The organism is Candidatus Kinetoplastibacterium galatii TCC219 (assembly GCF_000340905.1).
GTDB classification, from domain to species: Bacteria; Pseudomonadota; Gammaproteobacteria; order Burkholderiales; family Burkholderiaceae_B; genus Kinetoplastidibacterium; species Kinetoplastidibacterium galati.
This window is the reverse complement of sequence record NC_020284.1, coordinates 115344-230686: the sequence shown is the minus strand read 5'-3', so window position 1 is coordinate 230686 and position 115343 is coordinate 115344. Positions and strand designations below refer to the sequence as shown.

Annotated in this window: 84 protein-coding genes, 14 tRNA genes, 6 rRNA genes, 1 other RNA gene and 1 pseudogene (2 of these 106 cut by a window edge); 42 read left to right on the top strand and 64 right to left on the bottom strand. The window is 33.5% G+C overall.

Features of this window, described 5'->3' with window-relative positions; genetic code table 11:
* The 3 genes in view from nadD to rlmH are tightly spaced (at most 8 nt apart) and all read left to right on the top strand, a layout consistent with a single transcriptional unit that may run on beyond the window.
* Positions 1-84: the 3' portion of a nicotinate (nicotinamide) nucleotide adenylyltransferase gene (gene nadD / locus ST1E_RS01070; RefSeq protein WP_148283597.1), read on the top strand. The gene continues 540 nt to the left of window position 1, outside the view; the window shows 84 of its 624 coding nt (coding positions 541-624); the start codon falls outside the window, past its left edge; it ends in the stop codon at positions 82-84.
* Complete coding sequence (gene rsfS, locus ST1E_RS01065) at positions 71-388, top strand: ribosome silencing factor (RefSeq protein ID WP_015389396.1); 318 nt, start codon at positions 71-73, stop codon at positions 386-388. The genes nadD and rsfS overlap by 14 nt, the downstream gene beginning before the upstream one ends.
* An 8-nt stretch (positions 389-396) precedes the next feature.
* Complete coding sequence (gene rlmH / locus ST1E_RS01060; protein WP_015389395.1) at positions 397-870, top strand: 23S rRNA (pseudouridine(1915)-N(3))-methyltransferase RlmH; 474 nt, start codon at positions 397-399, stop codon at positions 868-870.
* Positions 871-987: 117 nt separating this feature from the next.
* On the opposite strand, the gene rrf (ST1E_RS01055) is transcribed toward rlmH, so the two are convergent.
* From rrf (ST1E_RS01055) to ST1E_RS01035, 5 genes are all read right to left on the bottom strand, one after another.
* A 5S ribosomal RNA gene (gene rrf, locus ST1E_RS01055) occupies positions 988-1101 on the bottom strand.
* Positions 1102-1255: 154 nt separating this feature from the next.
* Positions 1256-4140, bottom strand: a 23S ribosomal RNA gene (locus ST1E_RS01050).
* 221 nt (positions 4141-4361) lie between these two features.
* Positions 4362-4437, bottom strand: a tRNA-Ala gene (locus tag ST1E_RS01045).
* A gap of 31 nt (positions 4438-4468) precedes the next feature.
* Positions 4469-4545 (bottom strand) — tRNA-Ile (locus ST1E_RS01040).
* Between the two features lie 138 nt (positions 4546-4683).
* Positions 4684-6214 (bottom strand): 16S ribosomal RNA (locus ST1E_RS01035).
* Together the 16S, 23S and 5S rRNA genes with 2 tRNA genes alongside form the textbook arrangement of a ribosomal RNA operon.
* A gap of 395 nt (positions 6215-6609) precedes the next feature.
* On the opposite strand from ST1E_RS01035, the gene ST1E_RS01030 reads away from it, so the two are divergent.
* The gene (locus tag ST1E_RS01030; protein WP_015389394.1) at positions 6610-8070 is read left to right on the top strand and encodes an Rne/Rng family ribonuclease; all 1461 of its coding nucleotides are present in this window, start codon (positions 6610-6612) and stop codon (positions 8068-8070) included.
* A gap of 5 nt (positions 8071-8075) precedes the next feature.
* Here ST1E_RS01030 and msbA read toward each other — a convergent pair whose 3' ends face one another.
* Both msbA and dnaE read right to left on the bottom strand, forming a co-directional pair.
* Positions 8076-9818 (bottom strand): lipid A export permease/ATP-binding protein MsbA, encoded by a 1743-nt coding sequence (msbA, locus tag ST1E_RS01025; RefSeq protein WP_015389393.1) that lies wholly within the window; start codon positions 9816-9818, stop codon positions 8076-8078.
* Positions 9819-10207: 389 nt separating this feature from the next.
* Positions 10208-13696 (bottom strand): DNA polymerase III subunit alpha, encoded by a 3489-nt coding sequence (dnaE, locus tag ST1E_RS01020; protein WP_015389392.1) that lies wholly within the window; start codon positions 13694-13696, stop codon positions 10208-10210.
* A gap of 178 nt (positions 13697-13874) precedes the next feature.
* Between dnaE and argA the strand changes: the two genes are divergently transcribed.
* Complete coding sequence (gene argA, locus ST1E_RS01015; protein WP_015389391.1) at positions 13875-15227, top strand: amino-acid N-acetyltransferase; 1353 nt, start codon at positions 13875-13877, stop codon at positions 15225-15227.
* 53 nt (positions 15228-15280) lie between these two features.
* Complete coding sequence (locus ST1E_RS01010) at positions 15281-15556, top strand: oxidative damage protection protein (RefSeq protein ID WP_015389390.1); 276 nt, start codon at positions 15281-15283, stop codon at positions 15554-15556.
* Positions 15557-15570: 14 nt separating this feature from the next.
* Here the strand turns inward: ST1E_RS01010 and rpiA are convergent, their stop codons facing one another.
* Positions 15571-16260, bottom strand: coding sequence for a ribose-5-phosphate isomerase RpiA (gene rpiA / locus ST1E_RS01005; protein ID WP_015389389.1), 690 nt, complete (start codon positions 16258-16260; stop codon positions 15571-15573).
* Positions 16261-16292: 32 nt separating this feature from the next.
* Complete coding sequence (locus ST1E_RS01000; protein ID WP_235043592.1) at positions 16293-17588, bottom strand: DNA recombination protein RmuC; 1296 nt, start codon at positions 17586-17588, stop codon at positions 16293-16295.
* A gap of 689 nt (positions 17589-18277) precedes the next feature.
* On the opposite strand from ST1E_RS01000, the gene dctP reads away from it, so the two are divergent.
* A complete protein-coding gene (dctP, locus tag ST1E_RS00995; RefSeq protein WP_015389387.1) occupies positions 18278-19264 on the top strand; it encodes a TRAP transporter substrate-binding protein DctP in 987 nt (328 codons plus the stop codon).
* Positions 19265-19332: 68 nt separating this feature from the next.
* Here the strand turns inward: dctP and radA are convergent, their stop codons facing one another.
* Entirely contained in the window at positions 19333-20688 is a 1356-nt protein-coding gene (gene radA, locus ST1E_RS00990; RefSeq protein WP_015389386.1) for a DNA repair protein RadA, read from the bottom strand.
* A gap of 156 nt (positions 20689-20844) precedes the next feature.
* Between radA and ST1E_RS00985 the strand changes: the two genes are divergently transcribed.
* The gene (locus ST1E_RS00985) at positions 20845-21717 is read left to right on the top strand and encodes a phytoene/squalene synthase family protein (protein ID WP_015389385.1); all 873 of its coding nucleotides are present in this window, start codon (positions 20845-20847) and stop codon (positions 21715-21717) included.
* A gap of 11 nt (positions 21718-21728) precedes the next feature.
* Here ST1E_RS00985 and clpB read toward each other — a convergent pair whose 3' ends face one another.
* Positions 21729-24314, bottom strand: a complete 2586-nt coding sequence (clpB, locus tag ST1E_RS00980; protein WP_015389384.1) for an ATP-dependent chaperone ClpB — start codon at positions 24312-24314, stop codon at positions 21729-21731.
* Between the two features lie 67 nt (positions 24315-24381).
* Positions 24382-25425 (bottom strand): lytic murein transglycosylase, encoded by a 1044-nt coding sequence (locus ST1E_RS00975; protein ID WP_235043591.1) that lies wholly within the window; start codon positions 25423-25425, stop codon positions 24382-24384.
* A 717-nt stretch (positions 25426-26142) separates the two neighbouring features.
* Here ST1E_RS00975 and queF point away from each other — a divergent pair.
* Complete coding sequence (gene queF, locus ST1E_RS00970) at positions 26143-26958, top strand: NADPH-dependent 7-cyano-7-deazaguanine reductase QueF (protein WP_015389382.1); 816 nt, start codon at positions 26143-26145, stop codon at positions 26956-26958.
* A gap of 14 nt (positions 26959-26972) precedes the next feature.
* Here queF and ST1E_RS00965 read toward each other — a convergent pair whose 3' ends face one another.
* From ST1E_RS00965 to ST1E_RS00945, 5 genes are all read right to left on the bottom strand, one after another.
* Positions 26973-28217, bottom strand: a complete 1245-nt coding sequence (locus tag ST1E_RS00965) for an MFS transporter (protein ID WP_015389381.1) — start codon at positions 28215-28217, stop codon at positions 26973-26975.
* A gap of 85 nt (positions 28218-28302) precedes the next feature.
* Positions 28303-28896 (bottom strand): CDP-diacylglycerol--glycerol-3-phosphate 3-phosphatidyltransferase, encoded by a 594-nt coding sequence (gene pgsA, locus ST1E_RS00960; RefSeq protein ID WP_015389380.1) that lies wholly within the window; start codon positions 28894-28896, stop codon positions 28303-28305.
* A 36-nt stretch (positions 28897-28932) separates the two neighbouring features.
* Entirely contained in the window at positions 28933-30750 is a 1818-nt protein-coding gene (gene uvrC, locus ST1E_RS00955; RefSeq protein ID WP_015389379.1) for an excinuclease ABC subunit UvrC, read from the bottom strand.
* A gap of 3 nt (positions 30751-30753) precedes the next feature.
* Positions 30754-31206: a holo-ACP synthase gene (gene acpS / locus ST1E_RS00950; protein ID WP_015389378.1), complete on the bottom strand. Its 453-nt coding sequence runs from the start codon at positions 31204-31206 to the stop codon at positions 30754-30756.
* 15 nt (positions 31207-31221) lie between these two features.
* The gene (locus ST1E_RS00945; RefSeq protein WP_015389377.1) at positions 31222-31947 is read right to left on the bottom strand and encodes a pyridoxine 5'-phosphate synthase; all 726 of its coding nucleotides are present in this window, start codon (positions 31945-31947) and stop codon (positions 31222-31224) included.
* Between the two features lie 455 nt (positions 31948-32402).
* Here ST1E_RS00945 and rpmB point away from each other — a divergent pair, with 455 nt between their 5' ends.
* The 4 genes from rpmB (at position 32403) to holA (ending at position 36736) form a co-directional block, all read left to right on the top strand.
* Positions 32403-32618: a 50S ribosomal protein L28 gene (rpmB, locus tag ST1E_RS00940; RefSeq protein WP_015389376.1), complete on the top strand. Its 216-nt coding sequence runs from the start codon at positions 32403-32405 to the stop codon at positions 32616-32618.
* A 40-nt stretch (positions 32619-32658) separates the two neighbouring features.
* Positions 32659-32826, top strand: coding sequence for a 50S ribosomal protein L33 (gene rpmG / locus ST1E_RS00935; protein WP_015389375.1), 168 nt, complete (start codon positions 32659-32661; stop codon positions 32824-32826).
* A gap of 232 nt (positions 32827-33058) precedes the next feature.
* The gene (gene leuS / locus ST1E_RS00930; protein ID WP_015389374.1) at positions 33059-35728 is read left to right on the top strand and encodes a leucine--tRNA ligase; all 2670 of its coding nucleotides are present in this window, start codon (positions 33059-33061) and stop codon (positions 35726-35728) included.
* Between the two features lie 93 nt (positions 35729-35821).
* Positions 35822-36736, top strand: a complete 915-nt coding sequence (gene holA, locus ST1E_RS00925; RefSeq protein ID WP_015389373.1) for a DNA polymerase III subunit delta — start codon at positions 35822-35824, stop codon at positions 36734-36736.
* Positions 36737-36929: 193 nt separating this feature from the next.
* On the opposite strand, the gene rrf (ST1E_RS00920) is transcribed toward holA, so the two are convergent.
* The 5 genes from rrf (ST1E_RS00920) to ST1E_RS00900 all read right to left on the bottom strand — a co-directional run bounded on the left by rrf (ST1E_RS00920) (position 36930) and on the right by ST1E_RS00900 (position 42156).
* Positions 36930-37043: ribosomal RNA gene (gene rrf / locus ST1E_RS00920) — 5S ribosomal RNA — on the bottom strand.
* A gap of 154 nt (positions 37044-37197) precedes the next feature.
* Positions 37198-40082: ribosomal RNA gene (locus ST1E_RS00915) — 23S ribosomal RNA — on the bottom strand.
* Between the two features lie 221 nt (positions 40083-40303).
* Positions 40304-40379 (bottom strand) — tRNA-Ala (locus ST1E_RS00910).
* A 31-nt stretch (positions 40380-40410) separates the two neighbouring features.
* Positions 40411-40487, bottom strand: a tRNA-Ile gene (locus tag ST1E_RS00905).
* 138 nt (positions 40488-40625) lie between these two features.
* Positions 40626-42156: ribosomal RNA gene (locus ST1E_RS00900) — 16S ribosomal RNA — on the bottom strand.
* Positions 42157-42527: 371 nt separating this feature from the next.
* Here ST1E_RS00900 and earP point away from each other — a divergent pair.
* From earP to ST1E_RS00885, 3 genes are all read left to right on the top strand, one after another.
* Complete coding sequence (gene earP, locus ST1E_RS00895; RefSeq protein ID WP_015389372.1) at positions 42528-43637, top strand: elongation factor P maturation arginine rhamnosyltransferase EarP; 1110 nt, start codon at positions 42528-42530, stop codon at positions 43635-43637.
* 102 nt (positions 43638-43739) lie between these two features.
* Positions 43740-44297 (top strand): elongation factor P, encoded by a 558-nt coding sequence (efp, locus tag ST1E_RS00890; protein WP_015389371.1) that lies wholly within the window; start codon positions 43740-43742, stop codon positions 44295-44297.
* 20 nt (positions 44298-44317) lie between these two features.
* On the top strand, positions 44318-44776 hold the full coding sequence (locus ST1E_RS00885; RefSeq protein WP_015389370.1) for a DUF1178 family protein: 459 nt from the start codon (positions 44318-44320) through the stop codon (positions 44774-44776).
* A gap of 132 nt (positions 44777-44908) precedes the next feature.
* Here the strand turns inward: ST1E_RS00885 and ST1E_RS00880 are convergent.
* From ST1E_RS00880 to cysS, 7 genes are all read right to left on the bottom strand, one after another.
* Positions 44909-44985, bottom strand: a tRNA-Arg gene (locus ST1E_RS00880).
* Between the two features lie 87 nt (positions 44986-45072).
* Positions 45073-45164: transfer RNA gene (locus tag ST1E_RS00875), tRNA-Ser, on the bottom strand.
* A gap of 15 nt (positions 45165-45179) precedes the next feature.
* A complete protein-coding gene (locus tag ST1E_RS00870; RefSeq protein WP_015389369.1) occupies positions 45180-46427 on the bottom strand; it encodes an aspartate kinase in 1248 nt (415 codons plus the stop codon).
* A gap of 88 nt (positions 46428-46515) precedes the next feature.
* Entirely contained in the window at positions 46516-47532 is a 1017-nt protein-coding gene (gene tilS, locus ST1E_RS00865; protein WP_015389368.1) for a tRNA lysidine(34) synthetase TilS, read from the bottom strand.
* A gap of 18 nt (positions 47533-47550) precedes the next feature.
* On the bottom strand, positions 47551-48510 hold the full coding sequence (locus tag ST1E_RS00860) for an acetyl-CoA carboxylase carboxyltransferase subunit alpha (protein WP_015389367.1): 960 nt from the start codon (positions 48508-48510) through the stop codon (positions 47551-47553).
* Between the two features lie 39 nt (positions 48511-48549).
* Positions 48550-49176 carry a DNA-3-methyladenine glycosylase family protein gene (locus ST1E_RS00855; RefSeq protein WP_015389366.1) on the bottom strand — a complete coding sequence of 209 codons (627 nt, stop codon included), beginning with the start codon at positions 49174-49176 and terminating at the stop codon, positions 48550-48552.
* A gap of 31 nt (positions 49177-49207) precedes the next feature.
* Positions 49208-50659, bottom strand: a complete 1452-nt coding sequence (gene cysS / locus ST1E_RS00850; RefSeq protein ID WP_015389365.1) for a cysteine--tRNA ligase — start codon at positions 50657-50659, stop codon at positions 49208-49210.
* Between the two features lie 246 nt (positions 50660-50905).
* Between cysS and ST1E_RS00845 the strand changes: the two genes are divergently transcribed.
* The 3 genes from ST1E_RS00845 to ST1E_RS00835 all read left to right on the top strand — a co-directional run bounded on the left by ST1E_RS00845 (position 50906) and on the right by ST1E_RS00835 (position 52827).
* Positions 50906-51436 (top strand): tetratricopeptide repeat protein, encoded by a 531-nt coding sequence (locus ST1E_RS00845; RefSeq protein ID WP_015389364.1) that lies wholly within the window; start codon positions 50906-50908, stop codon positions 51434-51436.
* A gap of 124 nt (positions 51437-51560) precedes the next feature.
* Positions 51561-52064: a peptidylprolyl isomerase gene (locus ST1E_RS00840; protein WP_015389363.1), complete on the top strand. Its 504-nt coding sequence runs from the start codon at positions 51561-51563 to the stop codon at positions 52062-52064.
* Positions 52045-52827, top strand: a complete 783-nt coding sequence (locus tag ST1E_RS00835; RefSeq protein ID WP_015389362.1) for a UDP-2,3-diacylglucosamine diphosphatase — start codon at positions 52045-52047, stop codon at positions 52825-52827. Before ST1E_RS00840 ends, ST1E_RS00835 begins: the two co-directional genes overlap by 20 nt.
* A gap of 9 nt (positions 52828-52836) precedes the next feature.
* Here the strand turns inward: ST1E_RS00835 and ST1E_RS00830 are convergent, their stop codons facing one another.
* From ST1E_RS00830 to ST1E_RS00815, 4 genes are all read right to left on the bottom strand, one after another.
* The gene (locus tag ST1E_RS00830) at positions 52837-53655 is read right to left on the bottom strand and encodes an undecaprenyl-diphosphate phosphatase (protein ID WP_015389361.1); all 819 of its coding nucleotides are present in this window, start codon (positions 53653-53655) and stop codon (positions 52837-52839) included.
* 31 nt (positions 53656-53686) lie between these two features.
* Positions 53687-55261: a TerC family protein gene (locus ST1E_RS00825; RefSeq protein ID WP_015389360.1), complete on the bottom strand. Its 1575-nt coding sequence runs from the start codon at positions 55259-55261 to the stop codon at positions 53687-53689.
* A gap of 53 nt (positions 55262-55314) precedes the next feature.
* Positions 55315-56082 carry an inositol monophosphatase family protein gene (locus tag ST1E_RS00820; protein WP_015389359.1) on the bottom strand — a complete coding sequence of 256 codons (768 nt, stop codon included), beginning with the start codon at positions 56080-56082 and terminating at the stop codon, positions 55315-55317.
* A 126-nt stretch (positions 56083-56208) separates the two neighbouring features.
* Complete coding sequence (locus ST1E_RS00815) at positions 56209-56988, bottom strand: mechanosensitive ion channel family protein (protein ID WP_015389358.1); 780 nt, start codon at positions 56986-56988, stop codon at positions 56209-56211.
* Between the two features lie 260 nt (positions 56989-57248).
* On the opposite strand from ST1E_RS00815, the gene mutS reads away from it, so the two are divergent.
* The gene (mutS, locus tag ST1E_RS00810) at positions 57249-59873 is read left to right on the top strand and encodes a DNA mismatch repair protein MutS (protein ID WP_015389357.1); all 2625 of its coding nucleotides are present in this window, start codon (positions 57249-57251) and stop codon (positions 59871-59873) included.
* Between the two features lie 50 nt (positions 59874-59923).
* Here mutS and dapA read toward each other — a convergent pair whose 3' ends face one another.
* The 9 genes from dapA to ST1E_RS00765 form a co-directional block, all read right to left on the bottom strand.
* Positions 59924-60820, bottom strand: a complete 897-nt coding sequence (dapA, locus tag ST1E_RS00805; RefSeq protein WP_015389356.1) for a 4-hydroxy-tetrahydrodipicolinate synthase — start codon at positions 60818-60820, stop codon at positions 59924-59926.
* Between the two features lie 98 nt (positions 60821-60918).
* Positions 60919-60994, bottom strand: a tRNA-His gene (locus ST1E_RS00800).
* Positions 60995-61059: 65 nt separating this feature from the next.
* A tRNA-Arg gene (locus ST1E_RS00795) sits at positions 61060-61136 on the bottom strand.
* A gap of 176 nt (positions 61137-61312) precedes the next feature.
* Positions 61313-61389: transfer RNA gene (locus tag ST1E_RS00790), tRNA-Pro, on the bottom strand.
* 93 nt (positions 61390-61482) lie between these two features.
* Complete coding sequence (gene ppk1, locus ST1E_RS00785) at positions 61483-63540, bottom strand: polyphosphate kinase 1 (RefSeq protein ID WP_015389355.1); 2058 nt, start codon at positions 63538-63540, stop codon at positions 61483-61485.
* A 92-nt stretch (positions 63541-63632) separates the two neighbouring features.
* On the bottom strand, positions 63633-64982 hold the full coding sequence (gene glmM / locus ST1E_RS00780) for a phosphoglucosamine mutase (RefSeq protein ID WP_015389354.1): 1350 nt from the start codon (positions 64980-64982) through the stop codon (positions 63633-63635).
* Positions 64969-65823, bottom strand: a complete 855-nt coding sequence (gene folP, locus ST1E_RS00775) for a dihydropteroate synthase (protein WP_015389353.1) — start codon at positions 65821-65823, stop codon at positions 64969-64971. The genes glmM and folP overlap by 14 nt, the downstream gene beginning before the upstream one ends.
* A 31-nt stretch (positions 65824-65854) precedes the next feature.
* Positions 65855-67660, bottom strand: coding sequence for an ATP-dependent zinc metalloprotease FtsH (gene ftsH, locus ST1E_RS00770; protein WP_148283606.1), 1806 nt, complete (start codon positions 67658-67660; stop codon positions 65855-65857).
* A gap of 188 nt (positions 67661-67848) precedes the next feature.
* Positions 67849-68484, bottom strand: coding sequence for an RlmE family RNA methyltransferase (locus ST1E_RS00765; protein WP_015389351.1), 636 nt, complete (start codon positions 68482-68484; stop codon positions 67849-67851).
* A gap of 20 nt (positions 68485-68504) precedes the next feature.
* Here ST1E_RS00765 and ST1E_RS00760 point away from each other — a divergent pair, with 20 nt between their 5' ends.
* The gene (locus ST1E_RS00760) at positions 68505-68795 is read left to right on the top strand and encodes a YhbY family RNA-binding protein (RefSeq protein WP_015389350.1); all 291 of its coding nucleotides are present in this window, start codon (positions 68505-68507) and stop codon (positions 68793-68795) included.
* A gap of 88 nt (positions 68796-68883) precedes the next feature.
* Here ST1E_RS00760 and greA read toward each other — a convergent pair whose 3' ends face one another.
* The 3 genes from greA to carA all read right to left on the bottom strand — a co-directional run bounded on the left by greA (position 68884) and on the right by carA (position 73964).
* Complete coding sequence (gene greA, locus ST1E_RS00755; RefSeq protein WP_015389349.1) at positions 68884-69360, bottom strand: transcription elongation factor GreA; 477 nt, start codon at positions 69358-69360, stop codon at positions 68884-68886.
* A gap of 202 nt (positions 69361-69562) precedes the next feature.
* Positions 69563-72802 (bottom strand): carbamoyl-phosphate synthase large subunit, encoded by a 3240-nt coding sequence (carB, locus tag ST1E_RS00750; protein ID WP_015389348.1) that lies wholly within the window; start codon positions 72800-72802, stop codon positions 69563-69565.
* A gap of 10 nt (positions 72803-72812) precedes the next feature.
* On the bottom strand, positions 72813-73964 hold the full coding sequence (gene carA / locus ST1E_RS00745) for a glutamine-hydrolyzing carbamoyl-phosphate synthase small subunit (protein ID WP_015389347.1): 1152 nt from the start codon (positions 73962-73964) through the stop codon (positions 72813-72815).
* Between the two features lie 141 nt (positions 73965-74105).
* Here carA and tal point away from each other — a divergent pair, with 141 nt between their 5' ends.
* Positions 74106-75059 carry a transaldolase gene (gene tal, locus ST1E_RS00740; protein WP_015389346.1) on the top strand — a complete coding sequence of 318 codons (954 nt, stop codon included), beginning with the start codon at positions 74106-74108 and terminating at the stop codon, positions 75057-75059.
* 75 nt (positions 75060-75134) lie between these two features.
* Here the strand turns inward: tal and recR are convergent, their stop codons facing one another.
* From recR to ST1E_RS00715, 6 genes are all read right to left on the bottom strand, one after another.
* A complete protein-coding gene (gene recR, locus ST1E_RS00735) occupies positions 75135-75749 on the bottom strand; it encodes a recombination mediator RecR (protein WP_015389345.1) in 615 nt (204 codons plus the stop codon).
* Positions 75750-75760: 11 nt separating this feature from the next.
* Positions 75761-76084 (bottom strand): YbaB/EbfC family nucleoid-associated protein, encoded by a 324-nt coding sequence (locus ST1E_RS00730; RefSeq protein WP_015389344.1) that lies wholly within the window; start codon positions 76082-76084, stop codon positions 75761-75763.
* Between the two features lie 31 nt (positions 76085-76115).
* Positions 76116-77819, bottom strand: a complete 1704-nt coding sequence (dnaX, locus tag ST1E_RS00725) for a DNA polymerase III subunit gamma/tau (protein ID WP_015389343.1) — start codon at positions 77817-77819, stop codon at positions 76116-76118.
* A gap of 74 nt (positions 77820-77893) precedes the next feature.
* Positions 77894-77991, bottom strand: an RNA gene (ffs, locus tag ST1E_RS03890) — signal recognition particle sRNA small type.
* A gap of 68 nt (positions 77992-78059) precedes the next feature.
* A complete protein-coding gene (locus ST1E_RS00720) occupies positions 78060-81398 on the bottom strand; it encodes a UvrD-helicase domain-containing protein (protein ID WP_015389342.1) in 3339 nt (1112 codons plus the stop codon).
* Positions 81399-81412: 14 nt separating this feature from the next.
* On the bottom strand, positions 81413-84046 hold the full coding sequence (locus tag ST1E_RS00715) for a PD-(D/E)XK nuclease family protein (protein WP_015389341.1): 2634 nt from the start codon (positions 84044-84046) through the stop codon (positions 81413-81415).
* 39 nt (positions 84047-84085) lie between these two features.
* On the opposite strand from ST1E_RS00715, the gene ST1E_RS00710 reads away from it, so the two are divergent.
* A tRNA-Arg gene (locus ST1E_RS00710) sits at positions 84086-84160 on the top strand.
* A gap of 24 nt (positions 84161-84184) precedes the next feature.
* On the opposite strand, the gene xerD is transcribed toward ST1E_RS00710, so the two are convergent.
* The 6 genes from xerD to fba are packed head-to-tail and all read right to left on the bottom strand — an operon-like array spanning position 84185 to position 89804.
* On the bottom strand, positions 84185-85084 hold the full coding sequence (gene xerD, locus ST1E_RS00705) for a site-specific tyrosine recombinase XerD (RefSeq protein ID WP_015389340.1): 900 nt from the start codon (positions 85082-85084) through the stop codon (positions 84185-84187).
* 12 nt (positions 85085-85096) lie between these two features.
* Positions 85097-86095, bottom strand: coding sequence for an L-threonylcarbamoyladenylate synthase (locus ST1E_RS00700; protein WP_015389339.1), 999 nt, complete (start codon positions 86093-86095; stop codon positions 85097-85099).
* Positions 86096-86119: 24 nt separating this feature from the next.
* Entirely contained in the window at positions 86120-87307 is a 1188-nt protein-coding gene (locus ST1E_RS00695) for a 5-(carboxyamino)imidazole ribonucleotide synthase (protein ID WP_015389338.1), read from the bottom strand.
* Positions 87308-87324: 17 nt separating this feature from the next.
* Complete coding sequence (gene purE / locus ST1E_RS00690; protein WP_015389337.1) at positions 87325-87816, bottom strand: 5-(carboxyamino)imidazole ribonucleotide mutase; 492 nt, start codon at positions 87814-87816, stop codon at positions 87325-87327.
* A gap of 23 nt (positions 87817-87839) precedes the next feature.
* Positions 87840-88715 (bottom strand): phosphoribosylaminoimidazolesuccinocarboxamide synthase, encoded by an 876-nt coding sequence (locus ST1E_RS00685; RefSeq protein WP_015389336.1) that lies wholly within the window; start codon positions 88713-88715, stop codon positions 87840-87842.
* A gap of 24 nt (positions 88716-88739) precedes the next feature.
* On the bottom strand, positions 88740-89804 hold the full coding sequence (gene fba, locus ST1E_RS00680) for a class II fructose-bisphosphate aldolase (RefSeq protein WP_015389335.1): 1065 nt from the start codon (positions 89802-89804) through the stop codon (positions 88740-88742).
* Positions 89805-90142: 338 nt separating this feature from the next.
* Between fba and ST1E_RS00675 the strand changes: the two genes are divergently transcribed.
* Positions 90143-91618 (top strand): inorganic phosphate transporter, encoded by a 1476-nt coding sequence (locus ST1E_RS00675; protein WP_015389334.1) that lies wholly within the window; start codon positions 90143-90145, stop codon positions 91616-91618.
* Between the two features lies 1 nt (position 91619).
* Here the strand turns inward: ST1E_RS00675 and ST1E_RS00670 are convergent, their stop codons facing one another.
* The 3 genes from ST1E_RS00670 to tkt all read right to left on the bottom strand — a co-directional run bounded on the left by ST1E_RS00670 (position 91620) and on the right by tkt (position 95961).
* Positions 91620-92813, bottom strand: a complete 1194-nt coding sequence (locus ST1E_RS00670) for a phosphoglycerate kinase (protein WP_015389333.1) — start codon at positions 92811-92813, stop codon at positions 91620-91622.
* Between the two features lie 80 nt (positions 92814-92893).
* A complete protein-coding gene (gene gap / locus ST1E_RS00665; RefSeq protein ID WP_015389332.1) occupies positions 92894-93904 on the bottom strand; it encodes a type I glyceraldehyde-3-phosphate dehydrogenase in 1011 nt (336 codons plus the stop codon).
* Between the two features lie 2 nt (positions 93905-93906).
* Positions 93907-95961, bottom strand: coding sequence for a transketolase (gene tkt, locus ST1E_RS00660; RefSeq protein WP_015389331.1), 2055 nt, complete (start codon positions 95959-95961; stop codon positions 93907-93909).
* Between the two features lie 179 nt (positions 95962-96140).
* On the opposite strand from tkt, the gene ST1E_RS00655 reads away from it, so the two are divergent.
* The 15 genes and pseudogenes from ST1E_RS00655 (at position 96141) to ST1E_RS00585 (ending at position 109211) form a co-directional block, all read left to right on the top strand.
* Positions 96141-96878 carry a 16S rRNA (uracil(1498)-N(3))-methyltransferase gene (locus tag ST1E_RS00655; RefSeq protein WP_015389330.1) on the top strand — a complete coding sequence of 246 codons (738 nt, stop codon included), beginning with the start codon at positions 96141-96143 and terminating at the stop codon, positions 96876-96878.
* Positions 96879-96909: 31 nt separating this feature from the next.
* A pseudogene (locus ST1E_RS00650) lies at positions 96910-98399 on the top strand (UbiD family decarboxylase).
* A gap of 95 nt (positions 98400-98494) precedes the next feature.
* Complete coding sequence (gene queA / locus ST1E_RS00645) at positions 98495-99559, top strand: tRNA preQ1(34) S-adenosylmethionine ribosyltransferase-isomerase QueA (protein ID WP_015389328.1); 1065 nt, start codon at positions 98495-98497, stop codon at positions 99557-99559.
* Positions 99549-100688, top strand: a complete 1140-nt coding sequence (gene tgt / locus ST1E_RS00640) for a tRNA guanosine(34) transglycosylase Tgt (protein WP_015389327.1) — start codon at positions 99549-99551, stop codon at positions 100686-100688. Before queA ends, tgt begins: the two co-directional genes overlap by 11 nt.
* 67 nt (positions 100689-100755) lie before the next feature.
* A complete protein-coding gene (gene yajC, locus ST1E_RS00635) occupies positions 100756-101109 on the top strand; it encodes a preprotein translocase subunit YajC (RefSeq protein WP_015389326.1) in 354 nt (117 codons plus the stop codon).
* Between the two features lie 49 nt (positions 101110-101158).
* Positions 101159-103036: a protein translocase subunit SecD gene (gene secD / locus ST1E_RS00630; RefSeq protein ID WP_015389325.1), complete on the top strand. Its 1878-nt coding sequence runs from the start codon at positions 101159-101161 to the stop codon at positions 103034-103036.
* An 8-nt stretch (positions 103037-103044) separates the two neighbouring features.
* Positions 103045-103977, top strand: a complete 933-nt coding sequence (secF, locus tag ST1E_RS00625; RefSeq protein WP_015389324.1) for a protein translocase subunit SecF — start codon at positions 103045-103047, stop codon at positions 103975-103977.
* Between the two features lie 33 nt (positions 103978-104010).
* Positions 104011-105447, top strand: coding sequence for a tRNA (N6-isopentenyl adenosine(37)-C2)-methylthiotransferase MiaB (gene miaB, locus ST1E_RS00620; protein ID WP_015389323.1), 1437 nt, complete (start codon positions 104011-104013; stop codon positions 105445-105447).
* 25 nt (positions 105448-105472) lie between these two features.
* On the top strand, positions 105473-106429 hold the full coding sequence (locus ST1E_RS00615; protein ID WP_015389322.1) for a PhoH family protein: 957 nt from the start codon (positions 105473-105475) through the stop codon (positions 106427-106429).
* Positions 106407-106892, top strand: coding sequence for an rRNA maturation RNase YbeY (ybeY, locus tag ST1E_RS00610; protein ID WP_015389321.1), 486 nt, complete (start codon positions 106407-106409; stop codon positions 106890-106892). Before ST1E_RS00615 ends, ybeY begins: the two co-directional genes overlap by 23 nt.
* Before the next feature lie 91 nt (positions 106893-106983).
* The gene (locus ST1E_RS00605) at positions 106984-107838 is read left to right on the top strand and encodes a CorC family transporter (RefSeq protein ID WP_015389320.1); all 855 of its coding nucleotides are present in this window, start codon (positions 106984-106986) and stop codon (positions 107836-107838) included.
* Positions 107839-108051: 213 nt separating this feature from the next.
* Positions 108052-108127 (top strand) — tRNA-Ala (locus ST1E_RS00600).
* 10 nt (positions 108128-108137) lie between these two features.
* A tRNA-Glu gene (locus ST1E_RS00595) sits at positions 108138-108213 on the top strand.
* 11 nt (positions 108214-108224) lie between these two features.
* Positions 108225-108301: transfer RNA gene (locus ST1E_RS00590), tRNA-Asp, on the top strand.
* Between the two features lie 37 nt (positions 108302-108338).
* Positions 108339-109211, top strand: coding sequence for an EamA family transporter (locus tag ST1E_RS00585; RefSeq protein WP_015389319.1), 873 nt, complete (start codon positions 108339-108341; stop codon positions 109209-109211).
* A 4-nt stretch (positions 109212-109215) separates the two neighbouring features.
* Here the strand turns inward: ST1E_RS00585 and ST1E_RS00580 are convergent.
* Positions 109216-109291: transfer RNA gene (locus ST1E_RS00580), tRNA-Lys, on the bottom strand.
* 190 nt (positions 109292-109481) lie between these two features.
* Here ST1E_RS00580 and ST1E_RS00575 point away from each other — a divergent pair.
* The 3 genes from ST1E_RS00575 to mgtE all read left to right on the top strand — a co-directional run bounded on the left by ST1E_RS00575 (position 109482) and on the right by mgtE (position 112311).
* A complete protein-coding gene (locus ST1E_RS00575) occupies positions 109482-110363 on the top strand; it encodes an inositol monophosphatase family protein (RefSeq protein WP_015389318.1) in 882 nt (293 codons plus the stop codon).
* An 87-nt stretch (positions 110364-110450) separates the two neighbouring features.
* The gene (locus tag ST1E_RS00570; RefSeq protein WP_015389317.1) at positions 110451-110855 is read left to right on the top strand and encodes an acyl-CoA thioesterase; all 405 of its coding nucleotides are present in this window, start codon (positions 110451-110453) and stop codon (positions 110853-110855) included.
* A gap of 7 nt (positions 110856-110862) precedes the next feature.
* Entirely contained in the window at positions 110863-112311 is a 1449-nt protein-coding gene (gene mgtE, locus ST1E_RS00565; RefSeq protein WP_015389316.1) for a magnesium transporter, read from the top strand.
* 3 nt (positions 112312-112314) lie between these two features.
* Here the strand turns inward: mgtE and rsmA are convergent, their stop codons facing one another.
* The 3 genes in view from rsmA to ST1E_RS00550 are tightly spaced (at most 23 nt apart) and all read right to left on the bottom strand, a layout consistent with a single transcriptional unit that may run on beyond the window.
* Positions 112315-113106, bottom strand: a complete 792-nt coding sequence (gene rsmA / locus ST1E_RS00560) for a 16S rRNA (adenine(1518)-N(6)/adenine(1519)-N(6))-dimethyltransferase RsmA (RefSeq protein WP_015389315.1) — start codon at positions 113104-113106, stop codon at positions 112315-112317.
* 13 nt (positions 113107-113119) lie between these two features.
* Positions 113120-114490, bottom strand: a complete 1371-nt coding sequence (locus ST1E_RS00555) for a peptidylprolyl isomerase (protein ID WP_015389314.1) — start codon at positions 114488-114490, stop codon at positions 113120-113122.
* 23 nt (positions 114491-114513) lie between these two features.
* Positions 114514-115343: the 3' portion of an LPS-assembly protein LptD gene (locus tag ST1E_RS00550; protein WP_015389313.1), read on the bottom strand. Its footprint extends 1486 nt past the window's final position; 830 of the gene's 2316 nt are visible here — the last part of the coding sequence; its start codon lies off the right edge, out of view; the stop codon is at positions 114514-114516.

The window sequence follows — 115343 nt, the reverse complement described above, 5'->3', positions numbered from 1 at the left end:
AATATGTTGGATCCATTGGTAAGAGAATATATAAGAATAAATAATTTATACAAAAAAATGAGAAAAATTAATGTGTATCGATAAACTACAGCAAAATATTATTGAAATTCTTGAAGATTTAAAATCACAAGATATAGTTATATTAGATACTAAATCTAATACTATTTTGTTTGATAAGATGATAATAACTACCTCAAGTTCTAATCGTCATGGCAGGGCAATTGCTACTAATCTATATAAAACAAAAAACAAATTAAACAAATCTATAAAAATTGAGGGTGTTGAAAATGGCGATTGGATTATTGTTGATCTGGAAGATATAGTAGTACACATTATGCAAAAAGACTATCGTGATTTATATGATCTAGAATCATTATGGAATAAATAAATTTTATAATGAAAATTATTATTAGTGCTATTGGAACCAACATGCCTAATTGGGTAAAAACAGCATGGCAAGAATATTCTAAAAGAATATCAAATCAATATAAAATAGAACTAAAAGAGATTAAGTCAGAATCAAGAAAAAATGGAAAAAGTAATTCTAAGATAATAGCTATAGAAACGAAAAGACTTATATCATCTATTCCAGAGAATGGATATTTTTCGTTAGTTCTTGATGAAAAAGGTAGGGATATCAATACAAAAGAATTAGCAGATTTCTTTAATAATTGTCATCTATCTGGAAGCAATATAGCATTTATAATAGGCGGTCCTGATGGATTAGATCATTCTATAAGAAAAACATGGGATGATACCATAAAAATATCATCCTTTACTTTACCACACTACATGGTTCGTATTATTCTAATAGAGCAAATATATAGAGCGCTAAGCATTTTGAACAATCATCCTTATCACAGAGAATAGAACTCATGATATTTGGAATGAGATACATAGTCTAGCTATAAGCTTTGCCAGACTATATAATTGATACTGATATTCCTCCACATAAAATATTATGTGAAGGAACTCAATTTTCTAGAAGCCTGACGATAACCTACTTTCGCAGACGAGATGTCTACTATCATCGGCGCAAAGGCATTTAACTGTCCTGTTCGAGATGGGAAGGAGTGGAACCACCTTGCTATGGTCGTCAGGCAAAACCTGAACTTAGTGATTTAATTTCACTACAAATAATCTAAGAAGAAGCATTTTAACAAACAGATGATGATTGTGTATCTTTTGCAAAGCATTATCATAATCATTTTATAAAATAAAATCAATTTCAGCCTATAACAACCTGCAGTGTTATAGGATCAAGCCTCACGGGCAATTAGTATCGGTTAGCTTAATACATTACTGTACTTACACACCCGACCTATCAACGTCCTGGTCTTGAACGACCCTTTAGGGGGATCTAAGTCCCCGGGATACCTAATCTTCAGACGAGTTTCCCGCTTAGATGCTTTCAGCGGTTATCTCTTCCGTACTTAGCTACCCGGCTATGCCATTGGCATGACAACCGGTACACCAGAGGTACGTCCACTCCGGTCCTCTCGTACTAGGAGCAGGCTCTGTCAAGTATCCAACGCCCACGGCAGATAGGGACCAAACTGTCTCACGACGTTTTAAACCCAGCTCACGTACCTCTTTAAATGGCGAACAGCCATACCCTTGGGACCTACTACAGCCCCAGGATGAGATGAGCCGACATCGAGGTGCCAAACACCGCCGTCGATATGAACTCTTGGGCGGTATCAGCCTGTTATCCCCAGAGTACCTTTTATCCGTTGAGCGATGGCCCTTCCATTCAGAACCACCGGATCACTATGTCCTGCTTTCGCATCTGTTCGACGTGTCAGTCTCACAGTTAAGCACGCTTATGCCATTGCACTAACAGCACGATTTCCGACCGTGCCTAGCGTACCTTAGAACTCCTCCGTTACTCTTTAGGAGGAGACCGCCCCAGTCAAACTGCCCACCATGCACTGTTCCAAATCCGGATAACGGATCAAGGTTAGAATCGCAAACAATCCAGGGTGGTATTTCAAGGATGGCTCCACACAACCTAACGGTCATGCTTCAAAGCCTCCCACCTATCCTACACAAGATTATTCACAATTCAATGCAAAGCTACAGTAAAGGTTCATGGGGTCTTTCCGTCTAGCCGCGGGTAGATTGCATCATCACAAACATTTCAACTTCGCTGAGTCTCAGGAGGAGACAGTGTGGCCATCGTTACGCCATTCGTGCAGGTCGGAACTTACCCGACAAGGAATTTCGCTACCTTAGGACCGTTATAGTTACGGCCGCCGTTTACCGGGGCTTCGATCAAGAGCTTGCACCCCATCAATTAACCTTCCGGCACCGGGCAGGCGTCACACCCTATACGTCGACTTTCGTCTTTGCAGAGTGCTATGTTTTTAATAAACAGTCGCAGCCACCGATTATCTGCGACCTCTTCATGCTTTGAACGCAAGTTCATCACAATAATGAGGCATACCTTCTCCCGAAGTTACGGTATTAATTTGCCGAGTTCCTTCTCCTGAGTTCTCTCAAGCGCCTAAGAATATTCATCCCGTCCACCTGTGTCGGTTTGCGGTACGGTCTTGTACAGCTGAAGCTTAGAGGCTTTTCTTGGAACTACTTCCAATCACTTCGCAAAACATGTTTGCTCGTGCCACACCCTTGAATCATGTAACCGGATTTTCCTAATTACCATCTATAATGTAGCAACAGGGATATCCAACACCCTGATGATTTTCTGCAATCCGTCCCCCCATCGCACTGTACAATGGTACTGGAATATTAACCAGTTTCCCATCAGTTACGCATCTCTGCCTCACCTTAGGGGCCGACTCACCCTGCGCCGATGAACGTTGCGCAGGAAACCTTGGACTTACGGCGAGGAGGCTTTTCACCTCCTTTATCGCTACTCATGTCAGCATTCGCACTTCTGATACCTCCAGCATCCTTTACAAGACACCTTCGCAGGCTTACAGAACGCTCTCCTACCGCGTATATTAAAATATACGCCCGCAGCTTCGGTTTATCGCTTAGCCCCGTTACATCTTCCGCGCAGGACGACTCGATCAGTGAGCTATTACGCTTTCTTTAAAGGATGGCTGCTTCTAAGCCAACCTCCTGACTGTCTATGCCTTCCCACTTCGTTTCCCACTTAGCGATAATTCGGGACCTTAGCTGGCGGTCTGGGTTGTTTCCCTTTCGAGTCCGGACGTTAGCACCCGGTGCTCTGTCTCCCACGCTGTACTTGTACGTATTCGGAGTTTGCCATAGTTTGGTAAGTCGCCATGACCCCCTAGCTATAACAGTGCTCTACCCCATACAGTAATACGTGAGGCACTACCTAAATAGTTTTCGGAGAGAACCAGCTATTTCCAGATTTGTTTAGCCTTTCACCCCTATCCACAGCTCATCCCCTAATTTTTCAACATTAGTGGGTTCGGTCCTCCAGCACGTGTTACCGTGCCTTCAACCTGGCCATGGATAGATCATCTGGTTTCGGGTCTACACCCAGCGACTATATCGCCCTATTCGGACTCGCTTTCGCTACGCCTCCCTTATTTAGTTAAGCTTGCCACTGAATGTAAGTCGCTGACCCATTATACAAAAGGTACGCAGTCACGGAACAAGTCCGCTCCTACTGTTTGTATGCATACGGTTTCAGGATCTATTTCACTCCCCTTCCGGGGTTCTTTTCGCCTTTCCCTCACGGTACTGGTTCACTATCGGTCGATCACGAGTATTTAGCCTTGGAGGATGGTCCCCCCATATTCAGACAGGATTTCACGTGTCCCGCCCTACTTTTCTTACGCTTAGTTCCACATCAAAGATTTCGTCTACAGGGCTATCACCTACTATGGCAGAGATTTCCATCTCTTTCGACTATCAATAATGCTAAAACGTAAAGGCTGATCCAATTTCGCTCGCCACTACTTTCGGAATCTCGGTTGATTTCTTTTCCTCGAGTTACTGAGATGTTTCAGTTCACCCGGTTCGCTTCTACTGACCTATGTATTCAGTCAGTGATACTCCTTTAAAGGAGTGGGTTTCCCCATTCGGATATCTGCGGATTACAGCTTGTTTTCCAGCTCCCCGCAGCTTTTCGCAGGATACTACGTCCTTCTTCGCCTGTGATCGCCAAGGCATCCACCATATGCACTTAGTAACTTGATCCTATAACACTAAAGGCTATATAGATAATTGACTTTATTTAAATGTTTATGAATATTCCAATTAAACTTGGAACTTTTTTGCAATCACAACCCTATGTCTATTAATTAAAATAGAACATCTTTCGTTGTGCTTCTTCTAGATTTTTAAAGAACAAATAGCTTATTTAATAAAGCTTAAATCTTATACTTAAATGCCTATGTATAAGATTTAAACTCTGTGTGTGGTGGAGGTGAACGGGATCGAACCGATGACCTCCTGCTTGCAAAGCAGGCGCTCTCCCAACTGAGCTACACCCCCAAAGTATCGAAAGGTTTTGCCCAAACATTTATGGTGGGTCTAGTTGGACTTGAACCAACGACCCCCGCCTTATCAAGACGGTGCTCTAACCAGCTGAGCTACAGACCCATACCTATTACTGATCACACTATATACAATGCAATATAAAATCAATAGATAATCTGTCATAACCAGCGCTTACTAACAATCACAGCTATTTTAACAACCGATAATTGTGGATACTTAATACTTAGTTTTAATGCTCTTAAAGGAGGTGATCCAGCCGCACCTTCCGATACGGCTACCTTGTTACGACTTCACCCCAGTCATGAATCCTACCGTGGTAATCGCCCTCCTTTCGGTTAGGCTAACTACTTCTGGTAAAACCCACTCCCATGGTGTGACGGGCGGTGTGTACAAGACCCGAGAACGTATTCACCGCAGCATGCTGATCCGCGATTACTAGCGATTCCGACTTCACGTAGTCGAGTTGCAGACTACGATCCGGACTACGATCGGGTTTCTGGGATTAGCTCCCCCTCGCGGGTTGGCGACCCTCTGTCCCGACCATTGTATGACGTGTGAAGCCCTACCCATAAGGGCCATGAGGACTTGACATCATCCCCACCTTCCTCCGGTTTGTCACCGGCAGTTTCATTAGAGTGCCCTTTCGTAGCAACTAATGACAAGGGTTGCGCTCGTTGCGGGACTTAACCCAACATCTCACGACACGAGCTGACGACAGCCATGCAGCACCTGTGTTCTAGTTCTTTTTCAAGCACTCCTAAATCTCTTCAGGATTCTAGACATGTCAAGGGTAGGTAAGGTTTTTCGCGTTGCATCGAATTAATCCACATCATCCACCGCTTGTGCGGGTCCCCGTCAATTCCTTTGAGTTTTAATCTTGCGACCGTACTCCCCAGGCGGTCAACTTCACGCGTTAGCTGCGCCACTAAGACCCGAAGGTCCCAACAGCTAGTTGACATCGTTTAGGGCGTGGACTACCAGGGTATCTAATCCTGTTTGCTCCCCACGCTTTCGTGCATGAGCGTCAGTGTTATCCCAGGAGGCTGCCTTCGCCATCGGTGTTCCTCCGCATATCTACGCATTTCACTGCTACATGCGGAATTCCACCTCCCTCTGATACACTCTAGTTCGGTAGTTAAAAATGCAGTTCCAAGGTTAAGCCCTGGGATTTCACATCCTTCTTTCCGAACCGCCTGCGCACTCTTTACGCCCAGTAATTCCGATTAACGCTTGCACCCTACGTATTACCGCGGCTGCTGGCACGTAGTTAGCCGGTGCTTATTCTGCAGGTACCGTCATTCATGTTGGGTATTATCCAACACTGTTTCTTCCCTGCCAAAAGTGCTTTACAACCCTAAGGCCTTCATCGCACACGCGGAATGGCTGGATCAGGGTTTCCCCCATTGTCCAAAATTCCCCACTGCTGCCTCCCGTAGGAGTCTGGGCCGTGTCTCAGTCCCAGTGTGGCTGGTCGTCCTCTCAGACCAGCTACGGATCGTTGCCTTGGTGGGCCATTACCTCACCAACTAGCTAATCCGATATCGGCCGATCCAATAGCGTGAGGTCCGAAGATCCCCCACTTTCCCTCTTAAGGAATATGCGGTATTAGCTACGCTTTCGCGTAGTTATCCCCCACTATTGGGCACGTTCCGATATATTACTCACCCGTCCGCCACTCGCCACCAGACCGAAATCTGTGCTGCCGTTCGACTTGCATGTGTAAAGCATTCCGCTAGCGTTCAATCTGAGCCAGGATCAAACTCTTCAGTTTAATCTCTGTATTTTTTATACGTAATTTAAGTCTGATTTAGACTTAGAATACGTCGCTACCCAAAAAATGAACGGGGTCTTAGAGTATTTCTCTAAAACCATGTACATTATTGAGTACTTTTATCTAATTAGCTAAATGTAAAATCTTACATTCTAAAACTAGCATCAAGTACCCACAATTATCGATTGTTTGTTGTTAAAGAGCATAGTCCTGACAATTAATTACTTATCAGTTGCAGAAAAAGAATTCTCGCTCTTAATAAGAAAAATGTCAATATTTTTTTGTTGTCTAAAATTTTAAAACAACACAAACCTTTAATTAATGATTTGAATATGTCATTTTACAATGATTAGTATACTACCATAATTATTAACAACATAATTACTTTCTTTACCATGAACGATGATATTTTTATTAATGTTACCTCTTTTGAAACCCGCATTGCAATAATAGAAAATGGAGCAATCCAAGAATTACATATAGAACGCAACTCACAAAAAGGAAGAGTTGGCAATATATACATGGGAAAAGTTATCAGAGTATTGCCTGGGTTACAAAGTGCTTTTATAGACATCGGATTAGAGCGATCAGCATTTATACATATAATGGATTTGCAAGAAAACCGTAAAGAACGATTAAATTCTACAAACATAACTCAGATAGAAAAACTAATCTTCCCAGGTCAAACTATAATAACACAAATTATAAAAGATCAGATCGGTTCAAAGGGAGCTCGCCTAACAACACAAATTAGTCTAGCAGGAAGAGTGTTAGTATATTTACCAAATGAGGATCGCTTGGGAGTTTCACAGAAAATAAATTCAGAAGAAGGTAGGACTAATCTAAAAGATCGATTGAAATCGCTCATTGATAAAGAAAATGGAGGATATATAATAAGAACCAATGCAGAAGATGCATCAAATGAAGAAATTAGGTTGGATGTGAAATATTTAAATAAATTATGGAGTGATGTTTTATCACATTCTAAAAACAAATCAGAACCATGCATCTTACATGAGGACTTAGATATATCTCAGAGGGTTATAAGAGATATAGCAACTCCATTAACTAAAACGATACGCGTAGACTCCTTACAATTAACAAATAAGCTACTAGAATGGTCAAAAATATACGCCCCTTTTGTGATAAGCAAAATTCAGTATTATAAAGAAGAACGACCACTATTTGATCTTGCAAACATAGATCAAGAAATAACAAAGGCTTTATCTAGAAAAATAGATCTAAAATCAGGTGGATATATAATAATTGATCAAACAGAGGCAATGACAACTATTGATGTAAATACAGGTAAATTTGTAGGAGGTAAAAATCTTAAAGAAACAATTTTTCGTACTAATCTAGAAGCAGCACAAGCAATATCTCGACAATTACGCTTGCGTAATCTAGGAGGAATAATAATTCTAGATTTTATCGACATGGAAGATGCTAATCACCAAGAAATTGTCTTGCAAGAGATGCAAAAATACTTATCTAAAGATAAAACAAAAACCACCATTAGTGGTTTCACTAAATTAGGTCTTGTAGAAATTACAAGAAAAAGAACTAGAGATTCATTAAGGAACCAATTATGTGAAAATTGCCAAGAGTGCAATTCTCAAGGATATATAAAAACGGCAAAAACTGTATGTTACGAAATATTAAGGGAGATATTACAAGAATCAAGGCAATTTAACCCAAAAGAATTTCGTATTCTGGCATCACAAAAAATAATAGATCTATTTTTAGAAGAAGAGAGCCAGCACCTAACAAAGTTAGGCGATATTATACATAAACCTATATCATTATCAGTTGATAACAGCTATTCACAGGAAGAATATGATATTATATTGCTGTGATGGGTTTATTTGCCGTAAAATTGCATATTGTATAATGACGAATAGAGACCATTACTATTATTTAAAAGCTCTTCATGATTCCCTGATTCTTCAACAATCCCAGAATTTATTATCAAGATACGATCCGCATTACGTATAGTTGACAAACGATGAGCGACTATTAATGTAGTATGCCCCTTATCTAGAAGCTTCTCTATAGAATTCTGAACTTTTCTCTCAGATTCATTATCTAATGAAGAAGTTGCTTCATCTAATATCATAATTTGTGAATTTTTCAAAATAGCTCTTGCTATAGATAACCTCTGGCGCTGACCGCCTGATAACCGAATATCCCCAACCTTAGTATAAATACCATTCGGTAATTTTTTTATAAAATCTAATAAATCAACTGCATCTAATGCGTTATAAATTCGATCAATATTAATTTCAAATGGAGATCCATACCCTATATTTGCAGCAATAGTATCATTAAATAAAAAAACATCTTGAGATACAAAAGAAATATTAGACCTCAAGCTATGTAAATCATAATTATTTACATTAATTCCATTTATTAAAATTTTACCATGACTTGGATAAAGAAAACGTGGTAACATGTTAATCAAGGTAGTTTTACCGCTTCCAGATCTACCTACCAGAGCAATTGTTTTACCAGGATCCAATACAAAAGAAACACCTTTTATAATATAATCACAACTATCACAATATTTGAAAAATACATTATCGAATTCTATTCGACAACCTACCTTACTCTTATTAGATAATAATAATTTGCCATTGTTCATTTCTTCTTCCATGTCTATTAAAGAAAAAACACTTTCTGCAGAAACAATCATTTTAGGTAGTTTGCCAACAACATGCGTCAATCTACGCATTGGATCAGGTATCTGTGCTAGAGCCATTATAAATGAAATAAAACTGCCAGCAGTCATCATATCATTTTGTGCTTGATTTAACGCAATAGCTATTATTATAGACACTGATATCGCAATACACATATGGATTAATGGGCCTAAAGCGGCATCTGCAATTGCAGTTCTTAAAGCAAATTTTCTTAGTTTATCTACTACAATGCTAAATCTACGTCTTTCTTGATCATAACCATCAAATAGCTTAATAATTCGTTGACCATCAATAGAGCTAACAACTAAACTAGTGAAATCTGCATTCATATCTAATGCATTCTTACTTATTACACGTATTTTTTTAGTAAGTATTTTTATTATTAATACTATTATAGGCAACATAAATATGACAATAGTAGTCAAAATCCATGAAATGTATAATAATACTGCTAGAAGAGCAACTATTACTAGTGACTCCCTCACTATGGCAGCAATAACTTTGACAATTATGTTAGTAACACTACTTGCATCTATAGTAAAACGATTTAAAAGTCTGCCTTTATCCAGATGAGAATAATTTATATCCGATAATTCCAGAAGTTTTGAAAACATGTTTATACGCATATCATATAATATTTTGTTTGCTACATATGCCAACAAATAGTCACTAAGAAAATTACACCCCCCTCTTATAGATATAAGAAAAATCAGGATTACTGGGATGTGCAATAGAAAAAATCCTTCAGGAGAGGAAAAACCATCATCCATAAGCGGCTTCATCATAAGAGATAAAAGCGGTTGTGTAACAGCAGAACAAACCATTAAAACAAATGCTGCTAATAAACCAGACCAATGGCTCCGAGCAATCCTACTAAGTCTTCTAATTAAAAAAAAATCAGTCATTATATAGAATGCCAATCAAGTAAAATTTACAATTTAGCTGTGCTAACTGCATGATTAAAAACACATTTAACAAATCCCAGACAACTACATGAATAGCAAATTTTAACAAAGATACAAATTCCATGCACACAATGTATTACATTAAGAAGCTTATTTATTTGCAAATAATAAACATACGGTATTTTATGAGAAATCTAATGCTTATTATGTTAATATAAATACCGATTTATTTTTCGTTAGAAATCTAAAAAATACTCAGATTATAAAAAATGTTTCCTACTTAACGAAGATGCTTTATTTTTAAAAATTGATAAACAGCTCATGATATAGAATGAGTAAGTTGATAACTTAATACATATCATCATTGTATAAAGCTATGCAAATTTATATTAGTAAATAATATCAACAGATCCTTTGCCTTCAATAAAAGAACATAATCTTGATAAAAATTCATTATTCACTGTAACTCTCCATATATCACCTAGTTTTACAGTACATGAGAATTTGCTATCTAAATTTGTATATGCTAAATATATAGGGACAAGGTGTTTTTCTTGTTCTCTTTTAAAACAGAAATTCTCCAATAAGTCACGCAATAACTTTAAATCAATTTCACTATCTGTAGATATTCTTATAGCCCTAGACATATAAGTTCTAATATCATTGATACTATATATTTGTTCTACTATAGCTCGCAAATTATTTGAGTACGCATCATCACTGACAGCTACTTTAGCTGCTATTAAATTATCTTCACGCAAATCATTTTTGTTCTTCTCATAAAAATCTGTATATATTACTATCTCTACTTGAGCGGTCTCATCGTCAATCAAAGCTATAACCATCTTTCCACGACGAGTTGTTATAATTTTTATGGAAATAATTATGCCACATACCCACTGTAATTGTTTGCTTGGCCTTATTTTTGATAAAGTATTAGGAACTATCTGTCTTACTTCGTCACGCCAATATTCAAATAAATGACCACTGAAATGGTACCCCATTGCAGTCTTCTCTTCTGTAAGCTTGGTTAGCAAATCCCATTCTGTTATATTATTTTTTTTCTGTTGCAAACTAGGCATTTCTTTTTCATAATCATCTTCAAATAATGAAGATTGATTAATATTTGTATTCCTATGTTCTGCTATTTCCAATGCCGTATTTAATGAAGCTAAAACTTCAGATCTGTTAGAATTAGTAGAATCAAAAGCTCCTGATTTAATTAATGATTCTATTGCACGACGATTTAAAATCTTAAACATTCTATAGCAGAAATCAAAGATATCACTAAATGGTCCTTTATCTATCCTAGATTTCACAATATCTTCAATAGCAGATTTACCTGTTCCCTTAATTGCTCCCAAGCCATAACGAATAGCGATTTTATTATTTCCGTCAGATGAATCAATGACTGGATTAAATCTAAATTCAGAAAGATTTATGTCTGGCGGAAGAATTTTTATATTATTTTTTTTGGCATCATGAAATATTGATTGTATTTTATCTGTATCATCCATATCAGAAGACATGGTGGCAGCAAAAAATTCTGCTGGATGATGAGTTTTTAACCAAGCAGTTTGATATGCAATTAAGGCATATGCAGCTGAATGAGATTTATTAAAACCATATCCAGCAAATTTCTCCATCAAATCAAATAATTTTATAGCTAGGTCTGAATCATAACCATTACTAATGGCCCCTTTTTCAAAAATAACACGATGCTTAGACATTTCCTCTGGATCTTTTTTACCCATTGCTCTACGCAATAAATCAGCACCTCCAAGAGAATATCCACCTATTATTTGCGAAATAAGCATAACCTGCTCTTGATAAACTATAACTCCATAAGTACTTTTAAGAACACTTTCAAGATCCTCGTGGAAATAGTTTATACTTGACAGGCCATGTTTACGATTCACGAAATCATTTACCATTCCTGATTCTAATGGCCCGGGTCTATATAAAGCAAGAACAGCAATAATATCTTCAAAATTACTAGGTTTTAATCTTTTTAATAACTCTCTCATCCCTTTTGATTCTAGCTGGAAAACAGCCACTGTATTACCTTTAGATAATAGATCATAAGTACCTTTATCATCTAATGGTAATGACATAATAGAGAAATTATCCATTCCTTTATTACATTGCCGAACATATTTGACTGACCAATCAAGAACAGTTAAGTTTCTAAGACCTAAGAAGTCAAATTTAACAAGACCAGAGGACTCAACATCATCTTTATCAAATTGAGAAACAACACTATTTTCTTGACCTGGTTGACAATATAGTGGGCAAAAATCTGTCAGCTTTCCAGGTGCAATTAAAACACCTCCAGCATGCATACCTACATTCCGCGCTAAACCTTCTAATGGTTTGGCAATATCTATCAATGTTCTAACTTCTTCCTCTTTCTCATATCTATCTTTAAATACAGCGTCTGAATCTAAAACTTTAGATAGAGTCCATTGTTCGGATACACTAAAAGGAATTAATTTTGACAAGCCATCACATAATGAGTAAGGCATCCCTAAAACTCTTCCTACATCTCTAATAACAGCTTTGGCTCCAAAAGTTCCAAAAGTCGCTATCTGACTAACAGCATCATAACCATATTTTGATTTCACATAGTCTATAACACGATCACGATTATCTTGACAAAAATCAATATCGAAATCAGGCATCGATACACGCTCAGGGTTCAGAAAGCGCTCAAAAAGCAAATCATAATCCATGGGATTGATATCAGTGATGCCCAAAGCGTATGCAACTAAAGATCCAGCACCAGATCCACGACCTGGACCTACTGGAACTCCATTCTTTTTACCCCAGTTAATGAAATCTTGTACTATTAAGAAATATCCAGCAAACCCCATCTGATTAATGGTTACACACTCCTCACGTAGACGATTGTAATATGCATTTTTACTATCATCATTTATTTTATCAATACCAAGGAAATCAAGTCTTTTCTTTAATCCTGCTTCTGCCATAGAAACTAAGTAATCACTCAGTGAATATCTAGAATCTATCTCAAATTTTGGTAAATTAGGAACTCCCAAACGAAGAGTTAAATTGCAACGTTTAGCTATTTCAATAGTATTGAATATTGCTGAAGGTATATCAGAAAACAGATCAAACATTTTTTTCTGAATTAAAAAATATTGCTCTTTCCTAAATCGACTAATTCTTTTTGAATCTGAAAGATGAGAACCTTCAGCTATACATACTCTAACTTCATGAGATTGGAACTCACTATTTCTTAGAAATTGAATAGGGTGAGTAGCGACCACAGGTAAATTTAATTTTGAAGCTATTTCTAATGCTGCATGATTATAATTGTCCTCCCCAGGAAAACCTACTCTCTGTAATTCTATGTAAAAAGAATCAGGAAACATTAATTTCCACTGATTTGCTAAATCTAATGCCAAAGCATAATTATTTATTTCTAGAGCATATGCAATATCACCTAGAGGACCTCCTGAAAGGACTATTAAGCCATTATTACCAGATAACCACTCCTTACGTAGTTCAGCTCTACCGTTATACTGATTACATAAAAAAGATTTCGTAAGCAAAGAACATAAATTTAGATAGCCTTCCTGATTACAAACAAGCAATAAAATCCGAAAAGGCCTATCTCTATTTTTATCATTAGTTAGCCAAACATCACAACCAATTATAGGTTTTATACCTGAAGCGCGAGCAGTTTTATAAAATTTTATAATGCCGAAAACATTAGATAAATCTGTTAGGGCAACAGCAGGTTGATTAGAATCTTTTACTAAATTAATCAACTCTTCTATTCGAACTATACCATCTACAATAGAGAATTCTGAATGTACACGTAAATGCACAAAAGATTTAAAATCATAAGACATAAAAAATACCAGTTCCTTTACTGATCACTAGCTAACGTATATTTAATAATCTTTAAATCAAAATAACAAATAAGTTTAAAGTTAAAATAAATTGTTTACACAATATAAAAATAACTATTATTATCGTATTTTATATTAATAATTTGTTATTACATTATATTAATTAGGTATTGTATATATGGAAGCAGATAGATATAACACATGTGAGAATCCGCAAACACAATTCGTTAGGTGGTTTAGAGAAGTTGCGCCATATGTGCATGCATTTAGAGGGAAAACCTTTGTTATAGCTTTCGATGGAGATTTGATTCAGTATGGAGCACTTAATACTCTTGTTCAGGATTTGTCTTTATTATCAGCTTTAGGAATTAAACTGGTGCTAGTACATGGATCAAGACCTCAAGTCAACGATCAATTAAAGCTGAAGGGAATATATAAAATATTTGACAGAGGACTAATGGCTCCAACAGATGCAGCAGCTCTAGAATGTGCAAAAGAAGCAGCTGGTGAAATACGGTTAGATATTGAGGCATCTTTTAGTCAAGGATTACCTAATACCCCAATGTCTCATTCAAAAATCAAGGTGATATCAGGAAATTTCGTTACAGCAAGACCTGTTGGAGTACTAGATGGAGTAGATTTTCTACATACTGGAAAAGTAAGAAAGATAGATGTAGAGGCAATAAATTTTGCAATTGAAAAAGTATCTTCTGTTGTTTTATTATCTCCATTAGGGTTTTCACCTACAGGTGATGCGTTTCATTTAGCTCTTGAAGAATTAGCAACAAGCACGGCTGTAGCACTAAGAGCAGAAAAACTTATATTCTTATCAAATTCTAATGGAGTTCCCAATGATGACGGATCTATAGACACAGAATTGGCAAGAGCGGATGCCGATGTACTTATTAAATCTAACAATCTAGATGGAGAAACATGTGAATTTCTAAAATATGCCTCATTAGCTGTAAAAAAAGGAGTAGCAAGAGCTCATATACTTTCCTACTCCTTGGATGGTAGTGTACTATTAGAAATATTTACGCATGATGGCGTAGGAACCATGGTTGTTGAAGATAATCTTGATGACCTAAGGCCTGCTACAATAGATGATGTTGGGGCAATAATTAGTCTGATAGAGCCTCTAGAAACAGATGGTACTTTAGTCCCTAGACCAAAAAGTCTAATAGAACGTGATCTGGAAAAATTTACTGTGCTTGAGCATGATGGTGTAATATATGGCTGTGCTGCATTATATATGTTTCCTAATGAACAAATGGCAGAACTAGCATGTTTAATAGTTCATCCAGAATGGCAAAGTACAGGAGAAGGAGAGCTTCTATTAAGGCATATTGAATCTAGGGCCAAAAGTTTTGGCGCTAGGCGCATATTTGCACTTACTACAAAAACTTCTCATTGGTTTTTAAAAAGAGGATTCGTTCAATGTGGAATACAAGATTTGCCAAAAGAGAAACAAACTAGTTATAACAGATCACGTAATAGTCTGATTTTTATAAAGAATATTAAACATGACTAAACTGCTATAACAAGAAATACATTTTTTTATCAATTTATTTTAGGCTATTATTTATGGGTAGAATTGTTAATTGTATCAAATTAAAAAGAGAGCTAGCAGGTCTAGATAATATTCCTTATCCAGGACTTCTTGGAGAGCGCATATTCAATAATGTATCTAAGGAAGCTTGGCAAGAGTGGATAAATATCCAAACCCGCCTTATAAATGAGAATCGCTTGAACCTAGCTGATCAAAAGTCTAGAGAATTTCTTAAAAACAAAATGGAAACTTTTTTATTCGAAGACCAGAATATTGAAATTGACGGATACACCCCATTGTCTAATGACTAATATCATATGAGGAATCAACTTCTGCGAATTAGTTGTATTCCCATTTCTGTAGCCAAAATCAATACATCTGCCCTATTTATTGCAAATAAACCATTTGTGACAACACCTGGGAAATTATTGATCTCTTTTTCTAAATTTAATTGATTTTGTATACGTAAATTATAAACATCAATTATCGAATTTCCATTGTCAGTTATAAAACCATCTCTAAGTATCGACTTCCCTCCTAATGAAGCTATTCTCCTAGAAACAGAATTGATAGCCATAGGTATAACTTCTATAGGCAAAGGAAAACTACCTAAATGCTCAACTAGTTTACTCTCATCTGCTATACAAATAAATTTATCTGACACAGAAGAAATTATTTTCTCTCTAGTTAGAGCTCCGCCACCACCTTTTATCATGCAAAGAGATCTATCTATCTCATCTGCTCCATCTATATAAAAAGGTAAGCTACTAACATCATTAAGATCCAAGACTCTTATCCCACAAGATAATAATTTAAGTCTAGTCCTCTCAGAACTAGCCACAGCGCCACCAATATTGCTACGAAAGACCGCTAGCTCATCAATGAATAAATCAACTGTAGATCCAGTTCCAATACCAATAAAAAAATTATTATCTAAAATGTAAGGCTTTATAAAATCTATAGCAGCCCTAGACACTTTTTGTTTTAAATCAAGTTGCCTTTTATTAGTATTCATATAAGCATCATCATAAAAAATGTATTTTAAAATTAATCTTTATGTATATCTTCAGATAATTGGACTGCTTCAGTATTATCAGGTAGAATTTCTAAAGACTTCAAGTTGTTAAGCATAGCACGAGATCTTACTTCTGTTTGGCCTAATTTATTACTAGCTGTATCTAAAGTTTTCTTAACGCTAGCCAAAGACTCACCAAATTTACTAAATTCTGTCTTGACTGCCCTTAATATATTCCATACTTCTGATGACCTTTTTTCAATTGCAAGAGTTTTAAAACCTATTTGTAAACTGTTAAGCAAAGCCGCTAAATTACTTGGCCCAACTACATTTATATGAAGATTAAACAATTTATCAAATAGCCCTGGATAGCGTAAAACCTCTGCGTAAAGACCTTCTGTTGGAAGAAACATTATTGCAAATTCTGTTGTATAAGGCGGTTCTATATATTTTGATGAAATATTACGGGCCTGTAATTCTAGTGCTTTTGCTAAAGCGTTAGATGCTGATTTAGAAATTTCCATATTGGCGCTATCATTTGCCTCTATCAATCTTTCATACTCTTCTTTTGGGAACTTGGAATCTATAGGGAGCCATATAGGGGATGATTCTTTGCTGGAACCTGGTAGTTTTATAGCAAACTCAACAAATAAATCCTTATTAGGGATAATCTTAACGTTACGCCCATACTGATCTGGAGTCATAATATCTTCTATTAATCTTGAAAGCTGTATCTCTCCCCATGTGCCACGAGTTTTTACATTATTCAAAACCCTCTTTAAGTCACCAACCCCAACGGCTAAATTTTGCATTTCACCTAATCCTTGATGAACTGCTTCTAATCTCTCAGAAACCTGCTTAAAAGACTCTCCTAACCTCTTCTCCAAAGTTGAGTGAAGTTTTTCATCAACAGTATATCTTATTTCATCAAGTTTTTCTGAGTTGCTGTTTTGTAAGATTTGTAATCTATTTTCTAAGGTATACCTAATTTCTTTAGTACGTCTATCATTAATCTCTATTAATCCCTGCAATTTTTCTGTAAAACTGTCAGAAAATTTCATGAAAGATGAGGTTGTTTCTGAACGATTTGATCTGGCATCACTACTTAAAGTATCTCTCATAGAGTCCTGGAAAGACTTAAAATCGACCTGGAAAATCCTTGCTAGTTCTAATATATCATTACGATATAATCTGTGTGACTCTATTATATCCTCGTGCAAGCGACGTTCGAAACTTGAAAGTTCATTAATAATATTTTCTATGTTCTCAAAGCTGAAATGCTTTAATTTAATCAACGTTTTTATAGCGATAAAGCAGTTAATTAACATAAAAAGATATAGCAAGTATAATGAGATACAATTAATTGTCATTGGTTATCAGCACAAATATTACGAAAAACAACTATATCGCACTATTTTACAATTAAAAAGAAAATTAGAATGATTGCTATTTACTTTGTTATATAAAACCACATAAATATAACGCTGAATATAAAAAATTAAGATCTATTGATATTTTTTATAGACAAAATCTTTGATATATAAAAAATATAGCTCTCTCTAAAGACAAAAACCATATTTCATACTGTTTTAGATATCATTTTACCAGGAATATTTAATTTAAATAAAATGCTTAAGGTTGCACACCAACACAAACTACTGTCAATTATTGTATAATCTTTACAGATGATAAAGTTTTTTATAAATAAAGAAATGATGAATATACCTTATATAACAAATAATTTATAATCAACATTATTTTAATAGCGTATTTTTACATATTAAATGGTATAGTAATTGCTTTTGTTTGAATTGAGAACAATAAAACAATTTAGATAAATATATAATATTCTTTTAAGAATTAGTATGCATGAAGATTTTAAAAAACAAGTGAGATGTGCGTATGTCTTTTATCCATATTTTATAGAGTACTTTGGGACAATATGAAGACATTCATTTTTTAGAATATCTCTGTTTGATTTTTTAAAAACTTCTTTTGATTTTTCAGGAGTAGATGAATGCGAAATGTTTGGCTTAATTGGATTGCATTAGCCGTATTAGCGGTAATAGCTGTTATGCCTGCATCTGCGGCTGAGACTAAGTTAAAACTAGCTCACGCTCTATCTAGCACTTCTCATTATGGGGCGGGGGCTAGTGCTTTTGCTAACTCTCTAGAGACTGTCAGTAAAGGTAAATTTATAGTAGAAAAATTTCCTAATAATAAGCTAGGTTCTGAGCATGAAGTGATAGAGGGATTACAGTCCGGTAAGATTGACTTAGCTGTTATATCAACTAGTGCTGTTATGGATTTGATACCAGAAATAGGCATGTTCGATATACCGTTTCTAATGCATGATCTACAGCATGCCAGGAATGTATTAGATGGACCTATCGGGAAAAATATTCTTTCTAAATTTCCAGAAAAAGGAATTGTTGCTTTGGCATGGGGAGAACAAGGATTCCGTCATCTAACAAACAATGTCAGACCTGTTTTAGTACCAGAGGATGCCAAGGGTTTGAAAATACGCACACCTCAGAATTCTATACATGTAGCTGGATTCGATTATATAGGGATATTACCGGTACCGATGACTCTAACAGATGCTATTAAAGCTCTTAAGGATGGAAGTATTGACGGACAGGAAAATCCACTATCCGTGATAATTGCAACGCAAATGTACAATATGCAAAAATATTTATCTCTCACCGGGCATGTATATGCGCCAGCTTTAATACTAGTATCATCAAAATTATATAAACAACTATCATCTACCGATAAGAAATTTTTTCAGAAATCTGGACGTGCTGCCTGTTTGAAAATGCGTGATTTTGTAGACGATATCGAGAAAAGAAGCCTCGATAGATTGAGGAAGGAAGGAATGCAAGTAACTGAAGTAGAAAGAGCTAGTTTTGCAATGGCGATGGAACCAGTTTATGTTGAATTTTACAAAAAATTTGATAAAAGAATAATAGACGCAATACCATTTCAAAGAAAATTCCAGTAATTGATAATAATTAATTAAAATACTAACACCATAAAAATAAACATTTATTGGTGTTAGTAAATAGATGGTTAATACATTGATTTTATAATCTTGAAAGAATCTTCTAATCTATTAGAGGTTAATATTTCTAAGCCTTCTATTCTTTTTATAGGTTTATTTGATGATGGTATTAAGGCCATATTAAATCCAAGCTTAACAGCCTCCTTTAAACGATCTTGACCTTTTGATGCTGGCCTGATCTCACCTGCTAAACCAACTTCTCCAAATGAAATCATCTTTAAAGGTAATGGTTTGTTAACTAATGATGAATATATAGCTAGCAATACTGGTAAATCAGCAGATGGTTCTATAATTCTTACACCTCCCACAATATTTACAAAAATATCTTTATCACTAGTTGGCAGTTTTGCCTGCCTATTCATAACAGCAAGCAACATTGATAAACGGTTAGAGTCAAAACCAATTGTAAGTAATCTTCTATTAGATGTGCTTGAGGTATTTACTAACGCTTGTATCTCAATTAATAATGGTCTTGATCCTTCTTGAGTTACCATAACGCATGAACCAGAAACTTTATCCCTATGTTTAGACAAGAATAAAGCGGACGGATTTGCAACACCTAACAAACCTTGATCAGTCATCTTAAAAGCACCAATCTCATTAACTGGACCAAATCTATTCTTAAAAGATCTAATAATACGAAAGAATGAATGATTTTCCCCTTCAAAGTATAAAACTGTATCTACTATATGTTCTAATATTCTTGGTCCTGCTAATGATCCATCCTTAGTAACATGACCTATTATTAATACTGTAATGCCAAATTGTTTTGCCATTCTTGTGATTTGTATAGCACAATCCCTAACTTGAGAAACAGATCCCGGTGCAGAACTAGATAAATTGCTAAACATGGTCTGTATTGAATCGATTACAACAATTTGAAATTTTACCTCAACAATAGAAGAAATAATTTTATCAATATTGATTTCAGACAGCACATTTACCTTTTCTGTTAACAAATTTAGTCTAGAAGCACGTAATGCAACTTGTTCAACAGACTCTTCACCGGTAACATACAAAACATTATTGTTTTCTGATAAAAATGCTAGAGACTGTAATATTAAAGTTGACTTTCCTACACCAGGATCTCCTCCTATTAAAACTATAGACCCAGCTACTAGACCTCCACCTAAAACCCTATCAAACTCATTAATTCCCACAGTAATACGATTTGATTTGCTAATTCCTATATCAGAAAGTCTTTTGATTTCATCTATGTTAGTGCTTATTTTTTTATATGCATTAGAAATATCATCGATACATGAAACAGAAAATGAGTTCCACGAACCACAACTTGGGCACTTTCCAAGCCATTTATGAGTAATGTACTCACACTTTGAACATTTATAATTCGATTTTGTCATATGAAGAACATCTTAACTAATAATTTATAATTTAAAACAGGTGAATTTTTTTGATAAATTAATCAATTATTAAGATAAAGATTTGTTAATAAATTGTAATGGATTTAGAATAAAGCTTCATTATCTATATATTTATATAACTGATTAATAATTAAAATGACACCAAATGAATACTGTGAAAAAGAATTTGCTCCTGCTGGATCAAATATGTATTATGCAACTATTTTGTTACCTAGTAATAAAAAAAGAGCTCTAATCTCAATGTACGCTCTACATAAAAAAATAGAAAACATATTGTCAGATTGCCATACGATGACCGTGGCTTACTCAAAAATTGCATGGTGGAAAAATCAAATTTATAGAATGCAAAAAGAAATGTCAGACCATCCAATTACTAAAGAATTATCTTTGCATATAAAAGAATATCCATTCATTTGTGATGAATTAATTTATTTTATAAATAATATAGAAAATATTTTAGAGAAAGATTTTTTTTACAACTTGAAGGATCTATATAACAACTACTGGACCACTAATAGAGTAATATGTGGTCTTTTTAATAAGGTATTCTGTAATGATGATGATAATGCTGCTATTTACAATGAAAAGATCGGAATAGCAATACAGCTTACAAACTCAATACGAAATATATACATAAATGCAAAAAATGGAATTATATTTTTACCAAATGAGGATTTGGATAAATTCAACTTAAAAATAAAAGATATAAGCAATGGTGAAAATTCAGAGAATTTTAAAAAATTTATAAAGTTTCAAGTAAAAAGAGCAAAAGATTTATATAGAGATGCTATAACCGACATTAATTCTTATAATTATAAAAAATACAGAGAAAGTTTTGCTGTCGCTGGTATAAATTATGCAATACTAGAAAAAATAGACTCATTCAACTCAGATTTTTCAAATGAAATGGTATCAATAACGCCCATAAAGAAATTATGGATATCCTGGCGTGCACTTAATAGTAATGGTAAAAGTTTTATAAAAAAACTTTCACCATTACAAATATAAACTCACTTACATTAATTATTAATTTTGAAAGTGAATTCATTATCAGAATAATTTACACTGATCCTGTCATTTTCACCAACCTTACCCTCTAGTATTAATCTAGATAATGGGTTTTCAATGTAATTTTGAATTGTACGTCTAAGAGGTCTAGCTCCAAACACAATATCAAAACCCTTATTTGCTAATGATGAAATAGCATTTTCTGTTAAATCTATGCGCATACTCTTTTGTTTCAAACGATCTTTCAATTGATCTATTTGTATCTTTACTATAGAAGACATTTGCTCTAGCTTTAAGCTATGAAAGAAAACAATCTCATCTATACGATTAAGAAATTCAGGCCTTAAAGTTGCCTTCAATTCCTCCATGACAACTTTGCGTATCTCGTCATAAGTATCATTCATCATACTCTGAATATGGTTGGATCCCAAGTTCGATGTCATTATAATGATTGTATTCCTGAAATCAACAGTTCTGCCATGACTATCAGTCAAACGTCCATCATCTAGGACTTGTAATAAAACATTAAAAACATCAGGATGAGCCTTCTCAACTTCATCTAACAACACAACACTATAAGGCTTTCTTCTAACTGCTTCTGTTAAATAACCTCCTTCTTCATAACCAACATAACCAGGAGGAGCTCCTATTAATCTTGCAACTGAGTGTTTTTCCATAAATTCACTCATGTCTATTCTTATCATGTGATCCCTAGAATCGAACATAAAATCAGCAAGAGCTTTTGCTAACTCAGTTTTACCAACCCCTGTAGGTCCTAGGAAAAGAAAAGAACCAGAAGGTCTTGACTGATCTGATAATCCAGCTCTGGCACGAAGAATAGCATCAGAAACAGCATTAACTGCCTCAGATTGTCCTATAATTTTAGAGTTTAAAAAATCACTCATATGTAGCAATTTCTCTCTCTCTCCCTGCATCATTTTTGACACTGGAATACCAGTAGCTCTAGAAACCACTTCCGCTATTTCCTCAGCTCCTACCTGAGTACGAAGTAATTTAAACTTCTTATCACTAGATTGATTTATAGAATAACTTTCTGCTGATTTTAATTTTTCTTCTAATTCTGGTAATTTTGAATATTGCAACTCTGCTAATCGATCGTATTGTCCATTTCTTTGAAATTCAGCCATTTTTGCTTTTAAGCTATCTATCTCTTCTTTTATGTTTTTGGTTCCTTCAACAACATTTTTCTCTGATTTCCATATTTTTTCATAATCATTGTATTCTTGCTGTATTTTCTTTAATTCATCTTCTATAACACACAATCTTCTCTTAGACACATCGTCAGATTCTTTCTTTACTGCTTCTCGCTCTATCTTTAATTGAATAATTCTACGCTCTAGTTTATCCATGGCTTCCGGCTTAGAATCAATTTCCATCCTAATACGAGCGCCAGCTTCATCTATTAAATCAATAGCTTTATCTGGTAAAAAACGATCAGTAATATAACGATTAGATAATTCTGCTGCTGCAACTATAGCCGGATCGGTAATTTCCACACCATGATGAATCTCATAGCGTTCTTGCAATCCACGAAGAATAGCTATCGTGGATTCAACATTTGGCTCATCTACAATAACTTTCTGAAATCTCCTCTCTAAGGCAGCATCTTTCTCTATATATTTACGATATTCATCCAGAGTAGTAGCACCTATACAATGTAGTTCGCCTCTTGCCAATGCTGGCTTAAGCATATTGCCTGCATCGATAGATCCTTCTGCTTTGCCAGCACCCATTATTGTATGTAGTTCGTCTATAAACAATATGCTGCTACAATCTACTGAAATATCTTTTAATACTGCTTTTAAACGTTCCTCAAACTCACCCCTGAATTTTGCTCCTGCCACTAAAGATGCCAAATCTAAAGATAGTACTCTTTTATCACGCAAATTATCAGGAACCTCGCCATTTATTATCCTCTGTGCTAATCCTTCTACTATAGCTGTTTTACCAACACCTGGCTCACCAATTAATACAGGATTATTTTTTGTTCTACGTTGTAAAATTTGAATAGTGCGTCTTATTTCATCATCACGACCTATGACTGGATCAAGTTTACCTTGGCGGGCCAAAGAAGTAACATCAGTAGTATACTTAGACAATGCATTACGGTTAGATTCATCATTCATATTAGATATTTTATCAGACCCTCGAATATTGTTAATAGACTCTTTTAACAAATTAGTTTTTAGACCAGACTCCTTTAATAAAACAGAAACATCACCTTTATCATCTGATAAAACTATTAATAATATTTCGCTAGAAATATAATCATCTCCTCTTTTACTAGCTTCTTTTTCAGCTCGAATAAATAATCCTTGTAATTCTTTACCTAATTGCACATCATTTATATTATGAACCTTAGGTAGTTTCTTTAATGCAACATCCAAAAGTGTATTTAATTTACTAATAACAACTCCAGAACTAACCAGTATATTAGAAATAAAGGTATCCTCATCATCTATCATAGCTTTTAAAATATGTATAGATGTAATGTATTGATTGTCATTTAATACGGCTAAGCTTTGAGCATCTAATAAATTCTTTTGGAGTTTTACAGTCAGTTTATCGGTTCTCATATCATTCACCAAAAGCGGTAGATAAAAAATTGTTTACAAATAAAACAAGACATACAAAAAATTATCTTTATCGATTAATTATATTATCCAATGGCCAAGAAACATGTAAATAATCATCATTATTTTTAAAATAATTAAATAATAAAGACACTGCTAAAGCATACTTCTTAGACCTATTATAACTTAATATAGATTTAAAATTATCACTTACTAGAAATATAGGGCCTTCAGATCCTGTTGGAGCAAATATCACTGCTTTCACATGTTCTAAATCTTTACAATATATATCATGATTATCTATTATTATTACTCCATATTTAAACCATTCACTTAAAGAATATCTATCATCTCCTAAAAATTCTACCCCAATGGGAATTTTTACTAAAAGATCTCTAGGAAGATATACTTCTACTGCAGCAGGGACATTGTGTATCCAATTAAAATTTCTTTTTTTCAAATGATTGGCTGTAGAAGCTAATGAGTCAACTATAGACCCATATAAATCTATGATACCATCACCATCACCATCTACAGCAAGCTCATAAAAAGATGTTGGAATAAATTGAGTCATACCAAAAGCACCACTCCAAGATCCAATAAACTTTTCCTTTTCTACCAGCCCATCTCGTAACATAGTAATAGCAGCATAAAAATTTTTCTTCCATAATGGATTAGACTCAGTACAAGCCCTAGTAAACCATGCATCTAAAACACTGGTATTACCTAATGTTTTACCATAATTAGTTTCTATACCAAAAATTGCTACTAGTAACTCGTAATCAATATTGTAAATATTAGATAGTTCTTCCAGTTGACTCTTAAACTTATTTATAACTAAAAGTCCTTCTTCTTTTCGTTTTGTATTGATTGCATTAGAGATATACTTACTCCAACTATAAGAAACTTCCGGCTGCGTATCTTTCAATCTTATAGTGTTATGTAATAACTTTACATCTTTAGTAAAAAGATCAAAATCCATATAAGATATATTATTGTCAAGAGCATCTTTTCTCAATTTATCTAAACAATTATCTCTATATTCTAGATCAAATGAGATAGAACATTCATTACCATAAGATGAAAAACCAATAACAATAGAGGAGAAAATCATCAAAAATAAATTGCATAAACATCTGATAATCATGTCATGACACCCAACTATGTGACTAAATAATTATTATAAAACTATTTATATTAATTTATTTTTTGGTTATCTTTAATGCGAACATTATCAAGATAAAACCAATAAGTGATATACATGCTAGTGTTTTTTATGAAAAATCAAACATATAAATGCATATTAGTATACAAATAAATATTATTAGCCTATAAATATAATTAATATATAAAGAATATAAACATATAATGAATGACAGCAACTACTTAATAGCCTCTAAATTAAAATTAAGTAAAGACATAATATACATATAATGTTTTAATAAATAACAACATATAAAAATTAAACAATGTACATTATATTTATATCTTTATCGTAAAATAGTAAATTAATAGTGACTTTCTTGCAATAAACTTAAATACGAAAGATTTATATAGTAGTTTTACATAGATAATAGCAGCTTGAGATACTTATAAAAAATTATTGTAAATGCAAGGTTATCCTCTGGGCAGTTAAGAGGATTTATTATAACAAATAAGAAAAATATATAAAAACAGTAATTTGAATAAAGTTATTAAATTAGCTTAAATTAATTAAATTTCCTTAAAACACCAATAAATGATTTCATAAAAATGAAATTGCAATTTCAACAAGAAATATGTTAACTTAGATAAAATAATAGATTTACTTAATTTAATATTAACGATAAATATGGGCAATATAAATCCTTTAGGGCATGATATAGAATATTCATTCAAGTATGATCCGAACTATTTGTTTGCAATTCCGAGGAAAACTATTTCTAAAATACCAATGTATGGGTTAGATATATGGAATATATATGAACTATCTTGGTTAAATAATAATGGGAAACCAGAGATTGCAATTGCAAAAATTGAAATACCATCAAACAGCCTCAATATAATAGAATCTAAATCATTAAAACTATACTTAAATTCATTCAATAATACTAATTTTGAAAACATTAATGAAGTCAAAGATATTTTAAATAAAGACATATCGAATGCAATACAGTGTCCAGTCTTTATAAAAATGATCACTCCTGAAAACTTCCATATGCTATACATAGAAAAATCTAGTGATGTAGGATTATGTATAGATGATATAGAGGTAAAAATTAATATTTATAAACCATCTCCTGAATTATTAGAACTCTCTAATACTAGCGTAGATGTGGTTTCTGAAACAATTATATCCAGAATGTTTAGATCAAGGTGTCCTGTTACAGGACAACCAGATTGGGCAAGCATTAAAATAAAATATAAAGGAATAAAAATAGATCATTCTTCTATACTAAAATACATAATATCCTACAGAGACCATCTTGGATTTCATGAAAATTGTATAGACAAAATATTTATGGATATATCATATACGTGTCAACCAAACTACTTAAGCGTATACGGTAATTTCACTAGAAGGGGTGGTATAGATATCAATCCATGGAGAACAAGTGACAGAAATGAGCCACCACCACTAGAAAATTGCAGAACAGAAAGACAATGAAAAAATTTACTAAATTATTGCTTTGACCTCTTATCTAACCATTCAGCTATGTATACAGAAACTAGCAACATCAATCCTGCGACCATCCAAGGTAACCTGTAGAATCCAGAATCCATCATGAATCCGAATAGTATTGGTCCGCAAGCAGATCCTATATCCATTCCAGAATAAACGACACCATATACTAAACTAGTAGAATGTTTAGATGCTATTTTTCTCACTAGCATATCTCTAGAAGGGATAGCTATGCCAAAACAAAAACCTGCCACAATAAAAGCCACAGTTATGTAATTTGTTGGGATTAGGCCAATAGATATAGCAAATAGCGTAATACCAGAAACAACGAGCGATATTAAAATATTACCTTCCTTAAATCTCATAGCTGATATTAATAATCCGCCAACAAATATTCCCATAGCGGAAGACACCATATATGTTGATAGCATAGACCCTGCAAACATCTCGCTTAAACCATACAACCTAACTAAAATCGGTATAGTGTACTGTTGTATCGAAGATGTGGCAAACGAAGTAGCTATAAAAAATATAAAAGCACCCCACATCGCAAAGTGGGAAAACATCTTCACTATTGACCCTATATAATCTTTATTTTTTAATTCACTACTCTTATCATCGTTTTTACAAGTTGAAGTATCAATATATAAATAATCCTTAGATCTAATAACAAATAATAAAGACATTAGAAATAGTAAGGCAACGCTGAGTGCAGCCATTCGCCAATTGGTCATGAATATAACAGTTGTAATAAAAATAGGTGCACATGCCCAGCCAATACTTCCTGACAGACCATGTAAACTAAATGCATAACCTAGCCTATTATTACTTACCAGTTTATTAATAATTAAATAACCAGCAGGATGAAATACAGAATTACCAACTCCTCCCAGGATAGCGGAACACAACAATGAGAAATATCCAAAAGAATATGATATTGTTAAGCTAGAAACAAAAAAAGCTACCATCCCAAATAACAAGACTTTAAATGGGCCGTATTTGTCTACAGCTATGCCCGATATAACCTGACCAACACCAGATATTACATAAAAGACTGAAGCTAAAAAACCAAGCTTGGCAAAATCTAAAGAAAACTCTAACCCAAGAGCTATATATAACGATGGCAAAACCAACTGAAAAAAATGAGATAACGCATGTATAAAAGATATTAAAAGAATAATTTTCCAATCACGAGAACGAGTATCTTTGTCATATAAATGGCTATTTTGTGGAGAAGAATTCATATATGAAAACCGAATTAGTAAAAATTATCGCTTGTTTCTTGTATTCTATAACAAAAACACATGTTGTGTTAGAACATTATAAAAATTAATTATCAATGTTCTCATTGGGACAACATTTACTGTTTAGTGATGGCCAAGAGCATTTTATATAAAAAAACATCGATAATAAAGTCAATATGGATGCTAATGAAATTAGTATGGATCCGATCTTGAAAAAATAAACATGGAGAATAGGCTCTCCGTAAAACAAACAAGGTATTGCAATCATTTGAACCAAGGTCTTTAACTTCCCTAGTTTATGGACAGCGATAATGTCCTCAGCATCAATCCTTGCCATCCATTCACGCAAAGCTGATATAAATATTTCTCTGCCTATTATTATTAAAACTACTAGTGCACTAACACGATCGAGCTCCAATAAAACTATTAAAGACGCACATACTATAAGCTTATCGGCAACAGGGTCTAAAAAAGAACCAAATAAAGTGCTCTGATTCAGGCGACGTGCTAACCAACCATCAAGCCAATCTGTAAAAGCAGCCAAAATAAAAAGCATAGATGCAATACCATTACTAAATGCACTGCAAACATATTTATCGGGAATGTAAAATACTAATAAAATCAATGGAATTATTACAATACGAATAAAAGTTAAGATAGTTGGAGTATTTATAGGCATAAAACATAACCATAAGTTAACTTAAAAAATCTAATATTAATGTAAGGATTCATAAATATCATGAGCCAAAGAACTAGAAATGCCATCTATGGAAGAGATTTCCTCTATTGTAGCTGAAGCAATACCAGATAAGCTACCAAAATGTTTTAATAGTGAGGCGCAACGTTTTTTACCAATTCCCTTTATATCCATTACTTTGGAATGAGATCTTGATTTGTTGGCAACATTCCTCATTCCGCTGATAGCAAATCTATGGGCTTCATCTCTTATATGTGCTAATAGCATTAATGCCTCAGATTCAACTCCTAGCACAAGATCATGTCTATCATCTGCAAAGACAAGTGTTTCTAAACCTGTTTTACGATTCTCTCCTTTAGAAATCCCAATTAATAAACTAATATCTAAATTCAAATTCTTAAATACTCTTTTTGACGCCTCTATTTGCCCTCTTCCGCCATCAATCAATACTATGTTAGGTACTTTTATATTTTGTTTTGAAAATCTCTTATATAGGACCTGTTCTATAGCCGCACAATCATCACCAGGTTTTATTTTATCTATAATAAACAGTCGATATAAAGATGGATTCATTCCACAATTCTCAAAAACAACGCAAGATGCTCTAGTAGCCTCACCTTGAAGATGGCTGATGTCAAAACATTCAATTCTAAAAGATGATAAACTATTTGTTTTTATTTTTAGGATATCAACTAGCTTATTTATTTGATTAATATATAAACTAATATTATCAAATTTTTTTTGCAAGGCTAAATTAGCGTTATCAGTAGCTTGTTTTAACCACGAATATCTTATGCCTTTAAGAGGAGGTACGAATATTTTTATTTTTTTTCTTTCTCCACGATATTGTTTAATAATATTGATAGTATTTCTATCTGCAAAGTTATGGGAACACACTAGAACGTCAGGTAATTTATTTTTTAAATAAAATTGCGAAGAAAAAGCATCTAAAACAGCTTCAGGACCAATTAAATATTCATTTTCCGAAAAAGATCTGTCTCCTAAATGTTTTCCGTATCTAACCATAGCAACGTTAACACAATATTTATTTCCCTCAAAAACTATAGATATAATGTCTGTATCTTCATTATCAGAACTCTCCATAGTTTGTTTATTCAATATCTTTGATAAAGCCATTATCTGGTCACGAAATACAGAAGCTTGTTCGTAATTTAGCTCTAATGAAGCCTTATTCATTTTTTCTTTTATTTCTTTTATTAAATAACTAGATTGACCTTTTAGAAACAAGACTGCGCTATCAACATCCTTCAGATAGTTACTTTTGTTTATTAAGCCAACACAAGGAGCAGAACATCTACCAATCTGTCCTAACAAACAAGGTCTTGAACGATTGAGAAACATGGAGTCGTTACAATTTCTTATATGAAAAATCTTTTGCAAGATTCTAATAGTTTCACGTGCAGCCCATGCATCAGGGAAAGGACCGAAATACTGACCATCTATCTTTTCTTTATAAACTCTGCAAAAAACTAACCTAGGCCACTCATGAGACGATATCTTTAGATAGGGATAAGACTTGTCATCACGAAACAGTATATTATACCTAGGATGTATAGATTTTATTAGATTGTTCTCCAAAATCAGAGCATCAACTTCAGAATTTGTGACTGTAAACTCAATGCTAGATATTTTAGAAATCATAACATTAATTCTAGGGCTATTAGATTTCTTTATAAAGTAAGAGGATACTCTTTTCTTCAAATCTTTTGCCTTACCAATGTATATGACATTGTTAGAACTATCTATATACTTGTATATTCCAGGCAAATTAGGAAGATTAGATAGAAAAACTTTTAGATTAAGACTATCTATCATAATTTATAGGACATTTTTGCACTTCCTATCTGTAATAACAATAGCTAGAGCTAGGTTAATATCATCACTAATTGAAACATAGGCATCTTCATAAGTAGACCTGTACCATAAATCAAGATCAGAAGATAAAATAATTTTAGGAGAGCCTTTGCTAGAATTAATAATTTGGACATTTTTCCATGTAACAGGATATCGTATACCTGTATCAACAGCTTTAGAAAAAGCTTCTTTTGATGCTATCCTTGTGGTTAAAAATCTAATACCTCGCTCATAGTTAGAATTCAATCTTTTTTGAAAAACATACAACTCTTCTTCGCCAAGCATTTTCTTCAGAAAATGTTTTTGATATCTTTGATATAATGTTCTTACTCTATCAACAGATAACAAATCTATACCAACCCCTGCTATTCTAGGTATATTATTAATGTATTTATCTATCTTGAAATTATTAAACATTTTTAATAGGATACCTTACTTGGCCTTAGCCTCAAATATAACTTGCTTCATTATAACAACTGCGTTATAGATGCCATCGAATAAAGCTCTACTAATTATAGAATGACCAATGTTTAGTTCTTCTATTCCTTCAATAGTAGCTATACTAGCAACATTGTCGTAACTTAGACCATGACCAGCATTAACTTTTAATCCATATTTCTTTGCAAATTTCACAGCTTCATTAATTCTAAATAGTTCATTATTAATTTCTGTGAATTTGGCGTCAGAATACTTTCCTGTATGTATCTCTATAACACCAACTCCGATTTTTGCTGCAGCTTCTATCTGACCTATATCAGGATCAATAAATATTGATACATTTATCCCATTGCTACTCAACCGATCGGCGACATCTTTAATAGTAGAATTATATTTAATAACATCTAAACCTCCTTCTGTAGTTAACTCAGAACGATTTTCAGGAACAAGGCACACATCATTTGGTTTTACTTGACAAGCTATATCAATAATATTTTTTGATAAGGAACATTCTAGATTCATTCTAGTTCTTATCATTTTGCGCATGGTAAAGACATCACTATCCTGTATATGTCTTCTATCCTCTCTAAGATGCAATGTAATCAAATCTGCACCAGCATCCTCAGCCTTTAATGCGGCTAGTATAGGATCAGGATAATCCGTATATCTTTGTTGTCTTATTGTAGCAACGTGGTCGATATTCACACCTAGTTTAATCATCACCTATCTCCATTAGTAAAACAACTGAATTCCGCGCAAGACTGTATAACAATATAAAATACATTACATGAAATTATAAAATTAGTTAATCAGTATATTATAGCTAATATACTAGTTATTAATGTCTAATAATACAACTAAGATGAGGATGCTGATAATAATCTATAGGTTATAAATTAGTTAATTCTAATGAATTAGAACATTAGTTATCTAACAAAATAAGATTAAACAATCGATAATAAAAACATATGAATATGCTATAATGAGGGCTGTTGGTTTTTATCTTGTTTATGTGCCTGTACAATTTTTATATAAATAAGTATAATAACCAGTTCTAATATTTTTTTGCGCAGTAATAAATCTGCCGTTAAGGAAAAGACTTAATATCTGGAAGACTCATCTTTTGCAGAATTTTATTATATTGTCAAAATTACCTAAAAATAAAGGTGTTTTTTATGGCCCGTGTATGTCAAATAACAGGTAAAGCTCCCATGGTAGGCAATAATGTCTCTCATGCAAACAATAAAACTAAAAGACGTTTTCTACCTAACCTGCAATCAAGAAGGTTTTGGATAGAAGAGGAAAATAAATGGATACGACTCAAGGTATCTACTAAAGCGATTAGAACAATAGACAAAAATGGAATCAAATCAGTCTTAGATAACTCTTAATAATAAGAATTATAAGATTAATTAAAATAGGAAAACAAAAATGGCAAAGGGATCTAGGGAAAAAATTAAATTAGAGTCAACAGCTGGCACTGGTCATTTTTATACAACTACTAAGAATAAGAAAAATAGTCCAGAAAAAATCTCATTAAAAAAATTTGATCCGGTAGTAAGAAAACATGTTGGATATAAAGAAATAAAACTTAAATAATTCTAATTACATAAATTATTACTTCATAGGTATCTCTTAATTTAAACCCTGATCTAGTTTATGTCTTTTAGAACAATCATCACGGTTCTCATTAAAGAGATTTTTATATCTTTTAATGTTTTTAATTAAAAAATAAAATTATTCATATAATCAATATAGTTAATTCTATGATTAATATGACAAAATAGAGCATTATTGCATATTACCCCAATACATTTAAATCTAATTAGCAATGAAAGAATACTACGATCATAACTTAATAGAAAAAACAGCTCAGACATATTGGGAATCTAATAGAATATACAAGGTTGAAGAATATGCAAAAAATGCCGACGGGAACTTAAAACCAAAGTTTTTTGCTTGTTCTATGCTTCCATATCCTAGTGGTAAATTGCATATGGGTCATGTTAGGAACTATACCATTAATGATATGATGACGCGATATATGCGCATGAAAGGTTTTAATGTATTAATGCCGATGGGCTGGGATGCTTTTGGAATGCCAGCTGAAAATGCAGCTATAAAATCTAAAATATCACCCTCTGAATGGACAAGAAATAATATTTCTTACATGAAAAAACAGATGCTAGCAATGGGTCTAGCGATCGATTGGTCTAGAGAAATATGTGCTTGCGATCCAGCATATTACAAGTGGAATCAATGGTTATTTTTAAAAATGCTAGAGCATGGGATCGTGTACCGAGACACCCAAATAGTTAATTGGGATCCAGTAGACAAAACTGTACTAGCAAATGAACAAGTTATTAATGGCTGTGGCTGGAGATCTGGTGCTATAGTAGAGAAAAGAGAAATTCCAGGTTACTATCTACGAATAACTAATTATTCTGAAGAACTGCTGGAAGATCTTAATAGTAAACTCAAGGAATGGCCTGATCAAGTTAGATTGATGCAAGAAAAATGGATTGGTAAATCAGAAGGATTAGATTTTTACTTTGAGCATCAAATATTAGATGCAAATGGAAATCTTTTTCAAAATGGCAAATTACATGTGTTTACAACAAGACCAGATACATTAATGGGCGTAACTTTTTGTGCTATATCTTACGAACACCCATTGGCAAAACTGGTTGCTGAAAATAATACTGAAATAAAAGAATTCTTGGATCATTGTAAAACCGGTGGAACAAAGGAATCAGAATTAGCTACAAAGGAAAGATTAGGTATAGATACCGGATTAGTAGTTACTCACCCGATAACAAAAGAAAATATAACTATTTGGATTTGTAACTATGTATTAATGAATTACGGTAACGGTTCTATAATGGGAGTGCCTGCACATGATGAAAGAGACTTTCATTTTGCAAAGAAATATGGAATTGATATTAAACAAGTAATTGCAAAAAAAGGTAAAATATTCGATAAAACGCAATGGAACGATTGGTATAAAGATACAGATAATGCGTACTTAATTAATTCTGGTAAGTATGATGGTTTAGATTGCGTATCGGCAAAAAATGAAATATTTTCTTACATCTCAGAGAATAAAATCGGCAAAAACAAAACAATGTGGAGATTACGTGATTGGAGCGTATCTCGTCAAAGATATTGGGGAACACCTATACCGATGGTAAACTGCAGCACCTGTGGAGCTGTACCATTACCAGAGGAAAACCTGCCAGTATTATTGCCTGAGAATCTAATTCCTGATGGTAGTGGAAACCCACTAAAAAAAGATGAAGTTTTTATAAAATGTAAATGTCCAAAATGTGGTAATGAAGCTCAACGTGAGACAGACACAATGGATACATTTGTTGATTCTTCTTGGTACTTCATGAGATATACTTCTCCCGATAATAAAAATTCTGTTATAGATAATAGATTTAATTATTGGATGCCGATGGATCAATATATAGGCGGTATAGAGCATGCAGTACTACACCTTCTTTATGCAAGATTCTGGTGTAAGGCAATGCGAGATATGGGGCTTCTACAGCTTGATGAGCCAATAAAAAAATTACTTTGTCAAGGCATGGTTCTTAATCACACTTACTCAAGAAGAAATAATTTAGGAGGCCTAGAATATTTTAACTCCAATGACATAGAAACATATCAAAATGAAAATTCGGATATAAAAGAATATAAATTAATAAAAGATGGCTCTTATGTGGAATATAATGGCATAAGCACCATGTCAAAATCTAAAAATAATGGTGTTGATCCACAAGTTATAATAGATAAATTTGGTGCTGATACAGCACGTTTATTCATAATATTTGCTAGCCCACCAGAACAGACATTAGAGTGGTCAGAATCTGGAATTGAAGGTGCTTATCGTTACCTAAAAAAATTATGGAAAATATGCTATACAAATAGAGATTCATTGTTAAATCAAAATAAAAATAATAAAGAAGATATATTTTGTCAACTAAATGACAATCAAAAGTTTCTAAGATTTAATTTATATTCAAATCTTATAAAAGCTAATTATGACTATAAAAGGGTACAATATAATACAGTAGTCTCAACATCAATGAAAATATTGAATGACATTGAAAGCTTTATATCAAGAGAAAAACTAAATAAAAATGAAAATTACTCTATGGTTTTAAAAGAATCTATAGGAGTACTATTGAGAATACTTTATCCAATTATTCCGCACATAACATGGAATCTATGGAGAGAATTGGGATATAATCTGACAATGGGAGACATAATAGAAGCCGAATGGCCGGAAGTTGACCAAAACGCTGTTTTAAGTGAAAATACTAAAATTATTGTACAGGTTAATGGAAAGTTACGAGGATCGTTTCTTGTTTCTTCTGATGCCAGCGAAGAAGATATAAAAGAAATGGCAATGAAGCACGAAAGTGTATTAAAGTTTAGTGATAATATAAAAAGAATAATTGTAGTTCCAGGAAAATTAGTTAATATAGTGGTGTAAATATAGCTTAATTTTTCTAATTATGCTTACGACTAAGATATAAGGTGAAATTATGTCTTAGTCATAATAATGCGTATGCTTTATTTATAAATAATGATAAGAACTTTAGATTATAAAAATATAAACAATTATATTAAAAATATAAATGGTGACTTTTCACCTGTTTATATACTAACAGGGACAGAGCAATTACTTATAAATGAAACTATAGATAAAATACATTCTCATTTATTCAAATATAATTTTCATAATTATTCTAACCTAGTAATGGATTCAAAAAGTGATTGGTTATCATTACTTAACTCAATATCAACTTTAAATTTATTTGATAAAAACAGAATTTTTAATATAAATATTAGTTATGGAAATATCGGAAAATTGGGATCTGATACTATGACTAAAATATCTCAATATATAAAAAAAATAAAACCTGTGAAAGATGTATTAATTATTCAAATGCAAAAAAATAATAAAATTATTCATAGCAGCTGGATGAAAAATTTAATAAATATAGGTATAACCATAAATATACCCAATATCAGACAAGATAATCTTCCTATCTGGATTAAAAATAGATTACAAGAACAAGGCCAATACACAGATGTAAAAACAATAGAATGGATGGCTAATAATCTAGAAAATAATTTATTGGGGGCATCACAAGAAATAGAAAAACTTAGTTTTTTGTTCTCCAAAGGTAAGATCAGTGACATTGATGTAAAGAGTAGTATTCTAGAGAACCTATCTAACTATAATCTATATGATTTTCGCATATCAATACTGGACGGTAACGTTCCGAGATTAACCAAAATACTGCATTATTTTAAAATAAACGAGCTATTCCCAGTTCCGTTAATTTTATGGGCTATTTATGAGGATATAAAAATAATAGGGAAGTTAATAGAAAATAATCACTCATCACAAATAATAGAAAAATTAAATATTTTTGGAAAGCACAAAGACTCCCTTATGAGATTTAGTATAAAAATAAAAAAACAAAATCACTAGAGAGTATTCTGATACAAGCACATAAAATAGATTTAATTAACAAAAGGAAAGTAGAGCTACCGGAACGAACTCATGGAACTCATGATATTTGGAATGAGATACATAGTCTAGCTATAAGCTTTGCCAGACTATATAATTGATACTGATATTCCTCCACATAAAATATTATGTGAAGGAACTCAATTTTCTAGAAGCCTGACGATAACCTACTTTCGCAGACGAGATGTCTACTATCATCGGCGCAAAGGCATTTAACTGTCCTGTTCGAGATGGGAAGGAGTGGAACCACCTTGCTATGGTCGTCAGGCAAAACCTGAACTTAGTGATTTAATTTCACTACAAATAATCTAAGAAGAAGCATTTTAACAAACAGATGATGATTGTGTATCTTTTGCAAAGCATTATCATAATCATTTTATAAAATAAAATCAATTTCAGCCTATAACAACCTGCAGTGTTATAGGATCAAGCCTCACGGGCAATTAGTATCGGTTAGCTTAATACATTACTGTACTTACACACCCGACCTATCAACGTCCTGGTCTTGAACGACCCTTTAGGGGGATCTAAGTCCCCGGGATACCTAATCTTCAGACGAGTTTCCCGCTTAGATGCTTTCAGCGGTTATCTCTTCCGTACTTAGCTACCCGGCTATGCCATTGGCATGACAACCGGTACACCAGAGGTACGTCCACTCCGGTCCTCTCGTACTAGGAGCAGGCTCTGTCAAGTATCCAACGCCCACGGCAGATAGGGACCAAACTGTCTCACGACGTTTTAAACCCAGCTCACGTACCTCTTTAAATGGCGAACAGCCATACCCTTGGGACCTACTACAGCCCCAGGATGAGATGAGCCGACATCGAGGTGCCAAACACCGCCGTCGATATGAACTCTTGGGCGGTATCAGCCTGTTATCCCCAGAGTACCTTTTATCCGTTGAGCGATGGCCCTTCCATTCAGAACCACCGGATCACTATGTCCTGCTTTCGCATCTGTTCGACGTGTCAGTCTCACAGTTAAGCACGCTTATGCCATTGCACTAACAGCACGATTTCCGACCGTGCCTAGCGTACCTTAGAACTCCTCCGTTACTCTTTAGGAGGAGACCGCCCCAGTCAAACTGCCCACCATGCACTGTTCCAAATCCGGATAACGGATCAAGGTTAGAATCGCAAACAATCCAGGGTGGTATTTCAAGGATGGCTCCACACAACCTAACGGTCATGCTTCAAAGCCTCCCACCTATCCTACACAAGATTATTCACAATTCAATGCAAAGCTACAGTAAAGGTTCATGGGGTCTTTCCGTCTAGCCGCGGGTAGATTGCATCATCACAAACATTTCAACTTCGCTGAGTCTCAGGAGGAGACAGTGTGGCCATCGTTACGCCATTCGTGCAGGTCGGAACTTACCCGACAAGGAATTTCGCTACCTTAGGACCGTTATAGTTACGGCCGCCGTTTACCGGGGCTTCGATCAAGAGCTTGCACCCCATCAATTAACCTTCCGGCACCGGGCAGGCGTCACACCCTATACGTCGACTTTCGTCTTTGCAGAGTGCTATGTTTTTAATAAACAGTCGCAGCCACCGATTATCTGCGACCTCTTCATGCTTTGAACGCAAGTTCATCACAATAATGAGGCATACCTTCTCCCGAAGTTACGGTATTAATTTGCCGAGTTCCTTCTCCTGAGTTCTCTCAAGCGCCTAAGAATATTCATCCCGTCCACCTGTGTCGGTTTGCGGTACGGTCTTGTACAGCTGAAGCTTAGAGGCTTTTCTTGGAACTACTTCCAATCACTTCGCAAAACATGTTTGCTCGTGCCACACCCTTGAATCATGTAACCGGATTTTCCTAATTACCATCTATAATGTAGCAACAGGGATATCCAACACCCTGATGATTTTCTGCAATCCGTCCCCCCATCGCACTGTACAATGGTACTGGAATATTAACCAGTTTCCCATCAGTTACGCATCTCTGCCTCACCTTAGGGGCCGACTCACCCTGCGCCGATGAACGTTGCGCAGGAAACCTTGGACTTACGGCGAGGAGGCTTTTCACCTCCTTTATCGCTACTCATGTCAGCATTCGCACTTCTGATACCTCCAGCATCCTTTACAAGACACCTTCGCAGGCTTACAGAACGCTCTCCTACCGCGTATATTAAAATATACGCCCGCAGCTTCGGTTTATCGCTTAGCCCCGTTACATCTTCCGCGCAGGACGACTCGATCAGTGAGCTATTACGCTTTCTTTAAAGGATGGCTGCTTCTAAGCCAACCTCCTGACTGTCTATGCCTTCCCACTTCGTTTCCCACTTAGCGATAATTCGGGACCTTAGCTGGCGGTCTGGGTTGTTTCCCTTTCGAGTCCGGACGTTAGCACCCGGTGCTCTGTCTCCCACGCTGTACTTGTACGTATTCGGAGTTTGCCATAGTTTGGTAAGTCGCCATGACCCCCTAGCTATAACAGTGCTCTACCCCATACAGTAATACGTGAGGCACTACCTAAATAGTTTTCGGAGAGAACCAGCTATTTCCAGATTTGTTTAGCCTTTCACCCCTATCCACAGCTCATCCCCTAATTTTTCAACATTAGTGGGTTCGGTCCTCCAGCACGTGTTACCGTGCCTTCAACCTGGCCATGGATAGATCATCTGGTTTCGGGTCTACACCCAGCGACTATATCGCCCTATTCGGACTCGCTTTCGCTACGCCTCCCTTATTTAGTTAAGCTTGCCACTGAATGTAAGTCGCTGACCCATTATACAAAAGGTACGCAGTCACGGAACAAGTCCGCTCCTACTGTTTGTATGCATACGGTTTCAGGATCTATTTCACTCCCCTTCCGGGGTTCTTTTCGCCTTTCCCTCACGGTACTGGTTCACTATCGGTCGATCACGAGTATTTAGCCTTGGAGGATGGTCCCCCCATATTCAGACAGGATTTCACGTGTCCCGCCCTACTTTTCTTACGCTTAGTTCCACATCAAAGATTTCGTCTACAGGGCTATCACCTACTATGGCAGAGATTTCCATCTCTTTCGACTATCAATAATGCTAAAACGTAAAGGCTGATCCAATTTCGCTCGCCACTACTTTCGGAATCTCGGTTGATTTCTTTTCCTCGAGTTACTGAGATGTTTCAGTTCACCCGGTTCGCTTCTACTGACCTATGTATTCAGTCAGTGATACTCCTTTAAAGGAGTGGGTTTCCCCATTCGGATATCTGCGGATTACAGCTTGTTTTCCAGCTCCCCGCAGCTTTTCGCAGGATACTACGTCCTTCTTCGCCTGTGATCGCCAAGGCATCCACCATATGCACTTAGTAACTTGATCCTATAACACTAAAGGCTATATAGATAATTGACTTTATTTAAATGTTTATGAATATTCCAATTAAACTTGGAACTTTTTTGCAATCACAACCCTATGTCTATTAATTAAAATAGAACATCTTTCGTTGTGCTTCTTCTAGATTTTTAAAGAACAAATAGCTTATTTAATAAAGCTTAAATCTTATACTTAAATGCCTATGTATAAGATTTAAACTCTGTGTGTGGTGGAGGTGAACGGGATCGAACCGATGACCTCCTGCTTGCAAAGCAGGCGCTCTCCCAACTGAGCTACACCCCCAAAGTATCGAAAGGTTTTGCCCAAACATTTATGGTGGGTCTAGTTGGACTTGAACCAACGACCCCCGCCTTATCAAGACGGTGCTCTAACCAGCTGAGCTACAGACCCATACCTATTACTGATCACACTATATACAATGCAATATAAAATCAATAGATAATCTGTCATAACCAGCGCTTACTAACAATCACAGCTATTTTAACAACCGATAATTGTGGATACTTAATACTTAGTTTTAATGCTCTTAAAGGAGGTGATCCAGCCGCACCTTCCGATACGGCTACCTTGTTACGACTTCACCCCAGTCATGAATCCTACCGTGGTAATCGCCCTCCTTTCGGTTAGGCTAACTACTTCTGGTAAAACCCACTCCCATGGTGTGACGGGCGGTGTGTACAAGACCCGAGAACGTATTCACCGCAGCATGCTGATCCGCGATTACTAGCGATTCCGACTTCACGTAGTCGAGTTGCAGACTACGATCCGGACTACGATCGGGTTTCTGGGATTAGCTCCCCCTCGCGGGTTGGCGACCCTCTGTCCCGACCATTGTATGACGTGTGAAGCCCTACCCATAAGGGCCATGAGGACTTGACATCATCCCCACCTTCCTCCGGTTTGTCACCGGCAGTTTCATTAGAGTGCCCTTTCGTAGCAACTAATGACAAGGGTTGCGCTCGTTGCGGGACTTAACCCAACATCTCACGACACGAGCTGACGACAGCCATGCAGCACCTGTGTTCTAGTTCTTTTTCAAGCACTCCTAAATCTCTTCAGGATTCTAGACATGTCAAGGGTAGGTAAGGTTTTTCGCGTTGCATCGAATTAATCCACATCATCCACCGCTTGTGCGGGTCCCCGTCAATTCCTTTGAGTTTTAATCTTGCGACCGTACTCCCCAGGCGGTCAACTTCACGCGTTAGCTGCGCCACTAAGACCCGAAGGTCCCAACAGCTAGTTGACATCGTTTAGGGCGTGGACTACCAGGGTATCTAATCCTGTTTGCTCCCCACGCTTTCGTGCATGAGCGTCAGTGTTATCCCAGGAGGCTGCCTTCGCCATCGGTGTTCCTCCGCATATCTACGCATTTCACTGCTACATGCGGAATTCCACCTCCCTCTGATACACTCTAGTTCGGTAGTTAAAAATGCAGTTCCAAGGTTAAGCCCTGGGATTTCACATCCTTCTTTCCGAACCGCCTGCGCACTCTTTACGCCCAGTAATTCCGATTAACGCTTGCACCCTACGTATTACCGCGGCTGCTGGCACGTAGTTAGCCGGTGCTTATTCTGCAGGTACCGTCATTCATGTTGGGTATTATCCAACACTGTTTCTTCCCTGCCAAAAGTGCTTTACAACCCTAAGGCCTTCATCGCACACGCGGAATGGCTGGATCAGGGTTTCCCCCATTGTCCAAAATTCCCCACTGCTGCCTCCCGTAGGAGTCTGGGCCGTGTCTCAGTCCCAGTGTGGCTGGTCGTCCTCTCAGACCAGCTACGGATCGTTGCCTTGGTGGGCCATTACCTCACCAACTAGCTAATCCGATATCGGCCGATCCAATAGCGTGAGGTCCGAAGATCCCCCACTTTCCCTCTTAAGGAATATGCGGTATTAGCTACGCTTTCGCGTAGTTATCCCCCACTATTGGGCACGTTCCGATATATTACTCACCCGTCCGCCACTCGCCACCAGACCGAAATCTGTGCTGCCGTTCGACTTGCATGTGTAAAGCATTCCGCTAGCGTTCAATCTGAGCCAGGATCAAACTCTTCAGTTTAATCTCTGTATTTTTTATACGTAATTTAAGTCTGATTTAGACTTAGAATACGTCGCTACCCAAAAAATGAACGGGGTCTTAGAGTATTTCTCTAAAACCATGTACATTATTGAGTACTTTTATCTAATTAGCTAAATGTAAAATCTTACATTCTAAAACTAGCATCAAGTACCCACAATTATCGATTGTTTGTTGTTAAAGAGCATAGTCCTGACAATTAATTACTTATCAGTTGCAGAAAAAGAATTCTCGCTCTTAATAAGAAAAATGTCAATATTTTTTTGTTGTCTAAAATTTTAAAACAACACAAACCTTTAATTAATGATTTGAATATGTCATTTTACAATGATTAGTGTAAGGATTATATTACCATGAAAGCAGATATTTTTTGCAAAATTATAGATAATTATGGCGACATAGGTTTTTGCTGGAGATTAGCAAAAAATTTATCTTGTGATTATAAATGGACTATTAGATTAATAGTGGATGACCTTAAAGTATTTTCTTTTATAAATGAAGAGGTTAATTCGACTATAGATAGCCAAGTACTGATGAATATCAATATAGTTAAATGGGAGGTATTTTTAAAACAAAAACTAAACCCTAGCAAGATCATCATAGAAACATTCTCATGCGATATTCCAGATAGTCTTAAAAAAATTATAGCAAGAAATGTAAATATTTTTACTTGGATAAATATAGATTATCTAAGTGCTGAACAATGGGTAGAAAATTGCCATCTACTTTCATCAAGATTACCTAATGGACTAAAAAAAACTTTCTTTTTCCCTGGTTTTACAAATAAAACAGGCGGATTGATAATAGAGGATAGTTTTTTAAAAACCAAGGAATACCTAAAAAATTCTACTTACAATCAAGAAAATTTCTTAAAAAAAATTGGCATAAACTACAAAAGATCAGAATTTATTTTCTGTTTGTTATTTTGTTATCCTAGCGCTCCCGTTAATAAACTTATAACAAGCATGGAACACCTTAATAAAAAAATAGTATTAATAGTAAATAATGATTCTATTTTTGCTAATAACTACAGTACAGATAACCTTAAGTTAGCTTCAATTCCATTTATAAATCAGGAAAATTTTGATAAACTGATTTGTTGTATGGATATAAATTTTATAAGAGGAGAAGATTCTTTTGTAAGAGCTTTATTATCTGGTAATCCACTGGTTTGGAATATATATGAGCAGGAAAACAATGCTCATATAGACAAACTAAAATCTTGGTTAAATTTGAATAATTTTCCTGATACAATAAAGAGGTTAATGTATTCATGGAATAATTTTGGGGAAGAAACAGTAGGAAATACTATTAAGATTGCAATGTCTGATAAAAATTGGAATTTATGGAAAGATCATTCTAGAATATTAGCTGAAAAACAGATATCGAATAAATCCCTTGGTGAAAACTTGGTGGAATTCTGTATAAGTCAGCAAAGTCATAAGATCACCTCTTCGCTATAAATTATGTATTTGTTACATATGCTATCTTGTATAGTGTATAAGTAAAATACCTAGAAATTATATTAAAAAATATAGAAAATAAAATTTGGAGTTTTAATATAAATGAAAACTGCTCAAGAACTAAGAGTTGGTAATGTTGTAATGGTTTCTGGAGAACCATTAGTTGTACAAAGAACAGAATATAATAAATCAGGTAGAAATTCTGCTGTTGTTAGGATGAAGTTTAAAAACCTACTGATAGGATCAGTGAGTGAATCTGTATATAAAGCTGATGAAAAATTTGACTTAATACAACTAGATCGTAAAGAATGCACTTATTCATATTTTAATGATCCAATGTATGTTTTTATGGATGAAGACTTTAATCAACATGAAATAGAAAAAGAAAGCATGGGTGATTCTCTCAAATACTTGCAAGATGGCATGGAAGCAGAGGTTGTGTTCTATGATGGAAAAGCTATATCAATAGAGTTACCTAACACGATAGTAAGAAAAATAACCTACACTGAGCCAGCCGTTAGAGGGGACACTTCAGGAAAAGTAACAAAACCTGCACAGATAAGCACAGGTCATGAGATCAATGTACCATTGTTTTGCAAAATAGACGACAATATAGAAATTGATACAAGAACTAATGAGTATAAACGTTTAGTGAACTAAATTTATTATCATAAAACAACATGACAGTTAAAGTTTTTGATTTAAAGTGTAACTACGGGCATATTTTTGAGGGATGGTTCTCATCATCTGATGAGTTTAATAATCAACGTTCTAAAAAAATAATAGAATGCCCATTCTGTGCTTCTAGCGAAATTACGAAATTAGTTTCAGCTCCTTATGTTAATACACATTCCGGATCCGATGTAACTAATAAGACAAAAACAGATAGCCTGTCAGATAAAACTAATATCGCAAATACACAAATAAATATAATAAAAGGAATACGCAAAATTCTAAAAGAAGCAGAGGATGTGGGATCTAATTTTGCAGATGTGGCTAGGAAAATTCACGATGGTGATGCAGAAAAAAGATCCATAAAAGGAACGGTTACAAAAGAAGAACATAAATCCTTACAAGAAGAAGGAATAGAAGTCCTAAGCATTCCTGAGTTCCTAGAAGATCCTTCATCAATGCATTAAATAAACTAAAAAACCACCTATTATTAGCTCATGTGATCAGGAAATAATTACAAATAGGTTTATTATAAATATCCTAAACCTCTTCATCACTTATGATCATTAACTGATTCAATATATGTGTTTATAAACCAGTGGTGCGCCCGGCAGGATTTGAACCCACGACCCCTTGGTTCGTAGCCAAGTACTCTATCCAACTGAGCTACGGGCGCAATTAACATCCTAAATTAATACGCACTAATTCTATATTGTTTTTAAAAAATCTGCAACAATACTCTACGTATTAAAATACATAAAAATGGCGGAGGCAGTGAGATTCGAACTCACGGTGCAGTTTTAGCCACACACTCCCTTAGCAGGGGAGCCCCTTCAGCCACTCGGGCATGCCTCCGTTTAAAACTAATCTCTATTTATCAAGATCAAATGCTTTATGTAGTGCTCTTACAGCTAACTCCATATATTTATCATCTATAATGACAGAGGTTTTTATTTCACTAGTACTGATCATCTTAATATTTATACCCTCTTGGGCTAAGGTCTTAAACATTAAACTTGCTATACCAACATGAGAACGCATACCAACACCAACTATAGACACTTTAGCTACCTTTTCATCAACAGCTAAATCTTTTGCTTTAACAGCTGGTATAACTTGATTCCTCAGAACATCAACAGTATGCTTAAAATCATTGCGATTTACAGTAAATGAAAAGTCGGTGGTACCAGAAACAGATTGGTTTTGAAGAATCATATCAACTTCTATATTAGCATCTGCTACAGGACCAAGGATTGAATGAGCAATACCAGGAGTGTCAGGAACAGATAATACGGTAATCTTAGCTTCATCACGACTAAAAGCAATACCAGAAACTACAGCAGATTCCATTTTCCCATCTTCCTCAAAATTAATTAATGTACCTGAACTCATTTCTATTTCAAGAGAAATAAGGGGATCAGTCAATGAAGACAATACCCTAGTAGGAACACTATACTTGCCAGCAAATTCTACAGATCTTATCTGTAATACCTTAGAACCAAGAGATGCCATTTCCAGCATTTCCTCAAAAGAAATCTGAGAAAGTCTACGAGCTTCTGGAACCACTCTAGGATCTGTCGTATAAACACCATCTACATCAGTATATATTAAACACTCTTGTGCCTTCAAAGCAGCAGCTACAGCAACTGCAGAAGTATCAGAACCACCTCTACCCAAGGTTGTTATATTTCCTTCTGGATCGACTCCTTGAAATCCTGTAATAACAACAACCTTGCCTTGGGCTAGATCATCTTGAACTTTAGTCCCTTCTATAGATACGATTCTAGCTTTTGTGTAAGAAGAATCAGTATTTACTGGAACTTGCCATCCAGCATAACTTCTAGCAGAGACTCCTTCCTTTTGTAAAGCTATAGCCAACAAAGCGCTACTAGCCTGCTCCCCTGTAGATGCTAACATATCCATTTCTCTCACATCAGGGAAAGGAGAAATCTCTCTAGCAAGACCGAGCAGGCGATTTGTTTCACCAGACATAGCTGACGGAACAACTACGATCTTGTGACCAGCTGCATGCCACTTTGCTATGCGACGAGCCACATTTTTTATGCGCTCGACAGAACCCATCGATGTTCCACCGTACTTATGAACGAATAAAGCCATATAACACTCTATATGAAAAAATATTATGAACTTGCTTATTGTAAAATAATAAATTGATTTTGTCTCGAAATATTAAAAAATAATATCCTTAATTGTTGAATTTAGAAAATTCTATCCATACTAATCCCTTATGACACAATATAGCATGTTCCCCATATTTAACTTGCATAAATCTATCGTAGCCTAGTGAATGTAAATTAGCAAGTTGCCTGCATAGGTTATTAACAAAAGATTCTGAAGGCATACTTAAATTATTTATTAAAAACCAATATCTTAAAACTTGTATTTTTCTATAAATTGAATCAATAGAACGCCATCTAGAAAGCGAAAAACTGCTATCATTATTAATCTTTAATTTATCAAAATCTAATTTAGCAAAATTCTCTAACATGTCTGAGGCAATAGACATTTGAGATGCATGTCTGTACAGAGAATCCCTCCATTTTGGCCAATATTTATCTAATTGAGGAGCTAAACAATTTCTAACAATAGACCTTGCAGTAGAATTATCTGCGTTAGTTGGATCGTTAACTGGATACCAGGATGTAGAGTTCGAGAATAGATTCATTTCAGAACTAATTATTTCTTTAGGTATATTTAACCAAGGTCTAATATATGATTTACCATTTTTTATTGAAATATTTCTCATGGCACCCATCCCCTTTATACCCGAGCCACGCAATAATCTTAAAATAACGGTTTCAGCCTGATCATCTTTATGATGAGCTAAAAAAAGATGTTCTATTTCATAAAAACCAAGCAAATCATCAAATGCCTTGTATCTAGAATTTCTAGCAGAAGCTTCTAAACCATATTTACTTTTACGATCTACATAAATTTTCTTCTCATGAAAAGGAGTTTTCAATAGATTAGCTAGATCATGAGCTCTTTCAGACCAATAGTTAGAATCATTTTGTAAACAATGGTTAATATGAAATAAAAATAGAGAAATCTTCAAATCACTGGCAACCTTAGATGCAGTTATTGATAACATAGCAGAATCCATGCCCCCGCTAAGGCCCACGGCAATTCTTTTAGGAATAGTATCTAAATTAAGTAAAGAGTATTTTAAGGGATCATAAAGATGTTTAGAAACCACATACATATTTAGTTCCAGTAATTATTAAAGCTTTTGAAATGAACCGAAGGATAATATTTTACTGAGTCTCTGTTTAATAAAATAATCAGGATTTGAGCTATGTAACTGCTTAGTAGCATCTGTTAAAGCATTGTGTAATGATTGATACATAAGCGCATAATTTCTATGAGCCCCACCCATTGGCTCTTTTACTATTATATCTATCAATCCTAAATTTTTTAACCTTTGGGCTATTATAGCTAAAGCATCTGCGGCCTCAGGAGCTTTATCAGAATTTCGCCAAAGTATAGAAGCACAACCCTCAGGAGAAATAACAGAATAGGTGGAATACTGTAGCATTAAAACTATGTTTCCGATAGCAATGGCCAGAGCTCCACCTGATCCACCCTCTCCTATAATGGTGGTGATTATAGGCACTTTTATCTCAGACATTGTGTACAAATTTCTACCAATGGCTTCAGATTGACCTCGTTCTTCTGCTCCTACTCCTGGATAGGCACCAGGGGTATCGATAAAAGTAAAGATAGGAATATTGAATTTCTCTGCAAGTCTCATCAAGCGCAGTGCTTTTCTGTAACCTTCAGGTTTAGGCATTCCAAAATTACGCATTGCTCTCTCTTTTGTACCTCTACCTTTCTGATGGCCAATTATCATACAAGATCTATCGTTAAATCTTGCTAATCCGCCTATTATAGATTGATCATCAGAATACATTCTGTCGCCATGCAACTCATTAAAATCGCTAAATAATCCATTTATATAATCTAATGTATGCGGACGTTGTGGATGTCTTGCAACCATAGATACTTGCCATGGAGTTAGGTTTGCATAAATCTCTTTAGTTAGTTGCTGGCTCTTGTTTTCTAATTTTCTTACTTCATCAGATATATCTGTTGCAGAATCAGTCTGAACATAACGCATCTGCTCTATTTTTTCTTCTAATTCCGCTATGGGTTGCTCAAAATTCAGGAATATATTTCGCATATTAAAATTTCAGGTAATAATTCTATTACATATTATATACTACTGCTGCTCTATGCTACACCATAAATACCAAGAGGCAACGGTACGCCAAGGTCTCCATGCCATTGAAACTTCTCTAGCCTCAAAACGAGATACTGGTTCTCCACTAAAATAGTGGAGGGATATAGCTCTAATTAATCCAGCATCATCTAAAGGCATAACATCAGGTCGACATAAACTAAAAATTAAAAACATCTCTGAAGTCCAACGTCCTATTCCTTTTATAGAAGACAGCTCAGAAATAACTGACTCATCATCCATACTAACCCATTTATCAGGATTAATTTTTTTTTCATAAAAATGAATAGCAAGATCGTTTAGGTATTCTACTTTTCTTCTTGGAAGACCAATGCTATTTAAATTTTCTCGTCTGCAGCATATAATATCTTCAGGAGAAGGAAGCTTGCCAAATATCTTTATAAATTTTCCCCAAATAACACAAGCTGATTTGGTAGATATTTGTTGGTTTACTATAGAGTGAACGAGTGTAATAAAAGGAGACTCGGAAGGCAAAAGCTTTTTTTCTGAATATAATGGGATAATCCTCTTCAAGATCCTATCCTTTTTTTTGAGATCTGAAACTGCTTGTTCCCAATAATCAGGTTGGCTGGAATTTATGTATAGCATTTTTATATAATAATCCTTTACATTAATTACCTTAGGTACGACGCCAATTAGTAGTGCCATCAGATTTGTCTTCTAGCTCAATACCAGAATCATTTAACATTGATCTAATTTTATCAGCTTCTAAATAATCATTATTCTTTTTAAAATTACTCCTTTTATATATTAAATGCTCTATATCTTCTTTTGAGATTATATTTAATGAGTCATTGTTTACAGAAATTCTATATCTTGTTGGTTCTGAGAAATAAACTGTTGGATTTTGAGATAAAATACCTAGCACTCCAGCTAGAGATTTAAGTTGTTTTGCACTACGGACACATTTATTTTTATTTGCTTTTGATGCCAAGTCAAAAAGTATCGCTATAGCACTAGGTGTATTGAAATCATCATTCATGGCCGACTTAAAAGAAATAGCGAACTGGTCGCTCCAATCAATCTCACAATCTCCTTCTACATTAATATTAAAGAGCGTTAGGTATAATTTGTCTAAAGAATTTTGAGCATCTACTAGATTCTCAAATGCATAATTTTGCTTGCTGCGATAATGACTTCTTATTATAAAAAATCTTAACATCTCTGCTTCTCGAGTATTAACTTCATAATAGAACTCATTAGGTGAAATTTTTTTACCAACTGCTTGACGAATAGTGTAGTAGTTGCCCAACGATTTTGACATTTTAGCATCATCAACCATTAAAGATCCGCAGTGCATCCAGAAATTAGCAAGATTTACATCAAAAGCCCCCTCGGTTTGAGCTATCTCATTCTCATGATGTGGGAATATAAGATCTGGTCCACCTCCATGTATATCTATAGGATTTCCTAATATAGATCTACTCATTGCAGAACACTCTATATGCCATCCAGGACGACCTGGTCCATAACAAGACTCCCACTTACTATCATCAGGATCATCTTTTTTAGAAGACTTCCATAAAACAAAATCCAGAGGATCTGCCTTAAAAGAAGATACTGGAACACGATTTCCAGATCTTAATTCGGTTAAATTTATCCCTGATAACTTACCATAATTAGTAAAATTTTTAATTGAAAAATTAACATCACCGTCTAATGACTTATAAGCAAGCCCCTTGTTTTCAAGCAATTTTATAATGCTAACCATTTCATTTACATAATTAGTTGCTCTAGGCTCTTTAAATGGAGTTTCTATACTTAAAGCCTTTTCATCCATATGCATAGCTGACACATAAAAATCAGTAATTTCCCTTATACTTTTGTTTTCACTCAAAGATTTGTTGATAATTTTATCATCTATATCTGTGATGTTTCGGACATATCTTACATTAAATCCGATATGCCTTAACCAACGCTGCACTACATCAAAAACCACCATTATCCTAGCATGTCCTAGATGACAGTAATCGTAAACTGTCATGCCGCAGACATACATATTAACTACATTATCATTAATAGGTTTAAAATCACTTTTAGCTTTGGTTAACGTATTATATATTTGCAACATAGTGGTATATTAAAAATAATCCTAATATTAAAATTAAAAGATCAGTAGCTTACACAATAATTGTATCTTTATAACCTACTTGCTGTGTTATATGTGCTTATGTGGTTAAATCTGCAGGATAGAAGCATTAATGGTAGCAAAATAATACACATAAGGACGAGATCCAAATACAATTCAATACCCATTTAAAGGAATATTATTTTGAAGTGTAAAATAAATAGCATAAACGTATCTATTATAATTCTTATGCTTTATTTAATTGTTTCAACTAAAACCACATTAGCTGGAGAATACTATACAACACAACAAACAACTAAATCAAATATAAATAATAAAACCTGGTTAAATAAATTAATAATTGAGAACAGTTACTTGAGCTCTCATAAAGATCAAGTAAAAACAAATTCTAATTCAGAAAATTATATCAAAAAAACAAAATCCCACATAAAGGAACAGATTGATTCTTTAATAGAAAATGATCAATATGAATATGCACTACAGTTAGTAAAAGAAAATAAAATAAACACAAGTGATAATAGAACAAGTATAGATATACAATTGGCTCTTAGGGAAGCAATTATATTAAATAAACTAGGGTATCAAGATAAAGCTTATGAACTATATAAAGAAATGACAATTTTGTTTCCAGAAATTCCTGAGCTATGGAATAACTTAGCAATTGTCTGTGCTGAAAAAGGACTTGCAGATGAAGCAATTTATAACATAAATATGTCTATAAAATGTTGTCCTATATATGAAACTGCAAAAAAAATATAAATGTAATTAACAAATTAACCAACAAAAGATAACTATTTTAATTAGCTAATCATAATATGATAGAATTATTACTCTACATTTACTGTAGAAAAAATCACAAATAATAACTGATATTTTATAAATCATGTGCAAAGCTAAAATACAAACAAATTATGGCAGTATTATTGTTCTTCTTGATAAAGAAAAATCTCCAAAGACAGTTGAAAACTTCTTAAAATATATAGACAAAAATTTTTATAACGGCACAATATTTCACCGTGTTATAAAAGGATTTATGATACAAGGTGGTGGATTATTACCATGCTTAACTAATAAAGAAAATCTAGAAAATCCCATAGAAAACGAGGCAGATAATGGTTTAAAAAATAATATTTATACTATAGCTATGGCAAGAACAAATAATCCTCATTCTGCCACCTCACAATTTTTCATAAATACTGCTGACAATGGATTTCTTGATCATAAATCACCTACTTCAAATGGTTGGGGATATGCAGTATTCGGCAAAGTAATAGAAGGAACAGAGGTAGTCGATAAAATAAACAATATGAAAACCTCAAGCAAAGGATTCTATAATGATGTTCCGATCGATGATGTTAAGATAGAAAATGTCGAAATCATTGAATAAGATAAATTTTTTTGGGGAAACATGGCTGGCTTCAGATTTCCATCTATCTGAGCATACTCCCAAAACCTCAAAAATATTTATAAAATTCCTAGAAAAAGCATCAGCTAGTTCAAGTAATTTAATATTACTAGGAGACATTTTTGATGCTTGGATAGGAGACGATTTCATAAAAAGTAATGATTCATTATGGCTTTTTACAATAATTAAATCAATAAAAATAGCATCTAAATATATAAGTATTTACATATTACCTGGGAATAGAGATTTCTTGCTAGGTGAAAATTTTTCTAATATTTCTAGTGCATCTTTAATACTTGATTCTCAGATAATTTTAGAAAATAATTATCAGGAAATAATGATTAGTCATGGAGACGAATTATGTACAGATGACATAGAATATCAAAAATTCAGAACAACTGTTCGTAATAAAGATTGGAAAAAAAAATTCTTGCAAAAAAGCTTACCAGAAAGAAATATTATTGCAAAAAACTTACGAGAATACAGTAAATTTTCTAATATCAATAAGTCGAAAGAAGTAATGGATATAAATGAGCTGGAGATAGAAAAAAAATTTAAAGATATTAATGGTCTATCAAAAATGATACATGGCCACACTCATATTAAGAAAAAACATACTTATCACGTGAATAATAAAATTTGTGAAAGATGGGTACTGCCTGATTGGGATTATGATTTTTCTAAAAAAACCAGAGGGGGATGGATTATTGTAAAAAACAATACCATAAATTACTGTGATTTCTAGACACAATTCTTAACATATAAATAAAATCAAAATACCAACCATTATTCTATATAATGCAAAAACAATATAGCTGTTTGTCTCTACAAACCTTACTATGTATTTTACTAAAAAAAAAGCGGAGATAAATGCTGATATGGAACCAATAAAAATGCTTGAGAAATCGATATAAGATAGGTTGTTTATGTTGAACCATAAATCATATAAAGAGGCTCCTAACATAGTAGGTATAGCTATTATAAATGAATATCTTGTGGCAATACTTCTACTAAGTCCTGATAGCATACCACCTATAACTGTAGCTCCAAATCTAGATACACCAGGTATCATGGAAATGCATTGTGCGAAACCTACACATAAAGATTGCTTAATAGAAATATTATACAAATCAGAGTAGCAACATGATTTCTCTTTAGAATTAATATTTCTTCTATTCTCAACTGCGATAATTATCAATCCTCCTATTATAAGAGAAATAGCTATTAAACTAGGACAAAGAAATAATTTCTTTATATATCTTATAAAGATGGCTCCTACAATAATAGATGGCATAACAGAAAATATTACTTTAGCTAAAAATAACAAGTATCTAACATCTAATCTAAGAACCCCTAATAATATATCAAAAATATAATATCTAAATAAGAATATTGCTGAGAATATAGCCCCTACCTGTATAAACACCTCAAAAACCATACCATTGCAAGAATTAAAATTAATTAACTTTCCAATAAAAATTAGGTGTGCTGTACTTGAAACCGGAATAAATTCTGTTAAACCTTCTACTATTCCTAGAAAGCAAGCCTTAATTAAAACCAAAAACTGATCCATATATAAAACTTCAGTAACTATCAATCTATATTTATTCTATGCAAGATAAATTATCGAGAAATAACTTAGTAACTCTAACAAGAGATATTCTCCTATTGTCACACTTTAGAACTTCAAATTTAAATGTGCCATTATATGCAATGTATTCCCAAGTATCACCTATATTTGGCAACGCCCCAAAATTAGCCAATAAATAACCAGCCATTGTCGAATAATCATTTGAGTCATTTATCAACCAATCAATTTCTAGAACTTGCTCCACATGATGTAAATCAGCAGAACCATCTATAATCCATCTATCCGTACCATCTTCAATAATTGTAGGTAATTCATCCTCGTCAGGAAATTCACCAGCTATCGCTTCAAGGACATCTATTGGAGTTACTAACCCCTCTATCTCTCCAAATTCATCAGCAACAAGAGCTATCTGCACTCTGGATCTTTTAAACATTTCCATTAACTTTAAGATGCTGGTAGATTCATGTATTATGACTGGTTCTCGCAATTTATCTAACTTTAATCGTCCATCATCAGTTGCCAAATTTATAATCATTTCTTTAGCTCGACCTATTCCGACGACTTCTTCAAGAGATCCTTTGCAAACTGGGAAAAAGCTATGTGGTTCGTTCATCAACTGCTCTCGAAGAGTTTCTGAGGTTTCATTAATATTAACCCAAGAAATATCAGTTCTAGGAGTCATGATTGAAAGTATGGATCTCTCTGCTAGGGTTAAGACACCACTTACCATATTTCGTTCTTCTATACCGAAATCATTAGTATTCAATGAAGGAGTATTTATTGATTCATAATCATCATTAACAACAGTTCTTTTTCCTAACATGCGTAAAACAGCTTCAGCAGTCCTCTCCCTCATTGGCCGCCGAGTATCTATTTTTGACAGATTTCTACGATAAATATTATTTAAGGCTTCTATAGATATAGAAAAACCAATTGCTGCATATAAATAACCTTTCGGTACTATATAACCAAAACTCTCAGATATTAATGAAAATCCTATTATAAGCAAAAAACCTAGGCACAAGACTACAACACTGGGATGAGTATTTACAAAAATAGTTAATGGCTTAGATGCCAAAATCATAATACCTGTAGCAATAATTGCAGCTATCATCATAATAGCTAGATGATCAACCATGCTAATAGCTGTTATAACAGAATCTAGTGAAAAAACAGCATCAAGAACAACTATTTGAGCAACAATAACCCAAAAGCTAGCATATACTCGAGCTCCAATCACTTCAGATACATTACCATTTATACGATCGTGCAGTTCCACGGTGCTTTTAAATAAAAGTAATATACCCCCTGTCAACATAATCAAATCACGACCGGAAAATATACTAAAGTGAAATAAGGGGTTGGTTAATGTTAATAACCAAGACATGCATGATAAAAATATCATGCGGACTATTAAAGCAAAACCTAAACCGATAATTCTAGCATTGTCTCTTTGTCCAGGAGGTAGCTTATCTACAAGAATTGCGATAAAAACTAAATTATCTATCCCTAAAACAACCTCAAGAATGACCAGAGTAAATAATCCAACTAATGCAGTCGGGTCCTGTAGCCAGTCTAACAAATACATCTCCACAAATTAAAAAACAACTATTCATAATATTTCAATTATTAATTCTCATTCTATTTAGCTAAAGACTTATTGATATTATTCTTCAAAAGAGAAAATATTTTAGGAGTAGCTGCAATTATTTGTCTAGATTCTAACCAATCTTGATCACCATTAAAATCTGTTATCAAGCCACCAGCCTCAGAAACCAGAAGGCTTCCAGCAATTAGATATTTTCTATTAAGATCACCGTATCCATAAAAACCATCCAGACGCCCACAAGCTACATAAGCTAAACCAAGAGCAACTGATCCTATACGCCTTGTAGATAAGCAATATACACCATGACTCTTATCTAAATGATTGTCATTATCTATATTGTCAGAACCATCTCCGATCAAAGAATTACTTAAACTAATTTGCCCAGACACTCTAATACGACGATCATTCAGAAAAGTTCCAGATCCTCTACGTGAAGTAAATAGATCGTTACGAACAGGATCATAAACTACTGATTGCAAAATATTACCATTTTGGATCAATACTATCGAAATTGCATAAAATGGAAATCCATAAGCAAAATTAATTAGTCCATCTATAGGACAAATAACCCATAAAAACCCCTTATGGTTTTTCAAATCTCTAAGATTACCAGGAGAAACAACATGATCAGGATATGCCGTTAAAATTACCAACTTAGCAGCTTCTTCTGCTAATCGATAAGCTTCATCAGCATATTCATTTATTAATTGTCGAGAGACATTAACTCTTTCTAAATCTAAACTAAAACGACTTAAAACTGAACTAGATCTCCTAACTGCTTTAACAGCAATATTTAACATCGGATGCATAACAAAATACCATACAAAACTTATTGAAAAATAATTCAAAAAACTAAAATCAAACCTATCGCTAAAAAATCCCTATAAAAAAGCTGAGAATTTTTAATTAACTAAATAACATAGCACCTAATTTAAGTTGCTATTTATTACGATAGGAGCCTCTATTCCAGCAGCACCAAGAGAAACCCATATTTGATGATACAGCCCCCATCTTAAATCCCAATAATTAGAAGAATCAGACCAAACCCTGACATTAATTACTATACTAAATTCTTTATATTCTACTACCTTAACTAATGGTGTAGGATCGACAAGAACTAAAGAATTAGATTTAACAACATCTGTAATAGTATCGAGGGCTAGATTTATATCAGATTTGTAACTAATTGAAACTGGTATATCCACACGTCTAATAGAATTCCTGCTAAAATTCACAATAGTAGAATTCCATAAAATGCTATTTGGTAATGTTAAGCTAGTTCCATCATTTTGAGTTATTCTAGTTAAAAAAAGACCAATCTCACTAACAGTACCTTCTTCTCCTGATTTTAGGCAAATAAACTCACCAGATCTTACTGGTCTAAGCAATAATAACATAATACCAGCTGCAATATTCTGTAGAGTTCCTTGCAAAGCTAAGCCAATAGCTAAACCAGCTGCACCAAGCAGGGCTATTATGCTTGTTGTTTCTAGCCCAAATCTTGCTAAGACTGTTATAACTGTAAAAAATCTTATGCTCCATATAGCCAAAGAACTTAATATCGGAACTACAGTAACATCAATATGAGGAGAAAATTTTATAGCTTTTGAAAACCATTGACCTACAATAGAAGAAAGCCACCAACCAAAGATTAGTATAAAAATAGAAACAGAAACATTAATTAAAAAATCTTTTACCAAAATCATAAAATCTCCAATTCTAGAATTCTAACCATTTTAATTATATCTCATGAAATAAACAAAAAATTAAATACTAAATTATAAAAGTTAATTTTTATTCGTTTACAATAAATTATATATTGATATATAAGTATAATAGGCAAAATAATTACGTTATTTAAGAAATCAATATAGCAATACAATTTACATTGATCTATTTTTATAAATATTTTATTAAAAAGATTATATCCTTTAAGTTACTAACAAGATTAAATATAAAATTCTTCATGGAAACATCATCACATTACAAAATACCAGTTTCTAAAGAAGGGCTTACCCCTTTGATGCAACAATACATATCATTAAAAAAAGAAGCTGGATCCATGCTGCTACTGTTTAGATTAGGCGATTTTTATGAATTATTTTATGATGATGCAGAAAAAGCTTCTCGTCTACTAAACCTAACCCTTACAAAAAGAGGGTTTGCAAATGGAATTCCAATACCAATGGCTGGTATACCAGCCAGCTCTCTAGAGCAATACTTATCAAGATTACTAGAGCATGGGGAATCAATAGCTATCAGTGAGCAAATAAATGAAAATTTTTCAAACATCAAAAATAATTTAGTTGAAAGAAAAATAGTTAGAGTAATTACACCAGGCACAATCATAGAGGATTCATTGCTTCCTCTAAAATCAGACCGTGCTTTAGTTGCAATTAATACAACAAAAGATGGTAAAACTGGCATAGCTTACTTGAATTTAGCTAATGGAGACTTCAAGATAGTAGCCCATTCTACAGAAGAAAATATTAATTCAGAATTACATAGACTGTCACCAGCAGAAATAATATTTTCAGAAACTACAGACATTAATACAAGGCAATATGATTTTACTGCAAAATATACTCCAGTCCCAGAATGGCATTTCGAATATGAAAATGCTATCAGCTATTTACTAGAACATTTTAGAATAGACTCTCTTTCTAGCTTTGGATTGGATGGCAATCACCAGAATATAGGAGCGGCTGGAGCATTAATTAGATACGCTAGCCGATCACAGTCTAAAGAACTCTCGCATATCCAAAATATATATATTGAAAGGACTGATCAATTAGTATTTTTAGATTCAATAACCAGAAAAAACTTAGAGATCAACAAAACTATAAATGGAGATGATAGCCCAACTCTTTTCTCTATTTTAGATAGATGTTGCACACAAATGGGTAGTAGATTACTAAGAAAATGGTTAAACAATCCCACACAAATTACTTCTACTATTCTTTTGCGGCAAAACGCAATATCATCGCTGATAAATTATTTTTTCTATAAAACTGACATAAAAATAAATAATTTAGATTTAATTAAATCTAAATTAAAACAAATACCAGACATAGAGAGAATGTTATCTAGAATAGCATTAAAATACATCAGACCGCGTGAAATAGCTAATCTTAAGAGTTCTATGAAGTTATTGCCTGATTTATATAGTTACATAAAACTAATAAAAGAATCAGAATTAATAGAAAATATTAATGAATCCATATTAATAGATCCGGGCATATCAGAATTTCTTAATATGTCTATATCTGAAGATCCTCCTGTGTCTCTAAAAGATGGAGGAGTAATAGCCTATGGATTCGACAAAGAATTAGATGAACTACGAAGTATATCCGATAATAATAGTAATTTTATAAAAAAACTAGAAGAAGCAGAGAAAGCAAAAACCGGGGTAAATAATTTAAGAATATCTTTTAGTAAGATCTTTGGTTTTTATATTGAAATAACAAAAAGTCAACTCAACAAGGTTCCTAGTACATACAGGCGTCTACAAACTCTAAAAAGTACTGAACGCTTTACAATACCGGAGTTAAAACAATGGGAAGAACGCATTCTTTCTTCTAAAGAAAAAGCAATATCTCGTGAAAAATTTCTATATGATACTGTTCTACAGTACCTTATGAACAAAATAAAAGAAATATCTTTATGCGCTAAATCATTATCTGAGTTGGATGTCTTGATAAGTTTGGCCGAACATTCATATATAAATAGTTGGGTGCCTCCGATTATTAGCGATAAAACAGAAATAATAATTGATAATGGTAGACATCCAGTGGTTGAGGTTAATACCAAAATATTTACCCCTAATGATTGTATTCTAAACGATGAAAAAAGAATGATTGTTATTACTGGCCCTAATATGGGTGGCAAATCTACTTATATGAGACAAGTAGCACTAATAACATTATTAGCAAAAATAGGGTCTTTTGTGCCAACTAAAAAAGCAACAATTGGTAATATAGACAGAATTTTTACAAGAATTGGAGCATCAGATGATATTTCTGGAGGCAAGTCTACCTTTATGGTAGAAATGATAGAAACAGCTGCTATATTGTCAGCAAGCACCAACAGAAGCTTAGTACTAATTGATGAAATAGGAAGAGGAACATCTACCAATGACGGAATGTGTTTAGCATGGTCTATAGCAGAAAGAATGATCAATTTTAATAGATCACTAACTTTATTTGCTACCCATTACTTCGAACTAACACAAATACCTTGCGAATCACAAAATGCTATTAATGTACATTTATCTGCCATAGACTCTGGTGATGACATAGTATTTTTACATGAAGTTAAACTAGGTCCAGCCAATCAAAGTTATGGGATACAAGTAGCACGAAAAGCGGGAATACCTATTAAGGTAATAGAGAATGCAAGGGAAAAATTAAATAATATAGACACGATAAATACAAAAACCTGTATATCTGAAAACAGATCACAATACAAAAATAAAGCTGCGGAGGAGAACATTTACAGAGAAATCAAATCTATCAATGTGGACGCTATAACCCCTATTGAGGCTATAAATAAATTATATGAAATAAGAGATTTAGTAAATAAATTAGAATAATAAAGAAAAGATCATAAACCCCGTTAGGAGTGAATGATCTCACTTTATAACTAAATCAAGCCGACTTCTCTCATTGCTTTAATAACAATTTCTTTATTGTTTTCACCAATCTCTACCAATGGCAACCTGTATCCTAATTGAGATCTGTTTAGTTTACTAAGAGCCCATTTTACTGGTATAGGATTAGCCTCTATAAACAATGCTTTGTTTAATGAAGCTAATCTAAAATTTAATTCTCGTACTTTTGAAACATCGCCTGATATTGCTGCATCACATAAATCACGCACTAAACGAGGTGCTATATTAGCTGTAACAGAAATATTGCCACTTGCTCCTAACATAATAAGAGCCGCTGCAGTTGGATCATCTCCACTAAAAACCTGAAAATTAGAAGGCACATCCTTCATTAAGAGTACACCTCTAGGAATATCACCAGTAGCATCCTTTATACCTATAATTCCAGGAACTTCAGACAAACGTAATACTGTATCATTACTTATATCAGCAACAGTACGTCCAGGAACATTGTATAGAATTATGGGTAAATCAGTAGCTTCAGAAATAGCCTTAAAATGACGATACATTCCCTCCTGGGAAGGTTTGTTATAATAAGGGACTACAGATAAACCAGCATGTGCTCCAACAGATTTGGCATGTTTTGTTAGATACACCGCTTCACTTGTAGAATTAGCTCCAACTCCTGCTATTACAGGAATACGTCCATCAGAATGCTCCACAGCAACGCGTATTAAATTAGCATGCTCTTCCAAAGAAACAGATGGAGATTCACCTGTAGTACCAACTACTACTAGAGCATTTGTTCCTTCAGATATATGCCAATCAATTAAGGAACGATAAGCCTGATAATCAAAACTGCCATCAGGAAACATTGGGGTAACTAGGGCAACTATACTGCCCCCAAAAGAACAACTCACAGGAGATGCCATAGATAGGGCTCCAAAACACTGCTAATGAAAAATATTGTAGTTATGATCAGCTACTATAACCTCTATTAATACATAGGAATGTAGTAATAGTAATAAAATGGGGTGGCCGATGGGGCTCGAACCCACGACAACCGGAATCACAATCCGGGACTCTACCAACTGAGCTACAGCCACCATTATATACATAAGGGAGATATTACCACATTTTAATTTTTATGGAAACATGAGAAGTTAATAAATGGCGCGGCAGGAGGGATTCGAACCCCCGACCCCGAGCTTAGAAGGCTCGTGCTCTATCCTACTGAGCTACTGCCGCACTAGAAATTTGTAAAGAACTAAATTAATAAATCAAGTTCGAAAAACTCAAATAAGCTTAAGCAATCTTTCAAATAATTAGTTTATTAAAAGACTAATCCCATACTAAAAGTTGTTAAGTTTATTAATCAAGAAATACAACATCTACTCATGAAACAAATAGTAAGATACAAAAAATGGTCGGGGCGGTGGGATTCGAACTCACGACCCTCTGCTCCCAAAGCAGATGCGCTACCAGACTGCGCCACACCCCGAAAAATCATAATTGTTTAATTCTACCATATTAATTGCAATTGTGAATAGTATATAATCCAAAATTATAAACATAAAGTTGTTTTTAGAAAAAATTATCTTATTAGCCAACTTCCATATTCCCTCATAAGAAAATCCTGCACACTGAATATCCTTTCAGTAGAATTAGATCTGATTTTATTATAATCATAATCTCTTTTATCCCAAGAAAATTGATTATCCATTAATGGCAATAAAAATGCTTCTCTAATAATTCGTTGTTTAATATCTTCGTTTTGTACTGGAAATGCAATCTCGAGTCTCTTAAAAAAATTACGCCCCATCCAATCAGCTGAAGAAAGATAAACTTTTTCTTGGCCATTTGAGTAAAAATAGAAGGCTCTTGAGTGTTCTAGGAACCTTCCAACTATAGACCTAACTACTATATTTTCAGACAAATTTGCAACACCTGATCTTAAAGTACAAACTCCCCTAACTATCAAATAGATCTTAACCCCATAACAGCTAGCTCTATATAACTCATTAATGATATTTGGGTCTACAAGAGCATTCATTTTTGCCATTATAATAGATTTTTTTCCATTGCAGGCATATAGAGATTCTTCTCTAACCATAGATATTAAATTATCATACAAAGTTAATGGAGAATATAAAAGGACATCCATAGCAGCATATGTCCTTGATCCCGTTAGTTTTAGGAATAATTTATCTATATCGTCACATAATTTTGGTTCAGATGTTAGTAATCCAAAATCAGTATAGTAGTCTGCAGTACTCTGGTGATAATTACCAGTACTAAGATGCACATACTTCTTTACACCATCTTCTTCTTGACGTAATATAAGTGCCATTTTTGCATGAGTTTTATACGGTAACACACCATACAAAACATCAACTCCAAATTTTTCAAGTTCAAAAGACCAATTTATATTTGTTTGTTCATCAAAACGAGCCATTAATTCCAATACTACAGTTACCTTTTTACCCATTTTTGCAGCTATTAATAATATTTTCATAAGCTCCGAATTGTCACCAGTACGGTAAATTGTTTGTTTTATGGCTACAACACAAGGATCAATTGCAGCAGCCATTAAAAAATTAATGACTAATCGAAATGATTGATAAGGATGATGCAAAAGAATATCTCTATGTTTTAAATACCTAAAAAAACATGATGATGTTGATTTTTGATAATTTAAAGAAATTGGTAATGATGATTTATTTATTGGGAATTTCAAATTAGGTAAATCAACACTATTATAGATATAGATGAAAGTAGATAAATCCAAAGTTCCTTGAATTCTGTAAGTATCGTATCTGCTTAAAGAAAATTTCTTTTGTAAAAATAACTCTAATTGCGATGAAGCTTGAGAATTAATTTCCAATCTGACAGGAGATCCTAAATCTCGCAGTAATAAACTTCTTTGTACATATTCTCTTATATCAACAATATTTTCTTTTAAAAACAAGTTGCTGTTTCGTGTAATTCTAAATTGATCACATCTATACAACTTATACGAAGGAAATAAGTATTCAATAAATGTTATTAATAAAGAAGTTAATAAAATATAACTGTATTTATATTCTGATAAAACATCAGGAATTTTTATTAATCTCGGCAAAACTGAAGGAACTTGTACTAAAGCTATGTGCTTATTGAACAATGAATCTCTTTTAGCTAAATTTACTATGAAAACTAGACATTTATTTGGAAAATTTGGGAATGGATGATTATCCTCCATTAGAACAGGGGAAAGTAATTTTTTTATGTCGTTAATAAATAAATTTTTCGCCCATTCAAATTGCTCTCTGTTTAGCCTATAAATATCAATTATTTTTATATCTTTTGATTGTAATACAGGTAACAAAACTTTATAAAACAAAACATACTGTTTTTGAACTATAGAACGTATCTCCAAATATAGTTTTTGAAAACTTCTAGAATACACGCTAGTATAAAGATTTTTAAAATTAGATACACGCACCTCAAAAAACTCGTCAATATTCAAACTTACTATACATATATACTTTAGTCTCTCTAACAAAGGAATTTTAGGATCTTCTACAAGGTAAAGAACACGCTCATTAAATTTTAGAAAAGATAATTCTCGATCCAATAGTGAAGATTTTAAGCTAAAGTTTTTTCTATTCATATATAAAAACTCATCGTTAATATGTTTTTATAATATTTAAAGAGTTAGAATAACAATAAGAGAAAAACCATAAAAAGCAAAATAGATATTTTCTAAATATGAACACTAGACATAATATCTTTACTATATTTTTTGGCTATATCAAAACTTTTAGCTTCCACCATTATTCTTAGAACTGCCTCTGTTCCTGATTTTCTGATTAATACCCTTCCATTCCCAGACAGTAAATTCTTAGCTCTGAGATAAGCAGATACTAGACTTCTGCAATCTTTCCAATCCTTTCTCACGTCCCAATTGATGTTGTTAATAACCTGAGGATACATATTAATATCTTTCAACAAATATGATAGATTCTTTGTTCTAAAACTAACCATGGCTGATAAAACTTGTACGGCAGCAATAATTCCATCACCTGTTGTATGACGATCTAAGCACAATAAATGCCCTGAGCTTTCTCCTCCATATAGCCATCCTCTCTTGCGCATTTGTTCATATACACATCTATCTCCGATATTCGCTCGATCAAATCCAATTCCTAGCCTACTCATTGCCAACTCAAAACCATAGTTTGTCATATGAGTCCCGACAACTCCTTTAATCTTATCAGATCTTAGCCTATCTTTGATTATGACATACAATAACTCATCACCATTGAAAATATTACCATTATGGTCCACCATTTGTACACGATCAGCATCGCCATCAAAAGCTATACCCAAATGCGATTTAGTTCTTTTAACTTCTTTTATTAACAATTCTGGAAAAGAAGACCCAACATTATCATTAATATTAATCCCATTTGGTTTAGATCCCACCATAAAAACTGAAGCACCTAACTCCGTAAAAAGACGTGGAGCAATCTTGTAAGCTGCACCATTTGCAGAATCTATTACTATCTTAAATCCATTAAGATTAATATCATTTATAAAAGTACTCTTACAAAAATCAAGATAAATATCACATGCGTTTTGAATAAAATCTATTCTTCCAAATTTTCTTCTATCTGAGTAAATAGTTTGTTTTTCTATGTATAGCTCTATATTAGATTCATCTTTTTCTGATAATTTAGTTCCATGAGAAGAGAAAAATTTTACTCCATTATAATTATAAGGATTATGAGAGGCACTAACCATGATGCCTCCGTCAGCATCAAAATGCTTTACTAAATATGCTATGGCTGGAGTGGGAATAGCATCTGAACAAACATCAAGTATATTTACACCAGCTGCAAGTAAACCAGTTTTAACAGCTGAGGATAACATAGGTCCTGAAGACCTAGTATCCATCCCTATTACTATAAAACATTCTTTATTTTTTATTTTTTCTGAGAAAAAGATTCCTGCTGCGTATCCCACCCTAAAAAGAAAATCATGATTCATATTACAACTGCCAATTATTCCACGAATCCCATCTGTACCAAAATATTTTCTATCCTGCTTCATGGGTATATGAACCTTGTTTTATAGCGTTGAGAATCTTTAGTGAATCAACTGTCTCTGCCACATCATGAACTCTGACTATATTTGCCCCATACATAACTGAAATTAAGGCACAAGATACACTAGCACACAATCGCTCGGATACTGATCGATCAACTAATTTACCAATCATGGATTTCCTTGAGGCTCCAATCATTAACGGACAGGAAAACACTTTTAATTTCTCAAGCTGATTGATTAAATAGTAATTTTGCTCTATGGTTTTACCAAAACCCAAACCAGGATCCAATACTATTCTATCTTTAATGTTAGAGTTGTATTTTAAAAGCCTATTCAGCTGTTTCGTAAAGAAAATATTAGCCTCTCTAACAACATTCATATCAGGAAAGCAATTATGCATATTATTGATATCACCATTCATGTACATGACACATAGCCCACAATTTGATGATGATACTGTTTCCAATGATCCAGGCAAAGTAAAACCACAAATATCATTTATCATGTCTACATTCATGTCAATTACAGACTTCATAACATCTGGTTTATAAGTATCTACAGACAAAGGAACGCCACAATCCTTTAATGACTCGATCAATGGCAATAAGCGCTTTAATTCTTCAGAAGTAGATACTCTATCAGAACCAGGACGGCTAGATTCTCCACCTATATCTAGAATGTCAACACCGTCATCAATCATTTTATATGCGTGTTCTATGGCAGCATCAATTGAGGAATAGGCTCCTCCATCTGAAAATGAATCAGGAGTAACATTAATTATTCCCATAACAATTGGCCGATTTAAGGAAAACTCAAAACGACCACATTGAAATTTTTTATCCATAACTAATAATTTACCATTTCTCTATCAATATTTAATCTTTTCTTTGAAAATTTCTAGAAACTATATTCTCTATTTGATCAGAATCAATAGTCTCATATTCTAGTAAACTTTCGGCCATATTCTCTATAATATCTTTGTTAGATTCTATAATATTACGAGCAACAGAATATTGCTCATCAATAATTCTCCTTATCTCAGAATCAACTTTTTGCATGGTTGCTTCAGACATATGTATAGTCTTAGTCACACTTCTTCCCAGAAAAACTTCATTTTCATTTTCTGCATAAACCATAGGACCGAGTTCTTTTGTCATGCCGTATCTGGTTACTATGTCTCTAGCAATATTAGTAGCCCTTTCAAAATCATTAGAGGCGCCAGTAGTCATTTGATTCATGAATATTTCTTCTGCGATTCTACCACCAAAAAGAACAGCAATCATATTCAATAATCTTTCTCTATCCATGCTATATCTGTCCTTCTCAGGCAATTGCATAGTTACTCCAAGAGCCATGCCCCTAGGCACTATAGTTACCTTATGAACCGGGTCTGTTTTAGGTAACATTTTTGCTACAACAGCATGACCAGACTCATGATATGCAGTATTACGCCTTTCTTCCTCAGGCATAACTACTGATCGCCTCTCTGCCCCCATAACTAATTTATCCTTAGCTTTCTCGAAATCAGACATATCAACAACACGACCATTACGTCTAGCTGCAAATAAAGCAGCCTCATTTACTAAATTAGCAAGGTCAGCTCCAGAAAATCCAGGAGTTCCTCTAGCTAATATATTAGAACTAACATTATCTGATAATGGTACTTTGCGCATATGAACATTAAGTATTTGTTCACGACCTTTTATATCAGGTAATGAAACCACAACTTGGCGGTCAAAACGCCCAGGGCGCAATAAAGCAGGATCTAGTATGTCTGGCCTATTTGTAGCAGCTATTACAACAACACCTTGACCAGCTTCAAATCCATCCATCTCAACTAACATTTGATTTAAAGTTTGTTCACGCTCATCGTTTCCCCCACCAACTCCAGCACCACGCTGACGTCCAACAGCATCTATCTCGTCTATAAAAATAATACAAGGTGAATTTTTCTTAGCATTCTCAAACATATCTCTCACACGAGAAGCCCCAACCCCAACAAACATTTCAACAAAATCTGATCCAGAAATACTAAAGAAAGGAACATTAGCTTCCCCAGCAACGGCTCTAGCCAATAAAGTCTTCCCTGTTCCTGGTGAACCAACCATTAATACGCCTCTAGGTATTCTACCTCCAAGTTTCTGAAATCTTGATGGTTCTCTTAAAAAGTCTACTAGTTCTTGAACATCTTCTTTAGCCTCATCGCATCCAGCAACATCTGCGAATGTTGTCCTATTATTAGATTCCTCAAGCATCTTGGCTCTTGATTTACCAAAACTAAAAGCCCCTCCACGTCCTCCACCTTGCATTTGCCTCATAAAAAAAACCCAAACACCTATTAAAAGAAGCATAGGAAACCATGATATAAAAACATTGGCTAAAAATGAAGGTTCTTCTCGTGGTTTTCCTATAACTTGAACTCCATGTTTCAGTAAATCAGAAACCATCCATAAATCGCCTGGTGATATTAATGAGTAAAAACGATTGTTATCAGACAAAACCCTTAATACATCACCCTGAACTTCTACTCTCTTAATGTGACCATCTCTGACATCATCCATAAATTGTGTATATGTATAATGATCTTGAAATCTATTGCTTCCATCAAAATGTTTAAATATGCTAAAAAGCGCCAGGGCAATCCCTACCCAAACAGCAATTTTTGAAAAAGAACTATCCAAAGCTAAGCTCCCGCCTTCAATTTTTATCAAGACTATATAATTTGGATATAGTCAAAAAATTATTAATTTCAACCTCTAAATTCTAAAAAGAACAAGCCACTGCTTTTAAAGATAAAAAATTAATAACATGTATATTTTATTACATTAAATTGTAATTTAAACATAATTCATGAATCTTAAAAATAAGTTTACTTTAGGTTACGAGCTATCAGGAATGTTTCTGATGACTTATATCTTGAGGACTTAGGTTTAAATTCTAGAACTCTTTTAAAAAACTTTTTATACAAATAAACGATCTGTGAAAAGCCACTACCATGAAAAGACTTTGTTATAATAACACCATTTTTCTTAAGATGTTTAACAGCAAAATCAAGAGCAAGTTCACATACATGACATATACGCACAGAATCAATATCTCTTATACCTGATAGGTTGGGGGCCATATCAGAAATTACAATATCAACCAACCTATTTGATAATATTTTTTCTAATTTATCAATAATATCTTGATCACGAAAATCACCTTGTATAAACTCTACACCAGGAATTGGATCCATAGGCAAGAGGTCAAGTGCTATTATGTGGTTATTTAATGAACTATTGGGCTTATTTAATCTCTCATGCATAACTTGAGACCAACTTCCTGGAGAAGCTCCTAGATCTACCACTATGGTCCCATTATGAAACGATAAATTTTCTGTCTCTAATAGTTCTATCAATTTAAAGGCTGCTCTAGAGCGATAGCCTTTCTGTTGTGCTAATTTGACATATGGATCATTTATATGTTGATTGATCCATTTTTTTGAAGATTTATAATTGGCCATTATTTCATAAAATTTTAAATATGTATAACACAAAAAACACAGAAACAAAAAATCAAAAACACAATAAATTAAAAATCACTTCACATAAATTAAAACCTATTGTAACAATTAGCTATAAAGGTTTTACTTTGCCAGTTCACAAGGAGATTGATGTTGCATTAAAAGCACATGAATTAATAAAAATAAAAATAAATAAAAAAGAAAAAATAGAAAGAGAGGAAATAATAAATAAAATTTGCAATGATCTTAATTGTACGCTAATTAAAAGTATAGGTAGGATAATAGTTATCTATAGGGAAAATATAGAATAGAAATCAAAAATAAAGCAAATTTCTTAACCAAAGAATATATTCAAGCAGATAATATTCAAAAGGTTAAGAATTTATCTTATGTTTGAGATCAAATATAAGACACGCTTACAATCTCATATTCATAATTCCCTGAAGGAGCTTTCACCTCAATAATATCCCCTTCTTCTTTTCCTATCATGGCTCGTGCCATTGGGCTAGATATGGATATAAGTCCAGATTTTATATCTGCTTCCATATCACCAACAATCTGATATGAAAAAAAATTACCTGAGTTTAATTCCTCCAGCCTAACTGTAGCACCAAAAACTATGCGGCCATCATTATCTACAGATAATGGATCTATTATCTGAGCATTAAATAAAATATTTTCAATTTTAGCGATCCTATTTTCTATAAACCCTTGTCTCTCACGAGCAGCATCATATTCAGCATTCTCTGATAAATCACCATGCGAACGAGCTTCTGCAATAGCTTCTATTATATTAGGTCGTTCTATAGTTTTTAAATGGTGTAATTCCTCACCTAAACGCTTTGATCCTCTAACAGTTAGGGGAATAGAAGACATACTTTTTCTCCTAAACAATAAACAGTAGTAACAACTAAATAAAAGTTAATTAATATTTATATGTTGATTGATAAAACAAAACCCCGACTTTATGAGTCGGGGTATAGTAACCTATAATTATCTATAATATATAAGATAATTGCAAGCTTGAAAAACTAACTTATAACTAATATATTAAAAAATACTAATAATTAATATAAAATCACTTGCGTAAAGAATCATGTATTTCTTGTAGTGAGTAAACCTTCAAGCCCTCTTCATTACGCAAATACTGCATTCCATCAACAGCAGCTCTAGCACCAGCTATGGTAGTAAAACATACTACACGATTGGCCAAAGATTGCACCCTGATAGTTTTAGAATCCACTATAGCATTACGTCTTTCTTCCACTGTATTGATAACTAAAACTATTTCACCATTACGTATCATGTCTACTATGTTCGGACGGCCCTCATTAACTTTATTTACTTCCCTAACCTTAACTCCTGCAGACATAAGTCTGGCAGCAGTTCCTTTAGTAGCTACTAAATGAAATCCTAATGATTGTAATCCTTTTGCTACATCTATTGCCAATAATTTGTCTTGATCTTTGACGCTAATAAAAACCGTTCCAGTTTCAGGCAAACGAACACCTGCTCCCAATTGAGCCTTAACAAACGCCTCAGCAAAAGTCTTACCAATACCCATAACCTCGCCAGTAGATTTCATTTCTGGACCAAGTATTGTATCTACACCAGGAAACTTAACAAATGGAAATACAGCTTCCTTAACAGAAAAATAAGATGATTTCACTTCCTCAATAACATTTTGAGATGTTAAGCTAACTCCAGCCATAACCAATGCAGCTACCTTCGCTAATTGCAATCCAGTAGCTTTTGAAACATAAGGGATAGTACGAGAAGCTCTAGGGTTAACCTCTAAAACATATATATCACCATCCTGAACAGCAAATTGAGTGTTCATAAGACCCTTAACGTTCAAAGACTTAGCAATCAACCTTGTCTGACGCTTTATCTCATCAACTATATCAGTAGATAGGGAATAAGGTGGTATACTGCAAGCTGAATCTCCAGAATGGACGCCAGCTTGCTCTATATGCTCCATAACTCCACCAACAAAAACATCTTCTCCATCAGCTAAGCAGTCTACATCAACCTCAGTAGCATTATTTAAAAAACTATCTAATAATACTGGAGAGTCGTTACTAACTTTTACAGCTTCTCTCATGTATCTTTCAAGATCTTTTTGCTCATGAACTATCTCCATAGCTCTGCCACCAAGCACATAGCTAGGGCGTACTACTAAAGGATAACCAATTTCAGCAGCTAAGGACAAAGCCTCTACCTCTGTACGAGCCGTACGATTAGATGGTTGACGCAAACCAATTTTCGCTAGCAACTTCTGAAAACGCTCACGATCTTCTGCGATATCTATACTTTCGGGACTAGTTCCTATTATTGGAACTCCATTTGCTTCTAGAGCACGTGCTAATTTTAATGGTGTTTGTCCCCCATATTGCACAATCGTACCTACAGGATTTTCTTTATAAACTATCTCTAGCACATCCTCTAATGTCAAGGGTTCAAAGTATAGTCTATCTGATGTGTCATAATCAGTAGAAACAGTTTCTGGGTTGCAGTTTATCATTATAGTTTCATAGCCATGCTCTCTAAGAGCTAGTGAAGCGTGAACGCAACAATAATCAAACTCTATGCCTTGACCTATTCTATTAGGACCGCCACCAAGTATTATAATTTTCTTCTTATTAGAAGGATTAGACTCACATTCTTCCTCATATGTTGAGTACATATAAGCTGTATTAGTTGGAAATTCTGCAGCACAAGTATCAACACGTTTATAAACAGGTCTAATATTAAAGCTATGACGTAGCTTGCGTACCTCTAACTCAGAAGAGTCCAATAAAAATGCCAAACGAGCATCTGAGAAACCATGACGTTTTAATTCTAATAAAGTATCATGGTCTATATCAGAAAGAGTTTTTTTCTCAAGAGCTAATTCAATATCAACTATTTCTTTTATCTGAGACAAAAACCAAACATCTATTTTAGTTAGAGCATAAACTTCATCAATAGTGAACTTTTTGGCAAAAGCATCCCCAACATACCATATTCTTTCTGGTCCAGGAGCACCTAGTTCTACTTGCAAGGTTTCCCTATCCAATGTCTTCTGATTCAGGCCGTCGACACCAACCTCTAGTCCTCGCAAAGCTTTTTGAAACGACTCTTGAAATGTCCTTCCTATTGCCATAACCTCACCAACAGATTTCATCTGTGTTGTCAAACGAGAATCAGCTGTCGGAAATTTCTCAAAAGCAAAACGAGGAATTTTAGTTACAACATAATCAATAGATGGCTCAAATGAGGCTGGAGTTAATTTTCCAGTAATATCATTTTTCAATTCATCAAGCGTGAATCCTACGGCAAGTAATGCAGCAACCTTAGCAATTGGAAAACCAGTAGCCTTAGAAGCTAAAGCTGAAGATCTAGAAACTCGAGGATTCATCTCAATAACGACCATTCTTCCATTATCGGGATTAACTGCAAACTGAACGTTAGATCCACCAGTGTCAACACCTATCTCACGCAGCACTGCAATAGAAGCGCTACGCATTATCTGATATTCTTTATCTGTCAATGTCTGTGCAGGAGCCACAGTAATCGAGTCTCCTGTATGAACGCCCATTGGATCTAAATTTTCTATAGAGCAAACAATTATACAATTATCCGCCTTATCGCGAATAACCTCCATTTCGAACTCTTTCCATCCTAATAAGGATTCTTCAATCAATAGTTCACTAGTAGGAGAAGCCTCTAATCCACGTTTACATATATCTTCGAATTCATCAGAATTGTATGCAATACCACCTCCGGATCCACCCATAGTGAAGCTTGGACGAATAACAACAGGGAAACCAAAAGAGTCGTTATAAGCAGCAATACCTTTTTGAACACTCCATGCTTCTTCCATACTATGAGCTAGACCAGATCTAGCTGATTCAAGACCTATGTCAGTCATTGCTTGTTTGAATTTTTGACGATCTTCTGCTTTCTCAATAGCATGAGCATTTGCACCAATAAGCTCAATATTGTGCTTTTCCAATACACCATGACGCACCAAATCTAAAGCACAATTTAATGCTGTTTGACCACCCATAGTTGGTAATAAAGCATCTGGTTTTTCCTTTTCAATAATTTTTTCGACTGCTTGCCAAATTATTGGCTCTATATAAGTAACATCGGCAGTCTCTGGATCTGTCATTATAGTAGCAGGATTACTATTAACTAAAATAGTGCGATATCCTTCAGATTTAAGAGCCTTACAAGCTTGTGCTCCAGAATAATCAAACTCACAAGCCTGTCCTATAATAATTGGACCTGCTCCAATAATTAGAATACTTTTTAGGTCTGTACGCTTTGGCATTATGCAACCCTTATTTTCCTGAGCCCATAAGGCTAATAAACTTATCAAATAAAATCGCAATATCTACTGGTCCAGGACTAGCTTCAGGATGTCCCTGAAAACAAAATGCAGGACGATCTGACATGGCAAAACCCTGTAATGAACCATCAAATAAAGATACATGGGTAACGTAGGCATTATCAGGCAATGAGGCTGGATCAACTGCAAAACCATGATTTTGACTAGTGATAAAAACCCTCTTATTTTCTAGATCTTGAACTGGGTGATTAGCTCCATGATGACCTGTTTTCATTTTCATGGTTTTAGCGCCTACAGCTAATCCCATTATCTGATGGCCTAAACATATCCCAAATAAAGGAATCTTTTTTCTAGAAAAAAACCTGGTAGCTTCAATAGCATAAGTACAAGGCTCAGGATCTCCTGGTCCATTAGAGAGGAAAACTCCATCAGGACGTAACTTCATCACATCGGCAGCAGAAGTTTCTGCTGGAACTATTGTGACACGACATCCTCGGTCTACTAATAAGCGCAATATGTTAGTTTTTATTCCAAAATCATACGCAACCACATGAAATCTTAAATTACTTCCCTTGGCAAAACCATTACCTAAGGACCATAATCCTTCATTCCAATCTACGGATTTATCTATGGATACATCTTTTGCTAAGTCTTTACCTGACATTCCAGCAAAATTCCTAGCTAACTCCAATGCGCGATTTTCATCTTCACCAACCATTATACAAGCACCTTGAGAACCATTTTCTCTGATGATTCTGGTAAGTTTTCTTGTATCAATATCAGAAATCGCTACCACTCCATTCTTAATTAAATAATCAGGAAGCGATTGAGTAGCCCTGAAATTAGACATTCTATCCGTACAATTACGAATAACTAATCCTGAAATATTTATACGACTTGACTCTAAGTCCTCGTCATTAACACCAGTATTTCCTATGTGAGGATATGTAAGAGTAACTATTTGACCTCTGTAACTAGAGTCAGTCATAATCTCTTGATACCCGGTCATGGAAGTATTAAACACTATTTCGGCAACAGTATAGCCTGGCGCTCCTATGGATCTGCCTTTAAATACCTGACCACAAGATAAAGCCAACACTGCTGGAGATAATTTTTTTGTATTTTGAAAAATTTGAGACAGCACGATAAGTCCTGTTATTTTTTAGTATCGACAATCAATCATTACTGCTGTACATTGAAACCGTATGCACAGTGCTTTAAAATACTCTTATACAACTATATTATTATACATTTTACATTAACATCATTATTTATCAATAAAATTATGAGTACTTACCTTAATTCAATACAAAAACACACTATTATAGTTGCTGATTCTGGAGACTTCGAGAACATAAAATCCTTAAAACCTAAAGAAGCCACAACAAATCCTTCTCTTATACTAAAAGCTGCACAAAAAGAAGAATATAGGCATATTCTAAGAGATATAGTAGAAAAAAATAAAAACAAAGAAGTATCCACAATATCTGATTTGATAACTGTTGCATTTGGCAAAGAAATACTAAAAATTGTACCTGGTAGAGTTTCTACTGAAGTGGATGCTCGGCTATCTTTTAATACAATAGCTACAATTGAGAAAGCAAGATTGTTAATTCAATTATATGAATCATCTAACATACCAAGGGAAAGGGTTCTAATAAAAATTGCATCAACCTGGGAGGGTATCCAAGCAGCAAAGGTATTAGAATTAGAAGGAATTCACTGCAATCTAACTCTACTATTTTCTATGGCGCAAGCATTAGCTTGTGCACAAGCTAATGTAACATTGATTTCTCCATTTGTTGGTCGTATTTATGATTGGCATAAAAAAAATGATATTAATTGGAAGGAATCAGAAAGATCAAATAAGAATGATCCAGGTGTACAATCCGTAACCAAAATTTATAACTATTACAAATCCTTTGATATAAAAACTGAGATTATGGGAGCAAGTTTTAGAAATATAGGTCAAATAATATCGTTGTCTGGATGTGATCTGCTCACAATAAGCCCAGATCTCTTAAAACAGTTAAACTCACAAGAAGGAGAAGTACCCGTTAATTTAAAAATTGAAAATACTAGTAAAGAAGATAATGGTTATATAAATAATTTACCAGAGCACGAATTCAGATACATGTTGAATGAGGATGCTATGGCTAGCGACAAACTATCAGAAGGGATACGATTATTCGTTTTAGACTCAATGAAGCTAGATCAGATAATAACAAACATGATTTAACAAAACCAAACTACAAAACAAGTATTACAGCCCCAGAAGCACATATATGCATACTTGTTTTGTTATTAATAATTTTTAACCAACTTGTTTTCTTTCTAAAAGAGCCCAAGCTATTGTGCCAGTATCTATATACTCCAATTCACTACCAGCAGGCACTCCTCTAGCCAATCTTGTAGTTTTTATATCTTTATTAGAAAACATATCTATTAAAAATTGAGCCGTTGTTTCACCTTCAGCCGTAAAGCTAGTGGCTATAATGACTTCTTCAACAATCCCATCTTGCGCTCTATCTAAAACTCGATGGAAACTCAACTCTTTTGGACCTATGCCTTCTAGTGGAGAAACTCTGCCCATTAAGATGTAGTATAATCCTTTATAACTATGACTCGACTCTAAAGAATTTTGATCAGTAGGTGTCTCAACTATGCATAATAATTTTTTATCACGAAGCTGGTTTGAACATATATAACATAAATCATATTCAGTGAATCCATTACAACCTTTGCAATTACGTAAATTTTCCACAGCTTTAGTCAAAGAACTACTTAAAATGCTAGCGCCTTTTAGATCATGTTGTAGCAAATGATATGCAATCCTGCGGGCAGATCTAATGCCTATGCCTGGTAAACGTTTCAAAGAATTTATCAAATCGGTCATTAGTTCTGGCTCAAAACGATAGTTTTTGTCCATATTTAATAAATTTAAAAAGGAAATTTCATTCCATCAGGAAGAGGAAAACCTGATGTTGCAGTAGACACTTTTTCTTTAGAAACAGTATCTACTTTTCTTAGAGCATCATTTAAAGCAGCTACAACTAAATCTTCCAACATGTCCTTATCGTCAGACAATAAACTATCATCTATCTTAATGCTCTTCACGTCATGACGACAAGTAACGATAACTCTTACTAAGCCACCGCCAGAAGATCCCTCAACCTGGATATCAGCTAGTGTTTCTTGGATCTTTTTCATATTTTCCTGCACTTGCTGCGCTTGACGCATTAAACCAGCAATTTGATTTTTCATAAAAATAAAATACCTTATTAAGTTAAAGAAACTAATAATTTATAGAACATATAGTATCTTCCATAATCACACCATCCAAAAGACTAATTATACTTCTAATAAATTTATTATTATGAACAACTGCCTTTAATTTGGACTTTTTCAACTCCTCTTCCATATGAGAAATAGCGTGTGCTGTTTTATCTCCTGTAACATCTAATGTAACTACTAGATCAATAACTATGCCTAAATACTCGCATAGAATAGTTTTGAGACGCTTTTGTGTAGAATAACCAAACAAAGCTTTTGATGCTACTCTAATAAAGATCGATCTTCCATCAAAATCAATCCACTCACTGTGACGAGCTAGTTCTCCGGCAAGACCAGATACTGGTAATTTATTAACAAAATCACCCCAGGTATGGATCGACATAGTCTCTAGCAACTTAACAGAATCCGCACCATCATTCTTAATAGACTCCGATACTAATTTTTTACCGATATCAGTTACCGTATTGTAAATGTATTCTTCAGCGTTGGGTATGTCTGAATTAGAAGAATCATTATTTAACTCGTTAGTACTATTCACATCCGAATCATTGTTATTAATACTCAAACAAGATTTATCTGAATTGTTGCTAAAAACTCCATAGGCATCATTAATATTAGAACTACTAATTAGCGATATTAATCTAAATAAAACAACTATGAATCCATGATAACTATCAGGAGATTTTTCCAACTCAACAATACTATTCAAAGTTACTGAATATAATAAGGATATTAGATCAAAGGAAATTTGACTGACTATTTCCTTAATTTGCGCCATATCAAAAAAACTGTTATCGCCATCTAATGAAGGAACCTCCTTTATTATCATTAAATGAGATAGCATAAGAGCAAACTCAGATAAGACATTCTCATAAGATAAACCAGAAATTTCTATATCATTAGCTAACTTTATTATTTCTGATGAATTATGGGTTATTAAGGCCTCAAATATCTTAATTAAATGGTCTTTTTCAACCAATCCTAACATAGACATCAAAGATCTATCTGTAATATGCCCGTCACTATAAGATATAGCCTGATCTGTTAAAGACAGAGCATCACGCATTGATCCTTTAGCAAATCTAGCTATTATTGCGAGAGCAGAGCTATCATAACGAACTAACTCATTATTCAATATTTTTTCTAATAAGCCAGCTATTACTTTTGTAGACATTGGCCTTAAACTAAAATGCATGCAACGAGAGATTATCGTTATAGGTATTTTTTGAGGATCTGTGGTGGCTAAAATAAATTTAACATGATCAGGAGGATCTTCTAAAGTCTTCAGCATTGAATTGAAGGCATGTCCAGTAAGCATATGGACCTCATCTATTAGATAAACCTTATATCTTCCTAAGACTGGGGAATAGGTCACTTGATCTAATAAAACAGCCATATCTTCCACACCACGATTTGATGCAGCATCAATCTCTAAATAGTCTACTGAATTACCTTCATCAATTCCCATACAGGAAACACAAATGCCACATGGCTTAGAAGTAATTCCTTTTTCACAATTTAATGATTTTGCCAATATCCTGGCTAATGTTGTCTTCCCTACACCTCTGGTACCTGAGAATAGCCATGCATGATGTAAGCGTCTTGTATCTAAAGAATTAATCAAGGTATGAACAACATGATCTTGTCCTATAACATCACCGAATTTCCTAGGACGCCATTTTCTAGCTAGGGCCAAATAATTCATAGAATCAAACAACTAAAAAACTTATATTAATTATTAATTAAGTAGTTTCTTATAAATAGACAAAAGAAACAATACCCGGCGGGCCGATCTTAAACACTGATACACATGAATATGGCTGCTTTGTTCCCAACCTGACCAGGTTTATCACATCATCATGTAAAGACAGCCCGCCTTTTTTAATTCTATCAGAGTATAGGTATTTTATGCTAGTCATTAATCGTTAAGCTGATAATATATTTATCAAATATCTAATAGTATTTTATAGATAGGAGAGCACATAGCTGTATTTAGAGGTCTATCATCTATTAAACCGACATTATTACAAAAACTACTTAATTTATAGCTATAATTAGTTTTAATTCTATCTAAAAAATCTTCCATTCTCTCTTCTTTGCCAATTATGGACAAATCGTAGTCCACTGCTAACCACTTATTGCCTAAATCTAAAACAACATCCGCACTAAAAATAGAGCCTTTTCTATCAATAAAAGACACGTTCCTATAAGATTTTTTATAAGATAGTATCCATGTTCCAATATCGTTTTCTAAAAAATTTTCTATAACATCTACTATAAAAATAGCTGCTTCTTCAATGCCGTCACTAAAAAAATTATTTCTAAGTAATTGATTCTTTACTATAGGAAGGTATCTGTAAAATTTTGAGTAATTATTAATACTCGCCTTACCTATTTGAGCGAGCCAGTCAAGTATTAATTTATCTATGATATACTTGTTATTGTAATCATATTCCCAAAAATAATTCCATGAAGGATTGTCTGTATAATTAACTATGTTGTTAATATCATCACAAACAATCCTATTAATTAATCTAGTATTGCTATCTTTATGTCTAAAACTATCAGTAATATCTGTTGACAACGGAGGTTTATAATCTAAATTTCCCCATAACCTAATTAATAAACTGTCTGATGGTGGGGCGATAACTTTTTCTCCTTTTAAAAATACAGGTGAAATTATATGTATCCTATTTTTAGCCCTAGTGACAGCAACGTATATTAATCTATCTAATTCGTAATTGTCTCTTAATTTGTCTTTATACCAAAGATATTGTGCTATAGGATCAGGTGCATCATTTATCATAGACTTTACTGGAGAGAACAAAGCATTTCCAAAGCAATGATCAAATCTCATTATTGACTCATGATGTTTACTAGATGAATTATGAGTGCCATATAAAATTACATTATCAAACTGCAACCCCTTGGCCTTATGTATAGTCATAATTTCTACGAAAGGTTTGTCTACTTTAACATGATCTGATGTAATTAATAGTTTAGATATTTCTTCTTCAAGAATATCGACATCAATGTTTCCATAAGCAGATATTCTATCTATCAAACAAAGAACATTCTCTACATCATTTTCAGTATCTAGATCGTTATAAACATTAGATCCTTCAAGGAGATCCCACAAGTACCTAATCCAAGCTGAAAATGGAAATGAACCAGAATATTCTCTGTGCAGTAAAACATGAGCTATGCGTAGCAAGCGATTATATTCTGATACAGGTAATATTTTTTGCTCTTCTTCTCCCATAAAAAATCTTACATAATCAACAGAATCATTTATAATCGAACCCTGAGTGTCGAGTATTTTCCTTAAAATAATTGGAACCGGTGTTTTATGATCAGATCCAAATATTCTATGAAGAGTATCTAACTTTAACCCACAAAAAGGCGATCTCAATATTGATAACCAAGCTAATCTATCTCCTGGATGGATCATAGCTCTCACTAATTGGATCAAGTCAGAGACGATAGGTTTTTCTGATAATAATGTTATTTCAATGGCACGGAATGGTATTTTATTTTTAGATAAAATATTTACGAGATTACCTAAACTACTACGTGAATGCACCAATATCGCGGTTGATTCTCGGTCGTTGGTTTGAGAATTTTCTAAAATTTTACTAATAATTCGTATAGAAAATTCTTCTAACTCATTACATGTAATATCATTATTAGTAAACAAAGGATGAAAAGTAACTGCTTGATCATCTAATTTCTTATTAACAGGAATAGAAGGACTATAAGATATAGCCCCGATATTTTGATCATTATTGATGGGAAATAAGTTGCCAAAAACAGTATTGAACCAATTAACTAGATTTAACTGTGAACGAAAATTACTAACCAATTTTAAAAATATTGGCTTTATTTCACCAATACCATTCTCTACAACATTTAAGAATAATCCTACATCAGCGCCTCTGAATCTATATATGGATTGCATTGGATCACCAACTATAAAAATAGATTTACCGTAATTTTTCTGCCAGCCAGATGTTATAGTCTCTAGTAATTCAAAATGTGTGCGATTAGTATCCTGAAATTCATCTACTAAAACATGAGATATTTTAGAATCAATTTTTAAAAGAAGATCGCTCGGATTATTTTCTTTACCTAAAATAGCAACCGTTCTTTGGGAAATTTCTATAAAGTCCAACTCTTCTTGCTGACTAAACTTTAATAAAAGATTAGCAACTGATAATAATAGTACATTTGATTGGTTAGATAAAATAGTCCACTGATTTTCTGTAATAGAGTAAGGAGCATGACGCAACATTGTTAAATAAAATATCCAACAATCATTATCCCTAATATTCATCAACCAATCAGAAAAAATCTTTCTATGAGATGTTCCAGCAGGAAAACCATTTTTTCTATTTAATCCTTTTGGACTTCGCAATGTATTTTGTGAGGTAAGAAAAATTAAGGATAATGCTTTTATTTTCTTTAAACTATTTATATTTGGCTCTAAATAACAATCCCAGTCTAAAAGACTGACTAAAATACTACTATTATTATCTTCACAAATAATGCTAGAAGCCATCCTTATAGGATACTGTAAATCTTTCATCCAATTAACAGGCATTAATGAGAGTAGCTTTTTTATATCTCTTTCTAGAATAGATTGTAATTCTTTTTGCAATAATTCTTTGCTGGAAATATATCTTAACACAGGTAACCATTGATCACGTTTAGATAGCATATCAGCTATGTAATCTACTACTAATTTTATGTTAACATCCAAATAAGAAATTAAAGAACGAATACATGGATAATCATCTGCCAAATTTACCGTAGAAAATGCTGCCTCTTTATAATATTTTCTAGCATCTTTGACTATATTTGTTGTACTGCCGATTTCTGACAACCAAGGAAAACTTGATATCAGACTAAAACATAACGAATCAAAGGTTTTGATATTTATTCTTTCTGGATGTTTTAAAAGGTCCCAGCCTAACAAAGTATCTCTTTCTAGTGCTAATTTTGATAATTTCCATGAGATTATATCAGCAGAATTGTATGGTATACTGCGCAGTCCAAGTTTTAATTTTTCTATAACCCGTTCACGCATTTCTAACGCAGCTTTTCTTGTAAACGTTATTGCTAATATTTCTTCAGGCTTTGATACGACAACAAGTAAAGACAAAATTCTATTAGTCAAAAGCTCGGTTTTTCCAGAGCCAGCAGGGGCTTGAATTATAAATGATTCCAATGGATCCAACGCCCTATCTCTAATACCATCATCACCTAAAAAACAATAGTTATGCATAAAAATGACACTTTTTATTCGTTAAAATTTATTCTTAAAAATGGCATGATGTCACAAAATCTTAAATCATCTTTTTTTACTATAGAATTATCAGATACTCCTTCAATATACTCATCCGCCAGCATTGATACCTTTTTAGAAAGCTCATTAATTCTTTTACTAAAGTCACTATAAATTTTAATTCCAGTTAAACCAATATCATCACTAGAAACACCACTTGTTATTACACCTTTAGGATTTAATAGAACTATTATTAATGACATAATATTTAAATTACTTGTTTGTGAAAATGCCATATTGTAAACCAACATCTGTAAATTTATAGGTCTTTGCCTAGACCAATCTAGGTCTATATTAAATATTCGATTTCCAGTTTTGTAATCTATTATCACTGCTTTATTTTCTAAAAAATCTATTCTATCTGAGCGCATATTAAATACTAAGGATTTATACTCCCATGAAAACTTATACTCTAGACTACTAGCTAAAAATGGTAATCTATTTTTCTCTGTATTAATCCAGTTCTTCAATATTTTTAAAGCTCTTTCTGATTCTAGTTGTTTTATAAAACCCAGATCTAAATAAAAATCAACAGATAAGGCATTTTTGATATGTTTCAGTAATAACGAATCTATCTCCATATCAGACAAACTCATCAATTTGCTGTGGTAACGCACATCAAGCCAGAATAATTCTAGTATCCTATGTAAAAATCTACCTCTTCTATATGAAATTCTTTTGTCTTTATAATATGGATCTAGACCAACTATTCCTAGTCTGTATTTAGCAAAAGCCCATAATGGATTACGAGATTGTAGTTCTAATACACCAGTTCCATTGATGACAGATTCAGATGTAAGCAATCTAGGTCCTTTCGAATCATTAATACACTCCATATTAACTTTTCTTTTCAATGAGCAATAATTATTAACATAATTAAGAATTTGGTAACTATCATCAATGAATTTGGATGGCTGTACAGAATCATAATCCTCCTGGCTAGAATAACTAACAACCAGTTGCCTAGTACATTGATTTAAAGATTTATATGCATAACAAGACAAATTTAATTCATTTCTAAATATAGGCTTTGCGATAGAAAACTCATGTAAAATATTTTTTGGCAGAAATGGATTTGAGTGTATAGGATACTGGAAAATCTCATCATTAAAATCTATTACCCAAACAGCATCCCAGTTTCTTGAAATTACATCCTTCAAATCTAGTACTTCTATGTTTTTATGCCTATTATCATTTTTATAAAACTTATTAGATTCCACAAAGTGCTCAAACAAACTTATAACTCTAGCGGCTGAAATATCACCAAAAAATGGAGAAAGAACATTAAATTCGTTTAGTAATTTATCAAATAATTTTACTGCCTCATGTACAATAATATCTGAAGATGCATATCTGGAAAAACATATAAAAAAAAGCGATTTCCTTATGATCAGAATCCATTTGCTAATCTGGAGCAGATTATCTCTTTCTGGCCAAAAAGATAAAGCATCTATAAGATCTGCCCCTAAATCATAATCAGCTAATAATTCTGATATCTCTATTATATCGATGTATATTCCAATTTTATCTCTTAGTTTTAGCTCTAAAACAGAATAAGGTTCGAACAATTTGTTACCCATAAAAGAGCAACTAGACAAAAGAGCTTTACCGAAGTTTTTAGTATCACATTTTCTACTTACCGATAAATTAAATAAAATATTTAACCAAGAAAATGCAGAATGAATTATAGGACTATGTGCTATTGATTTTTCACATGAAATACTAAATGTTATAGAAATTTCTTCTTTATAACAGCGCAATTTGTGATCTAACATGCGATAAGCTACCTCTGCTTGCTTATCTAGATGAGCTGATGCTATGGCATACTTTCCTGAAGGGTTTCTTATGAAAGAATCAGTAATCCAATTTACTGCTGACCTCCACTCTTCTGTTATATTATCGCATTTTAAATATTTATTAGATGTTAACTTGTCAATCTTATTAGATAATAAATAAATTTTTACTTTTTTCGATATAAGCTTTCTTAACAAATCATCTAGTCTAGGATAATTTTCTAAAAAACCAGACAATATTATATTTTCCGGCAGAGAAATTTTATTCCTATTTATATTTTTTATGACTAGGGAATAAACACCATTAATATCTATAGCATTTATTCTTTTAGTTTCTTTCTCGTAATATTTTTTCCAATAGACAAAACTACTATTCTCATAATCAGCCAAGTTTTTAGGCAATTTAATTTTCCAATTTTTTATTAAATTATAAGCATCTAAAGCCAGGGCAGATGATTTCTTATTGCCTATAGAATAACTATCTTTGTTAATATTTCTTGTCAAAATACTATGCCATAAAACTTGCAAGCATGGTTTATTTAGAAAAAAAGTAGGGATATTTATATTAGGTAAAAATGACAAATTCTCAAAAAGATTAATAATCCATTCATCTATAGAAATAATTTGCAATAACTCTTTTGTTTCTTTAGAGGAACATAAATACTCAGATAAATGCTTCATTGCCTGATTTGCTTGACGTTTATTTGCTGTTAATAATAAACTCTTTCTAGGCGCCATAGAACAAACTGACTCCAAGTTTATTTCACAAAGATCTAGCTCTTTTTCTATGTGCATGTTTAATTAGAATTATTAAATTAATTTAAAACGATTAATCTCGCTGTAGTTAAATGGATATAATAGACCCCTCCTAAGGGTCAGTTGGTGGTTCAATTCCACCCAGCGAGGCCAAAAAAACTGATGATCCTACGCCATTTAATGGCGAGGATGATGTTTTTGATGCAATTGCTTTAGTCTTTCATTTGCTATATGAGTATAAATCTGAGTAGTAGATATATTGGAATGGCCTAATAACATCTGTACAACTCTTAAGTCGGCACCATGATTTAAGAGATGAGTAGCAAATGCATGCCTTAAAACATGTGGCGATAAGTAAGCATCTATATTTGCTAGAATTGCGTATTTTTTTACCATATGCCAAAAAGCTTGTCTCGACATAGCTCCTAGTCTGTTTGTAACAAACAAGATATTTTTGTTAAAAGGAAGTAAGGAACATCTAATATTGGATATATAATTCTCTATCCAGTAAACAGATTCTTCTCCCAATGGAACTAGTCTGTCTTTTCCTCCTTTTCCCATTATAATATGAACAACCCCATCAGATAAATTAACATCATTTATTTTTAAATTAACCAACTCCGATACTCGCAGACCAGTAGAATACATTGTTTCTAACATAGCGCGGTCACGCAATCCAATGTCGGTGTCAACATTCGGAGCTTTTAATAGTTCTTCAACTTGACTCTCAGATAGAGTTTTTGGCACATTTTTATCTTGTTTAGAGGTTTTTATTAATAAGCATGGATTGTTTTTTGTTAATTTTTCACGTAGAGACCATGTGTAGAATTTTTTTAATGATGCCAGACGCCTGTTAGATGTTGTTGACTTTATAACAAAAAAATTCTCCGAGAGCCATTTATAAATATCTTCACTGACAATATCGTCCAAAATACTTTTTTTGTATAAATTCTCCATCCATAAAGCGAAGCACTCTATATCTCCTCTATACGAAGATAGTGTGTTTTTAGAAAGTCCTTCTTCTAACCAGATACTATCTATAAAAGAATCTATAACTACCTTAGAAATCAAAGACATAAAAAACCATTATTAAATAAAAGCTGCTGCTGCCCTATAGATCCTATCTCTTATTGCATTCCATGCTGAACCATTTGGCAAATCATATACGAAAATTTTATCAAAATTAGATAAGTCTATCTCTCTCAATGTTGAATAAAGTTTACTAGCATATAAATCATTATCGTGTGACATTTCATACCAAATAAAACAACTAGGCAAAGCAATAGGGGAAGGATCACAAGATAGCAATGCAATTTTTTTATTCGAATAGAATAAATCATCAAAATCTATATCTTCTTTAATTATCTCTAAAGGAGTATTAGTGGAATAGTGCGCCCTCAATGAACCAGAAACAACTGGCGAATACTCTGTAGGAGAAAACACTTTTCGCCCTAATGCCTCCTCTATTTGCGATGCTTTAATGAAACCTGGTCTTAACAAAGTTGGGTGAGAACCTTTAACTACATTCGACAAATCTACAATGGTTGATTCAATACCTATCATTGATTTACCTCCATCTACGATCATTAAGTTAGAAGAAATTTCATTTGAAAATTCATCAAAAACATGTTTCGAACTTGTAGGTGACACCTTGCCAAATTTATTTGCAGAAGGAGCTATCAATCCACCACGCTGAGCAGGCTTCAAGCGCACAAACTCTTTCAAAAGATTCTGAGCAATAATATGTGATGGACACCTCAATCCAATAGTATCTTGACCACCACTAACCAAACTTATAACATTTTTAGATTTCTTCAGCAGAATTGTCAAAGGACCAGGCCAGAAATTTTCAATTAATAAGTAAGCCTCCCTAGGAACATTTTCAGCCCAATATAAAAGATCATCACCATCTAGCAAATGAACAATGACCGGATGATTTAATGGACGATTCTTAATGGAATATACCTTACTTATAGCCTGATCATTATCAGCATCAGCTCCAAGTCCATAGACTGTTTCAGTAGGGAAAGCAACTACATTGCCTTTAACTAAACTATCAGCGGCCTCTCCAATATTACAATATCTCAATTAATATCTCTCTAACTTCAACAATTACCAAAAAGACAAGTCCAGTTTTGTGGCAACAATTCTTGCCTTATCTTCTAACAAATTAATATTATCACCTAATACTGTTAAATGACCCATCTTACGTAATGGACGTGCTTCTTTTTTTCCATAAAGATGTAATTTTACACCTGATAAAGATAAAATATCATGCCAATTTGGCTCTCTAAGAACCCCCGAGTCTGTATCAAACCAACTATCTCCTAATATGTTCAACATAAGAGCAGATGTTAGTAATTCTGTGCTACCTAGTGGAAGTCCCGTCATTACCCTAACCTGTTGATCAAACTGACTTTCAAAGCAAGCATCTATGGTATAGTGACCACTATTATGAGGTCTTGGGGCAATTTCATTAACAATGATAGTATTATTATTCAATACAAAAAACTCAACACACAATACACCATGGTAATTTAAAGAATCAGCAATTTTCTTTGCTTTACGTATCATGCGTTCTTTTTCATGACTATAGATTGAAGAATCAATATCTTTTCTAACAAACGAGCTTGATAATATGCCTTTATTATGAATATTAATACTTATAGGGAAAAAAACCGAGTTGCCGCTAAAATCACGAGCTAATACTACTGAAGCCTCATAATTGATAGAAAGATTCTTCTCTAAAATGCATGGCACTTCACCAAATTTATAATAAATTTCTCTTGCCTCATCCAAAGAAGAAACAATTGCCTGCCCTTTACCATCATATCCCATTTTCGATACTTTAATTATACCTGGAAGCAGGTATTCCATATTTTCTGTTATATCTTTTTCATTATATATGGATTTATAGGGGGCTACTTCGACACCTTGAGATTGTATGAACTCTTTTTCCTTAATTCTATTTTGCGCCACAGAAACAGCATGGGCAGATGGAGTGACAATACAATCTTTTGATAATATTTCTAAACTATTGCATGGTATATTCTCAAACTCTATAGTAACTGATCTACATAATTTAGATAATTTCTCTAAAGCATTAACATCGTTATAAGATGCTGCTATATGATAATCTGCAACCATACCAGAAGGACAATCAGGATCTGGATCAAGCACCACAACTTTATAGCCTAAACTCTGCGCCGAGTGGCAAAACATTCTTCCTAATTGCCCACCTCCTAATAACCCAAGGTAATTACCAGGAGAAACATAAAAATTAGATCTGGATGAATTCATTATGGCTTCCTAAAAACTTATAATTTCATATTACGTGCTTTATCTGTTTGAGATTTTCTAAAAGATAATAACTTATGTCGTAATGTGTTATCAAATAACGCCATGTTTGCCAATACATGCAATGCTGCGTTTGTTGCTCCAGCCTCCCCTATTGCAAATGTAGCCACAGGTATACCCTTAGGCATCTGCACTATGGATAACAAAGAATCCTCTCCAGATAAATATTTTGAAGGCACTGGTACTCCAAAAACTGGCACCTCTGTTAATGACGCAATCATCCCTGGCAAATGAGCAGCACCACCCGCCCCAGCAATTATAGCCTTAAGACCCCTATCATGTGCCTCACTAGCGTAATCAAACATTTCTTTTGGCATTCTATGGGCTGAAATAACCTTAGATTCAAAAGGAACATCAAAACTCTCTAGAATCGAAGCAGCATGACTCATTACATCCCAATCACTTGATGATCCCATGACAACTCCAACTACGGGAGATGAAATATAGTCCATAATTAAACCCCAATAAAAAATATCTATAATAAACGTTTTAAAACTTCATTATATTTGTCGGAAGTCTTTTTTATTACATCCATCGGCAAATTAGGAGCAGGAGCTTTTTTGTTCCAGTTTTGAGATTCTAGCCAGTCTCTTATGAATTGCTTGTCAAAAGAAGGAGGGCTTATACCAACCTTATAATCACTAACCGGCCAAAAACGGGAAGAATCTGGAGTTAATACCTCATCCATCAGATTAAGCTCGCCATTACTATCAATGCCAAACTCAAATTTAGTATCTGCTATTATTATTCCTTTATCTAATGCAAATTGTGAAGCTCTGCTATATAGCTCAACTGTAATATCTCTGATGCGTCTAGCTAACTCGGAACCAACCAGTTGTATTACATAATCAAACTCAACATTTTCGTCATGCATACCAACTTCTGCTTTAGCAGCAGGTGTAAATATTGCAGAATTCAATTTACTTGCTTTTAATAAATCTTTGGGGAGCTTAACTCCGCATATGGAACCACTTTTTTGATACTCAAGCCAACCTGATCCAATCAAATAACCCCTTGCAACTGCCTCCACCATAATTGGACGAAGCCTTTTTACTACAACTGCTCTATCTTTTACTTGGTCTATCTCATTTTTCAAAACTACATCTTCTGGCATTACAGCAGTTGAATGATTTGGTAAAATATCAGAAAATTTATTTAACCAAAATTCTGTCATCTTATTTAGCACCACACCTTTTCCAGGAATAGGATCATTAAGAATTACATCAAATGCCGATACTCTGTCAGTTGTGACTATCAATAATTTGCTTTCATCTACAGAATATATATCTCTAACTTTACCCCTAGATATTAATGGGAGTGACTTTATATTTGACTCATATAAAACATTCATTACTATGACCCCTATAAAAAAATATTACTTAATTTGTTGAGTAAGTTTTCCTGAAATATACAATTCAGACATATTGTCTAGGCTGATCGGCTTAATTTTACTAGCATTGCCAGATGAACCAAACTCTATGTAGCGAGAAACACAAATTCTTTTTGCTGCTGCTCTTGCCTTTGTTAAATAGTCTCTAGGATCAAACTTATCTGGACTTTCATAGAAAAACCTACGTATAGCAGATGTCATTGCTAAACGAATATCAGTATCTATATTTATTTTTCTAACCCCATGTTTTATAGCTTCCTTAATCTCCTCTACAGGAACTCCATATGTTTCCTTTATGCTACCACCAAATTCACGAATTTCTGATAACAGTTCTTGAGGCACACTTGAACTGCCATGCATAACTAAATGTGTGTTAGGTAATCTAGAGTGAATTTCCTTAATACGATCGATAGATAAGATATCACCAGTAGGTCTACGTGTAAATTTATAGGCTCCGTGACTCGTTCCTATGGCAATAGCAAGAGCATCAATTTGAGTGTATTTAACAAAATCAGCAGCTTGTTCTGGATTTGTTAATAACTGCTCCAAGGTTAATTTACCATCAGCACCGTGACCATCTTCTTTATCTCCTTCAAGGGTTTCTAATGATCCTAAACAACCAAGCTCTCCTTCAACTGTAACTCCAAGCCGATGAGCAATATCAACTACTTCTTTAGTTACACATCTATTATATTCATAGTCAGATACTGTCTTCCCATCTTCCTTGAGTGATCCATCCATCATTACGCTTGAAAAGCCTAAGTCTATAGCGCTTTTACAAACTGACGGGGACTGTCCATGATCTTGATGCATAACTACTGGTATATGAGGATAGGAATCAACTGATGCTTGTATAAGCTGTTTTAAAAAAATTCCTCCTGCGTACTTACGAGCACCTGCTGAGGCTTGCATAATAACTGGACTATTCGTTTCGTCAGCAGCTTCCATTATAGCCTGAACTTGTTCAAGATTATTAACGTTAAAAGCTGGAATTCCATAATCATTTTCAGCTGCATGATCAAGCAATTGTCGCATAGATACTAAAGACATGAAATAATTCTCCCGAAACTAAGTGAATATCAAAACTGGAAATGAATTTGCAACATAATCATAAGAATATATAGGTTATTATATATAAATTATACTTGCTAAATCATTTGCAAGTATAAATATCGGATTAGGCATGATTTTTTCCATTATTTGATAATTTTATTCTAAATTGATTATTTATTACTTTAAAAAATAAATATTTTGATCCATACTTACACCCATGTTGATCCAATAACTTTTAGTTAAGCATTTTTAAATTCTTTTAAAATCTGATCTATAGCATTTTGCCTTATTTGTATAAATAACAAAATTACTATTTTGATTAAGAATTGACTTTTATGATAAGTATATTTTCTGGTTTAAGCGTGTGGGTTTGTTTTGGCCTAATTATGGCGTTGGCTTTTGTCCTCGTGTATGAATTTATAAATGGATTTCATGACACAGCTAATGCAGTTGCTACGGTAATATATACTAAAGCTATGCCTCCACATATAGCAGTTATTTTTTCAGGCATATTTAATTTTCTAGGTGTGCTAATGGGTGGAGTTGGTATAGCATATGCTATAGTACACCTTTTGCCAATAGAGTTAATTATAAACGTCAACAGTTCTCGCGGACTGATTATGATATTTTCTATGATATCAGCCGCAATAATATGGAATCTAGGGACTTGGTTCTTTGGTATACCTGCATCTAGTTCACATACCTTAATTGGGTCAATTTTAGGAGTAGGATTAACTAATTCATGGTTAACAAGTACACCTATGACAGAAAGCATAAACTGGAGTAAAGCCATAGACATTGGACTATCAATGATAATTTCTCCAATACTAGGATTTATTTTGGCTGGATGGTTATTCCTAATATTAAAAAATCTATGGCCAAAATCAAACATGCACTACACTCCAAAACAACGTAGATTATTAGAAGCAAAAAAACACCCACCTTTCTGGAATAGACTTGTACTTGTAATTTCAGCGATGGGAGTTAGTTTTGTTCATGGATCAAATGATGGTCAAAAAGGTATTGGATTAGTAATGCTTATTTTGATAGGAATATCCCCATCTCAATACGTATTAAATCTACATAGTACATCATATCAAATAGATTGCACGAGAAATGCTGTTGTTCATTTGCGAGAGTTTTATAACAGAAATCAAGAATATATAATCGAATACCTAAACATGAGTGATCAGATTATATCTAATGACCTTTCAAAAGATCTAAGCTGTAGCCCAAAAATGACACTATCAACTATCAATACAATAGAATTCACATTAAAAAATGTATCGAATTATGAAGACTTATCTATAAAACAAAGAATAAACACTCGAAAAAATTTACTTTGTCTGGATGACATAGCAAAAAATGTTGTAAAAACACAAAACCTAACTACTCCAAATATATATGATCTAGATAGACTTAGAACGGATATTACCTCTACTGTAGAATATGCTCCGATATGGGTAATTATAGCAGTAGCTACAGCTCTAGGGTTTGGAACCATGATAGGATGGAAACGAGTTGTTACAACTGTAGGAGAAAAAATAGGCACACAGGGGATGACATATGCTCAAGGAACTGCAGCCCAGGTAACAGCTGTGTTCTCTATAGGAATTGCAAATCTATTCAATCTTCCAGTATCCACGACACACGTACTATCTTCTGGAGTTGCCGGAACAGTAGTTGCTAATAAAGTAAGCCTGCAGCGAAACACTATCCGCCATATATTATTAGCATGGATACTAACCCTTCCGGCAGCAATATCACTGTCCGCATCCCTATTTGCTATAGGAATATTTATTTTAGAATAATCTAATTATCAGCTCTTAATTCCAGAGCTAGCACAGCAGGTAAAGTCTTACCTTCTAAAAACTCTAGGAAGGCTCCGCCACCAGTAGATATATAGTCTATTTTATCTTCTATTCCATATTTATAAATAGCAGCGATAGTATCTCCACCACCAGCTACAGAAAAACCTTTGGATTTAGCTATAGTATCTGCAACAAATGATGTTCCATGAGAAAATTGATCAAATTCAAAAACACCGACCGGACCATTCCAAACTATCGTTCCAGCTAAATCGAGGATTTTACCAAAAATTTTTGACGTTTCAGGTCCAACATCCATTATCATATCATCATCTAATATTTCTGTGGATTGCTTTAAAATAGCTTCAGCATCAGCGTTAAAAGACTTGGAACACAATACATCTAATGGAATAGGCACAGCCGCACCACGATTCTTCATATTGTTAATAATGAAAAGCGCATTTTCTATTTGATCAAGCTCTACTAAAGATTTACCAATCGGTAATCCTGATGCAAGCATGAAAGTATTAGCAATACCACCACCAACTATCAGATAATCTACCTTGTCAGATAAAAATTTTAATACCGATAATTTTGAAGAAACTTTGGATCCGCCGACAATAGCAACTAAGGGTCTCTTAGGGGAAGAGAAAACACGATGCAATGCTGTTAACTCTGCTTCTAACAAAGGTCCAGCGCATGCAACAGCAACATATTTGGTTATACCAGAAGTAGTAGCCTCTGCACGATGTGCCGTGCCGAATGCATCATTAACATATACATCGCATAAAGAAGCCATTTTACGAGATAAAGAATCATCATTATCCTTTTCTCCAACATTTACTCTGCAATTCTCCAACAATACGACCTGACCTGGATCAACACTAACGCCATTCACCCAATCCTTAATAAGCTCAACTTGCATACCCAAGATTTCTGATAATCTCTGGGCTACTTTCGCTAATGAATCTGATTCACTCAATACACCTTCTTTGGGGCGTCCCAGATGAGAAGTTACCATTACGGCTGCCCCACCATCCAAGGCAAGTCTAATTCCAGGAACAGAGGCTCTAATACGAGTATCTTCTGCAATATTACCAACATTATCAAATGGAACATTCAAATCTGATCTTATAAAAACTCTCTTACCCAACAATTTACCGGACATGGATAAGTCGCTTAAGGTCTTAACACTCATTGAAACCTCTATAAATACCAATATCAACAATACAATAAACAAATTGTCAAACAAAATGTTTATTGTACATAAAGCATTAACTATTTAGCCGACATAAGAGCAACAGTAGTATCTAACATGCGATTAGAAAACCCCCACTCATTGTCATACCAAGAGAATACTTTAACAAGTCTTCCAGATACCTTGGTTAGAGTGGAATCAAATGTGCTAGATGCTGGACTATGATTATAATCGACAGAAACAAGATAATCTGAGCTAAAATCCAAAACTCCTTTTAGAATACCATCAGATGCTCTTTTTAATATTTCATTTATTTCTTTAACTGAGGTTTCTCTTGTAGCGATAAAGGACAAATCTACTAATGAGACATTGATAGTAGGAACTCTTATGGAATAACCATCCAACTTGCCTTTTAGCTCCGGTAAAACTAAACCAACTGCAGCAGCAGCTCCAGTTTTGGTTGGAATCATGCTCATTGTGGCAGACCTAGCTCTTCTTAAATCCTTGTGAGACACATCTGTAAGAACCTGATCATTTGTATAGGAATGAATAGTGGTCATAAGACCGCTTTCTATACCAACAATATCGTTTAAAGGCTTAACAATTGGAACTAAACAATTAGTTGTACAAGAAGCATTAGAAATGACAGTATGAGATGATTTAAGTATACTGTCATTGACTCCGAAAACTACTGTAGCATCAACATCATCTCCACCAGGAGCTGATATAATGACTTTCTTGGCCCCGCTCTTGATATGAGCAATGGACTTTTCTTTAGATGTAAATACACCAGTGCATTCTAAAACAACATCAATATTAAGTGATTTCCAAGGTAACTCTTCTGGATTGCGATTGGCAAGCATTTTTATTTTGTCGCCATTAACAACCATAAAATCTTCTTCTACCTTCACTGAGCCGTTGAATTTACCATGAACGGTATCGAAACGAGTTAAGTGAGCATTTGTTTCTGGACCACCCATATCATTTATAGCAACTATCTCTATATTATTTTTTTTGCCATATTCATAATGAGCCCTTAAAATATTACGCCCTATACGACCATATCCATTAATTGCAACTCTTATTGCCATAATTATATCCCTTTATTTAATAAAATCTTTCTTACAGCACTAGCCACTACATCAACAGTTAAGCCAAAAAATTTGAACAAACAACCAGCAGGGGCTGATTCACCGTAACGATCAATACCCAAAACTATTCCGTCTATACCAACGTACTTATACCATCCTGAAGTAACACCTGCTTCTATAGCTATACGAGGCAAGTTATTAGGTAGAACCTTGCTTTTCCAACTAATGTCTTGTTTATCAAAAACATCAGTGCTAGGCATAGAAACTACTCTGACCATTATTCCTTCTTCACTCAATTTGCTTTGAGCATCTAAAGCGATAGAAACTTCAGAACCAGTAGCAATAATTACCGCCACAGGATTGCTGCTTTCCTTTAAAATGTAGCCGCCCTTGTTTATTGCTTCAACAGTCTCTTTATCACGTTGAACAAAAGGTAAATTCTGTCTAGAAAGCAATAAAGCAGTTGGTCCACCATCGCTAACTTTCATTCCAATGCTAGAATTTCTACTAACAGCATATAACCAAGCAACAACAGTTTCTAAAGTATCGCATGGTCTCCATACAGATAAATTAGGGATGAGTCGTAAGCTAGCAGCATGTTCGATAGACTGATGTGTCGGACCATCCTCACCTAATCCTATTGAATCATGAGTAAATATATGGACAACCTTTTGCTTCATTAAAGCGGCCATTCGAATAGCATTTCGAGAATAATCAGAAAAAGTTAGAAAAGTACCTCCGAATGGTAGATAGCCACCATGTAATGATATTCCATTCATTATTGCAGCCATACCAAATTCACGCACACCGTAGTTTATGTACCTACCAAAATTAATTCCTTTGCTACCAGCCCTAACAGAAACAGAGTCTTTCCAATCAGTGAAATTTGATCCAGTCAAATCAGCTGACCCACCCAATAATTCTGGCATTTCTGACACAAGCGCAGCAATAGCTAATTGGGACGCCTTTCTAGTTGCCAATGTCTCAGATTTGTCGATTGTTAAATTAATAAGCTTGTTTGAGAAATCATCAAAGTTTTTAGGTAGATCTCCATTCATTCTACGGATAAGATCAGAAGACAATTCAGGATATTTGTCACTATAAACGCTAAATTTAGATTGCCATACTGATTGTAATCTAGCTCCAGTTTCTTTAGCATCCCATTCTCTATATATCTCTTCTGGGATAAAGAATTTATCATGTTTCCATCCAAGATTATCACGTGTAAATGCTACCTCATCCTTACCTAACGGAGAACCGTGCACACTATGAGTTCCGGCCATATTTGGAGAACCTTTTCCTATGATAGTGCGACAAATTATTAAGGTTGGTTTTTCATCCTGAGATTTGGCTAGTTTTATCGCAGCATCAACAGCATCTACATTATGCCCATCAACTTCTTCAATGACATTCCAATTATAACCACGAAAGCGAGTTGCTGTATCATCATTAAACCAGTTTTTCACGTGACCATCTATAGAAATACCATTGTCATCATACAATACTACCAATTTAGATAATTTTAAGGTGCCTGCAAGAGAACAAACTTCATGAGATATTCCTTCCATCAAACATCCATCACCGACTATAGAGTAAGTCCAATGATTTATGATATCAAACCCTGGTCTATTAAACTCCAAAGCTAATAGAGCCTCTGCCAATGCCATGCCTACTGCATTAGCTAGACCTTGCCCAAGAGGGCCAGTTGTTGTTTCAACACCTGGAGTGATGCCTACTTCAGGATGGCCCGGAGTTTTTGAGTGTAATTGTCTAAAACCCTTCAAATCATCTATAGATAGATCGTAACCAGTCAAATGCAATAAAGAATATAGAAGCATAGAACCATGTCCGTTGGACAATACAAAACGATCTCGATTTATCCAGTTAGGATCAGACGGATTATGCCGCAAGTTATTCTTCCATAATGCCTGTGCCATTTCTGCCATTCCCATTGGAGCCCCAGGGTGACCTGAATTTGCTTGCTGCACCGAATCCATAGATAAAACACGTATAGAATCTGCCAAAAAATATTTAGGTGTGTTTGTCATATTACTCATGTGATAACTCTTTAACTCCAATGCTTAAAAATAAACAATATAGTGATTTTAATTTTATCATCTGTGTAAAATATAGTAACCTAGCCTAAACAAATTTATGATTATGTTTATAATTAATGTATCTATGTAAACACAGTATGCCAAAGTAAAGATAATACCAGGATTAATTTATCAATAATATGCATTTATCACGTTTTTTTTGCGACATCAGTCTAAATACAAATGAAATTATCCAGCTTCCTCATGAAGTAGTGCATCACATTAAAGTGCTTAGACTAAAACACGGCGACAACATTTTACTTTTCAATGGTCTTGGAGGAGAGTATATGTCGAGTCTAATTATAACTAATAAGAATTTCTTTGCAGAAATACGAGAGCATATTAAAAATGAAATGGAGTTATCAGGGCATATAACTTTAGCTCAAGCCATTACCTCAAAGAATAAGATGGACTTTATAATAGAAAAATCTATAGAACTTGGAGTTCAACACATTATTCCTATGCAAACACAAAGATGCAACAATCATATCACTAGCGATAATCTAGAGAAGAGCTTGTCTCACTGGAGACGTGTTATAATTTCAGCTAGTGAGCAGTGTGGGAGAAGTTTATTAGCTAGAATTGATAAATGTGTTTATCTAAATAATTACTTAATGCAGCCTAGAGAAGATCCTATTATAATGTGCGACCCACTATCAAAAAATAATATTTTTGATGTGTTAGAAATAATTAAAGACACAAAATCATTAACCATAATGGTAGGTCCTGAAGGCGGATGGTCTGAAAAAGAATTAGATTTAGTGACTAATTTAAATAATATATACCCCATGAGATTTGGGTCTAGAATTCTTAGAACAGAAACTGCTGGTATTGCGGTTATTTCAGCTATAAGCAACATGCTACGCTGGAATCTATGATTAAATAAAATTATCTAACTGGAAGCTTGATGTGAAGTATCGTGATTTAAGAGAATTTATTACTTACCTAGAGAAAAAAACTTATTGAAGAGGGTTAATGCTCAAATTTGCTCTGATCTAGAAATAACAGAAATATCATCAAGAGTAATTTCTAAGCAAGGGCCAGCTTTGTTATTTGAACATATACTACATAATAACAAAATATCATCTATGCCCATATTAACTAATTTATTCGGAACAGTAGAGAGAATATCGCTTGGGATAGATTCAAATTCTATAAAATCATTAACCGACGTAGGTGAAATTTTAGCATCATTACGAGAGCCAGAAGCCCCTAGTGGTATTCGCGATGCCTTTTCGAAAATCTCTATGTTGAAAGCGGCTTTGTGGGATATGAATCCTAAAATAGTCAGTAATGCTCCTTGCCAAGAAATCGTAATAGAAGAAAAAGACGTTAATCTGTACGATATACCAATTCAAAAATGCTGGCCAGACGATGTAGCTCCTTTGTTAACATGGGGGTTAGTTATAACAAAAAAACCATTATCTAAACGACAAAATATAGGAATATATCGTCAACAGTTACTAGAAAAAAATAAATTAATAATGCGTTGGCTCCCTCATAGAGGTGGAGCATTGGATTTTCAAGAACACGCTAGGCTTAACAAAAATGAACCTTTTCAGGTTGCTGTTGCTATTGGCACTGATCCAGCCACCATGTTAGGAGCTGTGACTCCTATACCAGATAGTCTATCTGAATACCAATTTGCAGGTCTTCTTAGAGGCTCACGAACAGAAATAACAAAATCTATTGGATTAGAGCTATACGTTCCTGCAAGAGCAGAAATAATCATAGAAGGCTGTATAATGCCATCAGAATCAGGATATGAGATGGCTTTAGAGGGTCCTTATGGCGACCATACAGGTTATTACAATGAACAAGAGCTATTTCCTGTCCTGACTGTTAGTAGAATTACTATGAGAAGATCTCCTATATATCACTCTACCTATACAGGAAAACCTATAGATGAACCAGCAGTGCTAGGTTTAGCAATGAATGAAGTATTTACCCCAATACTTAAAAGACAATTTACAGAAATTGTAGATTTTTATCTTCCTGCTGAAGGATGTAGTTATAGGTTAGCTATAATTTCTATTAAAAAGCAATATGCTGGTCATGCAAGAAGAATAATGTTTGGGCTATGGGGTATGCTACGTCAATTTATGTACACAAAATTTATAATAATAGTAGATGAAGATATCAATATTAGAGACTGGAAAGAAGTTATTTGGGCAATAAGTACGCGCACAGACCCATATAGAGACACTTTATTAGTTGAAAATACTCCTATAGACTATTTAGATTTCGCCTCACCTAAATCAGGGTTAGGTAGCAAAATGGGAATAGATGCTACTAACAAACTACCAGGAGAGACTGATAGATTGTGGGGAAAACCAATAATAATGCTTGACTCTATCAAAAAGAATATTGATAACATCTGGAATAGTCTCGAAATATAAGCATTCTAAAATTTTTGAATTTATTTTTCATAATTTTTCTGTTTATATTAATTTAAAAATTTTCGTAAATGTAAATAAAAAGCGTTAATAATACCGTGTCAGAATTAATAAATATATCTAACTTTAATTATTTTTTACCAAAGAATCTGATTGCACAAACCCCAGAGCTTGAACGCAGCAATAGCAGATTACTACACATAGACTCAAAAAATAATACTTATGACTTGTATTTTTCTGATTTGACAAAAATCCTAGAACCAGGAGATTTGCTGATTTTTAACGATACAAAAGTAATAAAAGCACGTTTGAAAGCTCAGAAATATAGTGGAGGGAAAATAGAAATTCTGGTAGAACGAATATTAGACCCAAATACAGCAGTTGCTCAAATTAAGTCCAATAGTACTATAAAAATAGGTACAAAAATAATAATTTCAAATATTGTTGAGGTATGTATTACCTCAAGGAATAGTGATTTTTTTATATTAAAATTTTCTGAAAATATTAATGATGTACTAGAAAAATACGGTGACATTCCGCTACCACCATATATAAAGAAAAACAATGACAATTCTGATGAAACTAGATATCAAACAATATTTGCAAAAAATCCAGGCGCAATTGCAGCACCAACAGCCGGTCTTCATTTTGATCAAAGAATTCTAAAAGAACTTCAACTATGTGGTATAAAAATAGCATTTTTAACTTTACATGTTGGTGCTGGAACATTTCAACCAATTAGAACTCAAGACATCAACGAACATATAATGCATACTGAAAGATATGATATTCCATTATCAACAATCAAGTCTATTCAAAGTGCAAGAACTAACGGAAAAAGGATAATTGCAGTAGGAACAACCAGTGCTAGAGCACTAGAATCAGCGGCATTAAACCCATATAATTATTCTTCGATATATAGAAACATAATAAACCCGGTATGCAATGAAACAAATTTATTTATAAAACCAGGCTATAAATTTAAAATTGTAGATGCTTTAGTAACAAATTTTCATCTGCCAAAATCGACACTATTGATTTTAGTTTCTGCATTAGCTGGCAGAGATAGAATCTTGGAAGCTTATGAGCATGCTGTAAAGCATAATTATAGGTTTTTCAGCTACGGAGATGCAATGTTCATTGAGTGCCAAAATGACAAATAATCTAAATTTTAAAATCATAAATACAGATGGCCGTGCTAGAAATGGCCTACTACATCTAAACCATGGTACTCTAAAAACACCAACTTTTATGCCTGTTGGAACTGGCGGATGCGTAAAAGCAATGTTAAAACGAGATCTGGAAGAGATTGGAGCACATATTATATTAGGAAACACCTTTCATTTATGGATGAGACCGGGAATAGATATAATCAACCATCATGAAGGATTACATAATTTTATAAAATGGCAGAAGCCTATATTAACTGATTCTGGTGGATTTCAAGTATTCAGTTTGAAAGAATTATGTAAAATAACAGAAGAAGGAGTTAGATTCTCATCTCCTATAAATGGATCAAAATTATTTTTAACTCCGGAAAAATCCATACAAATACAAAGTATATTAAATTCTGATATTACAATGATTTTTGATGAATGCACCCCATATCAAATAGGATCTCATATCATAAATAGGGAAGAAGCACGTAGTTCTATGCACTTATCACTAAGATGGGCTAAACGTTCCCTAGATGAATTTAAACGGCAAGAGAATAAAAACTCTATGTTTGGAATAGTACAAGGTGGTATTTATGAAGATTTACGTGAAGAGTCAATAAATGGACTATTGGACATAGGGTTTAACGGATATGCTATTGGAGGACTTTCAGTCGGAGAACCAAAAGAATACTTACATAAAATTCTAGAGTTTGTAAGCCCCAAAATACCAGATAATTTTCCAAAATACTTAATGGGAGTCGGAACTCCTGAGGATATAGTAAATGCAGTTTCTAACGGGATAGATATGTTTGATTGTGTTATGCCAACAAGAAACGCTAGAAATGGATGGCTGTTCACTAGGTATGGGAATATTAAAATAAAAAACTCAAGATATAAAAATGATACTAATGGCCTTGATCCAACATGCGCTTGTTATACTTGTCGAAATTTCACAAGATCCTATTTACACCACTTGCAGATAACTAAAGAAATAAATTCATCAATACTAAATACTATACATAATCTACACTTCTATCTAAACATGATGAAGGAAATCAGAGAGTCAATAAATGAAAAAAAATTTGATATCTGGAAGAATAATTTCTTAGAAGATAGATCTAGTAATTCATATTAAAAATTGATAAAGAATAAAAAACAATTATAATAACGACTAATTAATTTTAATAACGTGGAATGAAATAATGCATATAAACAGTATCTCTAATTTGATTATGACTCAAGCAAACGCTACAACAGCAGAAGGTAGTCCTATATTAAACATGCTTCCAATATTAGTTATGTTTATAGTCTTATATTTTTTAATGATAAGACCACAAATAAAACGCCAAAAAGAACATAGGAATCTAATTTCTAGCTTATCTCAGAATGATGAAATTATTACTTCCGGTGGAATATTAGGGAAGATAAAGAAAATAAATGAAAACTATGTTGTTATAGATATTTCGTATTCTTCAGATAAGAATCCTATTGAAATAGCAACACAGAAAAATGCAATTATTGGTGTTATGCCTAAAGGAACAATAAAATCTTTGTAATATGCATTGAAAATCTTAATCTAACTTTTTATAGCAATTATCTAAATTTATGAACCGCTATCCTACCTGGAAAAACCTGTTTATCATATTCGCGGTTCTTGCTGGTTTCATATACACAGCACCAAACTTTTATGAAGTAGTTCCTTATATACAAATATCTGAGGCCCGAATATACAAAAAAATTGATACTATAGCTATCGAGAGAATAAAAAATATAATCTCCGATTCTAATGTGAAAAAATATTCAGTTTCTATAGAGAAAGATAATAGCATCACAATCAAGTTATCTTCATCAGATGATCAATTTTGTCTTTTAGAAAAACTCAATCAAAATTTAAATACAGGTTCAAATAAAAGTAATGTATATAACATAACAATTGGTATGACTAGCATAACACCAAGTTTTATGAGAATTTTTGATCTCCTGGGAGCTAAACCTATGTCTCTAGGTTTGGATCTGCGTGGTGGTGTACATCTTCTGATAGAAGTTGATACCGAAGCTGCAGTAGAATCAAAATATGCTGAAACAGCAATGGAAATAAAATCTATCCTTAATAGGAAAAAGATAATAGCAAAAGTAGATCGTAACAAGAATAATATACTAGTAAAATTACATAAATTAAGCGATAAAAATGAAGCGATAAGAAATATCAAAAAACAGTGGCTGGATGATGATATTTTTATTGAGGAAAATGGATATAATCAGTCATCAATAAGTGTTTCTTTTAGTAAAAAGTTTTTAGAAACAATAAAAATTAATGCGGTTTCACAAAATATATCTACTCTAAATAAGCGCATAAGCGGGATAAGCGACTCCGAGCCAATAATACAACAACAAGGCAGTAAACGTATAATTGTACAGCTTCCTGGAAAACAGGATATATCTAAAGCTAAGGATTTGATAGGAAGAACAGCAAAACTAGAAGTAAGAATGATTGATGATTCTCAAGCAACCAAAAATCTATTTAAAAGTGGATTGTTGCCTTTTGGCTTAGAGAATATTAGAGATCATAATGGTAATGATACCTTTGTATATAAGCAACCAATACTAACTAGCTCTAATATAAAAGATGCACGCTACGGACGTGATGCACAATCAAGGCAACCTTCTGTGAATTTAACACTAGATTCTAAAGGCTCTCGTATATTTAAAGATGTCACAAGAGATAATATAAACAAACGAATGGCAATAATATTATTTGAAAATGGAATAGGAGAAATAATAACAGCCCCATTTATAAGAAGCGAGATTCCTAGTGGACAAGTGCAAATATCTGGAGCAATGAGTCCAGAAGAAGCTGCAGAGATATCTATATTGTTAAGATCCGGTTTATTAGCTGCTCCAATGAAAATTGTGGAGGAAAGAACAATAGGTCCGAGTTTGGGTCTAAACAATATAGAAAAAGGTTTAAAATCTACAGTATATGGATTTATTTCCGTAGTTTGTTTTATAACATCTTACTATGGATTATTTGGATTATTTTCTAGCATTGGGTTAATTATAAATGTAATATTGTTGATTGCCTGCTTATCTGTTATGCAAGTATCAATAAACCTGCCAGGTATAGCTGCTATTGCACTTACCGTTGGTATGGCAATAGATTCCAATGTTTTAATTAATGAAAGAATCAGAGAAGAATTAAGAAATGGTAATAATCCACAAAAAGCAATATATTATGGATTTAAAAGAGCTTGGGCTACTATTCTAGACTCTAACATTACAGCTCTGATAGTAGGACTTTCCTTACTAACATTAGGATCGGGGACGGTACGTGGTTTTGCAATAGTACATTGTCTTGGTATAATGACATCGATGTTTTCGTCTGTCTTGTGTGTAAGAATGATGGTAAATTTCTGGTATGGAAAAAGAGAAAATCTCTCAAAAATATCCATAGGTGAAGTCTGGAAACCAAAAAATAATAATTAAGGAATACTATGGAGTTCTTTCGAATTAATAAAACTATTCCTTTTATGAAATATTCATTAGTTCTTAATTTAATAAGTCTAATGACGTTTACAATAGCAATATTTTTTATAACTACTAAAGGATTAAATTTATCTACAGAATTTACTGGTGGCACTACTATAGAAATGAATTTCTCAGGAGATAATAAGCTATCCTCAGATAAGGTTCGTGAAATTATATTCAAGATAGGATACACAGATTATCAGGTGCAATTATTTAATTCTTTACGTGAAATAATGATTAGATTACCTGTATTGTCTAAAGACAGTACTTTAGAGACCCAGGTTAACAAAATTCTATTAGATCTTAAGAATTATGATGAATCTTTGCACATAACTAGAGTAGAAACAGTAGGTCCTCAAGTAGGTAATGAGCTTATATTAGATGGTATATTGGCCCTAATAACTGTAATAGTAGGTGTTATTGTTTACTTAACTATAAGATTCGAATACAAACTAGCTTTATCTGGTATAATTGCCAATCTTCACGATATAGTAATAATTCTTGGTTTTTTTGCTTTTTTTCAATGGGAATTTTCATTGTGTGTACTTGCTGGAATATTAGCTGTGCTAGGATATTCTGTTAATGAATCTGTAATAGTAATGGATAGAATACGTGAAAATATAAATCATTCCGACAGACGTGATATCACAGAAATAATTAATATGTCAATCACGCAAACAGTTTCTAGAACTATAATAACCCACGGTTGTACTCAAATGATGGTGCTATCAATACTAATATTTGGCGGGCAAACATTACATTACTTTTCTCTTGCTTTAACAATAGGTATATGGTTTGGGATATACTCATCGGTATTTGTTGCTACATCACTTGCTATGTGGATGAGGTTTGGGGATAAAAAGCTATATTCCAAAGTAAAAATTAGTATGTTTAAATAGGTCAAGAGCACTTATCAATAATACATTATCCAAATGTATAGTATATATTACATATATGACTATAATTTGACTATAATTTTTGTTCTAATTATTTCTAAACATGAAAGAAAAAATATTAAAATATTCTTTGATAATAAATCTGTAAATATTTATAAAAAGATCTATATTAAGACTTTTGGCTGTCAAATGAACACATATGATTCTGATAAAATTATAGAAATACTTTACAAGTATGGATATACTTCTGTCACAAACAACCCAGAAGAAGCTGATCTAATATTATTCAATACATGCTCTGTAAGAGAAAAAGCACAAGAAAAAGTATTTTCAGATCTTGGAAGAGCAAAAATCCTAAAACAAGAAAATCCTAATATAATTATTGGAGTTGGTGGATGTGTAGCTAGCCAAGAAGGTCATGAGATTCTGAATAGAGCTCCATATGTAGATATAGTTTTCGGCCCTCAAACCTTACACAGGTTACCAGATCTTATAGACAAAAAAATAAATGAAGGGAAACCTCAAATTGATATAAGTTTTCCAGAAATAGAAAAATTCGACTCAATGTCACCGCCATCTAAAGTTGAAAGACCAACAGCCTTTGTATCTATCATGGAAGGTTGCAGTAAATATTGCAGTTTTTGCGTAGTTCCTTATACAAGAGGAACTGAGGTTTCTAGACCATTTGAAGATATTTTAATAGAAATTGCTGATTTAGCAAACAACGGTATAAAAGAAGTAACCTTACTTGGTCAGAATGTAAATGCTTATCTTGGAAAAACAATTGATGGAAGTATGTCTGATTTCGCTAAATTACTAGAATATGTTCATGAAATACCGGGTATAGAGCGCATCAGGTACACAACATCCCATCCTAGAGAAATGACTAAACGAATTGCCAATGCTTACGCCAATTTACCAAAATTAGTATCATTTGTGCATTTGCCTGTTCAGTCTGGAAGTGATCGTATACTCTCTGCAATGAAAAGAGGTTATACGTCTATTGAGTATAAATCTGTAATCAGAAAACTAAGAGAATCAAGACCAGGTCTATCTGTTTCATCTGATTTCATAGTAGGATTCCCTGGAGAAACTGAAAATGATTTTAGAAAAACTATATCTCTAATAGAAGAAATAGGATTTGACACAGCTTTTTCATTTATATATTCAAGACGTCCTGGAACACCAGCATCAAATCTAATTGATGATGTGCCCTATGAAGTAAAATTAGAAAGACTACAAAAACTACAAAGACTTGTTGATAAACAAGCACAAGAAATAGCTACAGCTATGGTGGGTACAACACAACGTATTCTAGTAGAAAAACCATCTAAAAAGAACCATAAAGAGTTTATGGGTCGTACTGAAAATAATCGAATAGTGAATTTCCAGTCAAATGAAAACCTTATTGGGAAAATGATAGATGTCTTAATAGTAAAAACAAACAGGAATACGTTACGAGGACAAATATAATCCCAATTAACTCAATTATATTTAAATGAAAACAGAACTGAAAGTTAGCCCAGAAAATACCAGTATAATATTAGATGATGATAATAATTTATTGCTATCAAAGATGTGTGGGCCGTTAGATAATAATATTTTCACAATAGCTAATATCACAGGCACAAAAATTATAAGATCTGGCAATAAATTTACGATTACAGGATCAAATAGTTTTTTGGCAGAAAAAGCAATTCATTTCTTTTATGAACAATCAAAGCACAGAGAGATATGTGAAAATGATATTATTCTGGGAATGTCAGAACTAGACATAAATAATTTAGATTATGGAATAAAGCATTCTAGTCTAAATAAACTAAAAATAAGACCAAGAACAAGAAATCAGTATATGTATGTACATAATATCCTAAACAAAGATATTACTTTTGGAATAGGTCCTGCTGGTACTGGTAAAACTATGTTGGCTGTGGCATGTGCTGTAAATGCACTAGATAATCATGATGTTGAGCGCTTAATAATAACACGTCCAGCAGTAGAAGCTGGAGAAAAACTTGGGTTTCTACCAGGTGATCTGGAACAGAAAGTTGACCCTTATCTTAGGCCATTATATGATGCATTATATAATTTTATTGGAATCGAACAAGTACAAAAGTTGTTTGAAAAGCAAATAATAGAAATAGCACCTCTTGCATATATGAGAGGTAGAACATTAAACAACTCATTTATTATATTGGATGAGGCTCAAAACACTACTCCTGAGCAAATGAAAATGTTCCTTACAAGAATAGGAATGGGTAGTAAAACTGTTATAACAGGCGATCCATCACAAATTGATTTGCTCCCAGGACACAAAAGCGGTTTGAATGATGCTATATCAATACTAAATAAAATAGAAAATATATCCATAAATTCATTTACTGCAAAAGATATTTTAAGACACCCATTAGTAGCAAAAATTATAACTGCCTATGAACTCTACTCCACAAGATAAAAAATCTTCGGTAAAGATAAATTTTCAATATGAAGATACAAATATATACATAACTGAAAAACTATTGAGTAAATGGGTAAAAAAATCTATTAATACATCTTTATTATATTCTTCTTATATATGCAATAAAATAAGATTAAATATTAGGATGGTTAATGAAAAAGAAATTAAAGAGCTTAATCGAAATTTCAGAAAAAAAAATAATTCGACAAACGTAATAACATTTGAATACGGCATAGAGAATGGATATTTAATGGGAGATATTATTATTTGTTTACCTGTAGTGGAAAAAGAAGCCATCCAGCAAAAGAAAAATTTTTTAGATCATGCTGCTCACATAACAATACACGGTGTACTACATGCCCTAGGATTTGATCATTCAAATAATGAAGATGCAGTAAAAATGGAAGCTTTGGAAATAGAAATACTAAACAAATTCAATATTAGAAATCCATATTTATAATGCTATTATAACAAAATAATAAATATACATATAAAAGTATCTTGATATTTAAGATATAATCGTACAATCATCAATCAGGTTTTACAGAGTAATGTCTGACAATTCATATTATAATTACACACTAGCTAAATTTATTAATCGTATAAAATCTTCATTCAAGAATTTATTCACATTTTTAAAGAAAAAAAATTCTCCCAAAGAAATACAGGAAATAAAAATTTTACTCGAGGATGCGCACATAAAAGGCTTGATAGATTTAGATGCTCTGTCCGCAATACGTGGCACTATAAATATTTCAAAAAGGACAGTAAGTGATATCATGATCCCTCGTTCTAAAATGAACATGTTAGAGATATCTATGTCGCTAAATGAAATGACCAATATAATCTTAGAGACAACTCATTCAAGATTCCCTGTTTTTGAAAATGAACGTGATAATGTAATAGGAGTTCTACTAGCAAAAGATCTACTTAGATGCATATCTGACAATAATATAGAAATTAGATCATTAATAAGACCAGCTTTTTTTATACCTGAATCAAAAAAACTGAATATATTGTTAAGAGAATTTCGTATTAGTCACAATCATCAAGCTATCATAATAGATGAACATGGAGGAATATCAGGACTTGTTACAATGGAAGATATTCTTGAGCAATTGGTGGGAAATATAGAAGATGAGTTTGATCATGTGGAAGAAAATTCCATATTTCAAGATGGGCCCAATCAATGGATAGTAATGGCTGCAACTGATATAGGTCATCTTAATAATTATTTAAATATAAAATTACCAGATCATGAATATGATAGTGTAGGAGGATGGTTAGGAGGACAGATAAATAGGATTCCGAAATTTGGTGACAGCGCTATTTACGAAAATATTCAGATAGAGGTTATTAGGGCAGATAGTCGCAGAGCTTTATGGTTAAGAGTAAGACGACTGTAGACCAAAATAGAGATAAAGTTTTTTTAAAAAATACTCTCCCCTAATGTTTTGTTTAAAATTTATAAAACATGTATGGGCTATTTTAATAAATATCAACGAACATGTGTTTAAAACGCAAATAAAATAAAACAGAAATAATTTTACATAAAAATATGCTTGCACATAAAATAAAACTACTGCATAATGACAAACTAGACAATGAATAGAAATGGAGGGGGTATAGCTCAGCTGGGAGAGCGCTTGCATGGCATGCAAGAGGTCAGCGGTTCGATCCCGCTTATCTCCACCAAATTATTTTTGTCCCCTTCGTCTAGAGGCCTAGGACATCACCCTTTCACGGTGAGTACAGGGGTTCGAATCCCCTAGGGGACGCCATTTAAAGAGCTGGAGCGGTAGTTCAGTTGGTTAGAATACCGGCCTGTCACGCCGGGGGTCGCGGGTTCGAGTCCCGTCCGCTCCGCCAAGCTTATCCTATATAGTTTTCTAGAGGATCTAAAACCATGATTGTTGGTTTTTTGTGCCTTTCTATTAGTATTACTTGCAGTATACTAGTCTCAATAATCTTAAAAAAGAATGCAAACAAAATAGATCTAAGTGAAATTATTCTCATAAACTATATAATAGCTGCATTTTTTAGCTTACTTTCTTTTAGAATATACACTGAATATTATCTAATATATATGGTAAGTGGCGACCTGCATACTATATTAATTATCGGATGTTTATTACCACTAGGTTTTATATCAATGGCACAATCTATAAAATATTTTGGGGTTGCGAAAAGCGAAATATTTCAACGCATGTCTATAGTGATACCTATCATAGCATCCTTTATAATATTTAATGATAAAGGATGCAGCATAAAAACCATCCAAATAATAATTGCTATATTTTCCATATTCTTATTACTAGACAAACAACAAAAGCATATTTTAGAAGAAAAAACTTTTTCTGATTTCAAATGGCCTGTATTGGTATGTTTAACATATGGAATATGTGATATTTTATTTAAAAAAATAAGCAGCAACAATTCACTAACAAATTGTTTATTTTTATCTTTTTTAATAGCTAGTATTGTGATGGTAATATATATTTCCACTATAAAAAAACAATTTCATTTTAGCAAAAATAATATTATAAATGGATTGTTAATTGGTGCTCTTAACTGGGTTAATATAATTTCATATATAAAAGCACATAAATACCTAAATAACATGCCGTCAACTGTATTTATAGTTATGAATTTAGGAGTTGTTATATCAGGGACAATTGTAGGAATTTTCTTGTTTAAAGAACAATTAAACAAAAATAATATACTTGGTATATTTATGGCTATACTATCGATTCTTATATCTATAAAAATAAGAGCATAAAAAATGGTGGGGTGTGCGGGAATCGAACCCACGACCAATTGATTAAAAGTCAACTGCTCTACCGGCTGAGCTAACACCCCTACTAGCGATTTTTAGATTATACTATATTTTTATCATAATGATCAATTAAATTATTAATGCAATTAATGTGATAATCTGATTGATCATTAAACGAACTATAAGATTATATTAAATAATTATTGTTACGCTGATATAATAAACAAATTTTTTATTTCATTATTATAAATAACCAAACCATGTAACTAATAAATGTTTAACGATATTACCTCAAAATCCTTACAATTAAATGATAAGAAACTATCCACTACATTGGATATGGCATTAGAAGCTGCAAAATCTGGAGCGCGAATTTTGCAATATTATTTCCATAATCTTCAGAAACTTATAGTACATAATAAAAACGATAATGATTTATTCTCTCAAGCAGACAAAGAATCAGAGCGTGAAATTATAGACACACTAACTATAGCTGGCAATGAATACAGTGTTGTAACAGAAGAATCCGGGGGAAATATAGGAAAAGTAGCAACATGGTATATAGATCCTCTCGATGGATCAACAAACTTTATACATGGGATTCCACATTATTCAATATCTATTGCTTTAGTAGCTCATGCAGGAACTTTTATTAATGAAATTAAATTAGAAAAAGACACTCCAATAGTAGGAGTGATACACGATCCAAGCAGAAATGAAACATTTGCAGCCATACTAGGTCATGGAGCATTATTAAATGGAAGACAAATAAAATGCTCAAATACTGAATATCTTAACAAGTCTATAGTGTCCACTGGTTTACCATACAATAACTGCTTATATCATGAAAAACAGATGAAGATATTGAAAGATATGTTAAAAAATACTAGGAGTATTAGGAGAATGGGGTCAGCTGCACTGGATTTGGCATGGATTTCTTGCGGAAGGTACGATGGATACTGGGAGTTCGGTTTATCAGCATGGGATGTTGCAGCTGGCACAATAATTCTAAGAGAAGCTGGCGGAATATGCGAAGATATAACAAATAAAAACCCATGGCCTGCTAATAATGGATGGATTTTAGCTGGGAACAAGTCAATTTATATGGATTTGCTAGATATGATTCGACCTAAAATAAGCAACATAACAAACTAATATTATTATTTTTAGTATAGAAAAACAACTAACATATTGATAGAAGTACAAGTTTCGAAATAATCTTACTATAAAGCTAATAAAATTATGCAAATATTCACAGAATCTACAAAAGAAATTAATGAACAAGAATTAGTTTTAAAAATAATGCCGATGCCATCAGACTCAAACATTAATGGGCATGTGTTTGGTGGATGGATAATGTCACAAATTGATATAGCAGGCTCAATACTAGCTGCTAAAATAGCATGCGGAAAAGTAGCTACTGTTGCTGTTAATTCTATTCAATTTAAAGCTCCTATATTAGTTGGAGATCTAATAAGTCTATACGCTTCAATAGTAAAAACCGGCAATACATCTATCACATTATCTTTAGACGTTTATGCTCAAAAAAGACCTTTCAATCAGGAACCTATAAAGGTCGTTGAAGCTAAATTAACTTATGTGGCAATAGATGAACAAGGAAATAGTCGATCTCTGAAATCTATTTAAAAAGAAAATGAAAAGAATTACTAATGCCTCACAAAAAAAATCCGTTGTAATACGAAGATTAGATCACGATGATGTAAAAAGTGCTCTGTTAGGAATACAAGAATATTTTAAGAAACACAATCATGAAAACGATCTGGGAATAAATATATCAACTGATTTCAACAAAAACAACATAATTCATGAGCTTGGATCATTAATCAATTCTCTGCATAATGCTGACATAGCATTCATTTTAGAATCATTACCGAAGGATAGAAGACTTGTTATATGGTCTCTAGTTGATCAAGATCACAAACCTAATGTTCTTATAGAGGTAGAGAACTGGGTAAGAGAATCACTTATTGAAGTAATGAGCTGGCATGATTTGGTCGCCGTAACAAGCAAAATGGATGCTGATGAACTAGCATATATATCTACAGATCTTCCATCAGAAGTTATAGTGGAGGTAGAAAAACGACTAGATGATGAGGAACGTGCTAGGCTGTTAGAGGCAATGGCCTACCCTGAAGAAAGCGTCGGCGCTCTTATGGATTTCGAAATGGTTAAAGTAAGGGAAGATGTAACACTTGAGGTTGTGCTTAGATATCTTAGAAGGTTACAAGAACTTCCTGATCATACAGATCAAATCTTCGTTGTAGATAGACAAGATAAATTACAAGGTGTTCTACCTCTCGTAAAAATATTAGTTAGTGATCCCAGTAATGATGTTGATCATGTGATGATTAGAGACTTTTTGACTATAAATCCTTTGGATTCAGATACTGATGCTGCTGCAGCATTTGAAAGATACGACCTTGTTTCAGCTCCAGTAATAGATGATTACGGTCGATTAGTTGGGCGTGTAACAATAGCTGATGTAGTTGATGTAATTCAAGAGGACTCAAATGCACAAGCATTATCTCGTGCTGGATTACAAGAAGAAGATATATTTGCACCTATAACTACTGCCATATTAAATAGAGCCCCATGGTTACTAGTAAACTTGTTCACAGCTTCTGTTTCTTCATTCATAGCATCGAGGTTTGAAAATACAGTAAGTAAGCTAGTTGTTCTTGCTTTTCTTATGTCTATAGTAGCTGGAATAGGAGGGAATTCTGGCAATCAAACCATGACAATGGTAATAAGGGCACTTGCTACCAATCATATTACAGAAAGAGATTTTCTTCCATTACTTAAAAGAGAAATGATTCTTGCTTCCTTTATTGGGACTAGTGGAGGAATTGTTGCTGCTGTATTTGCTTGGTCTATGTCTAATTCTGTTTTAATAGCATTAGTGATAATGGGCGCTATTATATGTAACGTTCTTATAGGAACTTTAGTAGGAGTTATAGTTCCTATGCTTAGAGCTCATTTTAATAAAGATCCTGCTATCGGATCATCAGTTCTTCTAACATTCGCTACTGATTCTTTAGGGTTTATAGTTTTCTTAGGGCTGTCCACAATATTTTTATTATAAATTTTATAATCTACAACCTATCTGATCATTAAAAAAATGATCAGATAGGTTGATAAATTGCTCAACTGAAATATCCTCAGCTCTAGATTCAGGAGATATCATTAATTTATCCCAATGTATATTCTTTGAGATATTCTTCAAAGAATTTCTCAATGTTTTTCTTCTTTTTGAAAAAGCTTCTAGGACTATCTTTTTAAATAATAAATAATTATTAGGTTTATTACGTTCATCTGATAAAGGAATTAATCTAACAATGGATGAAAAAACTTTAGGTTTGGGATAAAACGATTCTGGCGAAACATCAAATAATTTTTCAATTTTATAACGTTCTTGTAACATAACTGACAGGCGACCATAGCTCTTGCTGGAAGGTATAGCTACCATTCTATCAACAACCTCTTTTTGAAGCATAAAATGCTGATCTATTACAATATCAGCAACAGACATTAAGTGAAAAAGCAGTGGACTAGATATATTGTAAGGTAAATTACCAACTATTCTAATATTGCGACCAAATATACTGAAATCTTGTTTCATGACATCATTTTCTAATAGTATTAATTTCTTAGAAGAATATCTGTCTCTCAAAATTCTAGCTATATCTTTGTCTATTTCGATAGCAATTAAAGAATCCAGTTTATCTAAAAGAGGCGCTGTTAAAGCTGATAAACCAGGCCCTATCTCTATGATAGAATCATTACTTTTTGGGTTTATAGCAATCATAATCTTTTCTATAATGCTATCATCTATAAGAAAATTTTGCCCAAAACGTTTGCGAGGCTTGAAAATCGTCATTGCTTTTTTCTTTTTAATTCATCAATCTATTATCTATAAAAGAGCGTGTTTTAATATTACTAAACCAATTATCAAAAACATATTGTTTATTCAATTCAATAAGGTATTCTTTTGCTCTAATGCGCTTATTCTCATTAAATATATCTTTATCCCTAATATCATTAACCTTTATTAAATGATAACCATATGGTGATTTTATGACGCTACTAATTTGACCAGGATCCAACTTATTAATAACACTATCAAGCTCCTTTACAAGGGTGCCAGGAGTTACCCAACCTATTACTCCGCCTTGAGAAGCGGTTACATCATCAGAGTAATTACATGCCATATCATAGAAACTTGCTTTACCGGAAATTATATCACTACGAATATTCTCCAATTTCTCAATTACTGTCTTTTCATTAAATATTTCATGACATTTTATCAAAATATGTTGAACTTCTTTCTGAATTATTGAGTCACTTTCTTTTCTAGTTAAAATTTGATTAAATTTCTTAAAAAGCACATCATCATTTTCAATATTACAGGGAATTATATCCATTACTTTTATAATATGAAAACCACTAGAACTTCTAAAAATCTCACTAACCTGCCCTTCGGATAAATCCTCTATAGCCTTAATAAACAATTCAGGCCAACATTCTAAAGGTTTAGTTCCTAAATGATCTATAAAAAATATAGAATGATTATAAGAAAATTCACTAGATAAATCATCAAAGTTTTCTCCAGATCTTAGTCTATTATGAATTTCTTTTAATATTTCACAGGAATCATTAATAATTTTCTTTGAGGAATTTTGCGGTATTTTCAATAATACCTGTGATAAAGAATATAAGTTTTTATAGCTTTTTCTATTTTTTAAAAAACTTTCAGCGCATTTACTTCCGTAATTTAACTCATATAAAAGATTATCTATATCCTGATCCGTTATTTGTATCTTTTCCTCAATTAGATGCTGCTTTAGGCTATTTAAATAAATAGTATTTTTAATATTATACAAATATATATCCCAAGGAGTAGATTCATCCGTTTCTATTTTTGACCGAAATGATTCTAAATTCAATTTAGATTCATCAATCATATCGGATATAACAGTATTTAATTTATTATCATCAATAAAAATGCCTATCTTATTAGACTCCTGCCTTATCAATTCGCAATCAATCATTTGATTTAGTAACTGTGCACGCAAGACAAATTTATCAGGAATATTCATTTTATTTTTCATTAAGTTATTAATAAAATAATTCTCAATTTTAACTAAATCGCTTAATCTAATCACTTCCTTATTAACTATAGCTACTATCTTATCTTCGTATAACAAATCACTAGCAAATGCTACAAACGATAATACTGGTACAGATATGGCACAAATAATCATTAATATAATTTTACTGAGTCTCATCATTCATAATTATCAAAAATTGAGTTTAAAGAATTATCATTATTTATCAGCGGCTTATAATCATAAACACTGCTCTCTAGTAGATCTGTCATATCAGTCCCTATAGTCCCCAGACCTCTAAGCTCAAGTTGGAATAGTAACGCATTATTAATATTTCCATTAAATAAGCTATAACGGTGAAATACTAGTCTATTAATCCATGATTTGTCTTTTTTATATTCAAAACCTATAAGAAATTTTGGGACACTGATTTTTTTATCACCTTTCATATTAAAACTATGCAAAAAATCTAATCTCCCTAACCCATAAAATTTTTCTGTTAGTGGCCACTGAAAAGACAAAATAATAGTTCTTAGAATATCTTGTGTTTCATTCTGATATTTGTACAAAAGGTTAATGTTTGTTGATTCTTGAGGATTCCATTTAATACTTGCTAAGTATTTGCATAAATTATTCTTACAAAGATCATAATCAAAACATGCTTCGACAACAGTATCAATTAATGGAGATGTTGTAAAAGATAGCAATAAGTTAGAGATGCTATTGTTACATAATACCTCTCCTGGCATAAATACTTTCCTTCTATCTAAATATATTCTATTTGCTGCAGAAATAGATATTTTTTCATGCTCTAAATTAACATCACTATATTTAGCCTTCAATAGAAGTGTTATGTGATTAGCATCAGAAATTCTATCCCAACCACCATCATATATATTTTCATCAAAAAGACTTTGAAAACTAAAGTCAATTCGAGTAGTATCGTAACAAGGCAAATCTTCTTGATTGGAATAGGGAATATACAAATAAAAAAATTTTGGTTCTATAA

Bases quoted from the DNA above. Each gene is read 5' to 3' on its own strand.
- rsfS (WP_015389396.1), top strand. From the start codon at position 71: ATGTGTATCGATAAACTACAGCAAAATATTATTGAAATTCTTGAAGAT.
- rlmH (WP_015389395.1), top strand. From the start codon at position 397: ATGAAAATTATTATTAGTGCTATTGGAACCAACATGCCTAATTGGGTA.
- ST1E_RS01030 (WP_015389394.1), top strand. From the start codon at position 6,610: ATGAACGATGATATTTTTATTAATGTTACCTCTTTTGAAACCCGCATT.
- msbA (WP_015389393.1), bottom strand. From the start codon at position 9,818: ATGACTGATTTTTTTTTAATTAGAAGACTTAGTAGGATTGCTCGGAGC.
- dnaE (WP_015389392.1), bottom strand. From the start codon at position 13,696: ATGTCTTATGATTTTAAATCTTTTGTGCATTTACGTGTACATTCAGAA.
- argA (WP_015389391.1), top strand. From the start codon at position 13,875: ATGGAAGCAGATAGATATAACACATGTGAGAATCCGCAAACACAATTC.
- ST1E_RS01010 (WP_015389390.1), top strand. From the start codon at position 15,281: ATGGGTAGAATTGTTAATTGTATCAAATTAAAAAGAGAGCTAGCAGGT.
- rpiA (WP_015389389.1), bottom strand. From the start codon at position 16,260: ATGAATACTAATAAAAGGCAACTTGATTTAAAACAAAAAGTGTCTAGG.
- ST1E_RS01000 (WP_235043592.1), bottom strand. From the start codon at position 17,588: ATGTTAATTAACTGCTTTATCGCTATAAAAACGTTGATTAAATTAAAG.
- dctP (WP_015389387.1), top strand. From the start codon at position 18,278: ATGCGAAATGTTTGGCTTAATTGGATTGCATTAGCCGTATTAGCGGTA.
- radA (WP_015389386.1), bottom strand. From the start codon at position 20,688: ATGACAAAATCGAATTATAAATGTTCAAAGTGTGAGTACATTACTCAT.
- ST1E_RS00985 (WP_015389385.1), top strand. From the start codon at position 20,845: ATGACACCAAATGAATACTGTGAAAAAGAATTTGCTCCTGCTGGATCA.
- clpB (WP_015389384.1), bottom strand. From the start codon at position 24,314: ATGAGAACCGATAAACTGACTGTAAAACTCCAAAAGAATTTATTAGAT.
- ST1E_RS00975 (WP_235043591.1), bottom strand. From the start codon at position 25,425: ATGATTTTCTCCTCTATTGTTATTGGTTTTTCATCTTATGGTAATGAA.
- queF (WP_015389382.1), top strand. From the start codon at position 26,143: ATGGGCAATATAAATCCTTTAGGGCATGATATAGAATATTCATTCAAG.
- ST1E_RS00965 (WP_015389381.1), bottom strand. From the start codon at position 28,217: ATGAATTCTTCTCCACAAAATAGCCATTTATATGACAAAGATACTCGT.
- pgsA (WP_015389380.1), bottom strand. From the start codon at position 28,896: ATGCCTATAAATACTCCAACTATCTTAACTTTTATTCGTATTGTAATA.
- uvrC (WP_015389379.1), bottom strand. From the start codon at position 30,750: ATGATAGATAGTCTTAATCTAAAAGTTTTTCTATCTAATCTTCCTAAT.
- acpS (WP_015389378.1), bottom strand. From the start codon at position 31,206: ATGTTTAATAATTTCAAGATAGATAAATACATTAATAATATACCTAGA.
- ST1E_RS00945 (WP_015389377.1), bottom strand. From the start codon at position 31,947: ATGATTAAACTAGGTGTGAATATCGACCACGTTGCTACAATAAGACAA.
- rpmB (WP_015389376.1), top strand. From the start codon at position 32,403: ATGGCCCGTGTATGTCAAATAACAGGTAAAGCTCCCATGGTAGGCAAT.
- rpmG (WP_015389375.1), top strand. From the start codon at position 32,659: ATGGCAAAGGGATCTAGGGAAAAAATTAAATTAGAGTCAACAGCTGGC.
- leuS (WP_015389374.1), top strand. From the start codon at position 33,059: ATGAAAGAATACTACGATCATAACTTAATAGAAAAAACAGCTCAGACA.
- holA (WP_015389373.1), top strand. From the start codon at position 35,822: ATGATAAGAACTTTAGATTATAAAAATATAAACAATTATATTAAAAAT.
- earP (WP_015389372.1), top strand. From the start codon at position 42,528: ATGAAAGCAGATATTTTTTGCAAAATTATAGATAATTATGGCGACATA.
- efp (WP_015389371.1), top strand. From the start codon at position 43,740: ATGAAAACTGCTCAAGAACTAAGAGTTGGTAATGTTGTAATGGTTTCT.
- ST1E_RS00885 (WP_015389370.1), top strand. From the start codon at position 44,318: ATGACAGTTAAAGTTTTTGATTTAAAGTGTAACTACGGGCATATTTTT.
- ST1E_RS00870 (WP_015389369.1), bottom strand. From the start codon at position 46,427: ATGGCTTTATTCGTTCATAAGTACGGTGGAACATCGATGGGTTCTGTC.
- tilS (WP_015389368.1), bottom strand. From the start codon at position 47,532: ATGTATGTGGTTTCTAAACATCTTTATGATCCCTTAAAATACTCTTTA.
- ST1E_RS00860 (WP_015389367.1), bottom strand. From the start codon at position 48,510: ATGCGAAATATATTCCTGAATTTTGAGCAACCCATAGCGGAATTAGAA.
- ST1E_RS00855 (WP_015389366.1), bottom strand. From the start codon at position 49,176: ATGCTATACATAAATTCCAGCCAACCTGATTATTGGGAACAAGCAGTT.
- cysS (WP_015389365.1), bottom strand. From the start codon at position 50,659: ATGTTGCAAATATATAATACGTTAACCAAAGCTAAAAGTGATTTTAAA.
- ST1E_RS00845 (WP_015389364.1), top strand. From the start codon at position 50,906: ATGCTTTATTTAATTGTTTCAACTAAAACCACATTAGCTGGAGAATAC.
- ST1E_RS00840 (WP_015389363.1), top strand. From the start codon at position 51,561: ATGTGCAAAGCTAAAATACAAACAAATTATGGCAGTATTATTGTTCTT.
- ST1E_RS00835 (WP_015389362.1), top strand. From the start codon at position 52,045: ATGTCGAAATCATTGAATAAGATAAATTTTTTTGGGGAAACATGGCTG.
- ST1E_RS00830 (WP_015389361.1), bottom strand. From the start codon at position 53,655: ATGGATCAGTTTTTGGTTTTAATTAAGGCTTGCTTTCTAGGAATAGTA.
- ST1E_RS00825 (WP_015389360.1), bottom strand. From the start codon at position 55,261: ATGTATTTGTTAGACTGGCTACAGGACCCGACTGCATTAGTTGGATTA.
- ST1E_RS00820 (WP_015389359.1), bottom strand. From the start codon at position 56,082: ATGTTAAATATTGCTGTTAAAGCAGTTAGGAGATCTAGTTCAGTTTTA.
- ST1E_RS00815 (WP_015389358.1), bottom strand. From the start codon at position 56,988: ATGATTTTGGTAAAAGATTTTTTAATTAATGTTTCTGTTTCTATTTTT.
- mutS (WP_015389357.1), top strand. From the start codon at position 57,249: ATGGAAACATCATCACATTACAAAATACCAGTTTCTAAAGAAGGGCTT.
- dapA (WP_015389356.1), bottom strand. From the start codon at position 60,820: ATGGCATCTCCTGTGAGTTGTTCTTTTGGGGGCAGTATAGTTGCCCTA.
- ppk1 (WP_015389355.1), bottom strand. From the start codon at position 63,540: ATGAATAGAAAAAACTTTAGCTTAAAATCTTCACTATTGGATCGAGAA.
- glmM (WP_015389354.1), bottom strand. From the start codon at position 64,982: ATGAAGCAGGATAGAAAATATTTTGGTACAGATGGGATTCGTGGAATA.
- folP (WP_015389353.1), bottom strand. From the start codon at position 65,823: ATGGATAAAAAATTTCAATGTGGTCGTTTTGAGTTTTCCTTAAATCGG.
- ST1E_RS00765 (WP_015389351.1), bottom strand. From the start codon at position 68,484: ATGGCCAATTATAAATCTTCAAAAAAATGGATCAATCAACATATAAAT.
- ST1E_RS00760 (WP_015389350.1), top strand. From the start codon at position 68,505: ATGTATAACACAAAAAACACAGAAACAAAAAATCAAAAACACAATAAA.
- greA (WP_015389349.1), bottom strand. From the start codon at position 69,360: ATGTCTTCTATTCCCCTAACTGTTAGAGGATCAAAGCGTTTAGGTGAG.
- carB (WP_015389348.1), bottom strand. From the start codon at position 72,802: ATGCCAAAGCGTACAGACCTAAAAAGTATTCTAATTATTGGAGCAGGT.
- tal (WP_015389346.1), top strand. From the start codon at position 74,106: ATGAGTACTTACCTTAATTCAATACAAAAACACACTATTATAGTTGCT.
- recR (WP_015389345.1), bottom strand. From the start codon at position 75,749: ATGGACAAAAACTATCGTTTTGAGCCAGAACTAATGACCGATTTGATA.
- ST1E_RS00730 (WP_015389344.1), bottom strand. From the start codon at position 76,084: ATGAAAAATCAAATTGCTGGTTTAATGCGTCAAGCGCAGCAAGTGCAG.
- dnaX (WP_015389343.1), bottom strand. From the start codon at position 77,819: ATGAATTATTTGGCCCTAGCTAGAAAATGGCGTCCTAGGAAATTCGGT.
- ST1E_RS00720 (WP_015389342.1), bottom strand. From the start codon at position 81,398: ATGCATAACTATTGTTTTTTAGGTGATGATGGTATTAGAGATAGGGCG.
- ST1E_RS00715 (WP_015389341.1), bottom strand. From the start codon at position 84,046: ATGCACATAGAAAAAGAGCTAGATCTTTGTGAAATAAACTTGGAGTCA.
- xerD (WP_015389340.1), bottom strand. From the start codon at position 85,084: ATGTCTTTGATTTCTAAGGTAGTTATAGATTCTTTTATAGATAGTATC.
- ST1E_RS00695 (WP_015389338.1), bottom strand. From the start codon at position 87,307: ATGAATTCATCCAGATCTAATTTTTATGTTTCTCCTGGTAATTACCTT.
- purE (WP_015389337.1), bottom strand. From the start codon at position 87,816: ATGGACTATATTTCATCTCCCGTAGTTGGAGTTGTCATGGGATCATCA.
- ST1E_RS00685 (WP_015389336.1), bottom strand. From the start codon at position 88,715: ATGAATGTTTTATATGAGTCAAATATAAAGTCACTCCCATTAATATCT.
- fba (WP_015389335.1), bottom strand. From the start codon at position 89,804: ATGTCTTTAGTATCTATGCGACAATTGCTTGATCATGCAGCTGAAAAT.
- ST1E_RS00675 (WP_015389334.1), top strand. From the start codon at position 90,143: ATGATAAGTATATTTTCTGGTTTAAGCGTGTGGGTTTGTTTTGGCCTA.
- ST1E_RS00670 (WP_015389333.1), bottom strand. From the start codon at position 92,813: ATGAGTGTTAAGACCTTAAGCGACTTATCCATGTCCGGTAAATTGTTG.
- gap (WP_015389332.1), bottom strand. From the start codon at position 93,904: ATGGCAATAAGAGTTGCAATTAATGGATATGGTCGTATAGGGCGTAAT.
- tkt (WP_015389331.1), bottom strand. From the start codon at position 95,961: ATGAGTAATATGACAAACACACCTAAATATTTTTTGGCAGATTCTATA.
- ST1E_RS00655 (WP_015389330.1), top strand. From the start codon at position 96,141: ATGCATTTATCACGTTTTTTTTGCGACATCAGTCTAAATACAAATGAA.
- tgt (WP_015389327.1), top strand. From the start codon at position 99,549: ATGACAAATAATCTAAATTTTAAAATCATAAATACAGATGGCCGTGCT.
- yajC (WP_015389326.1), top strand. From the start codon at position 100,756: ATGCATATAAACAGTATCTCTAATTTGATTATGACTCAAGCAAACGCT.
- secD (WP_015389325.1), top strand. From the start codon at position 101,159: ATGAACCGCTATCCTACCTGGAAAAACCTGTTTATCATATTCGCGGTT.
- secF (WP_015389324.1), top strand. From the start codon at position 103,045: ATGGAGTTCTTTCGAATTAATAAAACTATTCCTTTTATGAAATATTCA.
- miaB (WP_015389323.1), top strand. From the start codon at position 104,011: ATGTATAGTATATATTACATATATGACTATAATTTGACTATAATTTTT.
- ST1E_RS00615 (WP_015389322.1), top strand. From the start codon at position 105,473: ATGAAAACAGAACTGAAAGTTAGCCCAGAAAATACCAGTATAATATTA.
- ybeY (WP_015389321.1), top strand. From the start codon at position 106,407: ATGAACTCTACTCCACAAGATAAAAAATCTTCGGTAAAGATAAATTTT.
- ST1E_RS00605 (WP_015389320.1), top strand. From the start codon at position 106,984: ATGTCTGACAATTCATATTATAATTACACACTAGCTAAATTTATTAAT.
- ST1E_RS00585 (WP_015389319.1), top strand. From the start codon at position 108,339: ATGATTGTTGGTTTTTTGTGCCTTTCTATTAGTATTACTTGCAGTATA.
- ST1E_RS00575 (WP_015389318.1), top strand. From the start codon at position 109,482: ATGTTTAACGATATTACCTCAAAATCCTTACAATTAAATGATAAGAAA.
- ST1E_RS00570 (WP_015389317.1), top strand. From the start codon at position 110,451: ATGCAAATATTCACAGAATCTACAAAAGAAATTAATGAACAAGAATTA.
- mgtE (WP_015389316.1), top strand. From the start codon at position 110,863: ATGAAAAGAATTACTAATGCCTCACAAAAAAAATCCGTTGTAATACGA.
- rsmA (WP_015389315.1), bottom strand. From the start codon at position 113,106: ATGACGATTTTCAAGCCTCGCAAACGTTTTGGGCAAAATTTTCTTATA.
- ST1E_RS00555 (WP_015389314.1), bottom strand. From the start codon at position 114,490: ATGATTATTTGTGCCATATCTGTACCAGTATTATCGTTTGTAGCATTT.